Source organism: Pseudanabaena sp. FACHB-2040, assembly GCF_014696715.1.
In the GTDB taxonomy this organism is placed as follows: Bacteria; Cyanobacteriota; Cyanobacteriia; order Phormidesmidales; family Phormidesmidaceae; genus JACVSF01.
Genome location: NZ_JACJQO010000022.1, coordinates 400326 through 515668 on the forward strand (window position 1 = coordinate 400326; position 115343 = coordinate 515668).

General features: G+C 54.0%; 103 protein-coding genes and 2 tRNA genes (2 of these 105 cut by a window edge). 45 read left to right on the forward strand and 60 right to left on the reverse strand.

What is annotated here, in order from left to right:
* From H6G13_RS24775 to H6G13_RS24790, 4 genes are all read left to right on the forward strand, one after another.
* Window positions 1-47 carry the 3' portion of a glycosyltransferase family 2 protein gene (locus H6G13_RS24775; protein ID WP_190487909.1) on the forward strand. It extends 847 nt beyond the left edge of the window, so 47 of the gene's 894 nt are visible here — the last part of the coding sequence; its start codon lies beyond the left edge, outside the window; it ends in the stop codon at window positions 45-47.
* Window positions 44-946 (forward strand): glycosyltransferase family 2 protein, encoded by a 903-nt coding sequence (locus H6G13_RS24780; protein ID WP_190487910.1) that lies wholly within the window; start codon window positions 44-46, stop codon window positions 944-946. Before H6G13_RS24775 ends, H6G13_RS24780 begins: the two co-directional genes overlap by 4 nt.
* A 123-nt stretch (window positions 947-1069) precedes the next feature.
* Entirely contained in the window at window positions 1070-2383 is a 1314-nt protein-coding gene (locus H6G13_RS24785; RefSeq protein WP_190487911.1) for a glycosyltransferase family 1 protein, read from the forward strand.
* Window positions 2380-3564, forward strand: a complete 1185-nt coding sequence (locus H6G13_RS24790) for a glycosyltransferase family 4 protein (RefSeq protein ID WP_190487912.1) — start codon at window positions 2380-2382, stop codon at window positions 3562-3564. The genes H6G13_RS24785 and H6G13_RS24790 overlap by 4 nt, the downstream gene beginning before the upstream one ends.
* A gap of 33 nt (window positions 3565-3597) precedes the next feature.
* Here H6G13_RS24790 and H6G13_RS24795 read toward each other — a convergent pair whose 3' ends face one another.
* Window positions 3598-4500, reverse strand: coding sequence for a class I SAM-dependent methyltransferase (locus H6G13_RS24795; RefSeq protein WP_190487913.1), 903 nt, complete (start codon window positions 4498-4500; stop codon window positions 3598-3600).
* Window positions 4501-4928: 428 nt separating this feature from the next.
* On the opposite strand from H6G13_RS24795, the gene H6G13_RS24800 reads away from it, so the two are divergent.
* The 4 genes from H6G13_RS24800 to H6G13_RS24815 all read left to right on the forward strand — a co-directional run bounded on the left by H6G13_RS24800 (window position 4929) and on the right by H6G13_RS24815 (window position 12503).
* Window positions 4929-5741: a WecB/TagA/CpsF family glycosyltransferase gene (locus H6G13_RS24800; protein WP_190487915.1), complete on the forward strand. Its 813-nt coding sequence runs from the start codon at window positions 4929-4931 to the stop codon at window positions 5739-5741.
* Window positions 5742-5812: 71 nt separating this feature from the next.
* Window positions 5813-7285, forward strand: a complete 1473-nt coding sequence (locus H6G13_RS24805) for a sugar transferase (RefSeq protein WP_190487917.1) — start codon at window positions 5813-5815, stop codon at window positions 7283-7285.
* 24 nt (window positions 7286-7309) lie between these two features.
* Window positions 7310-9874, forward strand: coding sequence for an O-antigen ligase family protein (locus H6G13_RS24810; RefSeq protein WP_190487919.1), 2565 nt, complete (start codon window positions 7310-7312; stop codon window positions 9872-9874).
* Between the two features lie 61 nt (window positions 9875-9935).
* Window positions 9936-12503, forward strand: a complete 2568-nt coding sequence (locus H6G13_RS24815; RefSeq protein WP_190487921.1) for an O-antigen ligase family protein — start codon at window positions 9936-9938, stop codon at window positions 12501-12503.
* A gap of 63 nt (window positions 12504-12566) precedes the next feature.
* On the opposite strand, the gene H6G13_RS24820 is transcribed toward H6G13_RS24815, so the two are convergent.
* The 3 genes from H6G13_RS24820 to H6G13_RS24830 all read right to left on the reverse strand — a co-directional run bounded on the left by H6G13_RS24820 (window position 12567) and on the right by H6G13_RS24830 (window position 13897).
* Entirely contained in the window at window positions 12567-13397 is an 831-nt protein-coding gene (locus tag H6G13_RS24820) for a hypothetical protein (RefSeq protein WP_190487923.1), read from the reverse strand.
* A 68-nt stretch (window positions 13398-13465) separates the two neighbouring features.
* Window positions 13466-13699, reverse strand: a complete 234-nt coding sequence (locus tag H6G13_RS24825) for a helix-turn-helix transcriptional regulator (protein WP_190487925.1) — start codon at window positions 13697-13699, stop codon at window positions 13466-13468.
* A 6-nt stretch (window positions 13700-13705) separates the two neighbouring features.
* On the reverse strand, window positions 13706-13897 hold the full coding sequence (locus H6G13_RS24830) for a helix-turn-helix transcriptional regulator (RefSeq protein ID WP_242028506.1): 192 nt from the start codon (window positions 13895-13897) through the stop codon (window positions 13706-13708).
* A 216-nt stretch (window positions 13898-14113) separates the two neighbouring features.
* Between H6G13_RS24830 and H6G13_RS24835 the strand changes: the two genes are divergently transcribed.
* Window positions 14114-14341 carry a hypothetical protein gene (locus tag H6G13_RS24835; RefSeq protein WP_190487930.1) on the forward strand — a complete coding sequence of 76 codons (228 nt, stop codon included), beginning with the start codon at window positions 14114-14116 and terminating at the stop codon, window positions 14339-14341.
* Window positions 14342-14361: 20 nt separating this feature from the next.
* On the opposite strand, the gene H6G13_RS24840 is transcribed toward H6G13_RS24835, so the two are convergent.
* The 6 genes from H6G13_RS24840 to H6G13_RS24865 all read right to left on the reverse strand — a co-directional run bounded on the left by H6G13_RS24840 (window position 14362) and on the right by H6G13_RS24865 (window position 24807).
* On the reverse strand, window positions 14362-17367 hold the full coding sequence (locus H6G13_RS24840; RefSeq protein ID WP_190487932.1) for an EAL domain-containing protein: 3006 nt from the start codon (window positions 17365-17367) through the stop codon (window positions 14362-14364).
* A 99-nt stretch (window positions 17368-17466) separates the two neighbouring features.
* The gene (locus H6G13_RS24845) at window positions 17467-19524 is read right to left on the reverse strand and encodes a response regulator (RefSeq protein ID WP_190487934.1); all 2058 of its coding nucleotides are present in this window, start codon (window positions 19522-19524) and stop codon (window positions 17467-17469) included.
* A complete protein-coding gene (locus H6G13_RS24850) occupies window positions 19485-19931 on the reverse strand; it encodes a response regulator (RefSeq protein ID WP_190487936.1) in 447 nt (148 codons plus the stop codon). Before H6G13_RS24850 ends, H6G13_RS24845 begins: the two co-directional genes overlap by 40 nt.
* On the reverse strand, window positions 19885-22194 hold the full coding sequence (locus tag H6G13_RS24855) for an ATP-binding protein (protein ID WP_190487938.1): 2310 nt from the start codon (window positions 22192-22194) through the stop codon (window positions 19885-19887). The genes H6G13_RS24850 and H6G13_RS24855 overlap by 47 nt, the downstream gene beginning before the upstream one ends.
* A gap of 456 nt (window positions 22195-22650) precedes the next feature.
* Window positions 22651-23088: a response regulator gene (locus H6G13_RS24860; RefSeq protein ID WP_190488336.1), complete on the reverse strand. Its 438-nt coding sequence runs from the start codon at window positions 23086-23088 to the stop codon at window positions 22651-22653.
* 102 nt (window positions 23089-23190) lie between these two features.
* Window positions 23191-24807, reverse strand: coding sequence for a tetratricopeptide repeat protein (locus H6G13_RS24865; protein WP_190487940.1), 1617 nt, complete (start codon window positions 24805-24807; stop codon window positions 23191-23193).
* 248 nt (window positions 24808-25055) lie between these two features.
* On the opposite strand from H6G13_RS24865, the gene groES reads away from it, so the two are divergent.
* The 4 genes from groES to H6G13_RS24885 all read left to right on the forward strand — a co-directional run bounded on the left by groES (window position 25056) and on the right by H6G13_RS24885 (window position 31508).
* A complete protein-coding gene (gene groES / locus H6G13_RS24870) occupies window positions 25056-25367 on the forward strand; it encodes a co-chaperone GroES (RefSeq protein WP_190487942.1) in 312 nt (103 codons plus the stop codon).
* A 151-nt stretch (window positions 25368-25518) separates the two neighbouring features.
* Window positions 25519-27150 (forward strand): chaperonin GroEL, encoded by a 1632-nt coding sequence (gene groL / locus H6G13_RS24875; protein ID WP_190487944.1) that lies wholly within the window; start codon window positions 25519-25521, stop codon window positions 27148-27150.
* Between the two features lie 175 nt (window positions 27151-27325).
* A complete protein-coding gene (locus H6G13_RS24880) occupies window positions 27326-30130 on the forward strand; it encodes an ATP-binding protein (RefSeq protein WP_190487946.1) in 2805 nt (934 codons plus the stop codon).
* 7 nt (window positions 30131-30137) lie between these two features.
* The gene (locus tag H6G13_RS24885) at window positions 30138-31508 is read left to right on the forward strand and encodes a diguanylate cyclase (protein ID WP_190487948.1); all 1371 of its coding nucleotides are present in this window, start codon (window positions 30138-30140) and stop codon (window positions 31506-31508) included.
* A 68-nt stretch (window positions 31509-31576) separates the two neighbouring features.
* Here H6G13_RS24885 and tpiA read toward each other — a convergent pair whose 3' ends face one another.
* Together tpiA and H6G13_RS24895 are read right to left on the reverse strand one after the other, a co-directional pair.
* Complete coding sequence (tpiA, locus tag H6G13_RS24890) at window positions 31577-32302, reverse strand: triose-phosphate isomerase (RefSeq protein ID WP_190487950.1); 726 nt, start codon at window positions 32300-32302, stop codon at window positions 31577-31579.
* Between the two features lie 245 nt (window positions 32303-32547).
* Window positions 32548-34698, reverse strand: a complete 2151-nt coding sequence (locus tag H6G13_RS24895) for a polyribonucleotide nucleotidyltransferase (protein ID WP_190487952.1) — start codon at window positions 34696-34698, stop codon at window positions 32548-32550.
* Between the two features lie 375 nt (window positions 34699-35073).
* Between H6G13_RS24895 and H6G13_RS24900 the strand changes: the two genes are divergently transcribed.
* A complete protein-coding gene (locus H6G13_RS24900) occupies window positions 35074-36069 on the forward strand; it encodes an NAD-dependent epimerase (protein WP_190487954.1) in 996 nt (331 codons plus the stop codon).
* Between the two features lie 48 nt (window positions 36070-36117).
* Here H6G13_RS24900 and H6G13_RS24905 read toward each other — a convergent pair whose 3' ends face one another.
* The 11 genes from H6G13_RS24905 to H6G13_RS24955 all read right to left on the reverse strand — a co-directional run bounded on the left by H6G13_RS24905 (window position 36118) and on the right by H6G13_RS24955 (window position 48036).
* Complete coding sequence (locus H6G13_RS24905; RefSeq protein ID WP_190487955.1) at window positions 36118-37068, reverse strand: DUF4349 domain-containing protein; 951 nt, start codon at window positions 37066-37068, stop codon at window positions 36118-36120.
* 195 nt (window positions 37069-37263) lie between these two features.
* A complete protein-coding gene (locus H6G13_RS24910; protein ID WP_190487958.1) occupies window positions 37264-37464 on the reverse strand; it encodes a hypothetical protein in 201 nt (66 codons plus the stop codon).
* Window positions 37465-37588: 124 nt separating this feature from the next.
* Window positions 37589-38749 (reverse strand): low-complexity tail membrane protein, encoded by a 1161-nt coding sequence (locus H6G13_RS24915; protein WP_190487959.1) that lies wholly within the window; start codon window positions 38747-38749, stop codon window positions 37589-37591.
* A gap of 6 nt (window positions 38750-38755) precedes the next feature.
* Complete coding sequence (gene infB / locus H6G13_RS24920; protein WP_190487961.1) at window positions 38756-41785, reverse strand: translation initiation factor IF-2; 3030 nt, start codon at window positions 41783-41785, stop codon at window positions 38756-38758.
* A gap of 272 nt (window positions 41786-42057) precedes the next feature.
* Entirely contained in the window at window positions 42058-42345 is a 288-nt protein-coding gene (locus H6G13_RS24925) for a YlxR family protein (RefSeq protein ID WP_190487963.1), read from the reverse strand.
* Between the two features lie 51 nt (window positions 42346-42396).
* The gene (nusA, locus tag H6G13_RS24930; protein ID WP_190487965.1) at window positions 42397-43818 is read right to left on the reverse strand and encodes a transcription termination factor NusA; all 1422 of its coding nucleotides are present in this window, start codon (window positions 43816-43818) and stop codon (window positions 42397-42399) included.
* Between the two features lie 93 nt (window positions 43819-43911).
* Window positions 43912-44379: a ribosome maturation factor RimP gene (gene rimP / locus H6G13_RS24935; protein ID WP_190487967.1), complete on the reverse strand. Its 468-nt coding sequence runs from the start codon at window positions 44377-44379 to the stop codon at window positions 43912-43914.
* Between the two features lie 186 nt (window positions 44380-44565).
* Entirely contained in the window at window positions 44566-44868 is a 303-nt protein-coding gene (locus H6G13_RS24940; RefSeq protein ID WP_190487969.1) for an NIL domain-containing protein, read from the reverse strand.
* 10 nt (window positions 44869-44878) lie between these two features.
* Window positions 44879-45796, reverse strand: coding sequence for a sulfate ABC transporter permease subunit CysW (gene cysW / locus H6G13_RS24945; protein ID WP_190487971.1), 918 nt, complete (start codon window positions 45794-45796; stop codon window positions 44879-44881).
* On the reverse strand, window positions 45789-46661 hold the full coding sequence (gene cysT, locus H6G13_RS24950) for a sulfate ABC transporter permease subunit CysT (protein WP_190487972.1): 873 nt from the start codon (window positions 46659-46661) through the stop codon (window positions 45789-45791). The genes cysW and cysT overlap by 8 nt, the downstream gene beginning before the upstream one ends.
* Window positions 46662-46872: 211 nt before the next feature.
* Complete coding sequence (locus H6G13_RS24955; protein ID WP_190487974.1) at window positions 46873-48036, reverse strand: sulfate ABC transporter substrate-binding protein; 1164 nt, start codon at window positions 48034-48036, stop codon at window positions 46873-46875.
* Window positions 48037-48293: 257 nt separating this feature from the next.
* Between H6G13_RS24955 and H6G13_RS24960 the strand changes: the two genes are divergently transcribed.
* Window positions 48294-49316 carry a sulfate/molybdate ABC transporter ATP-binding protein gene (locus H6G13_RS24960; RefSeq protein WP_190487976.1) on the forward strand — a complete coding sequence of 341 codons (1023 nt, stop codon included), beginning with the start codon at window positions 48294-48296 and terminating at the stop codon, window positions 49314-49316.
* A 420-nt stretch (window positions 49317-49736) separates the two neighbouring features.
* Here H6G13_RS24960 and H6G13_RS24965 read toward each other — a convergent pair whose 3' ends face one another.
* A complete protein-coding gene (locus H6G13_RS24965) occupies window positions 49737-51182 on the reverse strand; it encodes a hypothetical protein (protein WP_190487978.1) in 1446 nt (481 codons plus the stop codon).
* Window positions 51183-51404: 222 nt separating this feature from the next.
* On the opposite strand from H6G13_RS24965, the gene H6G13_RS24970 reads away from it, so the two are divergent.
* Entirely contained in the window at window positions 51405-52313 is a 909-nt protein-coding gene (locus H6G13_RS24970) for an alpha/beta fold hydrolase (protein WP_190487980.1), read from the forward strand.
* An 89-nt stretch (window positions 52314-52402) separates the two neighbouring features.
* Here the strand turns inward: H6G13_RS24970 and H6G13_RS24975 are convergent, their stop codons facing one another.
* Window positions 52403-53452: a tetratricopeptide repeat protein gene (locus tag H6G13_RS24975; RefSeq protein WP_206756544.1), complete on the reverse strand. Its 1050-nt coding sequence runs from the start codon at window positions 53450-53452 to the stop codon at window positions 52403-52405.
* Window positions 53453-53540: 88 nt separating this feature from the next.
* Here H6G13_RS24975 and H6G13_RS24980 point away from each other — a divergent pair, with 88 nt between their 5' ends.
* The 5 genes from H6G13_RS24980 (at window position 53541) to H6G13_RS25000 (ending at window position 56370) form a co-directional block, all read left to right on the forward strand.
* The gene (locus H6G13_RS24980; RefSeq protein WP_190487984.1) at window positions 53541-53969 is read left to right on the forward strand and encodes a BlaI/MecI/CopY family transcriptional regulator; all 429 of its coding nucleotides are present in this window, start codon (window positions 53541-53543) and stop codon (window positions 53967-53969) included.
* Window positions 53959-54801, forward strand: coding sequence for a M56 family metallopeptidase (locus H6G13_RS24985; protein WP_190487986.1), 843 nt, complete (start codon window positions 53959-53961; stop codon window positions 54799-54801). Before H6G13_RS24980 ends, H6G13_RS24985 begins: the two co-directional genes overlap by 11 nt.
* A 147-nt stretch (window positions 54802-54948) precedes the next feature.
* Window positions 54949-55239: a YkvA family protein gene (locus H6G13_RS24990; protein ID WP_190487988.1), complete on the forward strand. Its 291-nt coding sequence runs from the start codon at window positions 54949-54951 to the stop codon at window positions 55237-55239.
* Between the two features lie 83 nt (window positions 55240-55322).
* Complete coding sequence (gene mug, locus H6G13_RS24995; protein WP_190487990.1) at window positions 55323-55883, forward strand: G/U mismatch-specific DNA glycosylase; 561 nt, start codon at window positions 55323-55325, stop codon at window positions 55881-55883.
* A gap of 124 nt (window positions 55884-56007) precedes the next feature.
* Window positions 56008-56370 (forward strand): DUF2237 domain-containing protein, encoded by a 363-nt coding sequence (locus H6G13_RS25000; protein WP_190487992.1) that lies wholly within the window; start codon window positions 56008-56010, stop codon window positions 56368-56370.
* 2 nt (window positions 56371-56372) lie between these two features.
* On the opposite strand, the gene H6G13_RS25005 is transcribed toward H6G13_RS25000, so the two are convergent.
* Entirely contained in the window at window positions 56373-56699 is a 327-nt protein-coding gene (locus tag H6G13_RS25005) for a heavy metal-binding domain-containing protein (RefSeq protein WP_190487994.1), read from the reverse strand.
* Window positions 56700-56732: 33 nt separating this feature from the next.
* Window positions 56733-57581 carry a carboxylating nicotinate-nucleotide diphosphorylase gene (nadC, locus tag H6G13_RS25010; RefSeq protein WP_190487996.1) on the reverse strand — a complete coding sequence of 283 codons (849 nt, stop codon included), beginning with the start codon at window positions 57579-57581 and terminating at the stop codon, window positions 56733-56735.
* Between the two features lie 467 nt (window positions 57582-58048).
* Here nadC and H6G13_RS25015 point away from each other — a divergent pair, with 467 nt between their 5' ends.
* The gene (locus H6G13_RS25015; protein ID WP_190487998.1) at window positions 58049-58330 is read left to right on the forward strand and encodes a 4a-hydroxytetrahydrobiopterin dehydratase; all 282 of its coding nucleotides are present in this window, start codon (window positions 58049-58051) and stop codon (window positions 58328-58330) included.
* A 259-nt stretch (window positions 58331-58589) separates the two neighbouring features.
* Window positions 58590-60173, forward strand: coding sequence for an iron uptake porin (locus H6G13_RS25020; protein ID WP_190487999.1), 1584 nt, complete (start codon window positions 58590-58592; stop codon window positions 60171-60173).
* A gap of 114 nt (window positions 60174-60287) precedes the next feature.
* Here H6G13_RS25020 and H6G13_RS25025 read toward each other — a convergent pair whose 3' ends face one another.
* The 8 genes from H6G13_RS25025 to H6G13_RS25060 all read right to left on the reverse strand — a co-directional run bounded on the left by H6G13_RS25025 (window position 60288) and on the right by H6G13_RS25060 (window position 68106).
* Window positions 60288-61208 (reverse strand): NAD(+) kinase, encoded by a 921-nt coding sequence (locus H6G13_RS25025; RefSeq protein ID WP_190488001.1) that lies wholly within the window; start codon window positions 61206-61208, stop codon window positions 60288-60290.
* 95 nt (window positions 61209-61303) lie between these two features.
* Window positions 61304-61609 (reverse strand): NADH-quinone oxidoreductase subunit NuoK, encoded by a 306-nt coding sequence (gene nuoK / locus H6G13_RS25030; protein ID WP_190488337.1) that lies wholly within the window; start codon window positions 61607-61609, stop codon window positions 61304-61306.
* A 46-nt stretch (window positions 61610-61655) separates the two neighbouring features.
* Window positions 61656-62288, reverse strand: coding sequence for an NADH-quinone oxidoreductase subunit J (locus H6G13_RS25035; protein ID WP_190488003.1), 633 nt, complete (start codon window positions 62286-62288; stop codon window positions 61656-61658).
* Window positions 62289-62371: 83 nt separating this feature from the next.
* Entirely contained in the window at window positions 62372-62971 is a 600-nt protein-coding gene (ndhI, locus tag H6G13_RS25040) for an NAD(P)H-quinone oxidoreductase subunit I (RefSeq protein ID WP_190488338.1), read from the reverse strand.
* 118 nt (window positions 62972-63089) lie between these two features.
* Window positions 63090-64208 (reverse strand): NADH-quinone oxidoreductase subunit NuoH, encoded by a 1119-nt coding sequence (gene nuoH, locus H6G13_RS25045; RefSeq protein WP_190488005.1) that lies wholly within the window; start codon window positions 64206-64208, stop codon window positions 63090-63092.
* A 409-nt stretch (window positions 64209-64617) separates the two neighbouring features.
* Window positions 64618-65802 carry a citrate synthase gene (locus H6G13_RS25050; protein WP_190488007.1) on the reverse strand — a complete coding sequence of 395 codons (1185 nt, stop codon included), beginning with the start codon at window positions 65800-65802 and terminating at the stop codon, window positions 64618-64620.
* Between the two features lie 373 nt (window positions 65803-66175).
* On the reverse strand, window positions 66176-67342 hold the full coding sequence (locus H6G13_RS25055) for a bifunctional oligoribonuclease/PAP phosphatase NrnA (RefSeq protein WP_347277529.1): 1167 nt from the start codon (window positions 67340-67342) through the stop codon (window positions 66176-66178).
* Between the two features lie 266 nt (window positions 67343-67608).
* On the reverse strand, window positions 67609-68106 hold the full coding sequence (locus tag H6G13_RS25060) for an HNH endonuclease (protein WP_190488009.1): 498 nt from the start codon (window positions 68104-68106) through the stop codon (window positions 67609-67611).
* Between the two features lie 224 nt (window positions 68107-68330).
* Between H6G13_RS25060 and alr the strand changes: the two genes are divergently transcribed.
* The gene (gene alr / locus H6G13_RS25065; protein ID WP_190488010.1) at window positions 68331-69539 is read left to right on the forward strand and encodes an alanine racemase; all 1209 of its coding nucleotides are present in this window, start codon (window positions 68331-68333) and stop codon (window positions 69537-69539) included.
* Here the strand turns inward: alr and H6G13_RS25070 are convergent.
* The 7 genes from H6G13_RS25070 to rnhA form a co-directional block, all read right to left on the reverse strand.
* Window positions 69536-70093: a redoxin domain-containing protein gene (locus H6G13_RS25070; protein WP_190488012.1), complete on the reverse strand. Its 558-nt coding sequence runs from the start codon at window positions 70091-70093 to the stop codon at window positions 69536-69538. The two genes, alr and H6G13_RS25070, sit on opposite strands and share 4 nt — an antisense overlap.
* Before the next feature lie 118 nt (window positions 70094-70211).
* Window positions 70212-70817, reverse strand: coding sequence for a peroxiredoxin (locus H6G13_RS25075; protein WP_190488014.1), 606 nt, complete (start codon window positions 70815-70817; stop codon window positions 70212-70214).
* Between the two features lie 448 nt (window positions 70818-71265).
* Window positions 71266-71338: transfer RNA gene (locus H6G13_RS25080), tRNA-Met, on the reverse strand.
* 272 nt (window positions 71339-71610) lie between these two features.
* The gene (locus H6G13_RS25085; protein WP_190488016.1) at window positions 71611-73692 is read right to left on the reverse strand and encodes a peptidoglycan DD-metalloendopeptidase family protein; all 2082 of its coding nucleotides are present in this window, start codon (window positions 73690-73692) and stop codon (window positions 71611-71613) included.
* A gap of 891 nt (window positions 73693-74583) precedes the next feature.
* Window positions 74584-75057: a tRNA (cytidine(34)-2'-O)-methyltransferase gene (locus H6G13_RS25090; RefSeq protein WP_190488018.1), complete on the reverse strand. Its 474-nt coding sequence runs from the start codon at window positions 75055-75057 to the stop codon at window positions 74584-74586.
* Between the two features lie 203 nt (window positions 75058-75260).
* Window positions 75261-76412 (reverse strand): glutamate--cysteine ligase, encoded by a 1152-nt coding sequence (gshA, locus tag H6G13_RS25095; protein WP_190488020.1) that lies wholly within the window; start codon window positions 76410-76412, stop codon window positions 75261-75263.
* Window positions 76413-76497: 85 nt separating this feature from the next.
* The gene (gene rnhA / locus H6G13_RS25100) at window positions 76498-76989 is read right to left on the reverse strand and encodes a ribonuclease HI (RefSeq protein WP_190488022.1); all 492 of its coding nucleotides are present in this window, start codon (window positions 76987-76989) and stop codon (window positions 76498-76500) included.
* Window positions 76990-77129: 140 nt separating this feature from the next.
* Between rnhA and H6G13_RS25105 the strand changes: the two genes are divergently transcribed.
* A complete protein-coding gene (locus H6G13_RS25105; RefSeq protein ID WP_190488024.1) occupies window positions 77130-77564 on the forward strand; it encodes a hypothetical protein in 435 nt (144 codons plus the stop codon).
* A 41-nt stretch (window positions 77565-77605) separates the two neighbouring features.
* Entirely contained in the window at window positions 77606-79624 is a 2019-nt protein-coding gene (locus tag H6G13_RS25110) for a DNA polymerase III subunit gamma/tau (RefSeq protein WP_190488026.1), read from the forward strand.
* A 2-nt stretch (window positions 79625-79626) separates the two neighbouring features.
* Here H6G13_RS25110 and H6G13_RS25115 read toward each other — a convergent pair whose 3' ends face one another.
* From H6G13_RS25115 to H6G13_RS25125, 3 genes are all read right to left on the reverse strand, one after another.
* Window positions 79627-79980: a phenylpyruvate tautomerase MIF-related protein gene (locus tag H6G13_RS25115; protein ID WP_190488028.1), complete on the reverse strand. Its 354-nt coding sequence runs from the start codon at window positions 79978-79980 to the stop codon at window positions 79627-79629.
* Window positions 79981-80071: 91 nt separating this feature from the next.
* Window positions 80072-80554, reverse strand: coding sequence for a flavin reductase (locus H6G13_RS25120; RefSeq protein WP_190488030.1), 483 nt, complete (start codon window positions 80552-80554; stop codon window positions 80072-80074).
* A 111-nt stretch (window positions 80555-80665) separates the two neighbouring features.
* Window positions 80666-82057: an NAD-dependent malic enzyme gene (locus H6G13_RS25125; protein ID WP_190488032.1), complete on the reverse strand. Its 1392-nt coding sequence runs from the start codon at window positions 82055-82057 to the stop codon at window positions 80666-80668.
* A 159-nt stretch (window positions 82058-82216) separates the two neighbouring features.
* Here H6G13_RS25125 and H6G13_RS25130 point away from each other — a divergent pair, with 159 nt between their 5' ends.
* The 3 genes from H6G13_RS25130 (at window position 82217) to H6G13_RS25140 (ending at window position 85305) form a co-directional block, all read left to right on the forward strand.
* Window positions 82217-82729 (forward strand): SRPBCC domain-containing protein, encoded by a 513-nt coding sequence (locus H6G13_RS25130; RefSeq protein ID WP_242028507.1) that lies wholly within the window; start codon window positions 82217-82219, stop codon window positions 82727-82729.
* Between the two features lie 128 nt (window positions 82730-82857).
* On the forward strand, window positions 82858-83742 hold the full coding sequence (locus tag H6G13_RS25135) for a methylated-DNA--[protein]-cysteine S-methyltransferase (RefSeq protein WP_190488034.1): 885 nt from the start codon (window positions 82858-82860) through the stop codon (window positions 83740-83742).
* Window positions 83743-83895: 153 nt separating this feature from the next.
* Window positions 83896-85305: a Rieske 2Fe-2S domain-containing protein gene (locus tag H6G13_RS25140; RefSeq protein WP_190488037.1), complete on the forward strand. Its 1410-nt coding sequence runs from the start codon at window positions 83896-83898 to the stop codon at window positions 85303-85305.
* Window positions 85306-85324: 19 nt separating this feature from the next.
* Here the strand turns inward: H6G13_RS25140 and H6G13_RS25145 are convergent, their stop codons facing one another.
* Both H6G13_RS25145 and ilvD read right to left on the reverse strand, forming a co-directional pair.
* Window positions 85325-86134 (reverse strand): DUF6816 family protein, encoded by an 810-nt coding sequence (locus tag H6G13_RS25145; RefSeq protein ID WP_190488339.1) that lies wholly within the window; start codon window positions 86132-86134, stop codon window positions 85325-85327.
* An 82-nt stretch (window positions 86135-86216) separates the two neighbouring features.
* The gene (ilvD, locus tag H6G13_RS25150; RefSeq protein WP_190488039.1) at window positions 86217-87902 is read right to left on the reverse strand and encodes a dihydroxy-acid dehydratase; all 1686 of its coding nucleotides are present in this window, start codon (window positions 87900-87902) and stop codon (window positions 86217-86219) included.
* A 480-nt stretch (window positions 87903-88382) separates the two neighbouring features.
* Between ilvD and H6G13_RS25155 the strand changes: the two genes are divergently transcribed.
* Window positions 88383-89270, forward strand: coding sequence for a pentapeptide repeat-containing protein (locus H6G13_RS25155; protein WP_242028509.1), 888 nt, complete (start codon window positions 88383-88385; stop codon window positions 89268-89270).
* Between the two features lies 1 nt (window position 89271).
* Here H6G13_RS25155 and H6G13_RS25160 read toward each other — a convergent pair whose 3' ends face one another.
* The gene (locus H6G13_RS25160; protein WP_190488041.1) at window positions 89272-91122 is read right to left on the reverse strand and encodes an alpha/beta hydrolase; all 1851 of its coding nucleotides are present in this window, start codon (window positions 91120-91122) and stop codon (window positions 89272-89274) included.
* Window positions 91123-91305: 183 nt separating this feature from the next.
* Between H6G13_RS25160 and H6G13_RS25165 the strand changes: the two genes are divergently transcribed.
* Window positions 91306-91800, forward strand: coding sequence for a cytochrome (locus tag H6G13_RS25165; protein WP_190488043.1), 495 nt, complete (start codon window positions 91306-91308; stop codon window positions 91798-91800).
* A 148-nt stretch (window positions 91801-91948) separates the two neighbouring features.
* Entirely contained in the window at window positions 91949-92227 is a 279-nt protein-coding gene (locus H6G13_RS25170; RefSeq protein ID WP_190488045.1) for a hypothetical protein, read from the forward strand.
* 78 nt (window positions 92228-92305) lie between these two features.
* Here the strand turns inward: H6G13_RS25170 and wecB are convergent, their stop codons facing one another.
* Window positions 92306-93421: a UDP-N-acetylglucosamine 2-epimerase (non-hydrolyzing) gene (gene wecB, locus H6G13_RS25175; RefSeq protein WP_190488047.1), complete on the reverse strand. Its 1116-nt coding sequence runs from the start codon at window positions 93419-93421 to the stop codon at window positions 92306-92308.
* Window positions 93422-93597: 176 nt separating this feature from the next.
* Here wecB and H6G13_RS25180 point away from each other — a divergent pair, with 176 nt between their 5' ends.
* Entirely contained in the window at window positions 93598-94077 is a 480-nt protein-coding gene (locus tag H6G13_RS25180) for a CRR6 family NdhI maturation factor (RefSeq protein WP_190488049.1), read from the forward strand.
* A gap of 3 nt (window positions 94078-94080) precedes the next feature.
* Here H6G13_RS25180 and H6G13_RS25185 read toward each other — a convergent pair whose 3' ends face one another.
* Together H6G13_RS25185 and H6G13_RS28380 are read right to left on the reverse strand one after the other, a co-directional pair.
* Window positions 94081-94872 (reverse strand): SAM-dependent chlorinase/fluorinase, encoded by a 792-nt coding sequence (locus tag H6G13_RS25185; protein ID WP_190488051.1) that lies wholly within the window; start codon window positions 94870-94872, stop codon window positions 94081-94083.
* 19 nt (window positions 94873-94891) lie between these two features.
* Entirely contained in the window at window positions 94892-95560 is a 669-nt protein-coding gene (locus H6G13_RS28380; protein ID WP_242028510.1) for an RNA methyltransferase, read from the reverse strand.
* A gap of 178 nt (window positions 95561-95738) precedes the next feature.
* On the opposite strand from H6G13_RS28380, the gene H6G13_RS25195 reads away from it, so the two are divergent.
* A complete protein-coding gene (locus tag H6G13_RS25195) occupies window positions 95739-96485 on the forward strand; it encodes a type 1 glutamine amidotransferase (protein WP_190488052.1) in 747 nt (248 codons plus the stop codon).
* 133 nt (window positions 96486-96618) lie between these two features.
* Window positions 96619-97446, forward strand: coding sequence for a hypothetical protein (locus H6G13_RS25200; RefSeq protein WP_190488054.1), 828 nt, complete (start codon window positions 96619-96621; stop codon window positions 97444-97446).
* A gap of 73 nt (window positions 97447-97519) precedes the next feature.
* On the opposite strand, the gene H6G13_RS25205 is transcribed toward H6G13_RS25200, so the two are convergent.
* Entirely contained in the window at window positions 97520-99385 is a 1866-nt protein-coding gene (locus tag H6G13_RS25205) for an AAA family ATPase (RefSeq protein WP_190488056.1), read from the reverse strand.
* A gap of 117 nt (window positions 99386-99502) precedes the next feature.
* The gene (locus H6G13_RS29275; protein ID WP_277882549.1) at window positions 99503-99628 is read right to left on the reverse strand and encodes a hypothetical protein; all 126 of its coding nucleotides are present in this window, start codon (window positions 99626-99628) and stop codon (window positions 99503-99505) included.
* Between the two features lie 109 nt (window positions 99629-99737).
* Between H6G13_RS29275 and H6G13_RS25210 the strand changes: the two genes are divergently transcribed.
* The gene (locus H6G13_RS25210; RefSeq protein ID WP_190488058.1) at window positions 99738-101570 is read left to right on the forward strand and encodes an ArsA family ATPase; all 1833 of its coding nucleotides are present in this window, start codon (window positions 99738-99740) and stop codon (window positions 101568-101570) included.
* Window positions 101571-101636: 66 nt separating this feature from the next.
* Here the strand turns inward: H6G13_RS25210 and lipA are convergent, their stop codons facing one another.
* On the reverse strand, window positions 101637-102569 hold the full coding sequence (gene lipA, locus H6G13_RS25215; RefSeq protein WP_190488060.1) for a lipoyl synthase: 933 nt from the start codon (window positions 102567-102569) through the stop codon (window positions 101637-101639).
* A 212-nt stretch (window positions 102570-102781) separates the two neighbouring features.
* Here lipA and H6G13_RS25220 point away from each other — a divergent pair, with 212 nt between their 5' ends.
* Window positions 102782-103342, forward strand: coding sequence for a response regulator (locus H6G13_RS25220; RefSeq protein WP_190488062.1), 561 nt, complete (start codon window positions 102782-102784; stop codon window positions 103340-103342).
* A 5-nt stretch (window positions 103343-103347) separates the two neighbouring features.
* Here the strand turns inward: H6G13_RS25220 and recR are convergent, their stop codons facing one another.
* Complete coding sequence (gene recR / locus H6G13_RS25225) at window positions 103348-103941, reverse strand: recombination mediator RecR (protein ID WP_190488342.1); 594 nt, start codon at window positions 103939-103941, stop codon at window positions 103348-103350.
* 108 nt (window positions 103942-104049) lie between these two features.
* On the opposite strand from recR, the gene H6G13_RS25230 reads away from it, so the two are divergent.
* Window positions 104050-104466 carry a hypothetical protein gene (locus H6G13_RS25230; protein ID WP_190488064.1) on the forward strand — a complete coding sequence of 139 codons (417 nt, stop codon included), beginning with the start codon at window positions 104050-104052 and terminating at the stop codon, window positions 104464-104466.
* Here H6G13_RS25230 and H6G13_RS25235 read toward each other — a convergent pair.
* On the reverse strand, window positions 104450-105664 hold the full coding sequence (locus tag H6G13_RS25235; protein ID WP_190488066.1) for a hypothetical protein: 1215 nt from the start codon (window positions 105662-105664) through the stop codon (window positions 104450-104452). The two genes, H6G13_RS25230 and H6G13_RS25235, sit on opposite strands and share 17 nt — an antisense overlap.
* A 251-nt stretch (window positions 105665-105915) precedes the next feature.
* On the opposite strand from H6G13_RS25235, the gene yqeK reads away from it, so the two are divergent.
* The 5 genes from yqeK to H6G13_RS25260 all read left to right on the forward strand — a co-directional run bounded on the left by yqeK (window position 105916) and on the right by H6G13_RS25260 (window position 108835).
* Entirely contained in the window at window positions 105916-106524 is a 609-nt protein-coding gene (gene yqeK, locus H6G13_RS25240) for a bis(5'-nucleosyl)-tetraphosphatase (symmetrical) YqeK (RefSeq protein ID WP_190488344.1), read from the forward strand.
* Between the two features lie 101 nt (window positions 106525-106625).
* Window positions 106626-107042 carry a ribosome silencing factor gene (gene rsfS, locus H6G13_RS25245; RefSeq protein ID WP_242028535.1) on the forward strand — a complete coding sequence of 139 codons (417 nt, stop codon included), beginning with the start codon at window positions 106626-106628 and terminating at the stop codon, window positions 107040-107042.
* A 50-nt stretch (window positions 107043-107092) separates the two neighbouring features.
* A complete protein-coding gene (locus tag H6G13_RS25250) occupies window positions 107093-107581 on the forward strand; it encodes a CGLD27 family protein (RefSeq protein WP_190488071.1) in 489 nt (162 codons plus the stop codon).
* Window positions 107582-107623: 42 nt separating this feature from the next.
* Complete coding sequence (locus H6G13_RS25255) at window positions 107624-108580, forward strand: asparaginase (protein WP_190488073.1); 957 nt, start codon at window positions 107624-107626, stop codon at window positions 108578-108580.
* A gap of 178 nt (window positions 108581-108758) precedes the next feature.
* Window positions 108759-108835 (forward strand) — tRNA-Met (locus tag H6G13_RS25260).
* A 121-nt stretch (window positions 108836-108956) separates the two neighbouring features.
* Here H6G13_RS25260 and H6G13_RS25265 read toward each other — a convergent pair.
* A complete protein-coding gene (locus H6G13_RS25265; protein WP_190488075.1) occupies window positions 108957-109169 on the reverse strand; it encodes a hypothetical protein in 213 nt (70 codons plus the stop codon).
* A 271-nt stretch (window positions 109170-109440) separates the two neighbouring features.
* On the opposite strand from H6G13_RS25265, the gene H6G13_RS25270 reads away from it, so the two are divergent.
* Window positions 109441-110325: an SMP-30/gluconolactonase/LRE family protein gene (locus tag H6G13_RS25270; protein WP_190488077.1), complete on the forward strand. Its 885-nt coding sequence runs from the start codon at window positions 109441-109443 to the stop codon at window positions 110323-110325.
* A gap of 58 nt (window positions 110326-110383) precedes the next feature.
* Here the strand turns inward: H6G13_RS25270 and H6G13_RS25275 are convergent, their stop codons facing one another.
* On the reverse strand, window positions 110384-111892 hold the full coding sequence (locus H6G13_RS25275) for a GTP-binding protein (RefSeq protein ID WP_190488079.1): 1509 nt from the start codon (window positions 111890-111892) through the stop codon (window positions 110384-110386).
* 155 nt (window positions 111893-112047) lie between these two features.
* Between H6G13_RS25275 and H6G13_RS25280 the strand changes: the two genes are divergently transcribed.
* Window positions 112048-112494 (forward strand): YbjN domain-containing protein, encoded by a 447-nt coding sequence (locus H6G13_RS25280; protein ID WP_190488081.1) that lies wholly within the window; start codon window positions 112048-112050, stop codon window positions 112492-112494.
* A 73-nt stretch (window positions 112495-112567) separates the two neighbouring features.
* Here the strand turns inward: H6G13_RS25280 and H6G13_RS25285 are convergent, their stop codons facing one another.
* Both H6G13_RS25285 and H6G13_RS25290 read right to left on the reverse strand, forming a co-directional pair.
* Entirely contained in the window at window positions 112568-115129 is a 2562-nt protein-coding gene (locus H6G13_RS25285; protein WP_190488083.1) for a glycosyltransferase family 2 protein, read from the reverse strand.
* On the reverse strand, window positions 115126-115343 hold the final stretch of the coding sequence (locus H6G13_RS25290; RefSeq protein WP_199306722.1) for a cellulose biosynthesis cyclic di-GMP-binding regulatory protein BcsB. It continues 2389 nt past the right edge of the window; only the last 218 of its 2607 coding nucleotides appear in the window; its start codon lies off the right edge, out of view; its stop codon occupies window positions 115126-115128. Before H6G13_RS25290 ends, H6G13_RS25285 begins: the two co-directional genes overlap by 4 nt.

Consider the following 115343-nt stretch of genomic DNA (forward strand, 5'->3'; position numbering starts at 1 on the left):
GCGTTTACTCGTGTTCGGAGCAGATTTGGCAGGTTGATGAGATATGACAACTTACCGCTCTGTTTACATCATCATTCCAGTTCACAATCGTAAGGCGATCACCCTTAAGTGTTTGGAAGCACTAGAAGGTACGGGTGATTTATATCGTTGCTCCGTTGTGGTTGTGGATGATGGCTCGACCGACGGCACCTATGATGCAGTACAAACCCGCTTTCCTAGCACTCTCCTCTTGAGAGGAGATGGCAATCTATGGTGGACAGGGGCTATTAAAAAAGGGATGGAGTTTGCCTACGCACAAGGGGCGAGCCACTTTATTTGGCTCAATGACGATACCTTACCCCTAGAAGGCAGTCTTTCCCTTCTGATAGAGACTTGTACTCAAGATCCGCAAAAAATCGTCACAGCCCAGTGTTACAGTTCTGCTGACTTTCGGGAACCTACGTATGGCGGGCAGATCAAACAATGGTTTTCCGTTCAGCTATTATCTGTACCGGAGGGTGAGCGGGCAGCATGTGACTGCTTGAGCGGTAACCTTGTGTGTCTGCCACGCTCAGTCGTTGATCAAATTGGGTATCCGCCTAGTCACAAACTGCCGCAATGCCTTGCGGATATTGTCTATACCTGGGAAGCCAAGAAAGGTGGATATCAGTTAGAAATATTAGGCGACGCTAAAGCCATTTGTGAATTTAACCCTTTAGAACAAGGGTGGAGCTATAACCCTATGCCTATGATTAAGCACTGGCAGAGGATGAAAACCCCAAAATCCAACCTTTATCCACCTGCCTACTGGAACTACTGCACAAGCTTTTATGGATTCTTAGCACCTATTCCCTTCATCACAATCTATATAAAGCTACTTATTTTTACTGTCGCTCGCTGTTTTTTGCCTCCTGCCTCTTTGAAAAAGCTCAAAGCTTTCAAGAATCAGTGGCTCCGCTCATTGTAAGAGTATCTGCAGAGGATACCGTTTTTCATCCTGCTTCCCATTCATCACTGAGGCCGGTTTCCTATATCATCTCTACGCTCCTTAAAGGAGCTACTGCCTAGAAAACCATCCAGGAAAAACAGTATGCTTTCTGCCGACATAAATGCTGCATTTGACTGTTCTATTTTAGGAATGGGATATATCAATCCTAAAGCGAGAACAGGTGTTTTTCGAGCTGTCGAACAAACTCTGCTAGCCCTGCTTGAGCAGCCTAAACTCAATTTGCACCTTGTTAGTTTTAACAATGAGTTAAGTTCCTGGAGTAGCCTCGGGACAAAGCTTTATTTACAGGAGCATCAGATTAGATCGAAGCAATCTGAGCTAGTCTTAGGGTCCTCCTGGGAGGAGGTTTACCTAAAATATCCTGTCCTGATGCAAAAGTACGTTCTAGAGAATCTTCAGCTTTTTGAGATTCTCCGTAAGGCTATCGTGGCGATGCAGATTCCATTTGATAAAGTAGCAAATCTTTCACAGCGACATCTGCCAAAGATCGAAAACTGGCAAATTTACCACTCACCCTATTTTCCCTTACCAGAGAACATAAAAGCAGCTAACATCCCCAGAATCTTAACTATTTACGACCTTGCCCCTATTCTCTACCCTACGCTGTGCTCAAAGCGAACTGTACAGCAGTTTAATCGCATCATCGCGAGCATTGATATTCACCGCGATTGGATAGTCTGTATTTCAGAAGCAACAAAGCGAGATTTTTGTGAGTATACAGGTATGAGCTCGGATCGGGTATTTGTTGCCTCGTTAGCAGCATCTACCAGATTTCAACCGATTCCGCCTTCGGACGCAGCCCGACAGGTACTAAACCACTACAACATTGCCGATGCTCCGTACCTACTCAGCTTAGCGACGCTAGAACCCCGCAAAAATCTAAAGTTTCTAATTCGATGCTTCTCCAAGCTAATTCTGGAAAATCCTTCGATAGACCTTCAGCTGGTTTTAGTAGGTATTAGTGGCTGGAAAAACAAGGGAATCTTCCAAGAGGCCAAAACCCGTCCCGAATTAGCCGAACGCATTGTTTTTACTGGTTTCTTACCTGACCAAGATCTTAGTACTATTTACAGTGGTGCTCTTGCATTCGCCTATCCCTCGCTGTACGAAGGCTTTGGGCTGCCACCTTTAGAAGCTATGCGTTGCGGTGTTCCAGTCATCACCTCCAACGTCAGCTCTTTACCAGAAGTCGTTGGGGATGCAGGCATTATGATCGATCCTACAGATGAAGAGGCGATGTGTCAGGCTATTTTGAACCTAGTTAACAGCAACACCCTCAGACAGTCACTTGCTCAAAGAGGTTTGGCAAGAGCTGAGCAATTCAGCTGGGCCCGCTGTGCGGAAGAAACAAGCAAGGTTTATCAAGTTTCTATCAGTAGCCAGGATAGATCATGAAACTGCTTTATACATTGACAGCCTATCCTCCGGCCATTGGAGGTGCACAGCTACATCAGCACTTACTGGCTCAACAATTCCAGTCGCAGCACGATGTTCAAGTCGTGAGCTTTTGGAACCAAAACCGCACAGATTGGCTGTTGGGAACAACATTGAGAGCCCATCAGCGCCCCCACAACTATGTCATTGACCAGGTTCCCGTTCACCGTATGGGCTTCTCCCCCAGAGAGAAACTGCAAATGCTGCCCTGGCTTCCGCTCTACTACCCTCTGATGTCTAAGGCACTGCCACCTGTTGCTCAGATCATTGTCAATCAACTCAAACCCTTCGTCCAGGAAGCCGATCTGATTCACAACGTCCGCATTGGCCGAGAAGGGCTTACCTACGCCTCTTGGCAAACCGCCCGACAGCATGACATTCCCTTTGTGCTAACGCCAGTTCACCATCCTCGATGGGTTGGCTGGCGCTATCGGGCCTATAACGAGCTTTACCGGCAGGCAGATGCAGTCATCACCCTGACCCCTTCCGAAAAACAAACCCTGATGTCTTTGGGCGTTCGAGAAGAGCGTATTCATGTCACCGGACATGCACCTATTCTAAACACTGAGGCCAATGGTGACGAATTTCGTCAGAAGTATGGGGTGAAAGAGCCCATTGTTCTGTTTTTAGGGCAGTTTTATGGCTACAAGGGCTACCAGCAGGTATTGGAGGCCACATCTCTGGTTTGGCAGCAGCAGCCTGACACTCACTTTTTCTTCATCGGCCCGCCCGTTGAGCAATCTGAGCAAGTCTTTGTAGAGTATCGGGATCCCCGCATTTATAGATTAGGAGCCGTTAGCGCGGCAGAAAAGACAGATGCCCTTGCAGCCTGCGACCTGCTCTGTGTGCCCTCCATGCAAGAAAGCTTTGGCGGCGTCTACACCGAAGCCTGGAGCCTAGGTAAACCTGTTATCGGCGGGCGCATTCCCGCTATTGCCGATGTGGTCACTGAAGGGCAAGATGGGTTTCTCGTTGATCAGCAGCCCAAGGAGATTGCCGATCGTATCCTTTACCTGCTCACCCATTCAACAGAAGCTACAGCAATGGGCCAAGCTGGAAAAGCTAAAGTCACAGCCAACTTCACCTGGCCTAAATTAGCCCAAAAAACGTTAAGTGTTTACCAGAGCGTTTTAGCGGGGTAGGAGTCACTGAAGCCGCAACAGCATCCCTAACCTTCATTTCTGAGCAGCCAGCCAAATAGATTTAACGCCAAAGGCAAACTGGTTTTTAAGTATTTTGTGCTTAGAAAAACCAGTCTTTTTAAGATAAGCAATTAGCATCCTTCGGTTAAAGCCAATTTCATGTGTCTTTGTCAAGATACTCACTCGATAAGAAATGACCGTGTGCATCAAATTAGGCTCTGCACAAATTAATAGCCAGCCACCTGGTTTTAAGCACCTAAAGCAGGCTTGAATCGTCTCCTGCCAACTGTAAGCATGATGTAAAGCTTCATACACAAAAACACCATCAAAGGTTGCCAGATCTTCAGCCTTTAAGCTTTTATCCACAGTCTCCATAGGAGCTTGACAGAAGTTGAGTTGTTTATGGATACCCTTAGTCTTCAAACTTTCGACCCTGCAGTTAGCCGCCGTAATATCATAGGGGGACAATGTCGTTCCAATAACTTCAAATCCCATGATTGCCAAAAATTCAGACAGCCAGCCTGTACCACAGCCAATCTCTACCAGTTTCTTGGGTGGATTAAGCCCTAACTTCTCCAGATAACGAGTAATTTCAAGAAAGTCAGACAAGTACTGAATTCCCCATCGCCCAAACCAAAAAGGTTTGCTTTGGGCGACTTCAAACGACTCCTCCGCTGAGAGTCCAGGCCACATTAAGGTGAAGTCTATCTCATCTTCATAAAGCTTTTGCTGATCCTCAAAGGTGGGAGGAAACTTACCTTCAGCGAAATCATTCAGAACAAGGTACGCTCCAACCAGCGCCTTCTGGGATTTAGAAAGGTGCAGCTGACCATTGCTTTTGTTTTTCTCCCAAATGGCCCTTGCTCCGTTGAACAAAAATGAGCTTGAGGCTGCCCCCGAAATCCATCGTGACCAGGCTTTTGTTCTATTACTCATAGGGTTCAAATTAGTCGACACCTTTCAAACAGGCGAGCATCGCGTATCTCAGCAGCTATTTGCAGCCTCAAGCGCACCTAGCACCCATCTAGTGATAGCAAGCTTCAGTTAAGACCCATCTTATATTTCCTCTACTCTCAAAAAAGTCTCTCAAAGCCTTGCCAATCGGCTTGAGCCGTGTAGTGAGAGCCCCTCCTCAAAATTCTAAGACTAAGGAACCTTAACCGTTCTAGGCAACCTTAGGCCGAGTAGTCACCTATGAGCTTACCTACCTATCTGAAGCTGTTGCAACAGACCGAGTCGGGAAAACTAAAGCCAAGTCTGATTCCACTTAATGGAAGCTCATAGTCTGAGCAGATTCTACAGGTCTCTAAAGGTCTGCCAGCCATTTACGCATTGACGTATTGTTCCCTTGCTAGGATTGCCTTATGGAATCCGAAGACGCCACCGTAGTACAGTCTCCATGCCCTGCTAAAACCATTGTAGGTGTGCGAATTGACGGCACCAACTATGACGATGCCTGCGATCGCATCACCCACTGGGCTACCCTTCCCACCTCCTGCTACATCGTCGCTGCCAATGTCCATGTGGTTATGACTGCCTATTGGAATCGAGCCTACCGGGAAGTGCTCAGCCAAGCTGCCTTGGTTACCCCCGACGGTATGCCGCTGGTGCTGGGGCTGCGGTTGCTGGGCTGTGCAGATCAAAGGCGGGTGTATGGGCCTGACCTGATGCTGGCCTGGTGCGATCGCACGGCTCGCTTGGGTCTGCCGATTTACCTCTATGGCGGCACCCCGGTGATGCTGCAAAAGCTGGCCCATCACCTAACGACTACCTATCCCGGCCTCATCATTGCAGGCAGTCATGCGCCGCCCTTTCGCCCTCTTTCTGCTGAGGAAGAAGCAGAAGATCGCGATCGCATTCACCAATCGGGGGCGCGAGTGGTTTTTGTCGGGCTGGGTTGCCCCAAGCAAGAGCAGTGGATGGCCCGTCAGCAGGGGCAGCTGCAGGCCGTCATGATCGGTGTAGGAGCGGCCTTTAGCTTCTTTAGCGGCGAGGTCACCCAGGCTCCCCGCTGGATGATGTGCTGGGGGCTGGAATGGCTCTACCGCTTTAGTCAAGAGCCAGGGCGGCTGTGGCGGCGCTATCTCATCAACAATCCGGCCTTTATTCTGTTATTTAGCTGGCAGCTGCTAGGTCACAAGTTGAGCCACCGCTTCGTTAAAAAACCTTTGCGGTGATGGGTTTTGACTCCAACTGCGGCACCCTAAGCCTGATGCCAGCGTAGTCGGCAACCGGCTGCATTGCCCCTATGGATTGTTATCACGCTGCGCCCGCTTATATGAAGCGACAGCCCCACTCACCCTCCACCGTCCGCCAAGACATCCGCGCTCCCCGGTCGCTGCGGCTTAAGGATATGCTCTCCTGGCAGGGGCAGCGGAGCTTAGTGCTGGTGCTGAGCGATAGTTTGGCCCTGATTTTGGCTTGGCAGATTGCCCGCTTTCTCAACCAGTTTTTCTCACCGATTCCAGAGCAGCTGGTGTGGTGGACTTGGTTTAGCCTGCCCAGCTTGTTCTGGGTCTTTATTGCCGTTACCCTGCTGGTATTTGCCCAAAACGGGCTCTACGGCTCCATTAACCAGGTCAAGAACTACGTTCGGGCAGGGAAGCTGGTCAGCATTGTCTACCTGATGTCTCTGGTGGCGATCTACTTTTACGACCCCAAGCTCGACCCACCCCGGTCTCTCTTCTTTTCAGCCTGGATGGGCAGCGTGGTGCTGATTATCGTATCGCGGCTGATGGTGACGGGGCTGCTGCGCCCCTTTGAGCAGGCTTACGCGCGCACCAAGGTATTTGTCATTGCTCCCGCCCGCCGCCTCAAGCGCCTGGCTGAAGTGCTGGAAAAGCGGTCTCGCTACCCGATTGTGGGGGCAGCCCTAGCTGCAACGGCTAATTCCCCCTCCACCTATCAGGCGATTCTGGCTTCGGGGGCGAAGCTGGTGCTGGTTGAGGAGATTCCAGCGGCGGATCTGGCCTCGGCTCTGTACTGGAAGCTGCGGCGGGCGGGCATTACGATGCAGCTGATTCCCTCTAGCCGGGAAATGCTTTACCGCCGGGGCGTGCCCGAAGTGGTGGCGGGCATTCCGACGCTGCGGCTAGATGCGCCCCTAGTAGGCGGTTGGGACTACCGCTGCAAGCGCTGGATGGATTTTGTCGGGGCCGCTGTTGGGCTGCTGCTGCTGTCGCCTGTATTTTTGGCAATTGCGATCGCAATTCGGCTCGATTCTCCTGGCCCAGTCTTTTTCCGGCAAGAGCGCATTGGCCTGCACGGCAAAGTCTTCCAGGTCTGGAAGTTTCGCACGATGAGCACCGATGCAGCCCAGCGACAGGCCGAACTAGAGCAGCACAACCAGACCGAAGACGGCATTCTCTTTAAGATCAAGCACGACCCCAGAGTGACGCGGATCGGTCACATCCTGCGGCGCACCAGCTTAGACGAGCTGCCTCAGCTCTTTAACGTAGTGCTGGGCCAGATGAGTTTGGTGGGTCCTCGGCCCCTACCGCTGCGGGATGTCGCTCAGTTCGACTCCTGGCACCATATCCGTCACCAGGTGCTGCCAGGGATTACTGGGCTTTGGCAGGTTTCGGGGCGCTCTGACATCGATAGCTTCGACGATGCTGCCCGACTTGATCTGCACTACATCGACCACTGGTCGCTCAACCTTGACCTAGATATTCTGATGGAAACCTTTCGGATCGTGTGCCTGGGTAAGGGCGCATACTAGACTCGCCCGCCGCACAAGAGGTCCATGCCCATTTCTGTCTCCCAATTCTCCTTTAAGCTCAGCGCTTGGCCCAGTCTCCTGTGGGGATTGGGCGGCCTTGTGGTGGCTGTGCTGGTGCTCTTTACCTGGCTGCCTTCGAGCTACTACCGCATGGTGGAATGGCCCTGGATTGTCATCTGGCAGGCAGGCTTTTGGCTGGCTGGGCTGCTGCTGATTGGCTGGCTGCGGCGGTTTAAGCAGGCATTTCAGCCGCTGGGCTATGGCTTAGACGCAGTTCTAGCGGCCACCTTAGGGAGCGTGGTGCTATCGGGCCTGGCTTCTGAATTTCGGCCTGTGGCGCTGTGGAATTTGACCCTGGTTTTGGGCTATGGCCTGCTGCTTTACCTAGGGCGACAAGCGCTGAACCAGGCGGTGTTAACCCGGCAGAAGATTTGGCTAGGTCTGGTGATCGTGGCTGCTGGAACCGCCGCTATAAGTCTCAGTCTGTGGCGGCCTGACCCGGCTATGTGGGCCGCAGGTAACTTTGCGACTGCCCTGCGAAACCCGCAGCCACTGGGTCATCACAACTTTGTTGGCGGCTATCTGGCCCTGGTACTGCCGCTGGTGGGGGCCTTTGCCCTGGCAGAAAGGGGTCGGTGGCGAGGACTGGGGGTGGGGGCAACGGTTCTAACTGGAGTAGCCCTTTACGTCAGCGGTTCTCGGGGGGCTGCTGGGGGCTGTTTGATCTGGGCAGTGGTAACGCTGGGCTGGGCCACGGTCACCGCGACGGGTCGAGATCGCTGGCGACGACTGGCCGTAGGGGGCAGCCTGCTGCTGCTGCTGCTGGCTGGGCTACTGACTAACCCTCGCGTGCAGAGTTGGTTTGCAGGGCTGCGGTTGGGACAGGCTGGGACGGCAGTTGCGATCGCAGATGGCCCCACACTAGATCGGGCTTTTATGCTGCGGCTGGGCCTGAACATTCTGCGAGATCGGCCTTTTCTGGGTGTGGGGCCGGGCGTTATGGGTCGGGTATCGAACCTGTATCGGCCGATTGAAACGGGCGAAGGGCTCGATCACATTCAGCAGCTCCACAACACGCCCATGCAGCTAGCCGGAGAGCTGGGGCTGCTGGGGCTGGCCCTGTACATTGCCTGGTGGGTGGTTGTAGGGCGGCTCTGGTGGCGACTGTACCGGCTGCCGCAGATGGCAGGGTATGAGCGCATTCTGCTTTACGGGATTGGCGGCAGCTTTTTGGCCTATGGCGTTGCCAGCCTCACTGACTACCAGCTAGAAAATATTGCGATCGCCAGCACCCTAACGCTAAATCTGCTGCTGCTGCTGTCCCTGGCCCAGAGAGCGCTGCCCTCGCCTCCAGAGCTGCCCCAACGGCAGCGGCGCATCGCTAGCTTAAGCGTTTTAGGCATTTTGGGTCTGATGATCTATACCTGGCTGCCCTTTGATCTGGCCCTGGCCTTTGGCCAGAGCGGCACCGAGGCCATGATCCAAACTCAGTTCACCCAGGCTGAGAACCGCTGGCTTAAAGCCAGCCAGCTAGCCCCTTGGGACCCCACTTTCAGCGCCCTGGCCAGCGAACGGCTGCTGGATCTAGTGGCAATAATGGGGCCTTCGATCAGCCAGTCCGCTTTTCAAGATAGCCTGTTGACCTTTAGCCAGCAGGCTGTTCAGGCGGCTCCCTACGATGTTTGGTTTAACCAAAACCTGGCCGTTCTCTACCAGAGCCAAGATCTGGCGGTTGCCGAGCAATTCGCCAGCCGCAGCGCTCAGCTACTGCCCCGTAATCGCAACTTCACCTACTGCCTGCTGGGCCAAATTTACGCAGCCCAAGGTCAGCTCGACCGGGCGGTGGCCGCCTTTACCCTGGAAGCGCTAGTGCGGCCCGCCTTTTTAACCTATCCCCTGTGGGCCGAGCCGGACCTAGAGGGCCTGTACCCAGCAGTTGTGCAGAGCACCCTCCTGGAATACGCTGCCCTGCTAGCACTGCCGCCCCAGTCGCCGCACTACAACAGCACCTATAGCCAGTGGGTGCTGCTTAGGTGGTGGTTGGGAGACTCCATCGCGGATGTCGATTTGAGCCGACTGCGGCCTCTGGTGCAGGCAGTTTTAATGGCCGAAAGCGATTTTGATGGAGCATTGGAGCAGGTAGAGGCAGCACTTGCCAGCGGCGATCCCGATCTTGGCCTGCCGCTATTAGCAGCCTGGCTAGAGCCCGATAAATACTTAGGATCCTACCTGCAGCAGGCCAACCTAGACCCTGACGAGGCCCAGCTAATCGAGCAGAACCTGCGGCAAAACCGCCGCTTGCGCGATTGGCTAACCGCTTTGGTTGGGCCACCACCGGCTCGCTACCGAGGGTCGCTAGCCTTTGCCTACCGCAACCGCTCTGCTAATCAGCTAGAACAAATGCTGCAACCCCTCGACTTACTGACCTACACCTTCATCGAAAAGCTAGACCTCTGGCCTGACTGGCCACGAGAATTTGCCGCTCTAGATCAACACATCGAACAGTTTAGAACCCGCACTCTGAACCTGCCCCACCCAACTCACAACGCCTTTCAACTCACCCCACTCCCCGAATTTCTGTCTCCCTAACTTTTCGGCACAACACTGATCCTAAGCCTTCCCTGCCCTCCGCCCTCCACCAACCTGACCCATGCACTCTGCCACACCGTCTCCTAAACTAGACCGCACTTCTGCCGATGGCACCCTGCTCGGCCTCCTCACCGCAGGCTTTTACGCGCTGTTTACGTTGCTGCCGGGCAGCAATACCCTGATGGTGTCTTGGCCCTGGGCCTTTCTCTGGCAGGTCAGTTTGGCGCTGCCGATACTGTGGCTGCTGTGGCAGGTCGGCTTTAAGCCTTTGCGGCAGCTGGCGCTGGGTAGCGGGTTGGACTGGGTGGCGGCTCTGATGGTGGTTGGGCTGATCGTCTCGACCTTAGCTGCTGACTTTCCTCAGCAGGCCCGCTGGTACACCTGGGTGGCTCTGGGTGGGCTAGCTGCTCTCTATGCGCTTAACGGTTGGCTCAATTCTCCCCGGCGACTGCTGAGCCTGCTCCAGTTTCAGGGCGGACTGGCCCTGGCTTTTATCGCGCTGAGTCTGGGGCTTTGGATCAGCCAAATTTATCTGCCGGAGTTGGCCCGGCTCAATACACTGCGTCAATATGGTGTCGATTTAGCCTTCAGCTTTCAGTTCACCAGCCTACGCAACTGGCAGCCCATCGGCCACCAAAACTATGTCGCCGGATACCTGGTGCTGGTGCTGCCGCTACTGGCCGCTTTGGCCTGGGTCAGCAAGGGCTGGCAGCGGTGGCTCTGGTTGGCGGGCACTGGGCTAGGGCTGGTGAACCTCTATACCACCAGCTCTCGCGGCGGCTGGCTGGCCCTGATGGGGCTGGCGGTAGGGGGCTTTGCGATCGCACTTCTGCTCAGCCCCTTACCTCGACGAGTGCTCTGGTCAATCGGCGCAGTTGGGTTGGGAGGCATGTTGATTGCGATCGCAACCAACGATCGTCTCAGCGGAGTTATCCGGGCGCTGCTGCGGGGCGACGTGGGCGGTGGCGAACTGGTCTATCGGCTGATTACCAATGCCGTTGGCTGGAATATGGGCATTGACAGGCCATTGACAGGCCAGGGGTTGGGCAGTGCGCCTCTGGTATATCAGCAGTATCGGCCTTACTGGGCCGGTCGAGAAGCGGAGTTGCAATACCAGCTCCACAGCACTCCAGCCCAGCTTTGGGGAGAGTTGGGTATCTGGGGCATTTTGGTGCCCATTGCTTTAGTCGGCGTGCTGAGCTTCCAGACTTTCCGTTGGGTACGGCGATCTCCGGCGACTGACCAGACCCTACCGCCAGTGCTGGTCTGGAGCTTGCTAGGGGGTTTATTGGCCTACGGTATTCTCAGCCTCACTGACTACCAAGTTGACAATCTCTGCATTGCTGGGGCCATGCTGATTTATCTGGCTGTGCTGGCCCGCACCTGGCAGCCCCAGCTCTCTACTCAGGCCGCTTCTCCTGGGCGGATTAACCGCTGGCTGGTGGGCTTGGGGCTGGGTACAACCTTGGCTATGACCCTTTGGCTGGTGCCCATCCACCGGGCTTGGAGTCTCTCTAGCGATGGCTTTGTTGCTTTGCAGCGGGGCGACCTCGATAGCTTTGTGCGGCGGCTAGAGCAAGCCCACACCCTCGCTCCCTGGGAACCCTATTACGCTCACCAGCTGGGCTGGAACCTGGGCAACCTCAGCTACCAAAGCCCTGATCCTGGCCAGAGCCAGGCTCTGAGACGGGCTGGCATTGAGTGGTTTCAGCGGGCGAATGCTGTGGCTCCCTACCTGGAGTTTGGTCACTCTAACTTGGGCTGGCTGTTAATTGGCGAAAACCAGCCCCAGGAAGCCACGGCTGCCTTTGCCGAGTCTAGCCGTCTGATTCCCGCTAAACCAGGTGTGTTCTTTGGCTTGGGGTTCAGCCGTCTACTGGCGGGCAACACCGATCAGGCAGTAGAAGCGATGGCTTTGGAAATTGTCCGCAACCCAATGCTGATCAGCAGCTCAGTTTGGCAGGTAGGGCAATTTGCTGCTCTGGCTGGCCCTGTTCTAGATCGGGTAGAAACAATTACCACTGACCTCATTGCAGACGCGCCTGCCGGTGCCCTCAAGGGCTACCTGCACCAAGTTCGCGGTGGCACTCGCTGGTGGCAGGGCGACCTAGCCCAGGCCAACGAAGACTGGCAGATCGGCGGCAGTGCTGCCAGCCTTGCCCTGTTAGCTCTGGCCCAAAACCAGCCGGTTGACCTGGAAAGCCTCCCCCCCGGATCGCCTGAGCAGTTGGCCCTGCAAGCCTGGTTCACTCCCGCCGAGCGGCGCGATCTGCTGGCTCAGGCTTGGGTCGCCCAGCCCGAAGACTTGCCCCAGCTAGACGAAGTTCTGCCGCCAGAAGACATTCTTAACGAGCTGGAAACCACGATGAACCAGTCGCCCAGCCTAGAGGTGTGGCTAAAGCAAAATGCCCCTTCGTGGCAACCTCGCAGTCAGCGATTGGGGTTTGGCATCATCAGCCGCCATATCGACGGGCCGCAGCCGAGCGACTATCTGCCTCGGATTGAAAATGTGCCGATGGTGAAATTCTTTGACACGGTTTTTCCAGAGGCAATCTATCTGCCAGAACTGGATTCGGCTTTACAGCCTTACCGAGATGAGCTTTTGAACCAGGTGAGTAGCCCAGGATAGTCCTGCTAGTCTTTGCACTTGGGGCGCTTCTGACTGTAGCTTGAGCTATGCATCACAATTGCGCTAATCAATATTGCAAATACCAAATTTTCGTAGCAGCGTGGGTAGGTGATCATCCAAATTTTGAATGTGCTGGTCAGTCAATTCAATTAGGCGTAGCTCGTTGGCTTTGTAGAGCGCTCTTTTTTCTTCCTTGCGGGCAAGATACTTAGCTTCATTCTCATAGCCCCAGTATTCAATGTAGATACGGCCTTGGGGGATATAGAAATCACAGTATGCGTCTTTCTCAGCTTCGACAGGCAGCTTTCGCTCATAGGCGTGAGCGAGCCCAGCAAAGTAGAGCCAGTTGTCAATTAAAACTTCAGCTTTGGAGCGAACCCAGTGCCCGTCATTAGTGCGGTACTTAGCACCCTCTTGAAACTTCTCGCGAAAGTTAGATGTCTTTTCTGGTGCTTCCGCAGAGGAATTGCCCTCAGCCAATACCTTAACGGCCTGTAGGAAAATGCGGTTATCTAGTACCTCCGGCGACCAGACAACATATTGAGTACCGCCTCGCTGGCCGTCTTTTTGTTGAGCCCCAAGAGCAAGCCCACGAGGGGTAGCCACCCATCCTTTCTCTGCTTTATCAAGCAATCCTAGCTCAGCCAGAATAGGGTTGACCTTGAGGCGAGAAAGGCCAAAGTGCTCACCCAAACGGGTTGTAGATAAGAGGTTCCCTGAAGTTTCTAGGCTGGTTTCGCCTTTGACCGTCTTTTGAAGAACTGGCTTTTCTATAATTGGCTTGTCTATGGTGGCCTTTTCTACAGGTCGTTTAGCTTTCCAGCAGGTGTAGCAAAGGGTATACCCCGACTTTGCCACTGACTGATCACAGCCCGGAGTAGTGCAGAGGCTCATGTATAAAATTGGTTTTACGCCAAGGCAAGAGTACCCAGTTAAAGGTTAAGAGTTGAGGCGTTAGTCCACTATGAGACTGGCCCTAAATCATCTGGTAAATCTTCAACTGACCACTGCAGGAGTCGGCAGAGGGCCTTAACCTGTGGCAATGTTAATTTCGCCTCTTTATAACGCCCTGTCTCCCAGTTGCTCACAGTTTGGACTGAAATATCAACTGCAATAGCCACATCCCGCTGGGTCAGTCCCAGTTCTTCACGGCGGTGTTTGAGGATAGATACTGGCGCAGCGCTTTGCTCAGGCATGGGGGTTTACGCCTTGAGAGGGCCAAACTCATCTGGTAGCTCCTCAATCGGGATCTTCAGCTCGCGGCACAGGGCCTTGATTTGAGGAATTGTGGGTCGCGGGGTTGCTTCGCCGGTTTCCCAGCGCACATAAGTACGCAGCGGAATCCCACATCGGCGGGATAGTTCCTCTTGAGTCAGCCCTAGACGATCTCTCAATTGTTTAAGAGGGGATGCTTGCGAATTCTGAAGGCGTTTTTCCGACATTTAGAACGGTTACGCCACCAAACAATGCTGACTTGACATACGCCAGTCTGACATGTCACGATGGCACAAGAATTTAACGGGTTGAGATTTTTCTAACTCAGTCTCGCATTTTGTGCAGCGCAGCGCACGTTGCACACCGCTTCGTGTATCCAAAATTTGGACAATCTCATGACTTATCACTCCCGGCTTCATCCCTGGTGCATTGTTCGCCTGCTGCCTCATATGCAGCGCATCACCGTCGCTCGCTTTCGCCGTCGCAATGATGCCGATGATCATGCCCGCACCCTGCGTCGTCTTATTCCTGGGGGAACTTTTGTGATTTTGTTTGAACCTCCCAGCGATTTCTGCGCTGTTAAGCCTGCTGCGCGTGAATTGGCAAAGTCGTCAGCCCAATAGTTTCAGCCTCCCTAAAACTATCAGCTCCATTCCTCAATTAGTTTCTGGGCTGTCTCGGCTGGGCAGGGGCGGCCCAACCAATAGCCTTGGCCAAACTCGCAGTGCAGCAGTTTCAGCTGCTCTACTTGGTCGAGGCTTTCGATGCCTTCGGCAATCACCTGAAACTGGAGCTGGTGAGCCAGAGTGATGATGGTTTCGACGATTCTGTGGTTGGTGGCGCTGTTCGTCATGCCGCTGACGAAGGATTTGTCGATTTTGAGGCTGCGAACAGGAAAGCGGTACAGGTAGCTGAGCGAGGAGTAGCCGGTGCCAAAGTCGTCGATGCTCAGGCTAATGCCTCGTTCCCGCAGTTGATGCAGTAGGGAGATGGTGTCATTGATATTTTCGACTAACATGCTTTCGGTGATTTCGAGGACTAGGGTTTCTTCCTGGAGTCCTGTTTCCCGCAAAATTTGATCAACCTCGTGGAGAAAGGTAGGGCTGTGAAGCTGCAGAGCTGAGAGATTGACGTTCAAGGTCAAGGGCTGCGACTGGGGTAGCTGAGCCTGCCAAGTTTTAAGCTGCTGGCAGGCTGTCCGCAAGATCCACTGACCCAGCGCTACAATAAACCCGGTTTCTTCGGCCAATGGAATGAACTCGTTGGGAGGCAGCAAACCCCGCAGCGGATGCTGCCACCGAATTAGCGTCTCGAATCCTTTTAGCCTGTTTGTTTGCAGATCGACGATGGGCTGGTAGTAAAGCAGCAGCTCTTGAGGAGACTCTAGCAGGGCTTTGCGCAGGTCATTTTCTAGCTGCAGCCGCTCTAGAGCTTGAAGGTGCATAGCGGGGTCAAAGATTTCGTATCTTGCTCGGCCTTTGGCTTTGGCCCGGTACATGGCTGTATCGGCATCGCGGAGAATTTCTTGGGCTTCGTGGTAGCGATCGCTGCCTAGCACAATGCCGATGCTGGCGTTGACGAACACATCTTGGTGAGCCAGCACCAGCGGGGCCTGCATCTGCTCAAAGATGCGATCGGCGATACGGATGGCGTCGGCACTGCCGCTGATGTCTTCTAGCAGCACAATAAATTCGTCTCCCCCCAGGCGGGCAGCCAAATCCATCGAGCGCAGCACCGCCTTGAGCCGACAGGCAATTTCGACCAGCAGTTCATCTCCGGCCAGGTGCCCTAGGCTATCGTTAACGACCTTGAAGCGGTCTAGATCGAGGAAAAGGACGGCAAACTGATGGGTTGGATGCCGCTGGAAACGCTCTAGGGCCAGGTTTAGCCGCTCGATAATCAGGTTGCGGTTGGGCAGGCCCGTGAGGCCATCGTGCAGGGCATCGTGCTCCAACTGCTTCTGCATACGGAGTTTTTCGGTCACGTCTCGTGAGGCAGACTGCAGGCGAGTAGCGGCTCCGGTCGAATCGAGAATGGGACGGGTGATGGTTTCTAGCCAGATATAGTGGCCGCTGCGCTGCCGCATGCGATAGGTGATCGGTCGGGGCACACCGGTAGCGGCAATTTGGTGGTTTTCGGTGCGGATGCGATCGCAATCTTGAGGATGAAAGAAATCAAAGGGATTTTTGCCGACCAAATCCTCTGGCTGAAACCCCAACAGCCACTGTACTGAGGGGCTGACGTAGCGATAGCGGCCATCGATATCGTGCAGGCATACCAGATCGCTCATGTTCTCAGCAATTAGCCGAAATAAGTCGGCCTGTTCCTTCAGCTCCAGGTTGACCTGCTCCAAGTCGGCCTTGGATTGGCGCAATTCTGAGAAGGAAGTCTCTAGCCGATCGGCCATCAGGTTAAAAGCAGTGGCCAGCGCTGTCAGTTCCCGCAGTCGATTGGGGGCAATGCTCTGATCTAGGTCTCCCTGGGCAATGGCGGTCGAGGCTTGACTAAGCTGGGAAATGGGCCGCAAAATCCAGCGGCTAGTGAGCAGTCCGGATGCGATCGCACCTATCAGCGCCAGCAGACACAGCAAAAGCGTGGTGCGCGTATTGGCCTCAATTTCGGCCATGAAGTCTGCCTCAGGCACCACCATGACAATCAGCCAGTCAAGGCCGTACTCATCGTGAAACGAGGTCACTTGCAGAAACTGGTGCTGGCCTTGGTGCCAAAAGGCGAGCTGGACTGTCCCATGAATGGGCTCAAATCCGCCATAGCGATCGACTAGGAACTGAGCCGCACTTCTGACGAGAGGGTCGTCGCTCTGGGCTGCTTCGATCCGCTGCGGCTTGCCCTCTACAATCTCAAACGGTTGATCTAACGTGGAGCTAGCTACCAGCAAACCGGAGGGCTCGACGATAAACACTTGACCGTTTTGACCGATCTTCAAAGTTCTCAAAAAACTGCTGATCTCGGCCAGAAAAAAGTTATTGCCCAGCACCCCAACTAGATTGTCCCCGGCATCGTACACCGGTACCGCCATCGGAATCGCCATGACTGGAAAGGCGTGGTAGGTAAAGATATCGCCCCAGGCTGGCCGCCCAGCTTCAACCGCTGCCAAGTACCACGGACGGGTCTGCGTTATCCATCCTGGTGTTTCAAGTTCGAGCCCAGCAGTTTGACCTTCAGGATCTATTGCATGGAAGCGAATATTACCTCCCAAGGAGGGGCCTGCCTGCATCCGCAGGGGATGGTCTGGGTTAAAAGTGCCGTAGCCAATAAACTCGCCATCAGCACGACCAAAAAAGATCGACTCAACGGTTGGAAATTGGCCAGATTGGGTCTGAAAGTGGCGAAAGAAAGCCTCTAGATCTTGGGGCTGTAGGTAACCCAGAGCGATCGCATTAAGGTTGAGCTGGTTAACCCGGTAAGAGTCTTTAAGATACTCCTGCAGCTTTTGTTCGACCCGGTTCACCACTTCCTGCCGCAGCTGGCTGGCCACTGTGTTAACGGCTCGCTGGCCGTTGCGCACCGACAGCAGACCAGTCAAACCGACCGCCAGCGACACCTGCAACACAAAAGGCACGATCAGCAGGGTCCGTAGTGGCAGCCTACCCGCCGGGCGAAAAAACTGACCCAACCCTGTTTTTGCCATGTAGACAACGAAAATAGGCTTTCTTACTGAGAGATGCGCTTAGTGTGCCTGGTTTAGAGATGCGAATCAACTTTGGCGCTCCAGTCAGATTGTTAATCTTCAGGGGGGCAGGTGCCGTCTCAACGTCAGCAGCAGTTCTCGGGCATTAAACGGCTTTGGCAGAAAGCCTTGAAAACCCAATTTTTCGGCCTGAGCCACAGCTTCTTTAGAGTTCAGCCCGCTCATAGCCACGATGTAGAGGTCGGGGTTGAGCCGTCGCAGCAGGGGAATGGCCATCAGCCCATCCATGGCGGGCATCATCAGATCCATCAGCACAGCGTAGATGCGGTCTTTGTGCTCGGCCAAAAGTGCGATCGCAGCAACCCCGTCAGTCGCCGTTAGAACCTGATAGTTGTAGGTTTCTAAGGTAGTTTTGGTAATTTCGCAAATGGCGGGCTCATCATCTACCACCAGCACCAGCTCCTGTTGACCTAGCAGCAGTTCCAGGGCTTCCTCCCGTTCTGGCTGAGCCAAGGGAGTAGCAGGCAGATAAATTTTGAACTGGGTGCCCTGGTCTACAGTGCTAACCACATCGATAAAGCCGCCGTGGCTCTCCACAATGCCCAAAACAGCAGACAGGCCCAACCCTGTGCCCTTGCCCACCTCTTTAGTAGTGAAGAAGGGATCAAAGATGCGGTGCAGAATAGCGGACGGAATGCCCATACCTGTATCTGAAATCGTAACTAGCACATAGGGGCCAACTTTGGCATTCAGATGCATCTGGGCAAACTGGGCATCGATTAGAAAGTTTTCTGCGGTAATCTCTAGCCGGCCGCCCTCTGGCATAGCGTCTCTGGCATTGACGCACAGGTTCATAAACACCTGATGGAGGTGAGTTGCATCCCCTGAAACTGGCCACAGTTCGCTCGGAACTTCGCTTTGAATTTCAATAGATTTGGGCAGGGTCTGCTGCAGCAGCTTTTGAATTTCCCGCAACAGATGATTGATTTGCAGGACAAAACGCTTGCCCTCAACCCCGCGGGCAAAGGCCAGGATCTGCTTCACCAGGTCAGCTCCCCGATGGGCGCTGGTTTCCAAAATCTCCAGCTTCTTTTGGATCGATGCGTCTAGGTTGGGCAGCTTCAGCGGCAACAGCTGCACCACCAGGATAATGGGGGTGAGAATGTTATTGAGGTCGTGGGCAATGCCGCTGGCCAGCGTGCCCAGGCTTTCCAATCGCTGAGCCCGCAAAAACTGCTCCTCCAGCCGTTTTTTCTCGGTGATGTCCATGTGGATACCGATCATCCGCAGAGGCTGACCCTGAGCATCGAGAAATAGGCTACTTTTGATCGCAATCCAGCGGGTTTCACCGCTGTAGTGCAGGATGCGAAACTCGCTGTTGAGACCCTGCCCCGCCTGCACTGCCTGGGCTCGCTCCTGCCGCAGGCGATCGCGATCTTCTGCGTGTACCCGTTCAAACCAGTCGTCGTTGCGGCCCTCATAGCCACGTGATGAGTAACCGTAAAGCGCCTCTAGCTCGGTGCTCCAGGTCAGTTCGTTGTGCTGAATGTGCCACTCAAAGGTACCGATCTGTCCGGCTTGCTGGGCCAGCGTCAGCCGCTCCTGCATTCGTTGACGCTGATCGATCTCCTGCCGCAGCAAATCGTTGGCCGACTCTAGCTCAGCCGTCCGCTCCTGCACTCGCTGCTCCAGCACCTCGTTGGCTTCCCGCAGAGCTTCGGCGGTCTGCTTGCGCTCGATGGCGTAGCGCAGCGATCGCACCAGCAGTTCCTGGTCCATCTGGCGCTTCAGCAGATAGTCCTGCGCCCCGTGGCGCACCGCTTCTACGGCCAAGTCTTCATCGTTGGTGTTAGTCAAGACGACGATGGGCAGGCTGGGAGCTTGCTGAATCAGCAGATCTAGCGAAGCTAGCCCGGTGCTATCGGGCAGGGTGAGGTCAAGCAGGGCTACGTCAAAAGGTTGGTCGGCTGGCTGGGCTTTGAGCTGGGCGATGGCTTCCCCCAGTCGCTTGGTATGAACCAGGTGGAATCGACGATAGGCCGCCCCCTTAAGGACTTCCTGCAGCAGGCGAGCTTCGGCCAGGTTGTCCTCAATGATCAGGACACGAACGGGTTTAGCTAGGGTCCGCTCGATGGCAGGGTGGCTGTTTCCAACCAAAATTCCTCAATCCCCCTAACAATTTTGAATAGCTGAGCTAAATTTCGCGATTTCGAGATATAGCAGTTGACGTGCAGGTCGTAGCTCTTGAAGATGTCCTCCTCATTGCGTGAGGTCGTTAATACAATAATCGGGATGTGCTTCAGGTTCGGGTCGGCCTTGATTTCGGCCAGCACTTCCCGCCCATCTTTTTTGGGCAGATTCAGATCCAGCAGGATTAGGTCGGGTCGCCCCGCCGCCCCAAAAAAACCATCCTGCCGGAGATAGGCCATCGCCTCCATGCCGTCCCGCGCAACCATCACATTACACGGGGCAGCAGTGCTCTTGAGGGCCTCCTGAATCAGCCGGATATCGGCTCGATTATCTTCGACTAAAAAGATAATTTTGGGCTCGGCGTCCGTTGGCATGGTTGCGATCGCGTCCTTCAACGGGAATCGTGAAATAGAACGTAGCGCCGCTGTTCGGCTCCGATTCGACCCAAATGCGGCCCCGGTGACACTCGACAATCTTCTTGCAGATCGCCAGCCCCATTCCTGAGCCTGGGTACTCATCGCGAGTGTGTAGCCGCTGGAAGATAACAAAAATCCGCTCGGCAAACTGCGGGTCGATACCAATCCCGTTGTCCTTCACCGAGAACAGCCAGGAATCTTCCTGCCGCACCACGCCAATGTGGATGCGCGGGGTCTGATCCAGCCGCCTGAATTTGATGGCGTTGCCAATCAGGTTGAGGAAAAGCTGCATCAGTTGGGTGCCGTCGGCCACGATCGTAGGCAGGGGATCTGAGGTAATCTCAGCCCCCGTCTCAGCCACGCGGCCTCGCAGATTGCTCAGCGCCTGATCCATCGCTGCGCCTACTTCAGTTAGCTCCCACTCGACGCCCTTCAGGTCTACTTTGGAGTAGGCCAGCACGTCATCAATCAGGGTCTGCATCAGGCTTACCCCTTCCACCGCAAAGCCAATAAACTCTTTGCCGTCTTCATCGAGTTCATCGTCATAGCGCATCTCCAGCAGCTGCACGAAGTTGGCTACTTGGTTTAGCGGCTCCTGTAGGTCATGGGAGGCAACATAGGCAAACTTCTTCAGCTCAGCGTTGGAGCGCTCTAGATCCTGAGCTAGTAAGGCCAGCTCTTCTGCCTGTCGCAGCACGATGTTGACAATGGCTTTACGCAGTTCTAGAGCAGCTTTGACCTCGACCGGCTTCCAGGGAAGAGACTGCAGTCGCACCGTCTCTTTCCAACTCTGAAAAGACTTGCGCGGACACAGGCGCAGGCTGCTGCCTTCCCCTTCCACGGTGTAGGCATGCTGGGGATCACCCCCCCAGTTCACTGTCTGGATCACTTCCGGCCGGAACCACAGCACATAGCTGCGCTTGGAGATCGGGATGGCGAGCAGCCCGCTAGCGACATCCTTAAACCGCTCTGCTTCTGAATAGGTCAGCGGTAAGGCATGGGTGGCAAAGGCCTCATCTTCCTGGCTCTTGGCTAGCCACTGCACCAGATAGTTCAGTTCCTCCTCAGGGGGCGTGCGGCCGATCGTAGTCCAGCGACCGCCAAAGCAAATGGCTGCCCCCTGGGCATTGACTAACTCCAGCAGATTTGGCTCGTGGCGAGTCAGCCCATCAACGAAGTAGTCTTCTTGAGCCATCAGGTCAATCAGGCTACTTTGCACCTGAGACACCTTCATGCGGTAGTTGAAGTCGGCTTCTTCCTCACGGGTAGAGATTTCTGAAAAGATCACTCGGCCCAAAAATTCACAGGCTTTTCGCAGTTCGTAGGGGACGTGTTTGGGCGTCTTGTGGTGGCAGGCAATCAGGCCCCACAGCTTTTGATCTTTCATCAGGGAGATGGTCAGCGAGGCCCCTACGCCCATGTGCTCCAGGTACTCAGTGTGACAGGGGTAGGGCTGCCGCAAAATAGACAGAATCAGGTCGGTAGGCTGGCCCGTTACCGGATTTTGCGCCGGAAATAGGGTTACGGGCTCTGCCTTGGCATCGGGGATGAGCCGAATCCAGTTAGAGACAAACATTTTGCGGGCGGGCTGAGGCACGTCTGATTCTGGGAAGTGCAGCCCTAGGTAAGATTCCATATCTTCAAGCTGCTCTTCGGCCAGCACTTCACCGTGGCCATCGTCGTCAAACTTATAAAGCATGACCCGGTCAAAGCCGGTCACTTTACGCACTTCATGAACGATGATTTGACAGAAAGCTTTGAGGTTGGGGCTGGCCTCTAACTGGGCAATCGAGGCCCGAGCCAGGTGGTAAAAGCTGAGGAAGGGAATGTTCTCTTGGCTCAGGGCAGGCTCTAGTTCGAGTACCAGGAAGCCGTCGCCACTGCGGTGGAAAATAGCATCGTAAACCCCGTAGTCATCGCCACGCCGCCGCACCCAGATCTTGGTGGGGTTAATGATATCTAGATTGTCTTGGGCCAGCCCGGCTCGAAACTGATCGACTTGGTAAGCATCAAGCAGATCATCTAAGCTTTTGCCCAGCACCTCCTCTGGCGGCAGACCAAAGGCATCACGAGTGTTGCGGCTAACTTGCAGCACCGTCAAGTCCGATTCCTGCAGCACCAGCAGCACTCCGTGGGGCTGCACCTGAGTCAGGCTGTGGATCTCCGGCTGCTTCAGGTGGGTGAGGTTGGCTTCCTGGATTTCTAGATTCATGGCGGTCATTGAGAGGTCTTCTCCCGAGTTGAAATTGACGTGAATCCCCGGTTTTTTGCTTGTCGAGCTAGGCGAGAGCGAGGACTAAAAACCGGGAAGTTTCAGTCATCTGTTTTTTTCAGGCTGTCTATTCAATGGGTCGGTTAATGGCCTTTCTACTGAGTGGCCTTTCTCGAATAGATGCTTCGTCTACAGCCGTTGATTGTGTAGTATTAATCCAGCCCTACAAGCGGACCAGGGCTACAGTTTTGGACTTAATTTCTTGCCTCTATCCAGAAGCATATCTCAGCAGCAGGAGACTCTTGGGAGATGAATTCTTAAATAAACAGGAAGGTTTAAATGAACGAAATTAGCCTGTTTATTTAGCTAGTTAAAACAGTCAAATTCTTATTTAATTTGATGATTGCTTATTACCCAGATCAGAACTTTATTATTTTTTAATAAATCTTTTTATTGATGAAAGTGTCATTCCAGCGGCAGCGTTACAATGCCAAGCCAAAAATCTTCAATGCGCTTGACGAGGTGATAAAGCTGGTTCAGGTCGGCAGATTTGATCACGTAACAGTTGCCCTGCATTGCATAGCTGTCGAAGACATCGGCTTCACTGTCTGCTAGTGTCAAAACGACGATGGGAATGCGGCGCAGGTGGGGCGCGGCTTTGATAGCGGTTAAGATCTCCCAGCCATTTTTCTCGGGCAGGTCGAGATCGAGCAAAATTAGGTCGGGGCGAGGAGCATCGGTGTAGGCACCTTGGCGGTTGAGAAAACTAAGCGCTTGCGCTACTTCTGCGATCGCAACCAGCCGGTATTGACCAGCAGTTTCGCTCAGCGCCTGATCAATAACGCGAACATGCTCGGGGTGATGATCTATCACCAAAATCAATCGCTCTGCTGCCGTCTCCATGCTGTCTCCCATCCTTCCTCAGTGAAGCTACAGGCTCGCTGCAGTGACGTTTGCCCTAGCTGATGATGGCAGTTTTCCTAGCAGATGTGGCAAAAACTCCGGCTACTGACCTGGGCGAGTCAGCGGCGGCAGAGCCCGCCACGCAGCCTGAGCCACCCCCTGCTGAGGATTTAGCTCTAACGCCTTGGCCAACACTCGACGGGCTTCGTCATAGCGGTTGAGTCGGGCCAGCACCACGCCCATGCCGGTCCAGGCATCAGCACTATCGGGGGCAATTCGGATCGCCTGCTGGTAGGCTCTGCCTGCTTCCGGGTAGCGCTCTAGAGACACCAAAACTGTGGCCCGGTTGTACCAGCCCAGATATGTACGTTCATCTAGGGCAATGGCGCGGTCTGCCGATTCTAGTGCCGCAGCGTGCTGCTGCAAATACCACTGCACCACGCTGCGGTTAGCCCAGGTTTCGGCATCATTGGGATCCAAAGCAATAGCCTGATCATAGGCAGTGAGAGCCGATTCATACTGCCCCAGCCGCCGCTGGAGGCGGCCCACATTGATCCAGGGAGAGGCATAGGTAGGGTCGAGTTCGGTGGCGCGCTGGAGAGATGCGATCGCACCCTGCCAATCTTCTAGGCGTGCCAAAATAGCCCCCCGGTTATTCCAGGCAGCGGCGTACTCCGAGTTCAGGCCCACAGCTCGGTTGATCGCCGCCAGCGCCGCCTGAGGCCGATCCAAACCTAGATAAGCCGTGGCCTGCTGCGACCATGCTGCGGCAGCCCCTTCTGCTCCCCAGTCTCCATTTCCATTGCCCGCTAGGGCCTGCTCACAGGCAGCCATCGCGGCCTCATACTGAGCAGTCTGGTTAAGCAGGGCACACTGCCCCACCCGCGCCTCTGACCAGTCGGGCTGCAGGGCCACCGCTCGGTTGTAGGACAGCAGCGCTTCCTCAAAGCGATCCAGCATTTCTAGGGTCTGCCCCTGAGCTACCCAAGTGAATGCATCTTCCGGGTTTAGGGTCAGGGCCTGATCAAAAGCAGCCACGGCGGGAACAAGCTGCCCCTGCTCCCGGTGGGCAATTCCCCGGAAAGACCAGGCTAGGGCAGGGCTGGCGCTACCCCAGCTAGAGTCACCGTTTAGGGCGGCTTCACAGCTTTCTAGGGCATTGCTGTACTGTTTTAGATCCAGGTAAGCCTGGCAGCGGTAAGTTAAAACCTGGGCATCCTGCCGATTGGTCAATAGCGATCGCTCATAGGCCACCAGCGCCGCCTCATAGTCCTGCTGCTGGGCCAAGGCGCGGCCCTGATACAGCCAGAGTGACGCCATAGATGCATTGTCGCCACTATCGGTTAGCTGTAGCGCTTGCTCGCAGGTGCTCAACGCCTGGCCAGGCTGATTCAGTTCGAGGTAGGCTCGGCACTGGTGCGTCAGGGCCAGCGCATTATTAGGATGAAGGGTCAGAGCCTGCTGGGCCGCAGCGATAGCCTCGGGATATTGAGCTAACGCCAGTAAGAGGCTGCTTTGGGTGATCCAGAGATCAGTCTCTTGGGGACGCAGCTGGAGCGCAGTCGCACAGGCAGCCTGGGCCTCGACATACTTTTCAGCTTCGACCTGCAGGCGGCACACCTCTTGCCAGTAGCCGAAGCTCTCCAGGGTTTGGGTCAGGTTACTGGGAGGAGTTTGGGCTAGGTAGACAGAAGGTGAAACAGCTTCTGTCAGAACCATCGCGCTGCCGGGAATTAGTGCGATAAGAGCAAAGACTTGCTGTATAGGCATTTCAGAGGAGCTGAAAAATACTGTTCGGGAACCCGTACAGCGGGGATGGTTGCGATCGCACACCCCAACACCTTAAATTAGCACTCGGGGCTTGAGAGTGCTAAGTCCTAAAAGAAGTATTGCGCTCCCGATTTTACACGGGATCATTCCACAAGCGCGCAACTTAATTGAGTATCAAATCTGGAGAGTAACATTTTATGGCAGCTGTAACTTTAGCGGCGTCTAGCCTTAAGCCGCTAGGCGATCGTGTTCTAGTTAAAGTAAGCGAATCCGAAGAGAAAACTGCTGGTGGCATCTTGCTGCCCGATACCGCCAAAGAAAAACCCCAGGTGGGCGAAATCACCGCTGTGGGTCCTGGCAAGCGCAGCGACGACGGCAGCCGTCAAGAAACCGAAGTGAAAGTTGGCGACAAAGTGCTGTACTCCAAGTACGCAGGCACCGACATCAAGCTTGGCGCTGATGAGTATGTGCTGTTGTCCGAAAAAGACATTCTGGCTGTCCTAGGCTAACCATCCCGTTTCGTGGGGCAGGTTCTCGTGGGAGCAGGTTTAGCAAACAGCTTTACCGGCCTGCTTACGAACTCGCTACAAAACCTGCCCTACTCCTAACTTGGCAGATCGCTCCAACTCTGTTTCAACACAACAACGCAACTAAAGAACTATGGCTAAGCGCATCATTTATAACGAAAATGCCCGTCGTGCTCTAGAACGCGGCATGGACATTCTGGCCGAAGCCGTTGCTGTCACCCTTGGACCCAAGGGCCGCAACGTGGTGCTAGAGAAGAAGTTCGGCGCACCCCAGATCGTTAACGATGGTGTCACCATCGCTAAAGAAATCGAATTAGAAGACAACGTTGAAAACACCGGAGTCGCGCTGATTCGTCAGGCTGCTTCCAAAACCAACGATGCTGCTGGCGACGGTACCACCACCGCAACTGTGCTGGCCCACGCCATGGTCAAAGAAGGCCTACGTAACGTCGCTGCTGGCTCCAACGCCATTTCCCTCAAGCGCGGCATCGACAAAGCCACCGCTTTCCTCGTCGAGAAAATCGCTGAGCACGCTCGCCCTGTAGGCGACTCTAAGTCCATCGCTCAGGTTGGCTCCATCTCCGCCGGTAACGACGAAGAAGTTGGCAACATGATCGCTGAAGCGATGGAAAAGGTGGGCCGCGAAGGCGTCATCTCCTTGGAAGAAGGCAAGTCCATGACCACCGAACTGGAGGTCACTGAAGGGATGCGCTTTGACAAGGGCTACACCTCTCCCTACTTTGTCACCGACACCGAGCGCATGGAAGCTGTGCTCGACGAGCCCTTCATCCTGATTACCGACAAGAAGATTGCCCTGGTGCAGGATCTAGTACCCGTACTGGAGCAGGTTGCCCGCGCCGGCCGCCCGCTGATGATCATTGCTGAAGATATTGAGAAAGAAGCCCTGGCAACCCTGGTTGTCAACCGTCTGCGCGGTGTGCTTAACGTCGCTGCAGTTAAGGCTCCTGGCTTTGGCGATCGCCGTAAGGCCATGCTCGAAGACATCGCGGTGCTGACCGGCGGCCAGGTGATCAGCGAAGACACCGGCCTCAAGCTAGACAACACCAAGATCGACATGCTGGGCAAAGCCCGCCGCCTCACTATCACCAAAGACACCACCACCATCGTGGCTGAGGGCAACGAAGCCCAGGTGAAGGCCCGCTGCGAGCAGATTCGTCGCCAAATCGACGAAACCGAGTCCAGCTACGACAAAGAAAAGCTCCAAGAGCGGCTGGCCAAGCTCTCTGGCGGTGTAGCAGTCATCAAAGTGGGTGCCGCTACCGAAACCGAGATGAAGGACCGCAAGCTGCGTCTAGAAGATGCTATCAACGCTACCAAGGCAGCGGTTGAAGAGGGCATCGTCCCTGGTGGCGGTACCACCCTGGCGCACCTGGTTCCCAGCTTGACCGAGTGGGTCAACGCTAACTTGAAGGATGAGGAGCTAACCGGCGGCACCATTGTGGCTCGCGCTCTAGCGGCTCCCCTGATGCGGATTGCTGAAAACGCCGGTAAGAACGGCGCTGTTGTGGCTGAGCGAGTCAAAGAACTGCCCTTTGATACTGGCTACGACGCCGCTAACGATAAGTTCGTTGACATGTTCGAAATCGGTATCGTAGACCCTGCTAAGGTGACCCGTTCTGCCCTGCAAAACGCGGCCTCCATTGCCGGCATGGTGCTGACCACCGAGTGTATCGTCGTAGACAAGCCCGAGCCTAAGGAAAATGCGCCCGCTGGCGCTGGCATGGGCGGCGACTTCGACTACTAAACTAAGGTCAACAACTCTCCCTAGCCTCGTTTTAGGGGCTTAACTGAGCAGGGCTGTCTTCGCGAGAAGGCAGCCCTTTTTGATCGCCGAGCAAGTTGAGTTCAGTTCATTGCCCTATCGATCTTTATGAGAATTAGCGGGAAAACTGGTAGAGGATCCCTTTGCGCTAGGTGGTATGCCGCGTCTTCTCCGTTTTCCCCAGGTTCGCCAACCGTGGGCTAAGCGTCCCCTACAGTGGATCTTGGTGCTGCCCTTCATCGCTCAATTGGTAGGGGCTGTGGCGCTAGTAGAATATTTATCTTTTCGCAATAGCCAGCGAGCGATTCACGATCTGGCCTCTCAACTGCGTATCGAACTAACTGGGCGAATTCAACAGCAAATTCAGGGCTATGTAGAATCGCCGTTTCTAATTAATGAAATGAATGCGATCGCACTGACCCAAGGCAGCATTCAAGTCAAGCAGGCAGAAGGGGAGTATCTGTTTTGGCAGCAGGCTAAGACCTTTCCTACTAATAATTTGATCTACTGCGGTACTGAGGCGGATGGTGCCTTTATGGGAGTGGGCCGATCAAAGGATGACGGCACGCTGCAACTGCAGATCTCTAATGCTGATACCAACTACTACTTTCAGTTCTATAAACTAGACAACCGAGGCAACCAGGCCCAGCTTAAAAACGAATTTCTAGACCGCCCCTACGACCCACGCCTGCGACCCTGGTATATTGCAGCAAAAGCTAGAGAAAGAGCCACCTGGAGCGAGATTTACCTAGATTTTGATGCCCTGGTACCGGTCGTAACGGCCAGTATTCCTGTGTACGACGCCAACCAGAAGCTGTTAGGGGTCTGTGCGGCCGACTTTCTGCTGTCTGCCGAATTAGACACGTTTCTTAGCGAGCTTGAGGTTGGTAAATCTGGCGAAACCTTTATTTTGGAGCGATCGGGGGCGCTGGTCTCTAGCTCTACCGCTAATGAGGAAAACCTGCTGCTGGGGGAAGGCACAGCAGCGGAGCGACTGCAGGCAGTTGACAGCAAAAATCCTTTGGTCAGCGCCACCGCTCGCTACCTGATCCAGCAATTTGGAGATCTTCGCTCTATTCAAGGCATTCAGCAAGTTGCTTTCCGGTTGCCCAATGGCCAGCAGCAGTTTGTTCAGGTAGCCCCCTTTTATGACAGCCGGGGTCTGGACTGGCTGGTGGTATTGGTCATTCCCGAGTCGGACTTTATGGCCGAGATTTATGCCAGCACGCACCTGACCGTATTTTTGAGTGTGCTGGCCGTAGCGGCAGCGCTAATTATCGGGCTGCTGACAGGCCGCTGGATTACCCGACCAGTGGCAAAGCTCAACCAGGCAGCTACAGCAATTTCCAACGGCGATTTTACTTCCGTGGTGGAGGTGGAGGGAATTGATGAATTGGAGGATCTAGCAGCTTCCTTCAACAGCATGGCCCACCAGCTTCGGCAGTCCTTTGACACGCTGGAGCAGCGCGTGCAAGAGCGGACGGCTGAACTGGCCGAATCAAACCTAGAGCTAGCGATCGCAAAAGATAAAGCCGAAGTTGCCAACCAGGCTAAGAACATCTTTATAGCCAACATGAGCCACGAGTTGCGATCGCCCCTAAATGCCATCTTGGGCTACTCCCAACTGATGCTACGATCCTCCTGTTTTTCCTGCGGTGAGAGAGAAAAGGTTGCTATCATTTATCGTAGTGGCGACTACTTATTGACTTTAATCAATCACATCCTGGACCTATCTAAAATTGAGGCGGGGCAGGCCAAGCTCTCAACCCATAACTTTGATCTCTATCAGCTGCTAGAAGACTTAGAAGATATGTTTCGGCTTAAGGCAGCCGAGAAACAGCTAGCGTTTATCTGTGAGCGGGGGGCATCCCTGCCGCGTTATGGCTCAACGGATGAAGTCAAGCTACGCCAAGTTCTGATCAATCTACTGGGCAACGCCATCAAGTTCACTCGGCAGGGCCAGATCACGCTGCGGGTTTACGCCTCGACTGTGGCAGCTGCGGTTGCTGTTAATAGCCCAACCCCTGAAGCAGCACCGAGCCAACTGCCTATTAGAGTGATCTACTTTGAGGTTGAGGACACCGGTATCGGCATGTCAGCCCAGGAGGTAGCTCAGGTGTTTGAAGCCTTTGTCCAGGCTCCGGCGGGCCGGGAAACACAGGAGGGGGCAGGCCTAGGCCTAGCCATCAGCCGCAAGTTTGTGCAGCTCATGGGCGGCGATATCACAGTCGAAAGCCAGGTTGGTTACGGCAGCTGCTTTCAGTTTGCTATTCCAATGGGACAGGTAGAATCGCTTCTGGCTACGGCAGGTGAGCAGCAAATTCTAGAACTGGTGCCGGGTCAGCCTACCTATAAAATTTTGGTAGTAGACGATAAGCTAGTGAATCGCTGCCTGCTGGTAGAGTTGCTGGCTCCCTTGGGGTTTGAAGTGCAGGAAGCGGCAAGTGGCCGAGAGGCTGTAGCTCTATGGCACTGCTGGCAGCCAGACCTAATTTGGATGGACATGCGGATGCCCGACGTAGATGGCTATGAGGCCACTCAGCAGATTAAAGCCACCGCAGCTGGGCAAAAGACGGTCATTGTCGGGCTGACAGCCAGCGTGTTAGCAGAGGAGCGGGCAGCTATTTTGGCGGCTGGCTGCGACGACTGCCTGCAAAAGCCTTTTAAGCAAGAGGCCGTTTTGGCTGCGATCGCAGCTCACCTAAACGTTCGCTACCGCTACACCCCAGAGGCATCTCTGCAGATCGCTGATGAAAGCCCTGAGCAAGTCCTCTTAGAGCTACGCCAAATGCCCCAAGCCTGGATTGACCGGCTTTATCAGGCGGCTCTGGAAGCAGATGCCCAGTGCGCCCTGAGTTTACTCCAGCAAATTCCGGCTGAGCGCGAGGCGCTCGTTCGCCAATTCAGCCACCTGGTTCATCGGTTCCATTTTGAAACGCTGCTTCAGATCATCGACTCCTGAGTTAACCATGACTCATCAACTTACTGCTGCGATGCCTGGCAATATCTTGATTGTTGACGACATTCCCGAGAACCTGCGGCTGCTAACAGAATTGCTCTCCCAAAGGGGTTACAGCGTCCGCAGTGTTCGCAGCGGTCAGATGGCCCTCAAAACACTAAAAGTCAAACTGCCGGACCTGATCTTGCTAGATATCAAAATGCCAGAAATGGACGGCTATCAGGTGTGTGAGGCAGTTAAAGCTAACGCCCAGACCCAGCACATTCCCATAATTTTTGTCAGCGCCCTGGATGAAGCGATAGATAAAGTCAAGGCATTTCAGGTGGGTGGGGCAGACTACATTACCAAGCCCTTTCACATAGAGGAGGTTGCTGCCCGTCTAGAGAATCAACTGACCCTCCAACGGCAGCAGCAGCTTCTAGGGCAAGAAGTCGCCAAACGCAAAGCGACAGAAGCTGTGCTAGATCAGTCCAAGACCCTTCTATCTAGCATTTTGAATAGCTCTCCAGATGGCATTGCAGCTCTCCAGGCTATACGACATCAGACTACCCAAGCGATCACCGACTTCCGCTGCCTGGTAGCCAATCCAGTTCTGACTCAACTGCTAAGCCGAGATCAGATTCAGCTGGAGGGTCTGCTAATGGGTGAGTACCTAGAAAATTTGGTTTCCCATTTGCCAGAGGCATTGATTCAGGTTGTCGACCACGGAAACCCCTGGGAAACGGAGTTCTGTTTTTTTGGGGCGGACGAGATGCTTTGGTATCAGCTGATAGCGGTCAAGCTGGGCGATGGGGTAGCTCTCACCCTACGCAATATGACCCTCCGCAAGCAGGCTGAACTAGCTTTAAAGGCTGCTAATCTTAAGCTCGAAACGCTGGCCCACCTGGATAGCCTAACGGGCGTAGCCAACCGTCGTCGCTTTGACGAATATTTTATTGGGGAGTGGCTGCGCCTAACCCGCACCAAACAGCCCCTTAGCCTGATTTTGCTAGACGTAGACTACTTCAAGCTTTACAACGACTACTACGGTCACCAGCAGGGGGATGACTGTCTGATGCGGTTGGCCCAGGCCTTAAAGCTGCTAGTGCATCGCTCAAGCGATCTGGTAGCTCGCTATGGGGGCGAAGAGTTTGCCATTGTGTTGCCGGGAACAGGGGCGAAAGGTGCGATCGCAGTCGCGCAACGCGTCCAAGTAGCCATTCAGGCTCTAGCCATGCCCCATTGTCAATCCCAGGTACAAGACACTGTCACTGTCAGCATGGGCATTGCCAGCATCATTCCCGACAGGGCAACCCCGCCTAAAGTTTTGATTCAGCAGGCAGACAAAACCCTGTACCAAGCCAAGCAGCGAGGCCGCAACCAATACGCCTACGAGCAGTAGGACAGGCAGAAGATGAAAGCCTGATGGATTGGTTAGGTAGCGCCTTCTTCCACCCTACCTAGGCGTCTCTAGACGTAGTTTACAATCCGGGCAAAGCTCTTAGGCTCTAGGCTAGCGCCTCCCACCAGTGCCCCATCAATCTCGGGCTGAGCCATCAGTTCATCCACGTTGTCTGGCTTGACAGAGCCGCCGTACTGAATTGTGACATCTGGGTTCTTCAGCTGCTGCCGAATGACACCAATGACTCGATTGGCTTCTACAGCCTCACAGGTATCTCCCGTACCAATTGCCCAAATCGGTTCGTAGGCAATCACCAGATTGGTCTGGTCCACGCCCACCAAGCCCTTTTCGATTTGTTTGATGATAACGGCTTCAGTTTCACCAGCATCTCGTTGCTGTTTTGTCTCGCCCACGCAGAGGATGGGTACAAAGCCGTACTTTTGGGCTGCCTGAAGGCGCAGATTCACTGTCTCGTCAGTATCGCCAAAGTACTGGCGGCGTTCGCTGTGCCCCACGACAACGAAACGAACGGCGAACTCCTGCAGCATTGCACCAGAAATTTCGCCGGTATAAGCTCCGGTCGTCTCCCAGTGAATGTTTTGGGCACCAATCCTAACTCGAGCCCCATGCAGATTTCTAGAAAGCGCACCGAGGGCTGTAAATGGAGCGCACAGCACGACCTCTCTATCATCGGGAGTTTCTGTTAGCTCCCCTAAAAAGCCTTGCAAGAACTCCAGGGCTTCTGCCTGGGTCTTGAACATTTTCCAGTTACCAGCAATGACAATTTTTCGCACAGTTGGTTAATGAATGGGGATCACGTCAATGGAATTGCATCATTGCATCCTACCGAGAAAGGTTCACCCGGATCAAATATTCCTCCTAACCCGTTCCAAGAATAGCCCCAGGAAGATTGTCCTGGCATAAAGGTGGGGCTATCTTAGCGGCGACTTCAGACACTGTAAACAGCACAAAAAAGGTGCCCCTAAGGGCACCTAAAGCAAATAACACTGAACGCTAAAGATGCGCCAACTGTTATCTGTTACCGGGCAGCAGCAGCCTCACGGGCGGCAGTCGCCTCATCAGGATGGATGTTCAGGCGGGTCAAGTTGATCCGGCCTCGGCCATCAACTTCCCGAATCTTAACGATGACATCATCGCCGACGTTCACTTCGTCCTCAACCTTGTTAACCCGGTAGTCCGCCAACTGGGAAATGTGAATCATGCCCTCCTGGCCGGGCAGAAACTCCACAAAAGCTCCAATGGGAATGACCCGCGTGACTTTGCCCGCAAAGACATCGCCAGCTGAGGGCCTGTGGGTAATGGCTTCAATTAGGGCTCTGGCCTGTTTGGCCTTTTCCCCTTCGATAGCGGAGATGGTGACGGTACCGTCGTCGGCAATATCTACCTTAGCTCCGGTTTGCTCGGTGATGCTCTTGATCTTCTTACCGCCAGGTCCAATCACCATCCCGATCATCTCGGGATCGATCTTGATGGTCAGCAGTCGGGGGGCGAAGGGCGACAGATCCTGGCGAGGCTGATCGATGGTTGACAGCATTTTCTCTAGAATGTGAAGCCGGGCAGGCTTGGCCTGGTGAATAGCATCAGCAATCACCTTCATTGGCAAGCCAGTGATCTTCATGTCCATCTGCAGAGCAGTGATGCCGCTGTCGGTGCCAGCCACCTTGAAGTCCATGTCTCCCAAGAAGTCTTCGATGCCCTGGATGTCGGTGAGGATGCGCACCTCATCGCCTTCCTTAATCAGGCCCATAGCAGCCCCGCTGACGGGTTTGACGAGGGGCACTCCGGCATCCATGAGAGACAAGGTAGAGCCGCAGACCGAGCCCATGGAGGTCGAGCCGTTGGAGGAAAGCACCTCAGAGACAACTCGAATCACATAGGGAAACTCTTCTTTGGGCGGCAGAACCGGCACCAGTGCCCGTTCTGCTAGGGCTCCGTGGCCGATCTCGCGGCGACCGGGCGATCGCATGGGGCGAGTCTCGCCTACGGAGTAGGGCGGGAAGTTGTAGTGGTGCAGGTAGCGTTTTTCTTCGTCGGGGTGCAGGTCGTCCATCATCTGAGCATCGCCGGGGGTGCCCAGAGTGGTGATAGACATTACCTGCGTCAGGCCCCGTTGGAACAGGCCGCTGCCGTGTACTCGCTGAGGCAGTAAGCCAACCCGGCAGCTGATGGGGCGAACTTCATTTAGCTTGCGGCCATCGACCCGCACGTGATCTTCTACAATCTGCCGCCGCATCATCTTTTTGGTGACAGATTTGTAGGTGTTGCCTAGAGCTTTGGCATTTGCAGCAGCGGCAGCTTTGATTGGGTCTTCATCGCTCAGAGCTTCTATTTCAGCTGCGATCGCACTCTTGATCGCATCTAGCTTCTCATCGCGCTCAGGCTTGGTCAGTTCAAACTGCTTCAGCACCTCTTTGATGCTAGCTGTCGCTTTCTCCTGAACAAACTGTTCCAGGGTCGGATCGGTTTCCGGCTCCGTCTCCTGCACCAGCTCAATGCCCAGTTCAGCAATCAAATCCCGCTGGGCTTGAATCAGATCCTGCACGACCTCATAGCCAAAGTCGATTGCCTCAATCATGTCCTCTTCAGGCAGCTGATTGGCCCCTGCTTCGACCATGATGACGCCATCGGGAGACCCGGCGACGATCAGATCTAGATCGCCGTCCTCGACTTCCTGATAGGTGGGATTGATAACAAAATCGTCTCCGACCAGACCAACTCGAACCGCCGCCATGGGGCCATTAAAGGGAATTTTTGCCAGCATGACAGCGACCGAAGCACCAGTTGCCGCCAGCACATCTGGCGGCACATGCTCGTCCATCGACAACGTGGTCGCAACCACCTGAATGTCGTCTCGCAGCCAGCCCGGAAATAGGGGTCGCAAAGGCCGGTCAATTAGACGGCTGATGAGCGTGGCCCGCTCTGGGGGGCGGCCCTCCCGCCGCAAAAATCCGCCGGGAATTCGTCCGGCTGCATAGAGGCGCTCTTCGTAATCCACCAAAAGCGGCAAAAAGTCGATGCCCTCCCGCGCAGAGGCTCGTGTAGCAGTTACTAAAACGGCTGTATCGCCAGACTGTACTAACACAGCTCCCCCTGCCTGAGGAGCCAACAAACCTACTTTCAGTCGAATATCCCGTCCGTCAAAGGATATCGACTTTTCAATTTCTTGCATGTACGAATACGTCCTCTTCGTTCTTTTTCTCTCTTCTATTGAATAGATCCTAGCACTGGATTGGGTTCCTGCTTGAATAAGTTACAGGTTATGTGCTATGGACCGTCAACCACAAAGAAATGAGTAGCTTTCTGTACCAGGCTGTTACTGTTGGACAGGCAATACCACCCGGCATCAAAGTTCTTTTTCCAGAGTAACGCGGTCTCTTTCAACTTGATCTCAAGGCTTCCATTAGGCTGGGATCCGCTTCCACGGCAGAATCGCCAAGAACGTAGGGCATTCTAAAGGCAACTGCAGAGGACTGCCGATTTTGCTTTTGAGTTTGCCAATTATTCGCCAAACAATCGGGCCAACGGCTGAAGGGAGAGCTATTTCATGAGGATTTTGATCACTGGAGTCGCTGGCTTTATCGGTTTTTTCGTGGCTCGGCATCTGCTAGCAGCGGGCCACACCATTTACGGCATCGACAATCTCAATGATTACTACGACGTTCGCCTCAAGCAGGATCGTCTGCAGCAGCTGCTAGGAGAGCCCCAATTCACCTTCGAAAAATTGGATCTGTTCGATCGAGCAGGCATGATGACTCTGTTTGAGGCCCATCCCTTTGATGCGGTAGTACATCTAGCGGCCCAGGCCGGAGTGCGCTATTCCCTGGAAAATCCCTTCGCCTATTCCGATAGCAACCTGTCCGGTTTTCTCAATGTGCTAGAAGGCTGTCGTCGCGCTCAGGTTCAACATCTCGTCTTTGCGTCGTCTAGTTCGGTCTATGGGGCCAACCGCAAAGTTCCTTTTGCGGTTAGCGATACGGTGGATTATCCGGTGTCTCTCTACGCTGCCACCAAAAAAGCCAATGAGCTGATGGCCCACGCCTACAGCCACCTCTATCAGCTACCCATGACCGGACTGCGTTTTTTTACCGTGTATGGCCCTTGGGGCCGACCGGATATGGCCTACTTTAAGTTTGTCGATGCGATCGCACACGATCGCCCCATCGACGTCTACAACCACGGCCAAATGAAGCGCGACTTCACCTACATTGATGATGTTGTTGAAGGGATTGTTCGCACCCTAGGTCATCCACCTCAGCCCCTAGCGACTACGGTAGAAGACTGTGATAGCCGTGCCCCCTACAAAATCTACAACATCGGCAACCACCAGCCGGTAGCCCTGCTGCGCTTTATCGAGGTCATTGAGGCGGCCATGGGCAAGCCCGCCGAGAAAATCTTTAAGCCCATGCAACCTGGCGATGTGCCCGCCACCTACGCCGATGTCGATGACTTGATGCAGGCCGTCGGGTTTCAGCCTAACACCCCTATAGAAGTGGGTATTGGTCAGTTTGTGCAGTGGTACCGGGGATATTACGGCGTGTAGGGAGATAGGGAGGGTGGGGAAGACGCGTTCCGCATCCCTGCATCTTCTTCACTCCCCTCCAACCCTCTCCACAACCACCGACTGCCCTGTTCGCCGCTGCCATCGGTAGCCGCCAAAGGCAATACCTGCGATTAGCGCTAGGTAAGGGCTATAGGCTAGAAGCCACAGGCTAATTTTGAGGAGGCCAACGGTGAAGGTGCCGACGGATTGGGTGGCGGCTTGCCAGGAGGTGCTGACAGTCTCTCCTAGGGGACGGGGGTTGGGAGCCGCTGCGATCGCGCTGGTCAGAGTCAGTGTAATGGTTGAGTAGGTAACTTGGCGATTAAGCTGCTGCTGCTGGGCAGCCAAGCGCTCAATCGACTCTCGGACAGTGCTCAACTCGCGAGACACTTCCAGAACTTCAGGAATTTTGCCGGAGCGATCCATGATTTTGAGCAGAGCGGTTTCCGACTGGCGCAGATTACGCAGACGGGCTGACAGATCAACTAGCTGGTCAGACACGTCTTCTGCGGTTACCGACTGCTGCTGAATGTCTCCTAGCTGGCGAATCTGGTCGAGGGCAGCCTCTAGGTTTTGCTGAGGCAAGCGCAGGGTCAGGTTGACCTGGCGAGGGGCCGTCAGCTGTTGGGGCTGCCAATCTTCTAGGGTTAAAATGTCACCTTGGAACTGCCGAGCGATTTGGGTAGCAGCGGCAGTGCCCTCGTCTACGTCATCGAGAATCAGGGTTAGTTTGGCCTGCTTGACCAGTTGGGGGGAGGCTTCAGGCAGAGGTACAGCAGGGGCACCACCCGCTGCAGCTTCCGAAGGCACAGCCGCATCCATCCCTGCATCCGACTGGACAGTTTGAGAAAAGGTTTCGCCTGTTTGAGGTGCAGCTGCCTCTGATGAACTGCGCGAAGGGGTAGTAGAGACAGCCCCACATCCGGTTAGCAGGCTGGTGGTAAGAAGACCGAGCAGGGTCAGTTGCCAGCGGGCAGTAGAAAAGAGAGACGCAGCCATATGCCTTACCAGAAGAGAACAGTCCTAGTATCAGATCGGGCTCTGTTCACTGATGGCCGGTTGCAAATTCCGCAACAGTTAAGCGGCACAAAATAGGCAGGAAACAGTGTTTCCTGCCTGAAGACGGTTATCTAAGATGAGAGCCAAAGCACAAGATTTCTCCTAGCCTGTACCTTCTGTCTTCTCCCTCAAATTCTAATAAGCCAGCGTCTCCAGCGTCTCGCGCAGGTATCGACGCACCAGCTGTTCTAACGAAGTACTTTCGACTTCAGCAGAATCATGCTCTGCCTTCCACCGTTGAAAACCGGAGCTGCTTGCGATCGCGCGTTTCAGACTTTGCCAAATATGAGCGTCATTAGAAGAACGATCAGATTTTGCCGAACGGGTATCTGCCATAGACGTTACATCCCATCGGGTCACATGAGTAAGGAAGGCAGCTGCCCTCTTACTCCTCAGCATAGCGCAGGCAACCCAAAGGCATTGTGCTGGAAACCACAGAATAGGGGGTTACATAAGCAATTTAGGCATGCCAAGAGGATTCTGAGCTGTCGGAGGCGTCGGTAGTAGGGGTTGAGCCGCTAGGATCAGGATTGATCTCTGGGTCATCTAGAAAGACAGGCTCTGCTGCATCTACCTCTGGCTCAAAGGCTGGTTCAAGTGGCTCAAGGTCTGGCTCAGGATGCTGCCAAGGCGTCTCAGAGGCAGCAGTCAGCAAATCCGCTAAGGGCTTAGCGAAGTCCGGATCCTCATCAGAGACTGGTTCACCCGTAATAAGAGCCTCAGCTTCAGAAGTCGCAGCCTCTTGCTGCAGTTCCTCCGAGAAGACAATCTCAGGGCTAGCCAATGACTCTACTTCAGGCGCAACCGGCTCAGACGTGGCCGGAACCATCGGTGCAGATAGCTCAGTAGAGACAATTTCGGCAGAGCCTATATCATCAGTCGATAGATCTGAGGTCACCTCTGACATTGCTGAGAAATCTTCAGCATTTGTTCCCCAAGTATCAAGGTCTTCTTCCAGCGTGGTCGCTACTGGCTGGGGTGGGCTAACTGACGCTACGGAGTCAGTTTTAACCACTGCAGGTTTTGCTGAAGCCTGCCAGTCAGGCAAAATTCGGTTGACTCGAAAGCCCAGGACTGTAAAATCCTGCTTGACCTGTTCTGAAGGGTAGGGCGGCAGCTTATTGAAGACCCGCTGCGGCGTTGCCAGAACACGCAGAACGCTAACCGGCACCTGAACAAAAAGATTGACCAGAAGAAATGCGATCGCAGCTACCAGCAAACCTAGCCCTCGCCCGCCCACGGCAAACGGCGTTAAATCCGATGCTAGCGGAGCCAGCGTATAAAGCCTGACCAGCACCCAGATTAAGGGAATCGGGGCTAGTGCTGCCAGAAACTTGACCAATGGATCCTTAAACAGACGCAAAATGCGGCGTCGGTCTTCGCCCATGCGATCGGGGCGTAGGGCCAGCAAAACTAGGCTAAAGATGCTGAAAGGCTTTTGCCACTGCATCCAGACTATCGGCAGAATGCCGATACCCCCGATCATTCCCAACTCTACCCAAGTTGGCAGAACCGGCTCTCCAGTAGCCAACCCCAGCAGACAAATGTCTAACCAGAGCGGCACGGCAGCCAGTCCTGCCAAATGTACCCAAAGATACGGGTCGAGTCGAAATGAACGCATTCCCTGTTAAGCCATTGCTAGCGTACGGCGCTTAGTAACCAGCCGATAGGCATCAATGATGTCGCCCTCTTGCCAGCCATTGAAGTTATCAATACCAATACCGCACTCAAAGCCTTGAGCTACGTCTTTGACATCTTCCTTCATGCGTTTCAGGGAGTCGAGCTTGCCCTCGTAAATCATGTTGCCGCCTCGCGTCACCCTCAGGTTACAGTTACGAGTCACCTTACCAGAGAGCACATAGGAACCCGCAACAGTTCCCTTGCGAACTGGGAAGACTGCTCGGACTTCCACCTGACCCAGCGGTTCTTCCACCAATTCGGGTTCGAGTAAGCCTTCCATGGCTCCTTGAATGTCATCCAGCAGGTTGTAGATGATGTCGTAGTCACGTACATCTACGCCAAGCCGGTCGGCAGACTGACGCGCACCTGTCGCCAGGGTTGTGTTGAAACCAACAATGACCGCACCACTAGCCGCAGCTAGGTCAACGTCAGTTTCGCTGATCTCTCCAGGGGCTGCCAGCAGAACGCGAATCTGCACCTCATTTTGAGGTAACTGCTGCAGCGCTGCCAGAATAGCTTCCACCGAACCCTGAACATCGCCTTTCAGCAGTAAGTTCAGCTCTTTCAGGTCGCCTTCCTGGGCCTGCACAGACAAGGTGTTGAGGGTTACCCGGCGAGAAGCCATAGCCTGCTGTAGGCGTGACTGCCGTTGCTCAGAGGCACGAGAATCAGCCACTGACCTTGCCATTTTCTCTTCGGCATAGACCTCAAACTCGTCGCCTGCAGCAGGTACGTCGTTCAGACCCAGCACCTCGACAGCGAAGGATGGCGCTGCACTGCTAACCCGCTTGCCGAGATCGTCGATCATGGCCCGCACTTTACCAAAGACAGGACCCGCAACCACGCTGTCACCAATTCGCAGCGTTCCGTTTTGGATCAGCAGGGTTGCTACTGGTCCACGAGCCTTATCCAGGTTGGCTTCAATAACGGTTCCTCGGGCCAATCGATCAGGGTTGGCATTGAGGTCTTCGACTTCAGCTACCAGCAGAAGCATCTCCAGCAGAGTATCCAGGTTCTCTCCAGTGATGGCGCTAACCGGCACCATAATGGTGTCGCCACCCCATTCTTCTGGCACCAGGGCGTACTCCATCAGTTCTTGCTTCACCCGGTCAACGTTGGCCGACTCTTTGTCGATCTTGTTGATAGCGACCACAATGGGCACACCTGCCGCTTTAGCGTGGCTGATAGCCTCAATCGTCTGAGGCCGCACGCCATCATCAGCAGCAACCACCAGAATGGCAATGTCAGTTACCCGCGCACCTCTTGCCCGCATAGCTGTAAAAGCTTCGTGGCCTGGAGTGTCGAGGAAGACAATCTGCTGTTTTTGGTCGTTATGGTCTAGGTCAACGTGGTAAGCCCCAATATGCTGGGTAATGCCCCCTGCTTCTCCTTGGGCTACTTTTGTCTTCCGAATAGAATCAAGCAGGCTGGTCTTACCATGGTCAACGTGTCCCATGATGGTGATGACCGGTGGGCGACGCTGGAGGCTTTCCATGTCAGCCACATCCAGCATCTCTGTAACCTTCTTAGCTTCAGACTCAGCTTCAACAGTCTCAACTACCACCTCAAACTCTTCAGCCACTTGCTTGGTGGTTGCAAGATCTAAGGTTTGGTTGATGTTGGCAGCAATGCCTTTAAAGAAGAGGGACTTAATAATTTCGGTTTCAGGGACAGCAATCTTTTCGGCTAACTCGTGAACCGTTAGTCCTTCAGTCAAAATCAGCAGCCCTGGCCGCTCCTGCTTGTTAGCTTGTTCCCGCCGTTCCCGCCGAGCCCGAGCATTCTCCCGGCCAGACGGCTTGTGACTCCGCATGGTAGGAGCAGTAGGCTTAGAAACTCCCTGCTTCTTAGGCTTAGGGGGGCGAGCAATTGACAGACTTAGGAAGGAAGGGTCTGTACCAGCCTGCTCACCATCTTCGCCTTCGATGATCTCTTCTAGATCTTCGTCCTCGTCATCAAGCACAGGCCCTCGGCGCTTGGCCTTAGTGACCTTGCCGGCCTTCCGCATTTCTTGCTCTTCGTCTTCCTCCTCCCGCTCTTTGCGTCTGTGGCGAGGCGGAGAGGGGCGGCGCAGCAGGGAATCACCCAGATCGCCTTCACCCCCAGAGGGCATTCCTTCGAGCTCTTTTTTAGGCTGGTTGCTATCGGTCTGAGTTGTGTCGTCTTCGTCGCCCCGGGCACGACGCAATCTCGGCTTTGGCTTCAGAACGGGGCCACCGCCACCACTAGCTGGTTCGTCTACTTCGCGAATGGGAACAGGGCGGCGAACTTCACGAACTTCAATCGATCGCTGCTCTCTTTCGTCTGAAGACCCGTCTGTATTTTGTCGAATAACGGGTCGACTAGGAGCAGCTACACCAGGTTCTCGGACGGGGCGAGTAGGCCGCGAAGGGGGGCTAACTAGCTCTGTCCGTGGCTTGCTGATGGCTCTGCTGGCCGGGGGGGCTGGGCTAACGGGTGCTTGAGGCTCAGAGGGCACTGTAGGAGCCGGGGTGCGCTGAAGGGGTGGGGCCGCATCCTGGATTTCTTGCACTGGCTCAGCTGCGGCAGGCGATACTAATCCGTCACGAGCAGGCGGCTTCATGAGCGTGTCTGCGCTGGCTGCAGCAGTCATGGGCTGCTCTTCAAGCTGCATCGGCTGATCGGCTTCCTGAGCGGCTGGAGGCTCTGCGGGACGATTGGGTTTAATGGGAGGGCGATGCCGTCGAATTTCCAAAATCTGCTGTTTATGCACAACCGGTTGTCCACCACCGTTCTTAGGGTTAAGAGTAGGGCGGGGTTTAGAGGCTCCGTTACCCCCTGAACTGCTGCGGGCTTGTTTAGCGGCAGAGCGGATTTGATCCGCTTCATCCTCTGTGATTGTACTGCTATGGCTCTTTACGGCAACATTAAGGCGATCGCAAATAGCCAAAAGGTCTTTATTTTCCAAATTGAGTTCCCGAGATAGCTCGTAAATTCTGACTTTGCCGCTGTTCATCCAGTTCTCCCTCTTAAACCCAGTTATTTCATAGGACCAGCCTGTTTTGCTCAACAAACTACATCAGCTAAAAACTACATCAGCTAATTTCGACAGTGACAGCCGTCGGAGCAGGTGTTGTTTTGACAACACCTAATGATCCTGTATCAGTCTAAACAATTTAACCCGACGTTGGAAGCGACGGGCGACTCTACACCCCTTAAATTGAGGTTAAGTTTGCTCTTGTCAGAGCAAGGTTTGATACTACCAGACTGCAAAGGATACCAAGGGGCTCAATGCCAAGACGCAGAATCTTGAGCATGACGCTGACCTGAAGAAGACAGGCGCTGCCATAGCATCTGATAAATTTCTTCAGGAATCGCTGCTTTGAGTGCCCGCCCTAGCCGATTCTTTTTTTGAGCCGCCTGGAGGCAGTCTGGGTGAGGACACAGGTACGCTGAGCGACCCATGCCTTGATCCAATCTTATCTCCCGGTTGGGGTAAACGCGGACAATGCGCAAAAACTCTTCTTTTGGCGCAACTTTTCGGCAGCTAGCACAGCGGCGGTAGTTTGGCTGCATAACTCTACGGTAACGTGACCCCAAGCATCTGACAGGTGAGGCTTCTCCCCCCTATTCTGCGGATTTCAGATCCTTTTCTTTCTCAGATTCTAGATCCACTTCTTCTGAATCAAATTCATCTGAATCAAAGTCGTCTTCGTCCACAAAAGTCTCAGCCTCAGCTTCTAGCACTACTGGGCTATCATCTAACACAGTTTCAGTGCTAGCCACTGGGGTTGAAATGGGAGCGACGGGTTCCTGCTCTAGCTCAAAATCTTCTTCGTCCTCCTCAACTTCGACCGCCGCCGCTTCTCTGACTGATCGGAAATCGGCAATCTTGCGATCTTCCTCGGCATAGTCGTACTTGGCTGAGTCTTTGATATCAATTTTCCAGCCTGTCAGCCGGGCGGCTAAACGCACATTTTGTCCTTCTTTACCAATGGCCAGACTCAGCTGGTCTTCGGGAACCAACACATGGGCCTGACGCTCATCGGGGTGAACTAGCCGCACTTCATCAACACGGGCCGGGCTGAGGGCATTGGCGATGTAAGTAGACGGATCAGGAGACCAGCGAATGACGTCAATCTTCTCACCGCGCAGTTCGTTGACTACCACCTGAATTCGGGAGCCGCGAGCACCGATGCAGGCCCCAACGGGATCAACGTCCCGCTCCAAGGTATCGACGGCAATCTTGGTACGGGGACCGACAGATCGAGAGGGGGGGTTGGCTTCACGGGCAACCGCCACAATCCGAACGATCTCGTCTTCAATTTCGGGCACTTCATTGGAGAAAAGCTCAACGACTAGCCCAGCATCAGCGCGGGAGACCAGCAGCTGAGGTCCACGATGGGAGCCTTCAGAAACGCGCTTTAGGGCTACCCGAAAGGTAGCGTTGGCCCGGTAATTGTCGTTAGGGAGCTGATCTCGCTTGAGCAATTCGGCTTCTACTTCGGGCTGCCCCACACCACTACTGACGGCCATAATCACAGACTGCCGCTCAAACCGCAGTACACGAGCACTGAGGACACTGCCTTCGAGATCTTGAAACTCTTCCTGGACGAGCTTGCGCTGCTGATCTCGCAGCTTTTGGGCCAGCACCTGCTTGGTCTGAATGGCGGCCATGCGGCCAAATTCTCGCTGATCGGGGGTAACATCGAGCACAACCGTGTCGCCAACCTGCGCCTCGGGAGCAACTTCCCGCACTTCTTCTAGGGCAATTTGGTGATCGGGGCTAGTGACTTCTTCGACAATGGTTTTAGTCGCAAGCACCCGAAAACCCTGTTCGCCATACTCATCGATATCGAGCTCAATGTCGAAGTTCTCAAAGTAGGTTTCGTCGAAGTGGTCTCCCATTTGCTGGGTGCGCCGATACCGTTCGTAGCCCTTCAGTAAGGCTTCTCGGAGGGCATTTTCGACCGCATGTTTGGGCAGATTGCGCTCGCGGCTGATGTGGTCGATGAGCTCTTCGAGATTGGGTAGGTTGACCAGGGACATAAGGTGCGAAACCTCCAGTGAGGGATGAAATGGGGAACAGGGCAGTGACGTTTACGGTACGTTTGCCAGAAGAATTAAGGGAGCAGCAGTTGGCTAGTCCGCAGCTTGATTGCTAAGCTGCACGCTGGTAATTAAGTCTCGGGGCAAGCTGATAGTCTTTCCTTTTTGGCTGATGAGAATGGCCGTTTCGCTGCGCTGAAGCAGTTGACCTACCCAGGTTTGTTTGCCTTTGTGAGGTTCTGTCAGATTGACTTCAACCATAAAGCCTTTGAAAACTGTGAAGTCGCGATCGCTACTCAGCTCAGGTGAGATACCCGGGCTGGAGACTTGTAGATCGTAGGCACCCGGTAGGATGTCGGTGGCATCTAAGGCTGCTTCTAAGGCCCGACTCATGCGCTCACAGTCGACTAGCCCAGTGTCGCCGTTGGGGTTACGGACATCGACTCGCAGCACGGGCGGTGACTGGTTGGTTTGAAACACGGCAGCCGCAATTTCTAACCCTAGCTGGTCGGCAAGGGGGGTTGCCAAATCAATGACTTGGGGGACTATAGGATGGGTCATGGGACCAAATAAGCAATAAAAAAGTGGGCACCGACCCACTTTCCGAAGTTTCTAAAAACGGGAATGGACAGGCCGAAGCTTGTCCATCTCATCAGTTTAACGTACTGGTTTGAAAAACGGAGCCATCCTACCGAGAAGACGGTATTTGAATAAATTTGCTCTGATGAACTGGGCTGCTTGTAAAAACTACAGGGAAGGCACTACGTCGGGCCACGGCCAGATGTCAGCCCCTAAATCAGACAGTTCTAGAATGGCGCTGCGAATTTGACCGGATGCACCCTGTAGCTCTAGGTCGAACCAGCCATCATCAGGGGCTTTAGGACTGAGCAGAGCGGCTCGGATGGTAATGGTAACGCCGTGGTGGGAAATCAGGTGTGAGAGTACAGGCTGCTCCTGCTGGTCCTTGGGTATTCTGACTCGAACGCGTAGGGAGCCTTGATTGTTTTGAAGGCGGGCTAACACTTCGGGTTCTGGGCGAATGGCAGACATAGGCTCTCCTTTAGTGGGCTCTAGAGCGCTTGTAGGATATGCGAGCTTCAAGAATGTGCTTGAACAAAACGGTCACAACTGCCAGCAGGGCCAGCACAACGGCAGCCGCATAGGCAGCCTCAGTGTTGTACTGAACGTAGGCTTCTTCGACAAACAGAGGCAAACTTTGGGTTTTACCGGCAATATTGCCTGAAACTACCGAGACTGCCCCAAATTCACCCATTGCCCGGGCATTGCATAGAATCACGCCGTAGAGCAAGCTCCAGCGAATAGAGGGTAGGGTGACCCGCCAGAAGGTCTGCCAACGATTGGCGCCTAGAGTTTCTGCTGCCTCTTGCTGCTCGGTGCCCATTTCCTCCAGTGCTGGCAAAACTTCTCGCGCTACAAAGGGCATGGTGACAAAGGCGGAGGCTAAAACCATGCCGGGAGCGGCAAAGATGATGCGAATGTTGTTGGCTTCTAGGAGTGGCCCAAACCAGCCATTACGGCCATAGAGCAGCACGAGCATGAGGCCAGCTACGACAGGTGAGATGGCAAAGGGAAGGTCGATGATGCTGACGAGCAGCGTGCGGCCAGGGAAGTTTTTGTTTGCGATCGCAATGGCCGCACACAGCCCAAAAATAGTTGTCAGGGGCACAGCGGTCACCGCCATAAGCAGCGTGAGCTGGGCTGCATGAATGAAGTGGCGGCTGGTAATGGCTTGCCAAAATGGGGCAAAGCCACCCTGGAAAGCCTGAGCAAACACGTTGAAAGCCGGAATAAACAAAATCAGGCTGAGATAGAGCACCACAAAGCCGATCAGCCCCCACTTGCGCAGAGGAGAAGCGGTTTTTTCCGAACGGGGCGAGTTTGGTAAAGGTAGCGATTCGGCCGCGAAAGGGATGCCAGTGCTCAAGTCAGCGGGCGTAGAATTGGTTGAATCAGTCATAGCGTCTTCTGTAGGCTTCAATCACGTTGATCATGACCAGGCTGGCGAGCGAGATCAGCAAAAGCACAGTGCCAATCACAGTGGCCCCAGCGTAGTCAAACTGCTCTAGCCTCTGGAAAATTAGAACTGGGGCGATCAAGTCCTGGAAGGGAATGTTGCCCGCAATAATTACAACTGAGCCATACTCACCCACTGCTCGAGCAAAGCCCAAAGCCACCCCAGTCAAAACAGCGGGCATCAGCGGCGGCAGCACCACTCGCCAAAAGGTCTGCCACTCAGAAGCACCCAAACACCAGGCCGCTTCTTCAATGTCGCGCTCCATCTCCTGCAGCACCGGCTGCACAGTACGCACCACAAAGGGAAAGGAGATAAAGAGCATAGCCAGCAGCACCCCCAACCGAGTAAAGGAAACCTGGATGCCAAAGGGGGCCAGCAGCGAACCAATCCAGCCTACATTGCTGTAAACAGTGGAGAGGGTCAAACCGGCAACGGCAGTGGGCAGCGCAAAGGGCAGATCGATAGCGGCATCTACAAACTTTTTGCCGGGAAACTCGTAGCGCACCAGCACCCAGGCGGCGATTAGACCGACAAAACCGTTGATTAGAGCCGCCGCTAGCGAAGTGAAAAAGGTGACATTGTAGGCTGCGATCGCAACCGGATCCGTCGCAATGCGCCAAACTTCGGCAGGGCTGAGGGTGCTGGCTCTGAGCACAAGCGCCACCGTTGGCAGAAACAGCATGAAAGTAAGATAAAACCAGGTGATCCGCCAGGGCCAAGAAAGATGGCGCACTCGGTTCAAAAAATTCCCTAAAGGATTGGGCGAAGACCCTGGAGTTGGGGTTGGAGAGGCAGAACTAAGAGTCATAGCCAATAGACTGAAATACAGCTAAAGAAATTACTAGTGCTGCCCGAGCCTCTAGTAGCGGGGCGCTTACGCAGATTAGATCATCAATCCGGCTTTTAAGTCTCCCGTGGGAGCAACAGCTAAGGCAAGATGGGTCTGCAAACCGTTCACCCACCTTGCCCTAGGGAATTACCCGGTACCATTAAGGCCACCCGTGAAACTCGAGCCAGATCTACTTGCCGATCTTGGCCTGGATTTGATCGAACACGGCACCGTCCTTAAAGAACTTCTCCTGAATCGTGTCCCAGCCGCCTAGATCAGACACGGTAAACAGCGTTTCCACGGGAGGATATTGGCTGGCAAACTCTTCTGCTACCGTTGGGTCAACTGGCCGGAAGCCCACCTTGGCAAACTCCCGCTGTGCCTCTGGCGTGAAGAGAAACGCGACAAAAGCCTCAGCAACTTCACGGGTGCCATGTTTATCGACATTGGCATCGACAACAGCGATCGGATTATCAATGGAGATTGTCGCTTCAGGAATAATAAAGGGCTGATCTTCACCCTTCTGTTTAGCCAAAAGGACTTCATTCTCATAGTTGATCAGCGCATCCCCCTGCCCCCGAGAGTAGAAAACGTCTGTCGCTTCCCGAGCATCCTTAGGCAGAACCGGAACATGCTTGTAGACGTTGGTCACAAACTCTTCGGCTGCCGCCTCGCTGCCCCCTTTCTGGGTAACTGCTCCCCACAGAGCCAGGTAGTTCCAGCGAGCTCCCCCAGAGGTTTTAGGGTTAGCTGTTACAACCTGCACATCATCGCGGGTGAGGTCTTCCCAGCCCTGAATGTTTTTCGGGTTGCCTTCTCGAGTAATGATCACAGCTACCGACTTGTGAACGATAGAGTCGTTGGGGGCTTCTGTTTCCCAGCCCGGCTCAATCAGTCCGCCATCTTCTAGCTTTTGAGTATCTAGGGCTAGGGCGAGCGCCACAACATCTGCATCTAGGCCATCGAGCACGGCCCGAGTCTGCGATCCCGAGCCGCCATAGCTCTGGTTAAAAATAACTTCCTGGTTATGCTCCTGCTTCCACTGCTCGACAAACTTCGGAATGATCTGCTCGTAGGCAGCCTGGGTCACAGCGTAGGACACCAAGGTGAGTTCTATGGGGGGCTTGGCTGCACCAGCATCGGCACCAGCATCGGCTGTGCTAGTGGGAGTCCCCGTGTTAGCACAGGCTGCGATCGCACTGCTCATCCCCACACCAGCCAAAAACAATCCAAAGCGTCGCCCAAAAGAGCGTCTGCTTAAAGACTTCACCAAGCGATCTGTAGAGGGCTGGTGAATTGAAGCAGCGGTATTGTTTTCGCGGTCATCACGCTGGGGCGGCTGCCAAGACTTCATAGGTCTATCTCTCTGTGAAATTTTTTGTGAATCATCCGTTCGTGATCGAAACTGTATCACAAACAAAATCAGTTTGTTTTGAAATTTGAGCAGCTCATAAATGAGTTTCGCTTGCAGTCTCTCTCTGCATGCGATATGTTTTTCTTCTAAGTGTTGATTAGAGACAATCAACGTGTGGCGTCGTTAGTGGGTCTGCTACCCGGTGGCTCGTTCGTCGTCTGGTCAGAGAGGTTTGTTAGATTCACCTAGAGGCAGATATGGGAATTAGTGTTGAGAACGTTTCAAAGCGGTTTGGCGATTTTCAGGCCATTAAAGACGTCAGCGTCGAAGTAAAGACCGGTTCACTGGTCGCTCTGCTAGGTCCGTCAGGATCGGGCAAGTCAACGCTCCTGCGCGTCATTGCCGGCCTAGAGCAGCCCGATACAGGCCGCATCCTGCTGACCGGACGCGACGCGACCTACCAAAGCGTTCAAGCTCGCAAAGTGGGCTTTGTATTTCAGCACTATGCCCTGTTCAAGCATCTGACCGTGCGTAAGAACATTGCTTTCGGCATGGAAATTCAGAAGTGGCCTAAAGAGAAAGTGCGGCGACGGGTCGAAACCCTGCTAGAGCTGGTGCAGTTAGGCGGATTTGGCGATCGCTATCCTGCTCAGCTCTCGGGCGGGCAGCGGCAGCGAGTAGCGCTGGCTCGGGCACTGGCAGTTGAGCCAGAGGTGCTGCTGTTAGATGAGCCCTTTGGCGCACTGGATGCCAAAGTGCGCAAAGATCTGCGCGATTGGCTGCGGAAGCTCCATGATGAGGTCCACGTCACAACCGTTTTTGTGACCCACGACCAGGAAGAAGCCATGGAAATCTCCGACGAAATCGTGGTCATGAACCACGGTGTCGTCGAACAAACTGGTTCGCCCGCTGAAATTTACGACCGACCTGCTACGCCTTTTGTCATGAGCTTTGTAGGGCCGGTCAACGTGCTGTCTCCCAATGAAGATTTCCTGCCTAGCTGGAATGCCCCTACCCGCAACGGCGATTTCTTCCTGCGGCCCCACGATATTGAGATCTCCAAGACCTTTGAAGAGCAAACGGTTGCAGCCACCGTCCAACGTCTGGTGCACCTGGGCTGGACCATTCGAGTAGAGCTGGCGCTAACCGATGGACAGATCGTGACGGCCTATGTGACCCGCGAGCAGGTGAATGACTTGAGGCTAGAGCCAAAGCAGCAGGTTTTCCTGAGGCCAAAATCCTTTAAAACATTTGAGCAGCCGGCTGGAGCCGTCGCTTAACGTGTGACAGGAGAAGGATAATCCCCATTTCTACAGATGCGTTTTAGACGTCATACTGGGAATGCTGGAATCAAAGTTCTAAAGAGCAGTCTGCATGCTAAGGCTATACTTGCTGTCCACCCTGGTCTTGCTGATTCTGATTCTGCCTCCATTTTTAAGAGACAGCACCGCTCCTAAAAATTCACTAGCATCCTGGGGATTTTTCTTCTTAGTGCTGAGTCTTTCTCCGATTACGCTGCCCACCGTTCTCTATCATCGTGGTTTGTCCCGGTTCAAAAAAACCAAGGGATTCTCCAGCAATGGCTGGGACTTTAGCGCCTGGTATGGACGATAAATTGCTTTAAGCAAGCTTCGAATTAGGGTCAAAACCTGACCTAGCTTGGAGCTAGATGGTTAGCAGATGTTTTTACCCCACTGGGTTTAAGGCTGCTGGGTAACGTCGTAGAGGCGATAGCGCTGCTCTGCAAGTTCCTCAAAATCCTCTGCTGCTAGTCGCTTGACATAGTTGAGCTTGACTTCTTCTAAGAGTGCTACGGTCATAGCCTCGATCTCTTCGACTGTTCCTTCAGTCTGCTTGACCTCCGTTCTCAGAGTTTCAGTCACCTTAGTCAGGAGAGACTGCAGCAGCTCTGCGCCCCGCCGATCTTGAGTGGTTTCTTTCAGGGTCTGATAGAGGGAGTCGGTAATTTGCCCAATGATTTGTCGATTGATCTGCTCAGAAACGCTGCTGATGCCGGGGATCTGACGAAAACTCTGATAACCAGGAGCCTGATCGAGGGCGCGGGTGACGCTGTGATCGATCAGGGCATCGACGTCGGGTTTGACCTGGGGAAACACCTCGTCAAGCAAGACTGAACTCAGGCGCTGGGTGATGACCTCGAGTTCATTAACCCCATTGAGATCGATATAGCGGGTTGTCGTATCTAGCATCCAGCGGGCAACGTCTCCAGAGCGCACAGAGTTTTGCACCTGATCGATAATCCGCAGCACTACAACTTCGGTTAACTCAATAGCGACCTGACTAATCAAAAAGCGGTTAATCCGATTTCTGAGCGGCTCTAGATCGATCAGGCGAGACTGGTTGACCCGCACCATCACTGGAAAAACCCGGGTCAGCGCCAGTGCCGGTAGCCGCATAGCGCTGAAGGGAATGATCAGCAGCAAATCGTACCAACGCCAGAGAATGGTATCTAGCCAGGTGACGTTTTTGTAGCGGCGGCTGAGGTAAAAGCTGCGGGTCAGCAGTTCAATGGCAAAGAGAGCAATAAAACAGAGGTCAATTCTCCAAAACCAATCGGTCGGCCCGCCATCGAAAGCGATGCCCCGATAGTAATTGGTTTCCATCAGCGGTCTGATCTGCCCATTAAAAAAGGCCATTTCGGCAGACCAGCCCTGCTGGCTTAGATGGGGTTGGCTCCAAAAGGCCTGAAATGCCTCTTTAGAGGTTTCGGTGCCGAGGTGCGATCGCATTACGCTCTTAATCCGCTCCAAAGCGCCGGACTTGTTGGCGACCTGAAAGGGATTTTCATCAATCATGGCCACACTGCGCGCCTGCAAGTCCTGTAGGAGGGTTTGGGCAGCAGCAGACTGTAGCCCCGTCTCTGCCACTTGGTTCTCCAGGTCAGCAACTGCAGCAAGATAGGCAGTGGTACTGCGCTCAGGCTCGATGCCTTTGACCGTAGCCCCATACCACTCAGTTATCCCCGGCAACAGCGTTAGGTAAGGGTCTCGAAAACGGATGTAGCTCAGGTCAAACGCTACCAGCACCAAATTAGTGAGAGCGAGCAGCGCCATCAGACGTTCAAACCAAAGCCCAGCGGGGCGACGGCGACTGAAGCGTTTTTTTGACAGGGCGAGGGCAGGCATAGAAAGAACACTACAAGATTGGAAAGACGCTAAAAAGGGCCTTTAAGGCCAAAACGCCTTCTTCTAATATCCACTGGATGACGGTCTGAGAGCTGATGGCGTAACAAAGACTTTGGTTTGCAGTAGAGTGCAGTCTGCCCCGATGATGGCACGCCCATGAGGGCTAGCAACATTCGTTAAACTCATGAATGGACATCTGTTAAGTACTGGATTGAAGGACTGATGGCGGCTGTGATCTCAGGGGATAGCTTTGCTGAAGCCCCGCTCGAAAATACCACCTGGTACTGGCGGCAGCAGGCAGTTAATTACGTTAGAGCAGGGAGCAACCATCCGGATAGGCCGCCACTGCTGCTAATTCATGGCTTTGGCGCATCTACAGACCACTGGCGCAAAAATGTTGTGGATCTCCAGGCAGATTTTGAGGTCTACGCGATTGACATGCTAGGGTTTGGCCGCTCGGCTAAGCCTGCTTGGGAATATAGTGGCTCTCTTTGGCAGGCCCAGCTGCACGACTTTATTACCGAAGTGATTGGGCGTCCGGCGGTGCTGGCAGGCAATTCCCTAGGCGGCTATGCAGCGCTATGTGTGGCCGCCAATCATCCGGAGTCGGCGGCGGGTGTGGTCTTGCTCAATAGTGCTGGTCCCTTTGCCGAGACTAACGATCAGGCTCAGGAGGGTTCTTTTAGAAGTGCTGTCACCAAAGCCGTTCAAGGCTTTATGCTGCAGCCTGCCCCCAGCTGGATGCTGTTTCAGTATGTCCGCCAGCGTTCTACGATTCGCCGCACGCTAGAGCAGGTCTATGTCGATAAATCGGCCATTACTGAGCGCCTAATTGACGAGATCAGCCGCCCAGCCAACGATCCGGGAGCTGTTCAGGTGTTTGCCTCGGTATTTAAGGCCCCTCGGGGTGAAACGATTAGTACCCTGCTCAGCAAAATGAACTGTCCGCTGTTGCTGCTGTGGGGCGAATACGACCCTTGGATGAACTCTCGCCTGCGCAGCAGCCAGTTTCGCCAGCACTACACTAATTTGAAAGAGCACTTTCTCCATGCTGGGCACTGCCCCCACGATGAGGTGCCCGACCAAGTCAATGCCCTGATGCGAGACTGGGTGCTGAGCCTGAGCCATTAAGGTGCTTCTACCACTAGCATTGACTCAATACGTTTAAGTAGCTCTGAAATTGATTTGTAGGGAACCTGCTTTGTAGGCTTCAATGGCCGTTAACCCACTACTGAAACAGGGGACTGCAGGTCATTGAGCAGATTAAGCACATAGCGGTGCAGGCTCACTGCACCTTGTTTTTGAGCGTGATAAGCAGCTGTCTGCAGATCTGCGATCGCACCCATCCGATCCCCCATATTCTGGCGGATCAATCCTCGCTTTAGGTAGGTGTGGCTGTGGCCCGGATCGAGCGCTAGCACCTGATCAAAGTTAGTGAGCGCCGCTGTCTCCTGTCCTAGGTAGTGGCAGGCACAAGCCCGGTTAAAATACGCTCGGGCATCGGCAGGGTTAAGTGCGATCGCATGGCCAAAGTCGTCAATCGCGGCATCTGGCCGGTCGATCAAAAGCAGAGTTAGGCCCCGGTCGTTATAGAGTGCCGCAAGTGAGTTGGAGTGGGTAGTGGCTGCAGCGCTGGCGGTCGCCAGCGCCCGATCAAAATCCCCTAGGGCAGCCGGAAAATCTTTCTCGGCCATCCTCACTAGCCCCCGGTTGTAGAAACCTCGATAATCATTCGGCTGGCGGCGCAGAAAATCGCTGAAATCGCTGAGAGCGGTCTCGAAACTACCCTGCCGGTAATGCGCTAGGCCCCGGTTAAGCAGAGGCTCTGCAGCAGCTGTATCAATTTCTAATGCCTGGGTGCAGTCTGCGATCGCAGCTAAGTACTGGTTCATCTGCAGATTTGCTAGGCAGCGATTGGCATAGGCCGCAGCGGTTGGCTGCTGCTCAATAACCGCCGTGAAAACCGTGGCAGCCCGCTCATACTGCCCCTGCTCTAGCGCTCCAACGCCTAGCTCAAAAGGCGTGAGTGAAGCCACCGCTGCCTCCAGCCAGTGGCCCAGCGGCATCAGCCACACCAACACCCCAAGGCTAGCAGCAATCACTTTTGGCAATAGCGTGTGGAACATCGGTACCTGCTTCCAGCAACAGAAAATCCCCGGCCCTAGAAAGCCGAGGGCGAACCGGAAAATTCTCCCCTCAAAGCCAATTACACAAGTCACCCTATCTTCTTGAATCGAGCCAATCAGATCAAAAGACACCCCGTCAAACATTACGAACTGCGAACCTAAGGGATAGGCCCAAGCAGACAGACTCGATACACTGAGAACACTGACTTGTCGCTCCCTTAACCTGTTTGCTATGGCACCCCTGCCCTTTAATCGACCCAAACAGCTCTCCCTAGGGCCATTAGAGTCAGAAATTCTGTCAATTCTGTGGGAGTTGGGTTCTGCTACTGCCAAAGACATTCACGATCGCATCCTCGACGATCCTGATCGGGAACTGGCCTACCCCTCGGTAATGACCGTGCTGCAGCGGCTCCAGAAGAAGGGCTGGTTGAGTTGCGACCGCAGCCAGCGCACTTACCGCTGGTCACCTGTCGTATCGCGGGAAGAGGCCACGATGCTACAGGCTCACCAGCACCTTCACACATTTCTAGCCGTTGGCAATCCAGACACTGTGGCTGCCTTTGCCGATAGCCTGGATACAGCCAGCCTCGATCAGCTAGAAGCAATTGCCCAAAAAATCAAAGCAATGCGGCAGCGCCAGGAGGGCGACCATGCACAGTAGTTTGATGATGGTTGCAGTAGGCTGTGCCCTTTGGCTGCGGTGGCAGTGGCAGCCTACCCAGGCCCCTTGGGAGCAACGCTGGCAGAGAGCACTGGTGGCGTTTTGCCTGCCGCCGCTGCTGCTGTTTTCGATGGCGATAGCGGTGCTGCGCATGGGTCACCACGGCCAAATGCTGGGCCTGCCGGTCAGCCAGGCGGGCTGCTGGGTTGCTACTGGCATTCTGTTGGCAGGCCTGGGGCTGTTGGGGTATTTAGCGGGGCAAGGGGTGCGATCGCACCTCCACCTGCGTCGCTATCCCCAAGTTTTCCTGACGACAGGAGATACAGCTCGCTGCCTACCAACAGATTTGCCCTTTGCTGCCCAGGTCGGCTTCTGGCACTCTCAGCTGCTAGTGAGCCACGGATTGTTGGCCCACCTGACTCCGCAAGAACTAGAGGCCATACTGGCCCACGAACAGGCTCACCGGCACTACCGAGACACCTTTTGGTTTTTCTGGCTGGGGTGGGTGCGGCGCTTGACTGACTGGTTACCGCACACAGACACACTCTGGCAAGAGCTACTCCTGCTGAGAGAGCTACGGGCAGATCGCCAGGCGGCAGCTCAGGTAGATCCGCTCCTGCTAGCAGAACTGCTGGTAAAACTGGTTGCCTTTCCGCTCAACCAAGAAATTTTTGGACAAGTTGCCTTTAGCCAACCACTGTCTGCCAGCCGCCTAGAGCAACGCATTGAGGCCCTTCTATCCCAACCGCAACCCGGCCCAGCCCCTCACATTACTATCCCTTGGATTTTAATTTCCCTAGTACCTCTGGGAACAGTTTTACTGCATTCTTGAAAGACATAGGATAGAGGGCAGAGAAATGCCAGAAATATAAAGGGTTAAGGGTACGGTCAGCCCCCCTATCGGATCAGTTTTCTACACTGTTTTTAAGTTAGGAGGGCTGGCACTATAGAGGGTATAAACCTTCTGCGGCTGGTTCCCATGAAAAACCCCTCTCAATCCTTCTATACCTGGTACAAAAATACACTTCGCAACGACAAGTACCGCTGGTTGGTTATTCTGGGTTCTCTGGCTTATCTAATCTCTCCGCTAGACATTTCCCCAGACTTTATTCCCATCATTGGTTGGATTGATGATGGCGTGGTAGCAACGCTGCTGGTGGCTGAAGTTTCGCAGATAGCAATGGAATTTCTCAAGAAGCGTGGCCGATCCATCTCTACAGATCAGGCTGCTTCAATTGATGAGCCTGCAGTTACGGTAGAAGCTCGCTAAATCACTTTTCTTGTGCTGTTTGCATGAGATCCTTAAAACCAAGATCCTCGAATTCGAGGATCTTTTTTATTACCATTGTGTTCATGATCATTCCCATTAAACCAAGCCGGGCTGAGATTCAAGCTGCATACGGTAAAACTGTGCCAGATGTCATTGCCCCTAATCTCAAGGTGCTTTTTTGCGGTATCAATGCCAGCCTCTACAGTGCCGTCGTTGGGCATCACTTCGCTCGTCCCGGAAACCGCTTTTGGAAAGCCCTACACGGGGCCGGATTTACTGATCGTTTGTTAAGCCCGTTTGAAGATGAGGAATTGCTAAGACGGGGCTACGGAGTGACCAATATTGTCGATCGCGCGACTGCCAGAGCCGATGAACTAGACCCTACCGAGCTACTAGCTGGAAGAGATGCATTGGCCGCAAAGATCAGTCAATATCAGCCTCAGTGGTTGGCGGTGCTCGGCATCAGTGCTTATCGGGTTGCTTTCCAAGAGAAAAAAGCAGTCATAGGACCCCAGAAGACTACCCTAGGCGATACCAAAATTTGGGTGCTGCCCAATCCAAGCGGTCTCAACGCTCACTATCAGATACCCGCGCTGCAGCAGGTTTATCGAGAACTTCTAGAGGGGTTACAAACTTTGGCTTGAAAAGAGGTGCACTGGTCAGAGACCTGCCCTTGGGACCATCACGCTGCTTATCCTCATGGCCACAGCCACCCGGCTCAGAAGTCATAATGACAGGCATAGAGCAATAAATCTTCAAGGAGTGGCTATGGCTGCACGGAACGTTTTAGATAGCGAGCTAGAGTGCTGCTGCACCTCCCCTATGACCGGCTTTTACCGGGATGGCTTCTGCAATACAGGCGGTGGTGACGTTGGCACTCACGTAGTCTGTGCTCAGATGACAGAAGAGTTCCTAACGTTTACTCGAGATAGAGGAAACGATCTCTCAACCCCTATTCCCGCCTTTAACTTTCCAGGGTTGAAGCCCGGCGATCGCTGGTGCCTTTGTGCCTCCCGCTGGAAAGAAGCCCTAGATGCCGGAGTTGCTCCCCCAGTTGTGCTAGAAGCAACCCATGCCCTCGCCTTAGAATATGTCTCTCTAAGCGAGCTAAAGCAGCAGGCTCTGAAATAGCGCTAAACCACCCTGACAGCTGTGCCGCTGACGGCGACCATCAGCATATTGCCGCCGTTATTGATCTCTAGCGATTCATAGTCAACGTCGATTGCAATAATGGCATTAGCCCCCATCTCCTTAGCCGCCTGCGTCATTTCCTGAAGCGCGGTTGTTCGGGCCTGCCGCAACGATTTCTCATATCCTGCCGAGCGACCCCCCACAATATCTCGCACGCCCGCAAAAAAATCTTTGAAGATATTTGCGCCAAGAATAGCTTCTCCATTCACGAGGCCACAGTACTCAACAATCTCTCGGCCTTCCACATTTGGGCCAGTGGTCAAAATCATAGGGCGTCCTCTCAACAGTTTCTACTTCCTGTTTTAACTCAGCCTCATACTCAAATCCAGCCAGGTTGAGCGGGTAATTGGCGCACTGCTGGAGATGTAATCTACCCCTGTTTCGGCAACTGCCCGAATAGTCTCAAGCGTAATATTGCCAGATGCCTCAATCTTGACTCGGTCACCAGCCCGGCGGATGTGCTGCACAGCTTCCTGCATCTGGGCCAGTGGCATGTTGTCGAGCATGATGATGTCTGCCCCGCCCGCCAGCGCCTCCTCAACCTGGCCCAAAGATTCGGTTTCGACCTCAATCGTGAGCGGGTAGGGAATGCTGCGACGAATCTGGGCGATGGCGGTCCCGATCCCACCAGCGGCGGCAATATGGTTGTCTTTGATCATCACTCCGTCGTCAAGACCCAGCCGATGATTTCTGGCTCCACCCACGAGGGTTGCATACTTCTCTAGCAGCCTCAACCCGGGGGTGGTTTTGCGCGTATCGACCAACTCGGCAGGTAAATCTGCGATCTGGTCTACGTATTTGCGGGTCAGCGTAGCAACACCGCTAAGACGCATCACCAGGTTCAAAGCGACCCGCTCCCCGGTCAGCAATGCCCCTAACGGCCCTTTGATTTGGGCAATCTCGGTACGACAGGCACAAAAGCTGCCATCACTCACCAAGGGCACAAACTCCACTTGGCTGTCTAACAGCTGAAAAACCCGCTGAGCCACAGGTAGCCCGGCTACGATTCCCGCCTCCTTAGCTAGCCATAGAGCAGAACCAGGTTGATTTGCGATCGCACCCAAACCGCCGGTCGTGCGATCGCCTCGCCCAATGTCCTCCCTCAGCCAAGTCTCCAGCATGGGATCTAGCACAATTGCAGGCGGCAGCATAGTTCATTTCTCAGGCACACTCCTCTTCCAGCATAGGCAAGGAGAATCAACTGCCGAAGAGGGTACAGCTAAAAAGACCTCATTCAGCCCCCCAACCTCAGATCCATATGCTATCTTGATTATTAATGCTGTCGAAGCTCAGCAGAGTGTCTCTTCAGATTCAACCGTTCAGGAATCAAGGAGGTGATGCCCATGCAAGAAAGTAGTAAATGCATGGGTCTTCTGGTTGTAGCTAGCCGGCTGTGCGCCGGGGCTGATCTCTAGGAAGTTAATGCTTATTTCTTCGGAAATAGCATCTGCTTTTAAAGCTGACTGATTAGGGTTCCTTCCGGCAGTCAGGCTCAACCTAAGACCCGCTAGACCGCTCCCATCGATGAAGGTAGTACCTTCCCCCGATGGGAGCGGATAGTCTTTTAAAGGCTTTTCCTCTAAAGCACGTACTGCATGCCCAATCAAGAGGGTTTTTGATGGCCAAGCCCCTAAGTGAAACCGAAGTTCAACTGAAGCTCAGCCAGCTGACTGATTGGATCCTTGAAGGCAAAATAATCAAGACCACCCGCACCTTCACAGACTTCGTTGAAGCCGTAAGCTTTGTCAATCGACTAGTCGAACCAGCCGAAGCGGCAGGGCATCACCCCGACATTGCTATTTCCTACAACCAAGTCACGATTAGCCTCACCACTCACGATGCCGGTGGCCTAACAGAGCAAGACTTCGCAATGGCCGAGACCCTTTCCAAGCTTGTCTAACAAAACCCGCAGCCAATCAAGTTACAAGAAAAAGGTCAGGAACTTCACGGCTTTTTAGGCAGTCAAAAATTTCAGCGATGAATCTATAGCCTAGCCGGAAGTGATCTGTTAATATCAGCATGAGTAACTTCATGGCAGGAAATCTGGGTTAGCCCTAAAGCCTGTCAGGCAGTGTTCATAGGGACTTCCGTTTGCTCTTTGGCTACAGTCACAGATGTCAAGCTTCCCTTGTATAAGGTGTGAGGAGAGATCAAAACCAATGTCTAAACTTCTTTGGAAATCTTTGCTGGCTGCTCCGGCTGCACTAGGCGCTGCGCTAGCTGTATCAGGTTCCGCTGTAGCTGTTGAAGCTGCTGCTATTGAGTTCGCTACCGAAACCGCTCCTGTTGAGCTGGCTACTGAAGTAGCTCCCGTTGAGCTGGCTACCGAAGCGGCTCCTGTTCAACTCGCTGCTGCTGCTGCACCGGTCGAGTCTGTTGTTGGCGTTGATGCGCTAAATCAGCCCGTTCAACTGGCTCAGATCACCAGCGTTAACCAGCTGACTGATGTTCTGCCAACCGACTGGGCTTTCCAAGCGCTGCAGAGCCTGGTTGAGCAGTATGGCTGTATTCAGGGCTACCCTGACCGTACCTATCGCGGTAATGCGTCCCTGACCCGTTATGAATTTGCTGCTGGTCTAAACGCCTGCTTAGACGTCATCGCCCAGCTAGTAGCTACTGGCATCAACCCCGATGACCTAGCAACCATTCGTCGCTTGCAGGAAGAGTTTCAGGCTGAACTGAACACCCTGCGCGGTCGCGTCGATGCTCTGGAAGCTGACGTAGCTGAACTGGAAGCTAACCAGTTCTCTACCACCACCAAACTGCGTGGTCAAGTCGACTTCCACCTCGCTACCCCCTTCGATACCATTCCTGGCGTTGAAGACAGCACCAACTTCAACTCTCGAGCTCGTCTAAACTTCGACACCAGCTTCACTGGCGAAGATCGTCTGCGAGTTCGTCTCCAGGCTTCTTCTGGTGATTTGCCTCTGGGCGATATTGGTGGTTTCAACAACGTTTCTGGTCTGCAGGGCGAAGGCGTCCTTGACCTGCGGGTTGATGACTTCTACTACGCCTTCCCCGTCGGCAACCGCATCGACGTAACCTTGGCTGCTAACTCCCTGTCCGTTGACGACGTTCTGCGGGAAATCACCCCCTTCGGCAACGGCGTTGCTGATGCTGCTGGTCCTCAGTACCTAGATGCTGGCATGGGCGGCGGTGCAGGTGTCGGTCTGAGCTTTGCCTTCACTGACAGCATCATCCTTGATGCGCTATACACGGTTAACACTGCTGGTGCTCGTTCCCCCAGCATCGGTGTCTTCCGGGGTACCAATGAACTGGGTCCAAGCCAAGCCTACGGAGCTCAGCTAAGCTTCATTCCTGAAGGCTTCCTGAGCCTTGCTGCAACCTACCTTCACAGTGATGGTGGTCAGGTCTTCCAAGGAGTCGGCACTGGTAAGGCAGTTGACACCTATGGTGGTCAAGTCAACCTGAACTTTGGCGGCTTCAACATTGGCGGTAGCGCCGGCTTCGTCAACTTTGATGGTGGCGACGACTTCATTTGGAATGCAGGTGTTGTCTTCGATGACTTCTTTGCTGAAGGTGCTCAGCTGGGTATCTACGGCGGTCAGGCTCCCCAACTGATTGGCTCAGTTGACAACCCCTTCTACATTGAAGGTTTCCTGAACGTTCCCTTCAATGAATTCCTGACCATTACTCCTTCTGTCATCTATGCTGACTACAACAACGGCCTAGCTGACGAAACCCTGATCTATGGTGTAATCCGCACTACCTTCCGCTTCTAAGGTTATCAACTCCCTTAGTTAGCTAAAGAACGGGCCTCAACTAAAAGTTGAGGCCCGTTCTTCTTGTTTAGAGGAGCTCACTAAAAAGCACTCACCCCTTAAGTTGAGAAAACACTAGTTTCTGTGATTGTTCGTATAGTTAATTCGGGTGCCTGCCCAGTTGAGCTTATTTCTTAAAGTGCCGTAGTAAGAGTAATTCTTTCTAAGAATAATGAACTTGGCCATAAATTCAGCCATGCGAATATCCACTCGCTGTCCTGGCCAAATGGCGGTGGCCATCACTCCATCCATCCAGAGCTTAGTATTAAGATCGACATCCGCTAACGGCCAAACACTGACTACCGAACCAGGAGGCAGCACAATCGGGCGGCTCGATAGGCTGAGAGGGCAGATAGGCGTGACAATAATTGCTTCCATACCAGGATGAACAATGGGGCCGCCTGCAGCAACCGTATATCCTGTGGAGCCTGTCGGCGTGCTAACCAAAAGGCCATCGCCCTGGTACTGATCGACAACTTCACCATCAATTTCCATTTCCAAAATGGAGGTGATCATGCGATCTGGGGAGGCAGGCTTAACCGACATTTCATTAAGGGCTAAAAAGCGATCGCTCATTGCCTCCAGGTTACTTCGGTCACCTTGAAAGACCTGGGTCTGAAGCATCATTCTCTGCTGCACAGCAAAGCGATCGGACAGCAGCCTTTCCCAAACCTTTTCCAGATCAACATAGTCTTCTGAGGCCTCGGATAAAAAGCCTAAATGCCCACCAATATTGATGGCCAAGATAGGGATATTTTCAGGCGCAACATGCCTGGCCGCTGCCAAAGCAGTACCATCACCTCCTAAAACAATAGCTAGATCAATCGGCTGAGTCACAGAGGCAAGGAAAACGGGGTAGGGATTGTCCTTAGGGCCACTGGGACCAACCAGCACTCTACAGCCTAGTCCCTCAAGCTGCCGGGCACACTTCTCAGCCCACTGCTGGCTCAGGCGGTTCCTGGCTTTATAAACAATGATGGCCTGCTTTAACTCCACCGCTGCCTAGGTACTCCCTAAATACACCTACCCACAATTGTAAAGGCGCTGCCAAAGCAGCGCCCCAACGCTTAGCAAGACTGAAGTTCGGGCAATTACCACTTGAGCAGATTGAACTGTTCCATATCTACAGTGTCGCGGTTGCGGTAAATAGACAAGACAATCGCCAGGCCAACAGCTGCTTCTGCCGCAGCAATAGTAATGACAAAAACAGAAAACACTTGACCTGTGACATTGGCCGGATCAAGATAGTTAGAGAATGCCATCAGATTCAGGTTAACGGCATTCAGCATCAGTTCAATTGACATCAGAACTCGAATAACGTTGCGGCTGGTTACCAAGCCATAGATACCAATGCAGAAAAGCGCCGCAGCAATCAGGAGAAAATATTCCAAATGCATCTTCAAGACTACCCAAAATAACCTGGAACCAAACGAAGCTTAATTTTTAGAGAAATGAGTCAGTTGCGCCCTGCTCCGAAGTATTGCTGCCAACAGGCACTAACTCGCGGGGCCGCTCTGGTAACTGTAGAGCGTCTTGAACAGGCACTCCAGCCTGAGTGTCTGGAATGTATTCTCGACGGGCCAGAATGATTGCACCTACAAGTGCGATTAGCAACAGCACTGAGGCCAGTTCAAAAGGCAGTAGGAAGTCAGTAAAGAAGTGTATGCCAATCAGAACAATGGCGTTGTCGCCTGCTGCCGGCGCTGATGAGAGCTTCCAGGGTGTGCCAACAACTGTCGTTGCTAGCAGAGCGAATAGGCCAGAGCAAACTAGAGCCGTAACTGCCCTACCAACCCACGCCCTGGCAATTGGTCTGAACTCCTGCTGCTTGTTAACCAGCATAATTCCAAACAGAATCAGAACGTTGACAGCTCCGACATAAACCAGAACCTGGGCGGCCGCCACGAAACTGGCGTTGAGCAGGATATACATACCTGCAATGCTGATGAAAACACCCCCAAGCAAAAAGGCGGAGTAGACAATGTTCTCTAGCAGCACAACCCCCAGCGCTGCGCCGAGCATCATCACCGCTAAGATGCCGAATGAGACTATCTGTACCCCTTCTGCTAGCGTCACGACCGCGTCTCCTCTAAATAACAATTGGTCCAGGTTGTAAAGTACTGCCCGGTAGAGGCCCAGCTGGCCACTACTAGGAACTCTTAGGCTGGGTCTTCCTCGGAAGGTTCCATTTCCTCAATGATCTCTTGAGGCAGCTTGCCGGCTCGCCGGGAACCTTCGGCCAATCCGTGGGGGTCCATAACCCCTTTAGGTAGGTAGGCCAGTTCTCGCAGCGGCGTTACCATCGGATCTTGAGTCACTTTGTAGGGTAACCGTCCTAGGGCCACGTTGTCGAAATTTAGTTCGTGCCGGTCGTAGGTGGCTAATTCATACTCTTCTGTCATGGAGAGACAGTTAGTGGGGCAATACTCAACACAGTTGCCGCAGAAAATACAAACTCCAAAGTCAATGCTGTAGTGCTTCAGAGTTTTCTTCTTGGTAGCCTTGTCAAAGTCCCAATCTACAACGGGTAGGTTGATGGGGCACACCCGAACACAGACTTCGCAAGAAATACACTTGTCGAATTCGAAGTGAATTCGGCCTCGGAAGCGCTCAGAGGGAATAAGCTTTTCGTAGGGGTACTGAACTGTGACGGGGCGTCGCCGCATGTGATCGAAGGTAACGGACAGGCCTTGGCCAATGTACTTGGCTGCCTGAACGCTCTCTTTGGCATAGTCCCCGACTTGCTTCAAAAAGTTCAGCATCGGTTACATCTCCGAATGAAAACAGGGCAATTAAGACAGGAATGCAAGAGGTCGTTGAGGGTTAGCGTGCCTCTTTAAAGGCGCTAGGCCCAATAAGGTGCATCACACGCTCTACCTATCCCCCAAAAGCAAGGGGGAAAGACAGTTTTAAGGCCGCAGTCAGCAGCAGGTTAACCAGGGAAACTGGTAGGAGAAACTTCCAGCCTAAATCTAGGAGTTGGTCGATCCGCACCCGAGGTACTGTCCAACGCAGCAGGATTGCTAGGAAGACCAGCAGATATGCCTTGAATAGCGTCATCATGATGCCGATGGAGGCTGCCAGTACCTGTAGCCAAGGAGCCGTCTCACTAGCCCCCAGCAGACCTGCTAGCCAGTCTATAGACACTGGCGATTCCCAACCTCCTAGGTAGAGAATCGCAACGATCAGGGCCGAAAGCACTAGGTTCACGTAGGAGCCTACGTAGAATAGGCCAAACTTCATCCCCGTATACTCAGTTTGATAGCCTGCGACCAGCTCTTCCTCTGCCTCAGGGAGGTCAAAAGGCAACCGCTCGCACTCAGCCAAAGCTGCAATCCAAAAAATTACAAAGCCGACTGGCTGCCGCCAAATATTCCAGCCCAGGATGCCGTAGCCGGCCTGCTGATTGACAATGTCAATGGTGCTGAGGCTGTTGGACATCATTACAACGGCTAGGACTGCTAGCGCCATCGGAATTTCGTAGCTGATCGACTGAGCAGCAGCCCGCAGTCCTCCCAGCAGCGAATACTTGTTGTTGGAGGAGTACCCCGACATCAGCAGTCCAATGGGAGCAATGCTGGAGAGGGAGATCCAGAGGAAAATGCCCACTCCAATATCAGTAATAACTAGGTTTTGGCCGAAGGGCACAATCAGGTAAGACAAAAAGACCGGGATGACAACGATCACTGGTCCCAAAGTAAACAGGATGGGATCGGCCAGGGCTGGGGTAATGTCTTCCTTGAAGATGAGCTTGATGCCATCAGCGGCAGCCTGCAGGGTTCCCAGGGGTCCGGCAAATTCGGGACCAATGCGCTGCTGAGCCGCAGCGGAGATCTTCCGCTCCAGCCAAACCGTAACAAAGATGCTGACGGTTGCGGCAGCTAGAATCAGCACCATCGGCAGCGGCAGCCAGAGTGTCTTCGCTACGCCAGGTGGCAGTCCTAGATCGACGAGGGCTCGAACAAAGCTGCCTTGCAGGTCGATTCCTTGATTCATGGGCTAGCCCTTGGGAGTGTCAAATTTCATAAATTCTCTCATCGATCTTACCGCCTCAATCTGCTAAAGATGGGGGTTTTTGAGGGATTTATGGATAAGAAGTTCTGTTCTCAGCAATAGAAGCCCCCAATAAACATAATACGAACAGAGAGCCTTATAGAAAAACCTCTATCTAGCGAAGTAGCAAGACAAAACGTGCCGTGGCTGGACGCAATTGTTTCGAGCAGATTTATCCATGAGGACTCGTCTCAACATAAAGCGGGGGCGTCATCCCGCCATCCCTTACTGAATAAGGCTTTAAAATGAAAGCCCTCCGGCCAAAAGACCGGAGGGGCTGGAGTTCCTGAAAATCGTCACTGTAACGAATGATCTCTGCTATCTCTTAGCTTGAGAAGAGGGGTTTGACCCATCAGTTGACTATTGACTGGATCGTAACTGCCTGCTTATCCCAGATTTGAGGCCGCTCTGCCAGGGGCGTATAGACCTGGTTGCGAACTCCGGTATAGACCTGGGTGGGCCGGAAGATTCGGTTTTCACCTAGCTGTTCTTTCCAGTGGGCTAGCCAACCGGCTACTCGTGCGATCGCAAAAACCGGCGTGAACAAATCAACCGGGATGCCTAGTTTGCGATATACCAGCCCAGAGTAGAAATCAACGTTGGGGTAAATTCCCTTGTGGCCCAGCTTCTCCTCAACCGCCTGCTCCATTTCTAGAGCAATCTCGTAATACTCATCCTGGCCGAACTTGTCAAAGAGCTGCTCTGCCAATCGCTGCAAGATCGTGGCCCGAGGATCTTTGACCTTATAGACCCGGTGCCCAAAGCCCATAATCTTAGACTTCTGTTGAATGCAGGCCTCAACATAGGGTCTGACATTCTCAACAGTGCCAATCTCCTGCAGCATTGTGATGACCTCTTCATTGGCACCGCCATGCAGGGGACCTGCTAGGGTGCCTACAGCCGACGCAATCACCGCATAAGGATCGGTCAGGGTTGAGGCTGTTACCATCGCGGAGAAGGTTGAGGCATTGATGGTGTGTTCAGCGTGCAGCGTGAGGCAGATATCAAAAATCCGAGCCGCTAACGGATCGGGTTCTTGTTCATTCAGCATGTAGAGAAAATTAGCTGAATAATCTAGGTCATCTCGCGGCTGAACCGGATCATTGCCCTTACGCATCAATTGAAAAGCCGCTACCATCGTTGGAATTTTGGCCAGCAGCCGCACCACCGCGTCTTGAATATAGGTTGGGTTATCCAAGGCCCGCTTGGAGTAAAACAGGCCCAGAGCCGCTGCACAGGCCTGCAGAGCATCCATAGGGTGACCGCTCTCCGGGAAACACTTCATCATGTCTCGGACGCGGTACTTGAGGCGGCGGTGGTAGCGAATCTCATGTTCAAAGGCTTCAAGTTCCTGCTTTGTGGGCAGGCCGCCCCAAATCAGCAGATAGGCTGTCTCTAGAAAAGTGCTTTTTTGTGCCAGCTCCTCAATACGAATGCCTCGGTATTCCAAGATGCCTTGCTGGCCGTCGACAAAACTGATGCTGGATTGAGTGGCGGGCACCCCCTCCAGACCAGGTCTATATTCACATACCGTCATGATTGCACTGCTCCCATGCGTTGAAAAGGGTGCCAACGGGGGAATGAGAGCCCCGCCGGTGTCAACGCTACAACGTCGCTGCGACAAGGAATAGTTTAGAGAAAACGAAAAGGACAGTTTTGTAGTAAAAACTGACTCAAATCAGGCTGTTTCTCATATTGCGGCAAGCAAACTGCCTAAATCCCTTGGCCTCAAACCTTGCTAGGGTGTCTGGAACGAAGTAGCTTGACGATGCGTCTGCTGCTTTAGATTCAAAGCCGATTTTACAACGGTCCTCTAGTAATCATCCGTAAGCCCTGGAATTTGTTAGGATCCCTTCGGAAGAGGCGGCCCGCAGAAAGCACTCTGCTCCTAGGTAAGGGCAGCTTTAGGCTCAATCGGTACTGATAACGCCATCTTCAGGGTTAATTAACCGCAGCAGTTTTTGCTTGATCTGCATATCAAACACCTCCCACTTCAGTCGGTTATATTCACTATTTTCATAAAATCCAGATAGAAAGCCGACGGGAATTTCAAACCCACCTGCCATAGACCGCCCGCCCCCGAAAAAGCGACCCTCACTGTCCTGACCAAAGGCCTCTTTGATGAACTCGTCTGGATCGAGGGTAATCTTGCTAGTACGAAGGGAGCCGATGACGACCTCCCGCTCCTCGTCCTCATCGTGGACAATACCGTAGACTAGGGCCGTGTGAACATTTTCTTCAGTCACCAGAAAATCTGCCGCCTGAGGAATGGCGTCGCGGTCTTCGTAGCGCAAATACCCCACTCCCGCGAGAGAAACGCTGTTTTGAATCTTACGGTTGCGCAGCGACCGCTCAATCACATCCATTACTCGTTTAGAGCGGGAAGCCTGCAACACTGCGCTCAGCAGTTGACTGTCGTAGAAGCCACTGAGGTAGGCTGCCGCTAAAAAGTCTGCCTCTGCCGCGTGCATTAGCTGATTGGTATCGGCCCTAAGACCGTGCATAAGCGCCGTGGCACACTTGACATGCTTGCTGTTGCTGCGATCCAGATAAAGCAGGCCGCACTGCAGATACTGAGTCAAGATTGTTGCTGTTGCTCGAATGTGAGGCCTGAGGTCAATAAACTCGGCGTTTAGCTTAGCCTGGGGAGCATGGTGGTCAATGACCAGAATCAGCGGCAGATGAGCAGCTTCGACGAAGGGGAAAAGCTGGCTAGTTGTGCCCTGGTTATCAATCAGCACATAACCTTGATATTGACTTAAGTCAGGACCCTCACTGGCGGGTGCCCAGCGCCGCGCTGGCAAACTGGTTAATCGCACTAGGGCGATATTTTCCTGGTGGCTGAGGGTGCCCGCGTAGTAGATCTCGCAGTCGATGTCGTAAGTCTGGGCAATGAGCATGTAGGCCCAGGCAGAGGATAGCGCATCAGGATCAGGAAAATCCTGCAGTAGAATGATTTGGCGTTCTCCTGCATGCTTCTTAAGCAGCTGCCTGATTGCCTCAATTGGCGGCTCCTGTTCGGGATGGCTGGAAAGTTCGACAGATACACTTTTTGGCGGGCGGGGTGAATCAGCCACTGAATTTGTCATCATTAAAAGTAAGAACGGGCCTACATACTCAGCGAATGCAAAAAAAGGAACTCTTGTTTGAATTTGGAACTAGCGGTTGTCAAAGGCAAACAGATTTAGAAATCAGTGGCAGATGACTGAACCCGGCAGAACGGATTCAAAATTGAGTGTAGTAAGAGAAGAGTCAGTGGGGGATGAAGTTAGCCCACACTTTAAGTCAACTAGAAATTGCGGCTAATAGCGTCACTCATTGGAGGGAAATCTCAGGGAGCATATTAAATGCCGATGACATACTTCTTCCACTCCTGATGTCCTCCACCGCGAATTTGGCGGCTGACCTCAAAATAAAGGCTGCTATGGGGCTTTCGAGGGGAATTTCGTAGCGGCATGTTAGCTTCTTTGGGAGTGCGATTGCCCTTTTTAACGTTGCAGCGAACGCAGGCACTCACCATGTTTTCCCAGCTGTCTTCGCCCCCTCGAGAGCGAGGCACTACGTGGTCTAAAGTCAACCCTTCTCCAGCATACCCGCAGTACTGGCAGCTGTGATTATCGCGCTGCAGGAGATTGCGGCGGGTCAACGGAATATCTTTATAGGGAACTCGGACGTAATGCTTTAGACGGATCACAGTCGGAAGAGGCAGCCCGGCATAAATCACCCGGCCGTTGTGCTCGACCTGTTCCGCTTTACCCTTAATGATGAGAACAATCGCTCTTCGCCAGCTTGTAATGTTGAGGGGTTCAAAGGAGGCGTTGAGCACCAGAACCTTGCTCATTGGGGATCGGTAAGGGGTATTGCACCGATAGTAGCATAGAAGCCGCAGAACCCGTCTTGACGGCTGATACACTGGCTGGTAGCCGCAGCAGGGTCTAGGAAAGGCTTAGAAGCAGCGGCCATCCTAGCCAGTAGCAGTTTGCCTTATCTAGAAGCTGGCTGCGAGGCACTTGCTGGGACTCTTGCTGGGGTATAGACAGGTGTGGTTAGAGGTGTGTGTGAATTATGTTGAGCTGGGATCAAACTCCGGGCCTAGCCTCGATGCGATGCTGTCGGGCCTGGGTAGAAATCAATCTGGCTGCCCTGCAGCACAATGTTGAGCAGTTAAGAGGGATGCTGGCAAACACCACAGACCTGATGGCAGTGGTCAAGGCCGATGCTTACGGACACGGGGCTGTGACGGTAGCGCGCACGGCTTTGCAGGCAGGGGCTGCCTGGCTCGGGGTGGCGACTGTGCCTGAAGGCATGGAGCTGCGGCAGGCAGGTATTCAGGCTCCTATCTTAGTCATGGGGGCGGTCAACAGCGTGGAGGAGATGCACGCGATCGCACATTGGAACCTGCAGCCGACGCTGGTCACCCCCAAACAGGCCCTGGTTTTTTCTGATGCGCTGTGCAGCCGCAGTGAGGCGCTAGCGGCTCCGATACCAGTACACCTAAAGCTCGATACCGGCATGTCTCGCTTAGGCTTTCCCTGGCAGCAGGCGGTGGAGTTTGTCCAGTTTGTTCAGCGGCTGCCCCGAGTGCAGATTGCTAGCCTCTATTCTCACTTCGCAACTGCCGACAGTCTCGATCAAACAACGCTGCGGCTTCAGCAGCAGCGCTTTGACCAGGCTGTTGCGGCTCTGAGAGAGCAGCAGATCTGTCCGCCTCGGCTGCACCTAGCTAATTCCGCTGCCGCCCTCACCGATGCCCATCTGCATCACGATTTAGTGCGGGTGGGACTAGCGCTTTATGGGCTGTACCCGGCTGTGCATTTGCGATCGCAAATCACCCTCCACTCAGTAATGCAAGTCAAGGCTCGCATCACCCACATCCAGGAGATACCAGCAGGGACAGGCGTGAGCTACGGCCATCAGTTTGTCGCCGATCGCCCCATGCGAGTTGCCGTAGTTGGCATCGGCTATGCCGACGGCGTGCCCCGCGCGCTCTCCAACCAAATGCAGGTGCTGGTCAAGGGCAAGCAGGTGCCACAAATTGGCGCAATCACAATGGATCAACTCATGCTCGATGTAACCAGCGTTGCAGCCCTACAAGCAGGCGACATCGTGACGTTGCTAGGGCAAGAGCAAGGGCAAGCCATCACAGCAGACGATTGGGCCGCACTTACGGGCACCATTTCCTGGGAAATCTTATGCGGCTTCAAACACCGCTTGCCGCGCATAGCTCTAGAGCAGCCCCTGCTGATGTCTTCTCAGACACGAAGCCGTGACTAAGCCTGGCCCTGGTTGACCACATCCAAAATAGCCAGCAGCTTCTCAGGGCCGGCATTGTGCTCTAGAAAAGAGAACATATGGCTATAGCGCAGCCGTCCCTGCGGGTCCAGCACAAATTGAGCCGATAGGGGAGCCCCCAGTGCCTGGCCTGTATGGTACTGGTGAAAGCTCTGGCAGCTCTCGTCGCTTAGCAAGGGCAGGTTCAAACCCAGATCCCGTACAACAATCTGGCTCTGGCGCAGATCTGTACTCGTAATCATCAGCACCTCTGCTCCTCGGGCCAAAAACTGCTCATAGGCCTCATTCATCGCCAAAATGTGGGGAAAGCAAAAGGGGCAGTACTGTTTTTCGGTGAAAATGCGGGTGAAGGCAAGCACTAGAGGTTGCTTGGCACGGTAATTAGAGAGCCGCACTGTACGCTGATGGGTAACGTCCCGCAGGGCAAAATCAGGGGCAAACTGACCCACAAGCAATCGCCGCTGGCCAGGAATGGGCAAAAAGTGCTTAAAGAAGCGGCGAGTAATTAAACCTTCAAAATCTGTAGATACAGTCATTTCCGGCTCACCAAGCTGCTTGAATACCACCTTAACAAAATGCTCTGGGCATGTTCTGCCCAGAGCAATAAAAACTGCCTATGGAAACTGTCTAAGAGCAGCGGAGTGCTTTCAACACTTAGATAGCCGCAAAGAAGTCCTTAGACTTAACAGGGTCAGGCGTCATGGTTTTGTCACCGGGCTGCCAGCCAGCGGGGCAGACTTCATCAGGATGGGACTGCACGTACTGAATAGCCTGCAGCGTCCGTAGCGTCTCGTCAACGCTGCGGCCAAAGGACAGGTTGTTGATGGTAGAGTGCTGAATAACGCCTTCTTTATCAATGATAAAGAGACCCCGCAGGGCAATTCCAGCATCAGGATCAAGAACGTTGTAGACAGTGCTGATCTCTTTCTTAATGTCAGAAACCAGAGGGTAGTTCAAGTCACCTACACCACCCTGCTTGCGATCCGTTTGCACCCAAGCTAGGTGGGAGAATTCACTATCAACAGAGATGCCTAAAACTTCGGTGTTGATATCTTTAAATTCACTGTATCGATCGCTAAACGCAGTGATCTCAGTGGGGCAAACAAAGGTAAAGTCGAGGGGGTAGAAGAATAGAACTACATACTTACCCCGGTACTCAGACAGCTTAAGGGTCTTAAATTCTTGGTCAACTACTGCAGTTGCGGTAAAATCTGGCGCAGCTTGACCGACGCGAAGGCAGCCTTCTGTCTGAAACGTCATGTATAACTCTCCTAAGATTGAACTGCGTCTTAATTCGTAAAGCCCTTGAAATGGCCTCTGCTAACTGAGCAGCCATTCATACAAGCCCATACAACTATATCATAGTCATAACGATTTTGATTAAAGGGGGACACAAATTCTCTCCTACCTTAGTTGGAAGTTGGGGTAGGGTAGCTCGTTTAGGCTGCTGCTAGATGCCCCGTTTAGACGAATCGCAGCGACAGCTGAGAAGCTGTAAAAGACAGTTTTGGGTGCTGTCGGGGGGTTGCGATCGCAGTCAAAGGCGTGGCCCAAAAGTTTGACTAAAGCGCAATCTGAAAAGCCAAAAGCGTCAGGACGATTGCGCTGCAAGAGTGAATGGCTAGCAGCCTCTAAGTCCTCAAAAACCGCTACTCAGCAAAGGGATTAGGAAACCTCTACACGTGCTTTTATTAGAAGTATTAAATAATGGCTCAGGCGGGATTTGAACCTGCGACCTTGGGCTTATGAGTCCCCTGCTCTAACCACTGAGCTACTGAGCCAGAAATTAAGCGGTGGCTGAATTTAATCAACCAACAATATTAAAGGTTACCACAAAGGTGCGCTAAAGTGGGCTACTATCTGCAATTTTTGGGCAGGTTTTTGGCACTTCACTACTTCCACAAACCGGCAAGCCTAACCGAGATTCAGCAATAGTCAACCGCTATAGCCAGCTGAGCAGTCTTCCCCTGACACTCGACCCTCTCCCATTTAATAAAATGGGTGACTAATTTCTAGCCACCCATCCCATCTGTTAACGCTATTCCAATCTCACCTAGCGTCCAGGCAGATAAGCTACTGGGTTAACGGCACCGTTGCCAGGGAGATGTACCTCAAAGTGCAGGTGAGGTCCTGTACTGTAGCCAGTACTACCCATTTCTGCAATTTGCTGACCTTGACGAACTGCCTGACCAGGCCGCACCAGCAGACGGCTGTTGTGGGCATAGCGAGTCATACTACCATCCGGATGGCGAATGTCCACTAGGTTGCCATAACCACCCGAATTCCAGCCGGAGCGCTCTACAGTTCCGGTAGCAGCGGCATAGATAGGAGTGCCGACAGGGCCTGCGATATCAACGCCCTGGTGCATACGGCCCCACCGCTGACCATAGCCAGAGGTCAAAACCCCTTGAGCAGGCCACATATAACCATTAAAGCGAGCCGGTGCCTCAGGTAGATACTCACTTGGCTCAGGCAGAATGGGCATGTCAGGAGAGACAGTGCGGCCAGTCGGTACATTCATCGTTGGAGCATAGGCCTCAGGACCGAGCGGTGCTGCCGCTAACAGGTCAGGGGTAGGGGTTGCTCGTTCAGATGGGGCCGGAGAAAACTCAGGATTAGCAGGCTCAATCTCGACTGCCTGAGAATTGCTCCGATTTAGGCTAGCAGGAGCAACAGCAACCTGAGTAGGTTCTTCAACAGCAGATACAGTTGAAGCCTCAGATGACGGCACGATGGCAACCGTACGCTGGCGCTGCATGGCCCGAATGTCAGCGATTAGGCTGGAAACGTGGGGATCTGCTTGTCCAGAGGCAGCATTGTCATTGAGCGGCAAAGACGAAGGCAGATCGGCAGCCGACGCTTGGCGAAGAATGCTGGGCTCAGCTGCTACAGGAGCCTCACGCTCTTCTAGAGATTGGCGCGCCTGTCGAATTCGTTCGTACAGCTCTGCACGGTTTACTGAGCCGTCCCCAGCTTCACGAATGCGAGCAATCCGCTCAGCGACTGAACCAGAAGACACAGGGGCAATCGAGGGGACAGCCGTTATATCAGCAGAAGCAAGCTGCTGCGGAATCTCAATAACGTCTCCCGCCACAATCAAATTGGGATCACGAACTGCATTGGCTTGAACCAGGGCTTCTGGTCTCAATCCATAGCGAGAAGAAATGGTCCATAGGGTGTCGCCAGGCTTAACTCGGTAGGTCTCTGCTGCGGGCACAACCGGCACCAGGGGCTGGGCAGTAGATGCTCCTTCCACCCGCTCAGACAGAGCAGCGATTTGCTGGGACTTCTTGACCTCGATCGGTGCCGCTGGCACGGTCGATTCAGTCGATTCGATGGGCGCTGCTTCCACAGGGGTAGCTGCTTCAGTCGTAGTCGCTGAAGAGGCTATGGCATCTGAATCTTGAACCGAAGAAGTTGTGGCATCTGAATCTTGAGCGGATTCAAAAGAGCGAGTAACCCAAGCACCTTCTGGACTTGGCTCTAGCGTTTGGCTAGAAGGACTAGGGATGCCAGACTGAGGAGTCGAAGCTGCCGCCTGCAGGGTGCTTGCCTGATCCTCAGCTTCGGCCTGAAGTGTGCTTGCCTGCTCTTTAACTTCAACCTGGGGTTCAACTCGGCTCGCAGAAGCGATGGATTGAACAGCATCAGCCTCGGCCCACTCACCTTTAACAGGTTGAACCTCAGAGAGGCTGGCTGCTAGAGTTTCAGTCTCAGAATCACTAGCTTGATCATCACTAGCTTGATCTTTGGGAGAGGCTAGCGCGACCAGTTCAGATACGGGCTGAGCCGCAGGAATGGGTACAGATACTGCAGTCTCGGACAGGGAAGTGTCAGGTCTCGCGTTGGCGGGAACTCGGAGCACTTGGCCAACTTTAATGACTTCGTCTGGCGAGATTCCGTTGGCTGACTTGATGGACTGGACGTCAACCTGGTGAGCTTGGGCAATCTGCCAAAGGCTATCACCCGCTTGCACAGTGTGATAAACAGCAGATTGAGAAGCAGAACCGTTGGCTGAGTGACCTGCCTGAGGTAAAGCTGCGGCTAGCAAGAAAGAATTTGCTGGAGCATCGGCTGCAGCCGCGCCCTCAGCTTGAGACAGTAACGTGCCCGAAGCTCCAACCGAAAATGCCAAACCCAGCACTGCTGCTGATTTACGGACCCGGCGATGACTTCCTGAAAAACCTTGCCGAACACTCTCTGCGCAAGATGGCAGAGATGAGTGTGAATCAGGCGTAGGCTCTTGCGGAATTTCTCGTTTCAAGGAACGACCTCCTATTAGACCAGCGTTCAACTGTTTCAGAACATTCGTTTAACTAACTGTTCACCCGGCGGGCTTGATTAGCACTGCGGTAAGAAACTACTCGAACGAGGGTGAATCGACTTGAACAACCACGACTAGGTAACATTACCCTGCCCTAGCGACTTAAGCAAGTTTACACGAGGAAACAAAAAATTCAATGCCTATTCCTCTTTGTGCATATTCACAGAAAAGTACGCGGGGATCGGGAAGTTTTTCCTAGCCAACACAGATTTTTGATCTGGAAAAAGGAACGATTAAGATAGTCTGCTGCTTTTCCAGTTTCTGTCAAGGGCATAGAAACCCCTCCAAACAAAGGGCTGATGCATAGCGCAAAAAAACCGGAAAAGGCTTGATTTTAGGGCATCCGCTTAGCCCGCTGTAGAGAATACATAAAGCCTGTTTTGGGCGCAATCAACAGAATCTGATCTCACAACAGGGCCACGCGATAGAAATTTCTTATCGATAAGTGTGGGATTTTGTATTCCCAATAACTTCCTGGCTTGAAATTTTGATATTTCCCCTTTTTAGGGAGAAATTAACAGGCTGTTCCTATTCCAAGGCACTTTGGGGGATGAATTCTAGCCTTTAAAGCCGTTGTATAAGCGGCCGAATTCTCATCACTATATGCATATAGAGCAGAACCTCGGCCAGTATGCCCTTAAATAGCCTTAACTCTATCGCGATATTTTGAATTCACTAGCCCTACTGTTAGGTAGCCCTTGGTTAAGGCTGACGCGCCGGTAGCTGCCCAAGCTGACGAAGGGCTTCAAATAGCCCTATGGCGGTACTTACCGAAAGGTTGAGGCTGCGAACTCCGGGCTGTGCCATAGGAATATAAAGGGTTTGGTGGCAGGCTGCCAGCATCGCTTTCGACAGCCCCTCAGTCTCACTGCCAAACAGCAGCCAGTCGTTTTCGAGGAACTTAAACTCTATATAGTTAAGCTCGCCTGAAGTGCTGAATCCGAGCCGTCGTCCGCCTTTTTGGGACTGATAGGTGACAAAATCTTCCCACTGATCATGTAGCTGTAGGTCAACGTAGGGCCAATAATCTAATCCGGCTCGCTTAAGGTAGCGATCGCTCAGCTCAAAGCCCAATGGACCAACTAGATGCAGTCCAGTACCGGTAGCTGCACAGGTACGGGCAATATTACCTGTATTTGGCGGAATTAGGGGATTAACCAGAACAACTTGCGGCATAGAGAGAGTTAAACTGTACCAACTGTCGTGCAAACGGGCGGCTATTTGAAAAAGAGGCGCAGTCCCGGAACCATAGCTTTTTTTAATTGATTCTTTGAGGCTTTTGATTAGTTCTGATTCACTAGGGGTAGAAACAGGCAAATCAAATCTCATACAGCGCTTGGGCCCCTAAGCTCGCCTGCTAAAGCTGACAACAGTCGATTTCAGGCTACCCAAGATCCACAGAGATCTTGGGCAAGTAGGGCTTCCTGCTGCTGGGCGGCTGCGATCGCATGTTGCACCACCTGCTGTGGTGAGGTGCCCTGGTTAACCTGCTGCAGCCAGCGCTGGGCCTCGTTGCCCTCCCGCAAAATTTTCTTCAGCGGAATTAAGAAGCAGCTGATGCCGTTGGCTTTGGCAGTGGGCCAAACCTCGTCATAGAGCCGCTGAATCCACTCTCTGGCTAGTAGTTGCTCGCCGTCTTGCCAGTGTCGCAGTTCGGCATCGAGGCTGTGCTTAGCCACCGCCATTTCGTTGGCATCGGCTAAGGCTACCAAGTCTTGATTGCGGGTAGAAGCAGGGAACTGGCTCATTTCCAAAGGATCTAGGCCAGGGTTGGCTCGTAGCTGCAGCAGCCGCGCTTCTAACAGAGCCGTGACGGCCAGCAGCGCAATCGGGTCAATGACTAAATCGCAGATTCTCAACTCTAAGCGGTTGAGGTTGTAGGGGCGGCGGTCGCCGTTGGGCCGCACGGACGACCACAGGTGCCGCACATTCTGCATGGTTTTGGCAGCCAGCTGCTCCTCCATCCAGCGGATGTGGTGGGCGTGGCTTTCGAACAGGGGTACAATGCGGGGTGTCTTGGGAAACACCTGCCAGCGACTGGAATGGTAGCCGGTGGCTTGGCCGTTGAGAAAGGGGGAAGAGGCTGTCAGAGCCAGAAAGAGGGGAGCTTCTACCCGAACTAGGCGGCAGGCACGCATCAGCAGCTCAGGATCGGCAATGCCAATGTTGATGTGGATGCTAGCAGTGACGACAGTGGTGCCGTAGGTCTGCTCAATGTAGCTGTGGTAGGGGTTGCCAGGGTCGGAGCGGTAGAAGCGATCGCTGCCTCCAAGGGCCAGAGTGCTGCCGGGAATTAGGGTGTAGTTGCCGAGCTGTTCCAGGTACTCGCGCAGCATTCGCCGGGGCCGTACTAGCTCACACAGGAGCTGTTCGTAGCGGCCCAGCGGTGGGGTGGTGTATTCAACATTGCGGCTGTCGGGTTCTCGCACAAAACCAGTCAGATCCGCCACAATTTTGTCGGACAGCCCGACGACAGTGCCGTCAGGCGTACCGGTATACATTTCTACTTCAAAGCCTTTTGACAGCAGCACAGCATCCCTCAACTGGCGCAGCAGTTCATTCGTTTCATTTATAGTATCGAGGAATGGCGGCCCCTCGAACCTATCTGGCGATACCCTAAACCTGCTCAAGCAGTTTGATCGCTCTACCAGCCGCAAAAGCGCGCGCGATCGCATCACACCGCTCGTTGCCCGGATCGCCCGTATGGCCCCTGACGTAGAGCCATTCTAAGGGCCGCTCGAGCTGCTGGTTGACCTGAATGGTCAAGGTGTCGAGGATTTCCCAGAGGTCGCGGTTGAGAACAGGTTTTTTGGCAGAATTGACCCAACCACGCTTTTTCCAACCTTTAATCCACTGAGTAATGCCCTTAAGCACGTATTCGCTGTCGGTATAGAGGCTGACAGGGGTGGTCTGGCCGGTGCTGATGAGAAATTCTAGCCCTGCGATCGCAGCCTGCATCTCCATCCGGTTATTCGTGGTTTGGCGTTCTCCGCCGCCCAACTCATGAGCCTCTCCATCCTCGAAGCAGATGAGCGTGCCCCAACCACCAGGGCCAGGATTGCCGGAGCAGGCTCCGTCGGTGTAAATTCGCTGAATTTTAGCTGGCATAAGATATGTTTCTAAGCTCGAAGACTGTCCTGAAAGATAAGTTAGAGAGGGAATACTCATAGGTAGACGCAGAAAAAGCCACAGGGTTAGGGAATTTTCCTACGTGCTCTACACAACACCAATAGTGGCAGGGCTAAACCATGCTGAGGGGAGTTCAAGCATTTGAGGCGCGTTGGCTGGCTTTGAGAGGCCGGCACCCAACGACGAAAGATGATAATACCGTGATTGCCCACGCAATGGGTCAGCTCATCGACCAGTATCAAACTCCAGTTCAAATTGAGGCAGAGCTGCCGGAGCAGCTCAAGGGCCTGTTTCGAGAGCTGGCGACGGCTTATTTTCGAGGGTATGCGCCGGTTCAAGAAATCGTGGTAGAACCCGCCGTTGCCCTAGTCGTTGCAGCCCACGCTGCTGACCCCGTCAACCGGGAGATCTCAGCAGCGGTGGAGAAAGTCAGGGCCCTAGCGCAAAATTGCCGATGCTCAGTCAATGCAGGCCCTAGGTGCCGCCCTGAAGACCCCAGCGAGGCTGAAACCCTGATTATCGAGTTCCCAGAAGGCTGGCCCCATTTGGAATAGTACATGCGGTCAGGAGGCTTCTGGCAGGTTATCGTAGAAGCATGGCCTACGAACCGCTGCACCACAAGTATCGGCCCCAGACATTCGCTCAGCTGGTGGGGCAAAGTGCGATCGCAACTACCCTCTCCAACGCCCTGCAGCAGCGGCGCATCGCCCCAGCCTACTTATTCTGCGGTCCACGCGGCACCGGCAAAACCTCCAGCGCTCGCATTCTAGCCAAATCCCTCAACTGCATTAGCCATCCTGGCCCCACCCCCGAGCCCTGCGGCACCTGTGAAATCTGCCGCACCGTTACCAACGGCTCTGCCCTCGACTTTGTCGAAATCGACGCCGCCAGCAACACTGGCGTTGACAACATTCGAGAACTCATTGAACGAGCCCAGTTTGCGCCTGTCCAGTGCCGCTACAAGGTCTATGTAATCGATGAGTGCCACATGCTCAGCGTGGCGGCGTTTAATGCGCTGCTGAAGACATTGGAGGAGCCGCCGGAGCGGGTAGTCTTTGTGCTGGCAACGACCGATCCACAGCGGGTTTTGCCCACGATTATTTCCCGCTGTCAGCGGTTTGACTACCGGCGGATTCCACTAGAGGAGATGGTGGGGCACCTGAGCCTGATCGCAGGCAATGAGGGTATCTCGATTGAAGAAGAGGCTGTGCGGCTAGTGGCCCAAGTCTCTCAGGGCGGGCTGCGGGACGCAGAGAGCCTGCTAGATCAGCTCAGCCTGCTAGAGCCCCCTGTCACTGCTGAGAAAGTTTGGGATCTAGTGGGGGCGGTGCCAGAGCGAGATTTGTTGGGGCTAGTGCGTGCGATCGCAAGCGACGATGGGGCCGCTGTCCTCGATCAGGTTCGCAAGCTCATGGATCGGGGCCGGGAACCCCTGATTGTGCTGCAAAATCTGGCCGGTTTTTACCGAGATTTGTTGATCGCCAAGACTGCTGGAGGCCGTCAAGATCTAGTGGCGATTACACCCCCCACCTGGGTCGAAATGCAGGAGTTTGCCCAGTCCCTAGAGCTAAGTCTGATCCTAGCCGGACAGCAGCACCTGCGAGCCGCCGAAATACAGGTGAGAAACACCACCCAGCCGCGCCTGTGGTTAGAAGTTACCCTGATGGGACTCTTGCCCTCTACCCTGGCGAGTCAAACCGCCGCCCCTGCCACAGCTAAAACCACTTTCACCAGCCCTGCTGCGCTCCCCAGCAAAACAGCTATTCCCACCAGCAATACGCCCAAAAGCACCACCCCTGCTCCAACCCCTCTCCCCACAGATTCTCCTTTTGAACCACCTGTGGCCGCGGCCCCACGCGCAGCGGCCCCTAACCCTCCGACCGCCTCCCTATCTTCCTCACCCTCCTCATCTTCCCCACCTGCTCAACCTTCCCCTACCCTCCAACCCCAACCCCCTTCTCCACCCACCCCCGATCTAGCCCAACTCTGGCAACAGATCGTCGCCGTTCTGCAGCCGCTAGGTACACGGGCGCTGATGCAGCAGCAAGGAAACTTACTGGCTTTTACTGGCCAGGCCGCCCGTATTGGCATCAACTCTCAGCCCCTATTCAAGATGGCTCAAGGGCGCGTCGCCAACATCGAAGAAGCGTTTCAGCAAGTCGTGCAGCACAAGGTGAAGGTTTCTCTAGAGGTCATGGCCGACAGCGGCTCCTCAGAAGATCAGCCGCCTGCCGCTGGGTCTATACCCGCTCAATCGCCGCCACCGCCTGAGCCTGTCTCAGCAACTCCCGTGGCTCGGGAAGAAGCTCCTGCCGAAACAAACTGGTCAGGTAGGGCTATGTTCAACAGCGCCCCGTCAGTGCCTGCTCCGAACCCCGAATCTCCGGCTTCCAACGGCAGCTCCGTGCCCTCAGGGCCTCAGCCGCCATCTCTGGCCGACATGCCGATCGAGAGCGACTTCGAGAGGGCAGTCAAAAGCTTTGCCCAATTTTTTAATGGTCAGGTTGTGAGCGTAGACGACGAAACAACTGGCAAGTCTTCCCCGCAAAAACCACCTGATCCGGCAGACTCTATGCCGTCCTATTTGGGCCCTGATAGCGACGTACCGTTTTAGCTTTAGCCGAAGGTTGAGCCGTTCCAGCCCCACATGGCTCCGGCAGCGTCAGCAAACTCTATATATATTCGGTTTTTGGGCACGCCGAGAGCGGATTCGACTTGGGTACAGAAATCTTGGCTCATGGCTTTAGTGCGGTTACCGCCCATCGTGCCGACGCTCTTGATCTCGATATAGCAGACCGGATCAGTCGTGCCGCCAAAGGTCATCGGAATGCCTGCTTCAAAGGCGGTCATGACATAGGACTCAGGCTTGCTCAAATGGCTGGCAAGGCTGGCCGAGAGATCCTTGAGCAAGGATTCGACCTGGGCTTGGTCGGGAGCAGCAAGGGAGGTTTGAACTTTAATCAGCGGCATGGGATCAAAAGGGGTAGGGTGGGCGCTGCCCAGCAAGTTATCTCACCGAAGTTCATTTGGCGATTGGTGGGCGCTGCCCACCCTGCAAAGATTAGCCGCCGTAGTTCCAGCCAGTACTTTCTAGCAGTAGGGGATCGCCTTCGCGGTGGAGGGCCGCGCCGACGACTTCCCCGACAAACACCGTGTGGTCCCCATGCTCGACCGAGCCTACAACTCGGCACTCTACATATCCTAGGGTGTCTTTAATGACGGGGCAGCCAGTTTCGGGAGCCTCGTAAAATTCGATGTCCTCAAACTTGTTGCCGACCCGGCGCAGGGGCTTGAAGAAGTTCTGGGCTAGCTGCTTCTGCCCAGCTTCTAAAAAGCTTAGGGCAAAGACGCCGCTGGCCTTGATCATGGTGTGGGAGGTGGAGTCGTTTTTGACGCAGTTCACTACTAGGGGCGGCTGAAAGGAAGCCTGCATTACCCAGCTCGCAGTGAAGCCATTCATGTCTTCGCCATCTTTGACCCCGCAGATGTAGAGACCGTGGGGAATTTTGCGGAGGAGGGTTTTCTTCGCCTGTTCGTCTAGCACGATTACCTGCCTGTTGGGTTGCTACAGGGGTAGTTTAGTACGGAAGAGAGGAGAGAGGAGGGAAGCAGGAGGAGAAAAGAGCCTGCTTGACGCCTCTCTCCTCCCTCGTCTCTATTTCCGGGCTACGCCATCAACGCGGGCAGCATGTTTAACAGCGGCTGCAACCGCGCTGGCGACCCGTTCATCAAAGACGGAGGGAATAATATGCTCTTCATCGAGGTCGTCGGGGCCGACCAGAGATGCGATCGCATAGGCCGCCTCTAGATACATGGCAGTCGTGATCGCCTGGGCGCGGCAGTCGAGCGCCCCCCGCAACACACCGGGAAAGGCCAGCACGTTGTTGATCTGGTTGGAATAGTCGCTGCGACCGGTTGCTACGACCGCTGCAATATCGTTTATTAGCTCAGGCTGGATTTCTGGAATGGGGTTAGCCATAGCAAAAACGATGGCGTCTGCGGCCATGGACTTGACCATTTCTACGCTCACAACGCCAGGGGCGCTAACGCCCAGAAAGATGTCTGCGCCCTGCATAGCATCGGCTAAGGTGCCCGACTGCTCAACGGCAAACTCCCGCTTCTGGTCGTTCAGGTCGGCTCGCTCGTGGGAGAGGATGCCTTTGGAGTCGCACAAGATGATGTTGCTGGCCCCAGCTTTTTGCAGCAGACGCGCGATCGCAACTCCCGCCGCCCCGGCTCCGTTGATCACAATTTTGATGCTGGCCATGGCTTTGTTGACCAGCTTCAAGGCATTGACTAGAGCCGCTAGGGTGACAATGGCAGTGCCGTGCTGGTCATCGTGGAAGACCGGAATATCTAGTTCGCGCCGCAGCCGGGCCTCGATCTCAAAGCAGCGGGGAGCGCTGATGTCCTCTAGGTTGACGCCGCCAAAAACGGGAGCGATGCGCTTGACCGTCTCCACGATCTCGTCAGTATCCTGGGTATCGAGACAGACCGGAAAGGCATCAAGTCCAGCAAACTTCTTAAATAGCAGCGCTTTGCCCTCCATCACGGGCAAGGCTCCAGCCGGGCCGAGGTTACCGAGGCCCAGCACCGCACTGCCGTCGGTGACAATGGCGATGGTGTTGCACTTGATCGTCAAGTCATATACCCGGTCTGGGTTTTGGGCGATGTCTACACAGACCCGACCGACTCCTGGGGTATAGGCCATCGCTAGGTCGTCCTGATTGGTTAGATTCAGCTTGCTCTCAACGCTAATTTTGCCGCCTTCGTGGATTTTGAAGGTGCGATCGCACACCTCCAATACCTCAACCGCATTAATGGCGCGAACCGCATTAACAATGCCCTCAGCGTGCTCTTCGCTAGAGGCATCGACATTGACATCGCGAACCAGAGACTTGCGGCTGCGGCTGACCACATCCAAGTCTCCTAAAACGCCTCCGGCTTCGCCAATTGCTTGGGCGACCGTGGCCAGCATTCCGGCCTGATTAGGAATTTTGAGGCGAAGGGTGAGGCTGTAGCTGGAGTTGGGAGTGAGGTTGACCATGAAAATGTCCTGTATGCAAGCTGTCTACGACGTGGCGGGGGTCGAGGGGCTACCTCAGCCGCAACTGTTACTGACTTAAGAAAATGTTATGCCGATTAGGCCACTGATGGGCCAGGGTTCTACCAGTGTGTGTGATGATTAGATTAAGATCCGTTCCCTATGTACGGTTGCGGTTGCGCCAGTTTCGGCCTGTCATTTCGCATCCCTACCTCAGTCAGTCCGATGCCCAGCTTCTATGCCGAAATTGATATCAATGCTCCCCGCTTCGAGGTCTGGGATGCCTTGATTCACAAGAATGAATGGCATCGCTGGAATACTTTTTTATTCGACGTTGACCCTAGGCGACCCTTCCGGCAGGGCCATGCAGTGTTGCTCTCTCTACGGCGACTAGAGGACGAAGACGAAAACGAGTTTCAGCCCACAATTACCCTAATTCAGCCGGAACGCTGCTTGCGCTGGATTTCCAAAGTCCCTGGCCTCAAAACCGAGCATGTCTTTGAGCTAGAGGATATCGGCCCTAACCGCACCAAATACATCCACCGTGAGCGCATTTCGGGCCTGCTATCGCGACTGTTTTTGCCCTTCATTCGCAACGACGAAAAACAGGGGCTCCGCCGCATGGCCCACCAGCTCAAGTACTACGTCGAAGACCGCTACTATCGCCAGTGGTGAGCAGGGGGAATGTTTGTGGCTTGGCATCAGATACCGTATCGTGGGCTGCCTGATGCTCGGCAAGAAACGGGTGGTTGGGGAGAACGTTCAGGGCTACTGTGGCAAGAGTAGGGCGCTGATGGTTTGACATGGTTCACCAACTTGAATTGATCCCCCAGAGTTCAAACGACTATGATCGCATTGCCCAAGCGATCGCATTTATTCGGCAGCACCACCGGCAGCAGCCCGATCTCGCCACCATTGCCCAGCACGTTCACCTGAGCGAGCACCATTTCCAGCGGCTATTTACTCGCTGGGCAGGCATCAGCCCCAAGCGATTTGTGCAGTACCTCACAGTTGAGTATGCCAAATCAACCATCGCCCACTCCAAAAGCCTGCTAGACGTCACGCTAGCAGCGGGCCTCTCTAGCCCCGGACGGCTCCATGACCTCTTTGTCAACGTGGAAGGCATGTCACCGGGAGAATACAAAGCTGGCGGAGCAGGGCTAGAAATCTACTACGGCCTCCACAGCACTCCCTTTGGCACTGCTTTAATCGCCCTTACCGAACGCGGCATTTGCAGCCTAAAGTTTTTAGAAGACTTTGATAGATCCATAGGAGAGCAGCAACTCAGGCAGGAGTGGCCTAAAGCTAGCCTGGTTGAAGATCTGGCAGGAACGCAGGCAGCCTGCGATCGCATCTTCTCCCCAACGCCCCCATCTTCCCCAACGCCCCCACCTCCCCTAACCGTCCTACTCAAAGGCACCAACTTCCAGCTCCAAGTCTGGCGTGCCCTGCTGAGCATTCCAACCGGCCACCTCGCCACTTACCAAGCCATCGCCACCGCCATCGGCCGCCCCACTGCCGCCCGCGCTGTCGGCACCGCCATCGGCAGCAATACCATTGCCTACCTCATTCCCTGCCATCGGGTGCTTCGAGAATCGGGAGAACTGGGCGGGTATCGCTGGGGCTGCGATCGCAAAGCCGCCATCCTCGGCTGGGAAGCGAGTCGCCAGAATCTCCAATCGGATTAATTAAATTGAGTGCAGGACAGAAATTAGTTGCTGGCACCTGAGCTATGTCTATCACCACCGACGCTTAGTCTCAGGATTAGAAACCCAGATTCAACCCGTTTATAAAGTTCTGTAACACAATAGGAGTATGCGCTACTGTTTGGCCCGACGACTATGACGCTTACCCAAAATGTGATCGCACCTCCATCCTCGGCTGTGCCGGAGGCTCTACCCGCAGGTGGCCCCGATCCTAACCGCTTCGACCCACTCGAAGCCTGGTATCCCGTCCATTATGTCGAGGATTTAGACAAAAGCCGACCCACTCGCTTCACTCTGCTGGAACGAGACATTGTGATCTGGTGGGATCCAAAGGGTGAAGCCTGGCGCGTCTTTGAAGACAAATGCCCGCATCGTCTAGCGCCCCTATCCGAAGGGCGAATCAACGAGGCAGGCCTGCTAGAGTGCCCGTACCACGGCTGGGCTTTTTCCGGCAGCGGAGCCTGTGAGCACATTCCCCAACAGTCAGCGGCGGTGCAGGCCAGTCTATCTGCCCGTGCCTGTGTTGGATCTATGCCAACTGCTGTGCGTCAGGGGTTGCTGTTTGTCTACCCCGGTAAAGCCGAAAATGCACCCCAGGTGCCCGTTCCCATCATTGACCCGATCGAGGAAGACCCTGATGGTTGGGTCATGCTCAATACCTTTCGCGATCTGCCCTACGATGCTCTCACGCTGATCGAAAACGTCATCGACGCCAGCCACATTCCCTACACCCACCACAAAACGGTTGGTAAGCGGGAAAACGCTGCCGCAATGGAAATGGACGTTTTAGAGTCAGGCAAGCAGGGCTTTCGGGGTATCTGGCCAGAAGGGCCGCGCAAAGGCAAGCTGGGCACTCAACACACGGCTTTTATTGCCCCGGCTTTGATGTACCACGATCTCACCTCCAAGCAGTTTGGCCGCACCCTCACCGTCGTCTACGCCACCCCCATCCGCAAAGGCGAATGCCGCCTATTTGCCCGCTTTCCCTTCAAGTTTTCCTCTAAGCTGCCGGGCTTCTTCATTAAGCTCACGCCTCGCTGGTTCAGCCACATTGGCAACAATGGCGTGTTAGAAGACGACCAGATCTTCCTCCATATTCAAGAGCGCTTGCTAGAACAAGCAGGTGAAAAGCCCTACGCCCAAGTCTGCTATCTGCCGACTCAGGCCGATCGCTATGTGCTGGAGCTGCGCAAATGGGTCAGTGGGTTCAGCGCCGATCCCTTCCCAGGGCAGCCTTTGCCACCAGAACTGACTAAGAAGGAAGAACTGCTGGATCGCTACCACTCTCATACTCAGCACTGTGGCAGCTGTCGCAAAGCGCTTAAGCGAATTCAGCAAATTCGAGCTGGGGCACTGGGAACGGGTGCGATCGCACTCTCCCTATTTCCCCTCCTGACGGCCCTAATTGGTCAACCCTCCCTGCTCACGGGCACTTTGTATACCCTGATCCCCTTATCTGCGGCAGGGCTGTGGGCCTATCTGGGCCGACTACAGCGCCAATTCTACGAAGGCCGCGAAGTCCCACCTCGAAACCTGCTGTCATAGGGGCCTGGTGGACTGGCGATTAACCCTCAGCGGTGGGAAAAAACTCTAGCCGATAGCGGTATAGCGCCACGGGTTTATCAATCGCCTTGAAATAATCAGGATCTTGAGGCGACAGGTAAATCGCCGTTACCTGGTCAGCCTCGATAGCTGGAGCGTTGCCCGCCAGCTGTCGATAGGCCGTAGTCGTCTCAACCTCATTCAAGTAAGGCTGAGCCGCTCCTCGAAACACCTGCTGAAACACCTCGCTGGTGACGAAAGTATCTGCCGCCGGAGCCTCAGTAGCCCGCTCTTTGACGGTAGACTCCAGCGTGCGCACAGAGGACTCACCTCGGATGCGATCTCGCTGCAAAATCGTCACCTGTCGGTTTGGGTTCTGCGGATCAACCTTGACTAATTTAACCGCGCCCTCTCCCAGGTAAGCTCTAGCTAAGCTCAGTCCATTAAAAGCCCGATCCGAGACAATCTCAGCCGCTGGCTTGAGAGGTAACACTTTGCTAATAGCGGGCACAAAGCGCACCTGACACTCAACAATCTGGTTTAGAAAGGCTTGATTACCCTCAAATCCTGGTGTTGTAATCTCAGGGGCCAGAGGAGCTGCCAGATCGACCAGCGTTGTGGTCATGCGCCAGGTGCCCGCCATCCACGTTGGGTAGGCGAGATCACCCTGAGCCGTCTCCACTGGAGGCTTGCTCGACCAGTCAGGAAATTGCGCTAGCCGCTCGCTCAGAGGCCCAGCCTGAGCCTGCCCGCTGCACAACAGCCACACCAACAGCAGCAGCGAGAGCCAAAACAAACGGCGTTGGATCAGTTTTAGAAGCGATCGCACCATAAGCCACACAGTGAGCATCGCCCACCAAATTCATAGCACCATCAGCAAAACACGGGTGAGCATTGCCCACCCTGTCACTAGCTTAGAACAGGTTCATATCAGTGACTGCCCCCTGGCTGCTAGACGACACTAGCTTGGCGTATTTACCCAAGATGCCCCGGGTATAGCGCGGCGGGCGCGGGGTCCAGGCGGCGCGGCGCTTCTCCAAATCTTCGGCAGGAAGATTGAGCTGCAGCAGGTTAGCATCCGCATCAATCGTAATCGAGTCGCCCTCTTGAACAAGAGCGATCGTGCCGCCCACAGCAGCTTCTGGCGCAACGTGGCCCACTACCATCCCATAAGTACCGCCAGAAAAGCGCCCATCGGTAATCAGACCCACTGCATCACCCAGACCTGCCCCAATCAAGGCCGACGTGGGGGCCAGCATTTCCCGCATACCTGGCCCCCCCTTAGGGCCTTCGTAGCGCACGACCACCACATCCCCGGCAACAACCTGCTTGGCCAAGATTGCATCTAGACACTCTTCCTCGGAGTCAAAAACCCGCGCAGGTCCAGTAATGCGGCGATTTTTAATTCCCGTCAGCTTAGCGACGGCCCCTTCCTCCGCTAGGTTGCCCTTGAGAATGCCGAGGTGCCCCTGGGCATACATTGGCTTGTCAAAGGGCCGAATCACGTCCTGATCAGACCGAGGCTCAGCCGGAATATCTGCCAGCACTTCTTCAATCGTCTGGCCGGTAATGGTTAGGGCATCGCCATGCAGCAGCCCGTTGACCAGCAGCATCTTCATCACCTGGGGAATGCCGCCCGCTGTGTGCAAATCCGTTGCGACATAGCGACCAGACGGTTTCAAGTCACAGAGCACTGGCACTCGGCGACGAATCGTCTCAAAATCGTCGATCGTCAGGGGCACGCCGATGGCATTGGCAATGGCTAGCAGGTGCAGCACGGAGTTGGTAGAACCCCCCACCGCCATAATGACGGAGATCGCGTTCTCAAAAGCCTGCCGAGTCAAGATTTGGCTAGGCAAGATTTGCTGGCGAATAGCCTCTATCAGCACAATTGCCGAATTCTCAGCACTGTCGGCCTTCTCTGCATCTTCAGCCGCCATCGTCGAAGAGTACATCAGGCTCATGCCCATTGCCTCAAAGGCCGAAGACATCGTGTTAGCCGTGTACATACCACCGCAGGAGCCGGCTCCTGGGCAGGCATTGCGCTCGACTGCTAGCAGGGTTTCGTCAGCAATTTTGCCAGCGCTATATTCTCCCACGGCTTCAAAGGCCGATACTACTGTCAGGTCTTTGCCAGCGTAGTGCCCTGGCTTAATAGTGCCACCATAGACAAAAATGGCTGGAATGTTTAACCGGGCGAAGGCAATCATGGCACCGGGCATATTTTTGTCGCAGCCACCAATGGCTAACACGCCGTCCAGGCTCTGACCATTGCAGACGGTCTCAATCGAGTCAGCAATCACTTCTCGCGACACCAGGGAATACTTCATGCCCTCAGTACCCATCGAAATCCCGTCACTGATGGTAATAGTGCCAAACAGCTGCGGCATGCCTCCTGCCTGTCGCACCCCCGATTCCGCTCGTTTGGCGAGGCCATCGATCCCCATATTGCAGGGCGTGATCGTACTAAACCCATTAGCCACGCCAACAATGGGTTTCGTGAAATCGCTGTCGCCAAAACCCACAGCCCGGAGCATAGCGCGGTTGGGAGTGCGTTGAACCCCCTGAGTAATGACCTGGCTTCTACGGTTATCCGGCATGGTAAATCCTTAGCATCTGAAAAAAGAAGTGGCGTTGCTTAAAGCCAGTTCAGCCTCGAGTGACTGCACCACCGAGAGGAACAGTATCCATCATGAATGAAGTGGTTAATACCTAGCAAGTCATGAATCAAGGAATCCTTCGGTAAACTTGAGTAACGCAGAGCTCAGTCAGAGTGCTTTTGCCGACAGCAGAGCTACCGCTCACTATTTCTTCTTGCTGCAGCTTACTTCTCCTGTGCCCCGAGCAGAATTAACGTTGTCCTTCAGCTCACAATCCCACTACACGGAGTTTTCAAGTAGCTTCCCGCCTTTGGTCGCTACAGGCAGTCTGCAATGAATGGTTGCTAGATGGGCAAACTAGGGCTAACTGAGGACTCAGCCCTATTAACACAAATCTTCTGCCGCTGACAACTGCTGGTTAGCTAGCGTCTTTTAGGGCCAAGTTTTGATTAAACCAATCGTTGAGTTTGAGAAAATTCTTTGGAAAGCCACCCGCCAGAAGAGCAGTCCCCTCGCACCATAGTCAGGATGACTGGAGATGAACTCCTGCAGCGCTACGCTGCAGGCGAAAGGGATTTTCGAGCGATTGATCTGAGCGCCGCTGACCTGGCTGGACAAGATCTCAGTGCGGCTAATTTTCGGCAGGCCAACCTGAGCAAGGCCCGGCTTGAGGGCGCAGTTTTGTTTGGGAGCAATTTCCGAGAAGCAACCCTGGTTGGGACTAACTTTAACCGGGCTAACTTGAAGCTCGCTAATTTAATCGGAGCCAACTTAACCGATGCCACATTAATCGAAGCCAACCTGACTGAGGCAGGTATGCGAGGGGCCAGCCTGATTCGAACAGACCTGAGCCGCGCTACCTTACGAGAGGCGAATCTAAACGAGGGCAACTTCGATGGCACAAATCTACAGGATGCCATCTTGACAGAGGCCAGTCTCAGCCGGGCCAAAATGATCCGGGTTAATCTGACCAATGCGAGCCTGGAGCAGGCCAATCTAACCAGTGCGCTAATGAATGGGTCTGTGCTGCAGGGAGCGAATCTAGCAGGGGCCTCGCTGAATGGGGCAACTCTAGAGGGCGCTGATTTGCGAGGGGTAGATCTGAGCCGGGCCAAGCTCATGGGGGCCAACATGGTCCAGGTTAATTTAGCCAAAGCTAACCTGCGGGGAGCTAATTTGAGCTGGAGTTCTCTGCGGGGGGCAAACCTGCGGGGAGCAACCCTTTATCGCACAAAGCTGAACTGGTCCAACCTTAGTGGCGCAGATTTGAGCGAGGCGGTCATGATGAATGCTCACGTTGAGTACACCAATTTGCGTCATGCGGATTTGACGGGTGCGGTCTTGCCAGAAGGCCTTACCTTGGAATAACTTACTTTGGAATAAAAGCGTGTAGGGGTGAGCGAAACAGGCTACTGGGTAAGTACACTACCGTCAGCGAGGGAGGGCTGGTTCTTAGATAAGCCACCATTTGCTGCTGCAGTGCCCGGAAGCGGTGCTGAATATCGATAGCTTCGAGGTGCACCAGGGAAGGCATATAAGCTAGGGCACCTTGACTCTGATGAGGACGCAGAGCAAGCTTTAGCCAGCGCTGGACGCTGGTGGGCAACTCCTGGCTGATGCGCAAGGGCAGATCTGGTGTGGAGTATGCCTGGGCATAGGCTGGGGTGAGAAAAGCCGCATATTGGTCGGCATCATCAGTTTGCTGCAGAATGAAGCTGAGACTGACCCCTTGAAGAAATTCTCTGAGGCGGGCTGTGGCCTCACCGGGCAACTCGGGCATGAAAGGAAAACTACTGAGTTCCGGATTTAGGTTTTGGGGATCACCGACACTCAGGTGGGTGCCCCCGATTACAGTAACCAAATGCTTGGGGCCTGCTAGTTGCTCAAAGGGCAGCAGCTGCTGGCTGGCAATGGGCGTGACGCCATCATGGCTGCTGGCCAGCACTAGCGTTGGGATCTGAATTTGGCTGAACCCCGATTCTCCAAACAGCTGCCCCGTAAGCGGGTTCATAACGATGAGCTGGGTAATGCGCGGATCGCTGAGGTCGGCGGTCTGGACGGGCAGATCTAGCGCGGCGCACTGCAGCCAGTCAGCGGGTGATAGACCCGAGGGCAAAATGTTCTCACAGAACTGCTGCAAATCTCGGGTGTCTAGGGTGGCTCCGGCTAGGGCCAACCCGGTATAGCCACCCAGCGAGTGGCCGATAAACGCTACGTTTTCCGTGTTTAGGCGACCCCGTAAGCTGAAGGAGCTTTCATTTAGACTGGCCAGCCGATCCAAAACGAAGCTGATGTCCTCAGGCCGATCTAAAAACTCTGTAGCTGGCAGAATGCGGTTGGTCTCTTGACTGCTTGAGGAGAGGGGGCTGGAAATCAGCGCTGCTACGTTGCTGCCAGGATGCTCAACAGAAGCGACGGTCAGGCCATAGGAAGCTAAATGATGGGCAAGGTAGGCGAAAAAACGCCGGTCTGCACCAAACCCGTGGGAGAGAACGACCAGCGGACCTTGGGTATCGCGGCTCCAGTACAGATCGACAGGGATATTGCGCTGACGGTTGCGATCGCGCAGATTAAGTTCCCAAAGTTCTACGGCTACTGGGCCAGGGTTGGAGGGATCCACCGGCAGGGCTAGCTGCGCATCTACAGCATCGGCCCCAGGCAGTTCATGCTCTAGCACCCGTCCTAGGGAAGCATTTTCAAAGCGGGTCAGATTAAATTGAGAGGCCAGCGTGGCGAGAGCAGAGAAATTGACTTCTACAGTCTTCTCCGGCATCGCTCGCAGAACGCTCAGAATGCTAAGCCCATCTGGGTCGAGGGCAGCTTCGTTTAGCGCTGCCTGCAGCTCGGCCGGGGCCAAACTAGGAGAAATGTTTTCTAAAGTTTGAACAATTTGCTTGCCGCTAGAGGACCGCAGGACTTCCTCCAACACCAGGGTACTAATGGCAGGATCGAGAGATATGCGGCTTTGCAAGGCCTCTGCCAGCTGAGGCGTTAGCAGAGGCCGATACAGCTTTAAAGCTGCAGGCACTTCACCCGTGTCGGAGAAGTGTTCTAAGTCGTTGAGGTGAACGCTTTGGGATAGGGGACCAACGCGCAGCATCAGGGTCTCAGCGGCTTCCCCGGGTGCTGCACCCCCCAAACCCCAGATCATCGTTAGCCCAGCCAAGGTGGCTTTGAAGGGGAACCATTGACCAAATCGACGTTGGGAATTGGAATTCACAGTAACCACAGAGTAATGCCAATCAATCATCTAACTGTTGCCTGAATCCACAATGCCCAATTTCCTCTACCGGTCGATCAAAACTCAACAGGAGACCACTCTTTAGAATCTAAACGACAGAAAAAACTTTGAGGCCAGACAGAGCATCACATTTTCTTGCAATCTTTAACGGTAGATAAGCAAATGGGCAAGATTTTGATCGGCGTTATGGGGCCTGGGGAGCAGGCTACGGCCCTACAGATCGCCACTGCCTATGAACTGGGAAAAGGGCTGGCCCGCCAGGGATGGGCCGTTTTGACGGGAGGGCGCGGGGTAGGGGTGATGGATGCGGCCTGCCGAGGAGCCAAAGAGGTAGGGGGAATGACGGTGGGCATCTTACCGACAAGCGATCGCTGCACTTTGTCAGAAGCTGTAGATATTCCCATCTTTACTGACCTGGGGAACGCCCGGAATAATGTGAACGTGCTTTCTAGCCGAGTTGTGATTGCCTGCGGCATGGGAGCCGGGACTGCATCTGAGGTAGCCCTAGCGATCAAGGCCGCAAAGCCCGTAATTCTAATGCAGGTGGAGCCTGGTATCAGAGACTTCTTTCAGCAACTAACCTCGCAGCCCATTGATAGAGCTGAGACGGTCGAAGCCGCAATTGAAAAAATCTACCACTGCTTAGCGGCTGAGTAACCCAGCATATGGTCGAGTTCTACGGCTACGGGTTCAGCTGATCTGGAACTGATGTGTCTAGGGCTACACATTACCAAACTTACTGTATTGTCCGACAGCTTCAAAAACTTGTTTATGCTGGGGGTACATCCCGTTTTCGGTTGGTGCAATGGCAGACCAAGAACCCTCCAAAGACAATTTTCTATATCCCCGTAGTAAGTACTGGGGAGAGTTTTCGCCGCAAAATCTGGCTTTTAACGCCAATCTACAGGAGTTTGCTCAGCGCATCTCGGTTGTATGCAATCTGGAAACAGGCGGCAAACTATCTGCCGACGAAGCCTATCGTGAGATTAAGGCGCTTTGGAAGGAATTAAAGGAGTCTAAGAAATATCTGCTGGACACACCGCCACCCACGCTAGACGACGAAACTACTCCAGGAGACGACTAAACCAGACTTTGCAAAGCGGGTTAGACCCAACCTCAGCAAGGGAACGAGCGGTTTGAGGCAGATGGAAAAAGCCAATCGCTAATTTTGCAGATAGCCTTTGACAATCCGCAAAATTCGAGCCGATGCTTGACCGTCGCCAAAAGGGTTAACTGCTTTCGCCATAGCCTCGTAGGTGGCGGTATTACTTAGCAGTTCGGCAGCATTTTGGGTAATCGATTCGGCAGCGGTGCCAATCAGTCGGGCTGTGCCCGCTGCGATCGCTTCGGGGCGCTCAGTAGTATCTCGTAGAACCAGTACTGGCTTTCCTAGGCCAGGCGCTTCTTCCTGCAAACCGCCAGAATCACTCAGTAGCAGGTAGCTGCGCTGCATTGCCCCGACTAACTGGGCATAGTCAAGCGGCTCGGTCAGAAAGACTCTCGGATGATCCCCTAAGAGAGTTTGTAAGGGCTCCCTCACAGTCGGGTTTCGGTGCAGCGGCAGCAGCAGCGCCGTGTCGGGAAACTTGTCTAGAACTGTCAAAAATCCTTGGGCAATGTCTTTAAGCGGTTCTCCCCAGTTCTCCCGCCGATGCACGGTAGAGAGCAGCACTCGGTAGCGATCCCAGTCCAGTCCTGGAATGGGGCATTCGGGCTGGCGCTCTGCGACCTTGAGCAGGGCATCAATCACAGTATTGCCGGTTTTGTGGATTTGGCCAACCACACCGGATCGCTCTAAATGGCTGACTGAAGTTTCGGTGGGGGCAAAGTTCAGCGCTGTTAGCTGGGAGATCAACCGCCGATTGGCTTCTTCTGGAAAGGGGCTATAGAGGTTGTCAGTGCGAAGGCCCGCTTCTACGTGACCCACCGGGATCCTTTGGTAAAAAGCCGCTAGCGCTGCTGCAAAAGCCGTAGTTGTGTCACCTTGGACAATCACCAAATCGGGCTGGAGGCGGCTGAAGCAGGCTTCTAGGCCCTGCAAGCTGCGACAGGTAATGTCTGTCAGCGTTTGCTGGGGCTGCATGATGGCCAGATCTTCATCAGCGCTCAGGTCAAACAGTGCCATGACCTGGTCCACCATTTCCCGGTGCTGTCCGGTCAATATGATATGGGTTTGAAATTCGGGAGCCTGCTGAAATGCCTGAATCACCGGGGCCAGCTTAATGGCCTCGGGGCGGGTTCCTAGGGTGATGCAGATACGTTTGGGTGCGTCAGACATAGGGAATGAGTTCAGATCACGAGCAGGGCAATCTGGCAAAACTGGCCCAGATAGATCGCTAGGCGGGTCAGCTTATCTATGATTGCACGCGATGACAATCTCTGTTCAGGAACCGCCCCTGGGTAAACACCCTCTGTCAAAATGGGCAGTAAGGTTTCACTTCCCCAGCTAAAGCTATGACTCAGACGATCCTGCTCACCGATCTGGTGGTCCAGACCCTTGATTTATCTCCTGCGATCGCAGTCATCGAACCGCTCCTAGAGTCAGGCGATCTGCTTGAAAAAGAAGCAACTTTAGCCTTCAAGATCGACGTTACTCGTGATCCAATGGATCCACGCGAACTCTCCGAAATTCCTGAGGTGCGGCTCTGGTTCATTCGGCTAGACAGCCACTATCCCTGGTTGCCCCTGGTACTAGATTGGGAGGCTGGAGAGTTGGGCCGCTACGCAGCGATGCTGGTGCCCCACCAGTTCAGCCCCACCGAGGGCGTGCGCTACAACCCGGAGGCACTCGAGATCTTCGTGATGCAGAAAATCTTTGCCATTTCTCAGTGGCTCAACCAGCAGGGCCACACCAGCCGCACCAAGCTCAAGTTTATGACTCAAATGCTGGGCTACGAAATCGACGACGGGCTATTTGATTTGCTGAGAGCTTAGCCATTATTCTGCTGGTTCAATCCAGACACAAGTGCCCACGCTTGCCTGGAGCTGCTGCTGAGCACTGCCACCGTTGACTGCAATTTCCAGCCATCCGTGGCTACCGATCAGACTGAGGGGCTGACTTGGTAACACCTCGCTGTAGGTGCGGGCGCTAGGCAGGATATGTTCTCCTAACTGGGCCTGCCACGGGCCGTTTGGTAAATGCTCAGGGGTCAAGTTGGTGATTAGGTTGCCGAAGCGATCGCAATACTGCACGCTGCCCCTGACCCGCTGCCCCGACTGAACCACTGGAGGAATCTCCAAAGTTGCCAAGGATTGAGGCTCAATTGGGTTCCCTAACGCCGCTAAGGATATCCCTTGAGCTAGGTGAGCCGCCACGGGAGCAAATATGTCTCGGCCGTGGAAGGTGGTGCTGGGAAGGCGGGTTCTCCAGTATTCAGTCCGGGCTAGGGCAACGGCAGCAAGGGCCGGACTGGCGGTTAAAATGCCGCTGAAAATGCCATTGTCTGGGCCTACCAGCACGCTGCCCGCAGTCTGAATCGCCACTCCTCGACGCGCGGTACCTACTCCTGGATCGACCACAGCAACGTGAATAGTTCCAGGCGGAAAATAGGGATGAGCATTCAGCAGGTTAAACCGGGCCGCTAGCAGATCCTGAGGCGCAATCTCGTGGGTTAGGTCGATCACCCGCGCTTCCGGGCAGATCTCAGCGATGACACCCTTCAAGATGCCAACGTAAGCATCTTGAGTGCCGAAGTCGGTCAGGAGGGTGATGAGGGGAGCAGGGGTCATAGGGCAGCGATTGCTTCAGCTAGTCGAAAATCTTAGGTTGAGCGTGCTGCTTAACATACTCGTAGATGGCAATGGCAGCAGCAGTGTGGACATTGAGAGACTCGACCTGACCAAATTGTGGAATGGCAAGAACCCCTAGAGGCCGGTCTTCGGCCATCGTACCAACAGGCTGCTCCTTGACCACAGTACCTAACCCAGCCGCTGGCCCAGGGTCAACTGTGGCTTTGGCCCCTCCCTGCCCACACATCGCGATGAGCTCGTCGGGAATGCCCGTTAACTCTCGCCCTAGGACCAGCGCTGTTTTCTTAGGAAACGTAAACTCAGTCAAGCAGCAGGCCTGAGGGTGAGTTGTCAGGGCTAGGACTACATAGCCCAGCTGTTGCTGAGATTGGATCCACTGGCTTACCACAGCGGGTGAACACGCCTCCAGCGGCTGCCAGTGATGGGCAGAGGCAGCCAGCTTGCGGAACTCCCAGGTCTGTGCGATCGCAAGATCCGGCAGCACCAGCGACTCCAGCCGAAATACCTCGGCAGTGCGGCACAGCGCCCCCAGGTTCATTGGATTCTCTACTAGAGCTGCACAAATTTTTAGAGCATGTCGGGGTTGGGCGGGGTTGCGATTCCCTTTTTGGTCAAAGCTTCGACCTCTTTCTTTGTCCGCCGGAGAGTTGGATGGCCACATATCCATTGTCCCTACCCTTTCTTGACAGTACTTCCAAGCGGTGGCTGTAAGCAGAATTTGTGCTGCCGTAAAAAGACCTCTTGCTGGGTTGAAACCAGAGGGCAGGAGCGACACAACCTTGCCCTCCATCTCTAACATCCATCTAACATTGGAGACAAAGACAACCCATTTCCCTACAGCCGCTATGAAATTTCTCGTCATTCAGCACTTGGTGGTTGAAGGCTTCGGTATTTTTAATCAGCTTTGCCAGGAAGCCGGAATTGACCTCGATGTCGTTCAAATCGAGAACCGAGATGCTCTACCTGACCTTGCACCCTACGATGCGCTTTGGGTGATGGGCGGCCCGATGAACGTCGATCAAGAGGCCCAATACCCCTGGCTGGTTCAGGAAAAAGCCCTAATCCGTCAGGCTGTAGCGCTTCGAAAACCCTATCTCGGCATTTGCCTAGGGGCTCAACTGCTGGCCGATGCACTAGGGGGTGAAGTGGGGGCTATGGCTGCTTCTGAGGTCGGCGTTTTGCCGGTTAGCCTAACCCCAGCAGGCTGGGATCATCCCTTACTGAAAGGTCTAGCGCTCACAACTCCGGTTGTGCAGTGGCATGGGTATGAGATCAAGCGGCTGCCCGATCAGAGTACGCTTCTGGCCTCATCTAAAGCCTGCCCGATACAAGGTTTTGCCGTTGAAGACTTTGCCTTTGGGCTGCAGTTTCACCCAGAGGTGACGGACTCGGTAATGGCGTCGTGGCTCTCGGTGCCGGAATACGCTGCTGAGCTAAGGGAGAAACTCGGTTCAACAGCCTGCGAAGATTTGCAGATGGCTGTAGTTGCTCACTTACCCACATTTGAGACCAATGCTCGGCTCCTGTTTGAGAATTTTTTGGCAATCGTTAGATCCAAGCAGCAATCTCAACTATTAGCTTCTCTTTCCTAGGGAGAAGGCGAATTAGGGCCGAAAATTGTACCTTAGTTCTATTGATCAAAGAGGGATAAAAGGCGAACCCCAAGGTTCTCTTTGAGTCCTAACTTTGGGTTGCTTGAACGTAGGCTGCATTTAGGGAGGTTATATGGGACTGGTATCGCGTCTATTGCTGCTGTGCCTGCCTCTGGGCCTACTGGTCGCCTGCGATGGCACACCAACGGGTCAAGAAGTACCAGAAACACCTGCCCCAGCAACTACCCAAGAGTCAGACACATCCGTTGTTCCTCAAGTTACCTTTGGCGACATCAGCTTTACCAATACGCTGCCAGGAACAGTGGCTGAGGGCCAAACTATTGCGGCGACTTCTCCCGATCCCAGCACCCCACCGGGAGATGAAACTCCAGAGCATATCCTGTTTGAATTTCAGCCTTACTATCCAGAAGTGTTTCAGGAGAATCCAGGGTTTACGCTACCTCAGATTGCGGTCTACCCCAGAGATCAGTTCGCTACCTATGGATTTGAGGAAGAGGCCGCTACTCTAGAAGACATTCTGGCCTCGCAGCCTGACTTAGAAACTCTAGAAACCTTGCCCTATCTACCCGAAGTAGAGGGCGATCAACTTTTCCATGCTGCCCCCACCTACCTGGAATTTGAGGGCGGTACCGGAATCCGCTATATCACGGCCTATGGGCTAGACGTCTCTCCCCTGACCACAGAACGGGTCTTCTACACCTTTCAGGGACTCACAGAAGATGGCCGCTACATTAGCGCTGTCTTTCCTATAGAGACTGGCTTATTTACCGATGCAGCAACGCTCGAAGGCGCAGAATACAATGCTTTTGCTGCCCGCTATGAGGAATATCTGGCAGAGACTCGCGATCGCATCGCTACGGCCAACCCTGAAACCGGCTTTACCCCACCCCTGACGCAGTTGGATGCCCTGATTGAATCTATCCAAGTAAATTCACCATAGGCGGGTCTAGTAGAAGGCTTGTTATTTCTACCAAATCCTCCTGTAAGCTCCGCCCTATAAAGCATCCATGCAATCAGCGCTGGGCCTCACGTTGCTGCATCAGCGCCTGATGTGCCTGTTCAAAATGGTGATCCCGAATCCGAATCTGGGTCGGATCGGCCATGCCTTGCGCCCGATACTCCCGCACCGATTCCAATGCCGCCTGATTGCTCAGCAGGGCCAAATCTGCACCGTTCCATCCTTCGGTCTGAGCTGCCCAATTAGCCAGTTTTATGTCGGCTAAAGGCCGCTCCTGGTTGTGAACCTGCAGGATCGCCAGCCGCCCCTCAGCATCGGGCAGCCCAATCTCAATCTGCAGGTCCAGACGACCCGACCGCAGCAGCGCCGGATCGAGGGCTGTAGGACGGTTCGTCGCACCGATGAGCAGCACATTTTTGCAGCCCTGCAGACCATCGAGCTCAGTCAGGAGCTGGCCAACGACGCGATCGCTCACACCAGAATCACCCATGTACTGCCCCCGCGCCGGAGCCAGCGTGTCAATTTCATCGACAAACACCACACAGGGCGCAGCCTGCCGCGCCTTGGCAAACAGTTCCCGCACCGCCTGCTCAGCGGCTCCCACCCAGCGGCTCAGCAGCTCCGGGCCGTTAACAGCAATAAAGTTGGCCCTAGCCTGAGAGGCCACCGCCTTTGCTAGTAGAGTTTTACCCGTTCCTGGCGGCCCCCACAGCAGTAGACCTCTGGGCGCTTTGGCCCCGGTCTGGGCGTACAGTTCGGGATATAGCAGCGCCCCTTCAACAGATTCCTGCAATGTCTGCTTAACCGCTACTAGCCCGCCAATGTCATCCCAGGCAATGTCGGGCGACTGTACTTCCACCGAGCGCAAAACGGAGGGCTTGATTTCTTTAATCGCTTGAAGAAAATCATCCTGGCACAGGGTCATGGTCTCTGGCACCGGTCCAGAGAGGGTAGGGATGTGCCGCCGCAAGGAAAGGTAGGCTGCTTTTTGGCAGAGTGCTTTGAGGTCAGCTCCGACCAGTCCGAGAGCGAGATCTGCGATCGCACCCAAATCCACCGTTTCTTCCAGCGGCATCTGCCGAGTTTGGATTCGCAGAATCTCTAGCCGCCCCTGCCGATCGGGCACCTGAAAATGCACCTCCCGATCAAACCGCCCCGGTCGCCGCAGAGCCGGATCTAGGTGGTCAGGACGGTTGGTTGCCGCCAGCACAATCACGCCCCTAGCCTGGGCAAAGCCATCCATCAAGCTCAGGAGCTGAGCCACCAGCCGCTTCTCAACTTCGCCTTCGACCTTGCTGCGATCCGGCGCAAGACTATCAATCTCGTCGATAAAGACCAGGCAGGGAGCCGCCTTTTTGGCCTTCTCAAAGATGCTCCGCAGCCGGGCCTCAGCCTCGCCATAGTATTTGCCCATCACCTCCGGGCCAACAATAGCGATATAGTTCACCCCCAAGTCTTCAGCCAGAGCACGGGCAGTCAAGGTCTTCCCAGTTCCTGGCGGCCCCACCAGCAGCACGCCTCGAGTCGGCTCCAGACCCAGCTTTGCCAGCAAATCAGGCCGCTTCAGAGGAATTTCCACCAGTTCCCGTAGCTCTTGCAGCACCTTCCCCAGTCCGCCCACGTTCTTCAAGGTAGGCGACTGCTCAGGCTCTCCCTCGGCTGACGTAGCCGCTCTAGAACTCTCTGCTCCAGCAGGCGGCGGTGTAATAATCACCTCCTCCACAGCAGAATCATCAGGACTGCCTGCCTGTCGCCCCATACGGCTCACCCCCATATCAGGAATATTTCCCTGCCGAGGAATACTGCTCATACTGCGAGCATTCACGCGAATATCAGTCTTTAGCTCCCCTTTTTCCGCTTTTTCTTCCAGCGTTTTGGCCAGTTCCAGCAGTTGTTCAAAACCTTTGAAGAAATCATTCATGGCAGGTAAAAACCTTGAGACAGAGCGCAGACAGCAATCTAGTCAGGAGAAAGATCTCCACATGCCATTAATCCCAAACATCCCCAGCCGCTAAGCACCCAGCAAAAAATCTACGCATCACCCCATCTCCCCCATCCTCTCTACCTTCCCCATCCTCTCTACCTTCCCCATCCTCTCTACCTTCCCCATCCTCTCTACCTTCCCCATCCTCTCTACCTCTCCCATCCCCTCTACCTCCCCCATCCCCTCTACCCCTCACTCCCCAGATAGCCCACCCCACCCCACGGGTAGCCTAAGGGGAGCCTTTCAAGCGCTGGCAACCATGCATCCCTTCGACAGCAGACAACTGGCCATGTTTAGCGGCAAGGGCGGCGTGGGCAAAACCACCTTTGCCTGTGCCTTTGCCCGCAGGTGGAGCCGAGAATTCCCTACAGAACAAATCCTGCTGCTGTCCACTGATCCGGCCCATTCCCTAGGAGACGTGCTGCAAACCTCTGTAGACAACACAGCTCGGCCCCTGGCAGATCTGCCTAACCTGCAGGTACGAGCCCTAGATGCCGGAGCGCTGTTGGAGGCATTTCGAAGCCAGTACGGCAATGTTCTAGAGCTATTGGTGGAGCGAGGCAGCTTTATTGCTGGTGGTGACCTCAGCCCCGTCTGGGACATGGGTTGGCCCGGCCTAGACGAGCTGATGGCGTTATTAGAAATTGAGCGTATTCTGCAAACTAAGAGCTGCGATCGCATCGTGGTTGACATGGCCCCCAGTGGTCATACCCTCAACCTGTTTGCGCTGATGGATTTTCTAGATACGTTGATAGCTGCTCTAGATCAGTTTCAGGAAAAGCACCGCTATTTGTCTCAGGCACTTTCAGGGCGCTACACACCAGACGAAGCCGACGCCTTCATCCAGACCATGCAGCAGGATCTTCAAGAGGGGCGAGCCTTGCTGCAAGATTGCGATCGCACTGCCTGCTGGATCGTTGCCATCGCTGAATCAATGAGCTTTTTGGAGAGCGGGCGATTCATGCAAGCCCTAGAGCAACTCCACATTCCGGTGGGGGGGTTCATTCTCAACCAACTGCTGCCTTCCCCTATAGCAGGTGCCGCTCAGCAGCCTGTCATGGGACAATTTCAGGCGCTGGCAGGCGAAAAACCAATTTGGGGCATCCCGTTGCAGGCCCAGGAACCTGCTGGCGGCGTCGCTCTAGATGCCTTGATAGATCAAGTAAAGCCTTTGGCTGTCTGGGAAGAAACACCTGCCATTGCGTCACTGCCGCCGCGTTGGCCAGATAAAATTTCCCCTAGCTTTCCTGATTTTGTTGCCGAAGGCAGGCGGCTCATCCTGATTGGGGGCAAGGGCGGTGTGGGGAAAACGACCGTATCTGCCGCCCTGGCCTGGGGTATGGCCCAGCGCCATCCAGAGGCCGCCATGCGCGTCATTTCCATTGACCCGGCCCACTCTCTGGGAGATGCCCTAGACTGTCCCCTGAGCCATGAGCCGACCCTGCTCACCGACAATCTATCGGCCCAAGAAATTGATGCTCACCTGGTTTTGGAGGAGTTTCGGCAGGAGTATCTGTGGGAACTTGCAGAAATGATGAGCGGCAAGCTTGACGAAGACAGCGCCATTCAGCTGGCTTATGGGCCTCAAGCCTGGCGGCAGGTGGTCTCCCAAGCCCTGCCCGGCATTGATGAAATGCTGTCGCTGATTACGGTCATGGATTTGCTGGAGCGGGATGAGCAACAGCTAATTGTGCTAGATACAGCCCCCACCGGCCACCTGCTGCGGTTTCTAGAGATGCCTACGGCTTTGAGCGACTGGTTAGCCTGGATCTTTAAGCTCTGGATCAAGTACAAAGACGTCGCAGGCGGAGTAGATCTAATCAGCCGCCTACGCACCCTGCGCCAGCGAGTGGTCAAAGCGCAGGCCAAGCTGACCAATCCTCAGCACACTGAATTTATTGGGGTGGTGCAAAACCAGTCGGCGATTTTGGCCGAAGCTCAACGGCTCAGCCAAACTCTAGCAATTATGGGGATTTCTCAACGGTACGTGGTGCAAAACCGCTATGAAGGCAGCGACCTGCCCGCTCAAACTTTTCCTCAGCAAACCCTCATCTGTCTGCCAAGACTTCCCATAACCACGCCTCAAGCGCAAATTAAGGGAGCCGCCGAGCTGCTGTTTTGACCCGGCTGAAACAGGAGGCAGGGCAGATCAAAGGGATCTCGAATAGGATTAGCCCTAACTCGACGGCTATGCTTCTTCGCCTGCGTGGTAGGAACTGCGGACTAGCGGGCCAGAGCGAACATGGGAAAACCCAAGATCGCGCGCGATCGCACCTAGCCGATCGAACTCTTCCGGAGTCCAGTACTTTTGGACGGGCAGGTGCTCTAGTGAGGGGCGCATATATTGGCCTAGGGTAATGCGATCGCACCCCACCGCCCGCAAATCCTGCATCGCCTCGATCAATTCAGTCTCCGTCTCCCCGTGGCCCAGCATTAGCCCAGACTTAGTCGGCACCGCCGGGTTGAATGCCTTAACATCCCAAAGCACATCTAGCGATCGCTCATACTTAGCGCCCCGTCGCACCGGCCCCTGCAGTCGTCGCACTGTCTCAATGTTGTGATTAAAGCAAGCAGGCCTAGCTCTAGCCACTGCCTCAACCCGCTGGCGCTGCTCTTCACGGGCATTTTGCCCGCCCCAAAAGTCCGGTGTCAAAACCTCGATCTCGGTTTCAGGATTAGCTGCCCGAATGGCTGCCATCGTCTGGACAAACCAACCCGCCCCTTTGTCCGGCAGATCATCTCGCGCTACCGAGGTCAGCACCACATAGCGCAGCCCCAACAGCCGAACCGACTCCGCCACCTTTTCAGGTTCATCTGGGTCGAGCGGCATGGGTGCATGTCCCTTGTCCACCTGGCAGAACCCACAGGAACGTGTACAGGTTGGCCCCATCAGCAGAAAAGTAGCAGTCCCCTGGGCGTAGCACTCTGCCCGGTTAGGACAACGACCCTCTTCGCAGATGGTGTGAATCTGCCGCTGCTTAATAATTTTTTGAACTGTCGAAAGCTCGCTAGCTTTACCAATCGGTCTCTTCAGCCAGGGCGGTAGGGTCAACCCTGGCCGCTCCTGAAAACTCGGTGTAGCAGCTGGCTGAGAGGTTAAAGATTCAGCATTTGCGGGCATACTAGTTCAGAGACAGGTGACCTGTGCCCTATTCTAAAAGGTTCAAACGCAAAGGGCCAAACGCATTAGGCGGCCAACCCTTGGATTAAGCGTTACCATGAGCCTGAACTTAGCTGATGAATTTATTACAGCCCTTCCCTAGAAGCTGAATTACTATTAGTTGAGCTATTTTTAAACCCTAAAAAGCTTCGGTACCGCAAGAGGAGTGAGTTGTGGCAAGTCATAAGATTCTAGTCATCGATGATAGTCGAGTCATTCGAATGCGCGTCCGTGACATGCTGCCCCAGGGTAACTTCGAGATCGTCGAAGCACAGGACGGCATTGAAGGGATGGATGCTATTCGCAGTCAGCGGCCCAATCTGATCATGCTCGATTTCCTGCTACCTCGGATGAGCGGTTGGGAAGTATTTCAGGAAATCCAGACCAATCCAGAACTGCAGCGCATTCCTCTAGTGCTGATGTCAGGTCGCCGAGAAGAGGTAGCAGAAAAAATTACTGAGCCCTTCGAATACTTTGAGTTCATTCAAAAACCCTTTGAGCAGAAGGAACTGATCGAAGCGATTAAGGGGGCCATGATGAAGGCCCGTAAGCCCCGGCCAAAAACTACAGCAGCTATGGTCACCGCCCCTGCTGCTACAGCGGCAGAAGGCAGCATCAGTCCAGCTGAGTTTCAGGCGCTACAGGCACAAGTTGGACAGCTTCAAGCCGAGGTCAACCAGCTCAAGGGGCAGCTCAGCAAAATGCTTGCCTTCATCAAGCAAAAGCTAAAATAGCTCCGCTAGTCTAGCTCCCGTCGGCCTTCTAAAGCGCGGGCCAAAGTCACTTCATCAGCATATTCAAGATCACCGCCCATAGGTAGGCCAAACGCAATGCGGGTCACCCGGGTAAATGGCTTGAGCAGCTGCCCGACATAAAGGGTTGTGGTATCTCCCTCAATGCTGGGGCTAATTGCCATAATCACCTCTTGAGTACCTTCTTTATTCACTCGGTGAACCAGCGAGCCAATATTGAGCTGTTCTGGGCCAATGCCGTCCATGGGAGAAATCAGGCCACCTAGAACGTGATATTTGCCCTTATACTCGCGGGTTCTTTCAAGGGCGATAACATCCCTTGAATCTACTACTACGCACAGGGTCTGAGGGTCGCGGCTATGGGAGCGGCAGATTTCGCAGACCGGATCGGCAGAGAGATGAAAGCAGACAGAACACTGCCCCACCTGAGATTTGGCCTCTACCAATGCCTGGGCTAGGGCCTGTACTTCTGAAGTCGGGCGCTTGAGCAGGTGAAGGGCCAAGCGTTGAGCTGACTTTGGGCCAATACCGGGCAACCGCTGCAGTTCTTCAATTAATCGGGCGAGGGGACGGGTATAAATGGGAGTTGACCTCCAACCAAAACTGACAATCGAAACTGAATCAGAACCCAAAATGGCTCCTATGATCTATGGTGCCATTGACGAGATTGAATCGGGAGTATCTAAACCGTGGCAGATTTAAGTGGAATGTGGCTAGGAACCTACTGGCAAGCAGAGAATCCTACACGGTTTGAGGCAACCCTAGTACAGGGTGGCAATACGCTTAGCGGCAGGGTCTTAGACGATAACTATTTGGGGGAAGCCCAGATTCAGGGAGAAGTTGTGGGTAGACGGGTTTCTTTTGCTAAGCGTTACCTGACCACCTCGCCCACAGCAATTCAATACACTGGAACAGTTTCGGAGGACGGCAACCACATCCAAGGAGAGTGGACAATCGGCAGATTTGACACTGGCCCTTGGGAGGCCCACCGCAGCCAGGACGACCTGGTCGTTGATTTGCAGGCCACTTTGGAAAAACAGGACTTAACGCCTGCGACGGCAACGGTTTCTGGGTCGACCGGGCTTGGTTCTAGCTCAAGCGGCTGATGTCGTCCAAATTAGGAGGGAGGCTGCCTGAGCCTTCTTCCTGAGTCTGTTCAAACAGAAGTTCATCTAAATTGAAGTCTTGGGCATCAAAGTCGTTGTCGAGGTTCAGCCCCTGCTCTACGCCGGTTGGTTGATCCGTGCTGAGTAGAACGTCATCCAGGGAAAATGCTTCGTTTAAAGGGGCAGGCGTTTCTGGGGCAAGCTCATTGGCAGGCAGATCAGGTACTGCACGGGAGGGGCCATCCACCCCATCTACTTCAGGGCTGACGGAAGTGCCTTCTACAGGCTGTCCTGGCTCAGGTTGCGCTTGTAGAGACACCTGCAGACGGGCCTCATATTCAGCTTCTAGATTTTGAACTCGCTGGGCCAGGTCGTCCTGGTAATGTTCAATCTTCTCAGCCAGCCTTTGCTCGTACTCCTGCCGCAGCTGACCCTCAAGCCGCTGCAAAGCCTCATCTGGAATAGCTGGCGGGGGGCCAGGCACTGGCGCGGCAGAACCGACCATCTGGGGCTGGTTGAGGCCCATAGCGACAGTCGTGTCCCAGCCAGCGGTGGGCGTGGGGGGAGTTGGCCCTAGGGCCTGCAGCCTGATGTCGTATTCGCCTTGAAGTTGTTCGGTGCGGCTGGCTAGCTGCGTTTCGTAATGCTCAATTTTCTGGGCCAGCCGATTCTCGTAATCTTGCTGCAGCAGATCTCGCGTTTCTCTGAGTTTTTGCCGCAGGTGCTGCTCGTAGGCTTGCTGAATTTTACGGGCAGCTTCTCTGAGCCTGTCCTCGTATTGACGCTTGATTTGCTGCTCAACGTACTGAATGTCAGGGGAAATGTTGGGTTGAGGGCTAGGAGAAAGAGCTCCTGGCATGGGTTCAGATAATTCTGAACCAGGTGATTGCCGGCCTTGTTGTACTACCGCAAGCCGACTCTGGTATTCCTGCTCAAGCTGATGGGTGCGCTCCTCTAGCTGATCTTGATAACGCTCAATCTTTTCCGTTAGTTGAGCCTCGTAGTCTTGCTGTAGGCGCAGGGTGGCTTCCTGGAGACGCTGCTGATGGTCTATCTCCAAATCCTCATTGCGCCGCTGATTTTGCTTAAGGGTTTGGACGAGCTCACTAATTCGCCCCTGGCGCAGAAAATACCCGATGATCACGCCAACCAGGAGGCCGATGAGTAGTGCGATAAGAACCTGCAGAGATGAGGTCATGGGTTGCCTCCAAAGGAAAGTGCCACAGCCATAAAGTTGCCTAGACAGAGCGTCCTTGGGCAGCTACCGGCTGCCCAAGGTTGAGGATCATAATATACGCTGGCAGCCGATTAAGATCGCCTAAGTTAAGAGTCGGTTTCGGGGTTGAGCTACCCCCTGGGTTCATCCTCTACAATGGCTTTATAAGAGGCTAATAGCGTTGATATTCCTTAACATTTGTCAAGAACTGAATGGTCTTTTCCTCTAACAAGCTGCGAGAAACCGTTTTAGACTGGCTAGCAGTCAATGTCCCGTCTCAGCGGCTGCAGCACGTTCTTCGGGTGGAGGAAATGTCGGTCACGCTCGCTCGCCACTATGGCCTTTGCCTGTCTACAGCAGCTCAAGCGGGCCTAATGCATGATTTGGCTAAGTTTTTCAAACCGCAGCTGCTGCTAGAAATGGCGTTAGCTGAAGGTTTAACGCTAGATCCGGTAGACGAGATCAATCCTCACCTGCTGCATGCAGATGTGGGCGCGATTGTTGCCAGAGACCGCTTTGGTGTCGAGGAGGAGGGGATTTTAAGGGCGATCGCAAACCATACCCTAGGTCGTCCCGGCATGGATGCCCTCAGCTGTATCGTGTATTTAGCCGATACGCTAGAACCTGGGCGGGGCGACACTCAGACGCTAAACGCCCTGAGAAAGATGTGTTTTACAGACTTAACCACAGCGGTTTACCGCACCTGTGATTACACGCTGTCTCAATTGATTGAGAAGCAGCGGCCTATCCATCCTCGGGCTTTGGCAACTCGCAACTGGTTTTTACAGGCCAGTCGCAATGCTATCCAACTTTCTGCTGGAACGCTAGTACCTCTGTCTTAGAGGAGCAATCCGTTTATTCTGCTTCACTGCTTTCATTAAACCCTTGTTGAATTGAGGAACTCGCCTTCGCAATGTCTAATTCGTTTCAATCTGGTATGTTGATGAACTCGTCTGTCGGTACCGAGGGCGGTGGCGGCAGTAGCGACGCGGCTTTAGAACTGGCCTATGCGATCGCAAAGGCAGCCGACGATCGCAAAGGCGGCGATATCGCCATCCTGCAGGTTGGGGAAGTGTCTTACCTGGCTGACTACTTCGTGGTGATCACCGGTTTTTCTGCCGTTCAGGTACGGGCTATTGCCCGCACCATTGAGGACGAGCTAGAGCAAACCTGGCACCGAAGGCCCCTGCGCACAGAAGGACAGGGTGAGGGCAGCTGGATTGTGCAGGACTTTGGAGAAGTCATTGCCCATATCTTTCTGCCACGGGAACGAGAGTTTTATAATTTAGAGGCCTTTTGGGGACACGCTCAGCGAATTGACTATGTTCCCCCAAATTCGGCCTCTAACATCCAAAGTTAAAGGCAATCTGCTGACTCTGCTTGTCCAATAGCCCTCACTCCCTGCCTGTAATGACTTCCCGGTGTCCGGTTCCTGTTGAACAACAGCCCCTTAACGAGTATCAAGATGTGCGTGAATCTTGGTTTTACAGCTGGGCTGGCCGAGATCTGGCCGGATATCTCAAGCCCGTGATCATACTCTGGCTGCTGAGCTGGTCCTTTGCTGGGCCAATTGCTGCAGCCAGCTTTCATCCTGCTAAACACCCGCTGCTGTTTGGGTTGAGCGGCATGATGGGAGCCTTTAGCTTGCCCATTCTGGCGCTGGTTCAGCTCTACACGGGTTGGTCCCATGTATGCGGTCGACTGCGGCAGCAGGCAGTGCCCTACGAAGAGTCGGGTTGGTATGACGGTCAAGTTTGGGTTAAACCTGAAGAGGTCGTTAGCCGCGATCGGCTGATTGTGGACTACCAGGTTAAGCCGATTTTGAGGCGAATTCAAAAAACCTTAGGGGTGATCGCAGGGTTGCTAGCGGCGGGCCTGGTACTGTGGCAATTTGTCTAAAGGAAAGTTTGGTAATGACGTTAGCGTGTAAGAGTCTTAGCCATGACCAGTAGGGCTAAGCGCCATCAAAATACAGAGCTGCAGGTTCAGCTCCTGCGAGAAGGGATTGCGGAATCGAACCATATTGCCCATGCGGTTGTCTCTGACAGCCGAGGCCGAATCTTGTCAGTCGCCGGAGATGCTGAAACCGCAACATTTGTGCGCTCAGCGCTCAAGCCTTTTCAGGCTCTAGCTGTGGCAACCACCGGCACGCTGGAGCGCTACGGGCTAGACGACAAGGATCTCGCCATCATGTGTAGCTCTCACAAGGGCTCTATTGAGCACGTGCGGCAGGTCTTTCACATTCTCTGGCGGGCCGATATTGAGCCGACTATGCTCAAGTGCCCTATCCCAGAAGGTCAGGATAGTCCTCTGCGGAACAACTGCTCAGGCAAGCATGCCGGGATGTTGGCAGTTTGCCAGCAGCGCAATTGGCCGCTGGACAGCTATCTGCACCGCAACCACCCGGTGCAAACCTTGATCTTGGGTAAAGTCGCAGATCTGCTGGGAATGCCTGCAGACGAGTTCATCATGGCTCATGATGACTGTGGTGCCCCCACTTATCTCTTGCAGCTGAGCCAGATGTCTACCCTATTTGCCAAGCTTGCTTCAGGCGACAGCCTGGATATGGAGCGCATCGTTCGGGCGATGACTCATCATCCTGACATGGTGGGCGGGGTAGATGCATTCGATACTGAGCTGATGAAGCTGACCGATGGCGAACTGGTAAGCAAATCCGGGGCTGAAGGCATCCAGTGTATTGGTCGGGTAGGTGAAGGGCTGGGGCTAGCGGTTAAGGTACTAGACGGCTCCAAGCGGGCGAAATATGCGATCGCAATTCACCTCCTGAAACAGCTAGGCTGGATCTTGCCGGCTGTTGCCGAAACCCTAGCAGAAACCTATATGGTGCTGAGCCAGTACAAGCGTTTGGATGTAGCAGGAGAGCTGTCTCTACATTAAATCGTCCTTCAGGTTCTAAAGAAACAAGCGGCGCAGTTGCACCGCTTGTTTCTTTATGACTTTTCAAGCTGAAACCCTTTTTGCAGAGCGCTTTTCAGCCTCGCCGCAGACTTTTCTACCTAAATCTCTAAAAAAGTGGTTATCAGTGAACTTTTCTCGCTATACTAAGTGAGTGCGACGCGGGGTAGAGCAGTCTGGTAGCTCGTCGGGCTCATAACCCGAAGGTCCATGGTTCAAATCCATGCCCCGCCACCAAGTAGCAAAGCGGCTTCTAACTAGTTAGAAGCCGCTTTGTTTTTTATGCCTGTTTTATAAATGCTTGGCGCTTAAAACGAGACCTTCAATTGGCTCAGCTACCAAGCCACTGACGATGCTGCTATTCAGCGGAATTTAGATTCGCCTGTCTAGCCAGCCGCGATAGCCGCCGCACCGAGGCACTCAAGGGCCGATCCCCATTGGTAGGGATGAACGTTATGTACTTCAGCTTGTGGCCTTTGGCTAACTGGAGAGCCTTATCCCAGAGTATCTGGGCATCTTGCAGAGTGCCTATATGAATGACGAGGTCGTCTGCGACAATTTGGGTCTTCATGGGTGCTAACTCCATATCTGATATGAGCGTACCGCCAAACAGGCTCTACAAAGCTGCACTGGCGCGGGGATGCGATGGCCCCAATGCCTATACTCCTTCCGGCTTATCCTGCTGATGGTAGAGGCTGTCTCCCCGCTGTATCAGGTACTTTACTGGCAACAGTGGCCTGGGAGATCTCGCAGAAACTCTGGCTGAAGACTGAGCCAATTCTGATATGCGGGCAACCGTCATCTTGATGTGACTTCAGAAACTCTAACCGTTTTCATCCCTGATGCCTCCTGCAAACTATCCTCTCGACAACGTATTAGAAGCCCGTTCTCGCTTAGGTGAATCCACTCTTTGGGACGCTGAGCAAAACCTGCTCTATTGGGTCGATATCTATAACCACCGGGTTCACAAGTTCGACCCAACCTCAGGGCAGGATCAATTTTTTGAAGTAGGAGATGTCGTCGGACCAATCGCCCTGGCAGGCCCCAGTCAGCTAATTATCGGCCAGCGCGATCGCATTGCCTTCCTCAACACTCAAGACGGCAAACTGACGCCGATCCTGACTATTGAGGCCGATAAGCCAGACAATCGGTTTAATGACGGTAAGTGCGACCCTCAGGGGCGTTTCTGGTTTGGCTCTATCTCCCAAGATCCGAAGCAGGCTAGTCTCTACCGCTATGATCCTGACGGATCTCTGCAGGTGATGGAGACGGGCCTAACCATCTCCAATGGCTTAGGCTGGAGCCCCGACGAAACAACTTTTTACCTGACGGATTCAGCCGAACAGAAGATTTACGCCTACCGTTTTGATGCCGCAATCGGCTCCATTCAAGATCGGCGTGTTTTGATCGATTTAAGCGATGAAGGGGCTGAGCCAGACGGCATGGCAATGGATGCAGAAGGCTGTATCTGGACAGCCATGTGGAACGGATGGTGCGTGATTCGCTTTGACCCTGACGGCAAAGAAATGATGCGAGTCAAGATGCCGGTGCAGTGCCCAACCTGTTGCACCTTTGGGGGCCAAGACTTGACCGAACTTTACATCACGACAGCGTCTGTAGGGCTAAGCCAGCAGGAAATTGAGCAAGGCTTCTACGCTGGCGATCTTTTCCGCCTACAAACTGATGTCGTTGGAATGCCCAGCTATCACTTCGGCCAATCCAGCTAGAGTAGCCAAGCAGCCAATGCCCTTCTGCCCTCTACCCTCCGCCTTTTTCCCCCTTCCCCTAAGGTCTTCTAGCCCGCAAATCCAACCTTGCCCTCAGCTCATCCTTGATGCGGTTGAGAATCGAGTCTTCATCTAAGGACTCTAGAATCTGGCTCACGACCGCTTTAGGGCCATCCACTCCCCAAGAGGCCCCGTTGGTCAGGTAAGCTTTTGTCACTTGGCCAACGCTGTAGGTAGAGACGCCTGCAACCGCCGCTTGGGTAATTGCGATTGGAATATAGGGGGCGAGGGACAGCCCGCCTGTAGCGACCGCTGAGGCTCCTAGCAAGCCCTTGAGAGAGCTAAGCCCAAAGGTAATTAGAAACTCGCTAATCGAAATACCGCCCAACCCCAGGGCAATTTGCCGGAGCAGGCGCAGCGCCCCCTGCTGGGTCATCGGTAGACCGTAGAGCCGAGACAGGGCCACAATCAGCACCACGTCAATCACGGCTCCGCTGATCAGATCGACCATCATGATTGGGTTGAGTGCAATCGCCATCGCGCCGATCATGGTTGCATTCCAGATGGTCTCATCGGCGATGCGATCGCAAATCTGCCGCTTCCGCTCCAAGATTTGCTCATTCACCTCATTGGCGTAGATCAGCGTATTGAGCGCAATCAGAGACTTGCCCTCCCGGTGCAGAATGTCCAAGATCTTGAGCTTGAGATCCTGCACCTGGGGTGCACCCCGACGCAGCTGGGGCACCGTTCGCCCATCCGGCTGTTCTAGAGCCCGCGCTACTAGGGGAGCCGCCGCAGTCATGACGATTTCATCGGGGGAAATCAGATCTCGCACCCGCTGGTCTCGCAGCGTTTCGTAAATCATCTGCCGATCGGCCTCAGGGTACTGATCGACCTTGTTGAAAATCAGCAGAATCGGCTTGCTGGCTTCTCGCAGCGATCGCAGCGCCTCATACTCTACCCGAGTCAAGTCTCCAGCAGTGACAAATAGAATCAGATCTACCTGATGGGCAACCTGTCGGGCCAGCGCCTCTCTAGCAGCACCGGCAACTTCATCCAAACCAGGTGTATCGATTAGCTCAATGCGCGAATTGCCGATGCTCTTAAGTGATACCCTGACCAAGTCCTGCTCAGGATGATCGCCTAGGGCCTCCCGATTAACCTGCCAGCGGGTGCTTTCCACGTGCTGAGTCACGCCATGCGTAGGGCCAGTCTCAAAAATCTCCTGACCCAACAGGGCATTCAAAATAGAAGATTTGCCCCGCCCCACCAGGCCAAACACCGCAATATGAACAACTGTGTTCTCCAGCTTACTGAGCAGGCCATTGAGGCTTTGAAGCGCATCCTCTAGCCCTGTCCGTTCTCGATCGGTGAGGTTAAGTCGGCTCACCAGAGAGCGCAGCACATCCTGTGCCCGCTGGTAGTTGAGATCAACCTGCAGATCCTGGACGTCTAGAACAATCTGGTCTAACTCCTGTTCGACATCCTCCCAGGTGGGTTCTTGATCAGAATTTGGATTAGCAGCCCCTTCACCTTCATCAGGGGGGAGGCCGTCAGAATAAGACATGACTGTAGGGCAGCATAGGCACCTCTTTAAAGATACTCACCGGAAGGGACTAGCAGGACCGGCAAATCCTGGGGGAAAACCGGAATCCTCAGAAAGGGCATGATTCTAAAAAAGTAAGAGATGAGAGAATACGCTTTACTGCCTGGAAAAACCTTATGGAGTTTAAGACCCCTGCTCAAAAGGAAATCTATGAGCGCATCTCGCCATGGATGAACGAACTGTTTAGTGAGTCGGTTATCACCTTTGAGGATGAACCTCTCTTTATTGTGAATTTTGGTTCGGCAGTGGCTTCGACCCGGGTTGTGCCTTGGGGTGAAGATGAAGCTCTAATTACCACCCGGTCCTATGTGGTTACGGATCTGGAGGTCACACCGGATCTGACTTTTTTTCTACTTCGAGAGAATAATGGGATTTACTTTGGTCGGTTTGCCCTGGATGATGAAAATGACATTGTGTTTGAGCACAGTCTGGTTGGGTCTGCCTGCAACCTGATTGAGCTGAAGCACTCGGTGATGACCGTTATTCGCATTGCCGATGACTACGATGACGAGATCGTAACCCGCTGGGGCGGTAAACGAGCGCTCGATCGCTGGTCGTCTTAAGATCGAAAATGCAGAGGCGATGCTAGATACCGCCTCTGCATTAACAAGTTTAAATTAGACTTAGACCAGAAATTTAGACTACGACAGCAGAATCGTTGAGGCTATAGAGCAGCGTTTTAATGCGCTGACCCTGCCGCGAATCTAGCACCTTTGGAAAAGACACCTCCAGCAGAGGAGCTTCCCCTGAGCGATCTAGCCGCTCCACCTGAGCCACCAGCTTAACAGCGTCAGCGGGTTCGGGGGTTGGCATGACTACGACGCCCACTGCCTGCCCCTGGGTAAACACTTCCGGGTGAAGGGACAGGAGATGGTCTGGGCTAATAGCTAGCTGCAGCGTGCGGCTGTTAATTTCCAGCGCTGTGGAGGGAAAGTACTGCCCCTCAATGTAAACCTGACCAGGCGTTTGAATGCGCTTGCGAACCTGCACAGATTCCATTGGTTTGGGTTCCCGAAATGCCCTCAGCAAGCTGGTTGCCAGGAATTTAATCGACTCCAACGGTCTGTCTGCAATGTTTCTAGTTTGGGAGTACCACTCTTTGACGTCGGAGTAGAGCACCACTACCAGAGCATCGTGCTGAACTGGAGTCATGTCTTCAAACGCGACGGCTAAGATGACGTCGTCTTCGCTACGCGGAGTCACTCGAATGACCCGACCGCTGACAAAAGCTCTGGCTCCGTAGTCTCCATGCAGCTCAACATCAATGGCATCGGGCAAGTTAGGCCAGTTCTTGAGAATGACCCGGGCTCCGGTTTCACTAATGTCTAGGGTGACCCCAGTAAACGTTTCTGGCCCGGCATAGATAATAGCGGGCAGATGACGATCCAGTCGATGGGACTGCCGCAGCTGGGGTTGCTCTAGGGCCACTAGAATGGCCGCACTCAGCAGCAGCACATTGACCATGCACCAAATGGCGTTAATCAATACAGCATCCCAGGTTTGTAGCTCGGTCACTAGCCAGAAGGGCACCATCAACAGCGACAGCACGCTCAAGAGCCCAGCGATCAGCAGCACTCGGACAGAGCCCCAATCAAAGGTGCGGCGAGTTACCTGCAATCCTTTGTCGGTGACGTTGAATGAACCCAGCTTGGGATTGAGCAGGGCCATAAACGTCACTAAGCCATCTTGAAAGGCCATAGCATACTCAAAGATTTCGTTCCAAAAGGAGAAACGAACGCCTCTGTGAATGATGTAGTTGGCGTTAAGGGCCAGCAATATCGAGGGCAGGGCATAGGTCAGGGTCTCTAGCCCCAGACCCCGCACAGAGTTAATGCCAAATACTAGAAAAGCAATGGGTGCGATCGCATACATCAGCCGAGGAAACCCAAAAAAGAAGTGGGTGGTGGCTGAGGTGTAGCAGATGCGCTGGGGAATAGTCAGCTTACGGTTAAATAGCGGCCATTCCAAGCGCAAAATTTGGGCCATGCCACGGGCCCAGCGGACCTGCTGACCAATGTAAGACGAGAATTTCTCAGGGGCTAACCCAGCGACCATGATTTTGTCGTAGTAGACCGTCTCATAGCCCAGCATGTGCAGCCGTAGGGAGGTATGACAGTCTTCTGTCACCGTCTCTACAGCAATGCCGCCGATCTCCAGCACATGGCTCTTGCGAACCACCGCCGCCGACCCACAGAAAAAGGCCGCATTCCAAAAGTCGTTCCCCCGCTGCAAAATCTTGTAGAACAGCTCATTGCCCACAGGAACTCGACCCTGGGTCAGCAGGTTGCGCTCAAAGGGGTCGGGGTTATAGAACCAGTGGGGCGTCTGCACCAAAGACACCTTGGGGTTGAGGAAAAAGCCCACGGTGTTAATCAAAATATTGCGGCTGGGAATGTGGTCGCAGTCCAAAATCAGGATTAAATCCCCGGGGGTGCGCCGCATGGCGTGGTTGATATTGCCTGCCTTGGCGTGGTCATTATTGTCCCGCGTCATCAGAGTGCAGCCAATTTCCTGGCACAGCCGCCGCAGTTGCTCCCGCCGCTGAGGATACTTGCGCCCATCATCCAAGATATAGACGTGTTTTTTGTTCGCCGGATAGCTGATTGCAATGGCTGCTAGGGCCGTCTTGCGAACGATCTCAACGTCTTCGTTGTAAGTGGGAATGTAAATATCAACGCTTTGCCACTGCTCCTGGGGAATGTGGGAGATATCGACCGCCTTGCGGTCCTTAATTTTGAGCGTCTGAAAATAGGCCAGGAGCAGGGTCACAATCGCATAGAGTTCTGCCCCGTAGAGCAGCAGGCTAAAGATCGCATTGACCCAACCATCTAGGTTCAGGGTATTAAACGTCCGGTAGTACAGGTAGCGCAGGGTGACTACTATGCTGAGCCACATCAATAGCAGGTGCATGTGGGCACTGGTTTGCTGCCGTTTTTGGCGTTCCTCCAGCCATACTAGCAACCAGCCTAGAGCGATTAAAATGCCCGCCAGCACAGTCTGCTGGCGCAACGGTAGCGGCGTAATGATTAGCGGCAGGGAAAAGATCAGGGCCAGCAGCAGCAGCCACAGGACGCTGCGCTGACCACGTCCACCGAGGGTCCGCTCCATCCAGATCGGCAGGGCGTCAACCAGATCGCTAAACCAAGTAAACCGGTGACCCGGAAGGGGAGCATTGGTTTGAGGAGAGGGGTTGGTCATTGCAGTTCTCCTGATTTACTAATCCGATTGAGATAGAGCTGGGAAACACCGTAGGCAATCAGGGCCAGCAGCACTAGGCCAGTCGGCAGTAAAAACCAGTTGGCCTGCATGAAGGAGACGGTACGGGTCACCGGGCCGCTGCGATTAATCTCGCGCGGCTGGTTTTGCGTCAGGGTCGTCACTGCAAAATCACTGTCGCTAAATTCAGCTGGGT

Coding starts and splice junctions, on each gene's coding strand:
- infB (WP_190487961.1), bottom strand. CDS start 41,785: ATGAACAGCGGCAAAGTCAGAATTTACGAGCTATCTCGGGAACTCAAT.
- rimP (WP_190487967.1), bottom strand. CDS start 44,379: ATGACCCATCCTATAGTCCCCCAAGTCATTGATTTGGCAACCCCCCTT.
- H6G13_RS24780 (WP_190487910.1), top strand. CDS start 44: ATGACAACTTACCGCTCTGTTTACATCATCATTCCAGTTCACAATCGT.
- H6G13_RS24915 (WP_190487959.1), bottom strand. CDS start 38,749: ATGCGTTCATTTCGACTCGACCCGTATCTTTGGGTACATTTGGCAGGA.
- H6G13_RS24790 (WP_190487912.1), top strand. CDS start 2,380: ATGAAACTGCTTTATACATTGACAGCCTATCCTCCGGCCATTGGAGGT.
- H6G13_RS25280 (WP_190488081.1), top strand. CDS start 112,048: ATGGAGTTTAAGACCCCTGCTCAAAAGGAAATCTATGAGCGCATCTCG.
- H6G13_RS24880 (WP_190487946.1), top strand. CDS start 27,326: ATGCCGCGTCTTCTCCGTTTTCCCCAGGTTCGCCAACCGTGGGCTAAG.
- H6G13_RS24905 (WP_190487955.1), bottom strand. CDS start 37,068: ATGGCTGCGTCTCTCTTTTCTACTGCCCGCTGGCAACTGACCCTGCTC.
- rnhA (WP_190488022.1), bottom strand. CDS start 76,989: ATGCCAGCTAAAATTCAGCGAATTTACACCGACGGAGCCTGCTCCGGC.
- H6G13_RS25275 (WP_190488079.1), bottom strand. CDS start 111,892: ATGTCTTATTCTGACGGCCTCCCCCCTGATGAAGGTGAAGGGGCTGCT.
- groL (WP_190487944.1), top strand. CDS start 25,519: ATGGCTAAGCGCATCATTTATAACGAAAATGCCCGTCGTGCTCTAGAA.
- H6G13_RS25170 (WP_190488045.1), top strand. CDS start 91,949: ATGGCAGACCAAGAACCCTCCAAAGACAATTTTCTATATCCCCGTAGT.
- H6G13_RS24815 (WP_190487921.1), top strand. CDS start 9,936: ATGCACTCTGCCACACCGTCTCCTAAACTAGACCGCACTTCTGCCGAT.
- H6G13_RS24965 (WP_190487978.1), bottom strand. CDS start 51,182: ATGCCTGCCCTCGCCCTGTCAAAAAAACGCTTCAGTCGCCGTCGCCCC.
- H6G13_RS25210 (WP_190488058.1), top strand. CDS start 99,738: ATGTTTAGCGGCAAGGGCGGCGTGGGCAAAACCACCTTTGCCTGTGCC.
- H6G13_RS25005 (WP_190487994.1), bottom strand. CDS start 56,699: ATGATTTTGACCACTGGCCCAAATGTGGAAGGCCGAGAGATTGTTGAG.
- H6G13_RS25060 (WP_190488009.1), bottom strand. CDS start 68,106: ATGAGCAAGGTTCTGGTGCTCAACGCCTCCTTTGAACCCCTCAACATT.
- H6G13_RS25020 (WP_190487999.1), top strand. CDS start 58,590: ATGTCTAAACTTCTTTGGAAATCTTTGCTGGCTGCTCCGGCTGCACTA.
- H6G13_RS25235 (WP_190488066.1), bottom strand. CDS start 105,664: ATGACCTCATCTCTGCAGGTTCTTATCGCACTACTCATCGGCCTCCTG.
- H6G13_RS29275 (WP_277882549.1), bottom strand. CDS start 99,628: ATGGGGGAGGTAGAGGGGATGGGAGAGGTAGAGAGGATGGGGAAGGTA.
- groES (WP_190487942.1), top strand. CDS start 25,056: ATGGCAGCTGTAACTTTAGCGGCGTCTAGCCTTAAGCCGCTAGGCGAT.
- H6G13_RS25115 (WP_190488028.1), bottom strand. CDS start 79,980: ATGCCGCTGATTAAAGTTCAAACCTCCCTTGCTGCTCCCGACCAAGCC.
- ilvD (WP_190488039.1), bottom strand. CDS start 87,902: ATGCCGGATAACCGTAGAAGCCAGGTCATTACTCAGGGGGTTCAACGC.
- H6G13_RS24835 (WP_190487930.1), top strand. CDS start 14,114: ATGACTTATCACTCCCGGCTTCATCCCTGGTGCATTGTTCGCCTGCTG.
- H6G13_RS24850 (WP_190487936.1), bottom strand. CDS start 19,931: ATGCCAACGGACGCCGAGCCCAAAATTATCTTTTTAGTCGAAGATAAT.
- H6G13_RS25270 (WP_190488077.1), top strand. CDS start 109,441: ATGCCTCCTGCAAACTATCCTCTCGACAACGTATTAGAAGCCCGTTCT.
- H6G13_RS24805 (WP_190487917.1), top strand. CDS start 5,813: ATGGATTGTTATCACGCTGCGCCCGCTTATATGAAGCGACAGCCCCAC.
- H6G13_RS24860 (WP_190488336.1), bottom strand. CDS start 23,088: ATGGAGACGGCAGCAGAGCGATTGATTTTGGTGATAGATCATCACCCC.
- H6G13_RS24980 (WP_190487984.1), top strand. CDS start 53,541: ATGGCACCCCTGCCCTTTAATCGACCCAAACAGCTCTCCCTAGGGCCA.
- H6G13_RS24825 (WP_190487925.1), bottom strand. CDS start 13,699: ATGCCTGAGCAAAGCGCTGCGCCAGTATCTATCCTCAAACACCGCCGT.
- H6G13_RS24970 (WP_190487980.1), top strand. CDS start 51,405: ATGGCGGCTGTGATCTCAGGGGATAGCTTTGCTGAAGCCCCGCTCGAA.
- H6G13_RS24910 (WP_190487958.1), bottom strand. CDS start 37,464: ATGGCAGATACCCGTTCGGCAAAATCTGATCGTTCTTCTAATGACGCT.
- H6G13_RS24800 (WP_190487915.1), top strand. CDS start 4,929: ATGGAATCCGAAGACGCCACCGTAGTACAGTCTCCATGCCCTGCTAAA.
- H6G13_RS24820 (WP_190487923.1), bottom strand. CDS start 13,397: ATGAGCCTCTGCACTACTCCGGGCTGTGATCAGTCAGTGGCAAAGTCG.
- H6G13_RS25265 (WP_190488075.1), bottom strand. CDS start 109,169: ATGAAGACCCAAATTGTCGCAGACGACCTCGTCATTCATATAGGCACT.
- H6G13_RS24895 (WP_190487952.1), bottom strand. CDS start 34,698: ATGCAAGAAATTGAAAAGTCGATATCCTTTGACGGACGGGATATTCGA.
- H6G13_RS24975 (WP_206756544.1), bottom strand. CDS start 53,452: ATGTTTGACGGGGTGTCTTTTGATCTGATTGGCTCGATTCAAGAAGAT.
- cysT (WP_190487972.1), bottom strand. CDS start 46,661: ATGACTCTTAGTTCTGCCTCTCCAACCCCAACTCCAGGGTCTTCGCCC.
- H6G13_RS25145 (WP_190488339.1), bottom strand. CDS start 86,134: ATGGTGCGATCGCTTCTAAAACTGATCCAACGCCGTTTGTTTTGGCTC.
- H6G13_RS25195 (WP_190488052.1), top strand. CDS start 95,739: ATGAAATTTCTCGTCATTCAGCACTTGGTGGTTGAAGGCTTCGGTATT.
- lipA (WP_190488060.1), bottom strand. CDS start 102,569: ATGCCCGCAAATGCTGAATCTTTAACCTCTCAGCCAGCTGCTACACCG.
- H6G13_RS25205 (WP_190488056.1), bottom strand. CDS start 99,385: ATGAATGATTTCTTCAAAGGTTTTGAACAACTGCTGGAACTGGCCAAA.
- H6G13_RS25180 (WP_190488049.1), top strand. CDS start 93,598: ATGACTCAGACGATCCTGCTCACCGATCTGGTGGTCCAGACCCTTGAT.
- H6G13_RS25015 (WP_190487998.1), top strand. CDS start 58,049: ATGGCCAAGCCCCTAAGTGAAACCGAAGTTCAACTGAAGCTCAGCCAG.
- H6G13_RS25255 (WP_190488073.1), top strand. CDS start 107,624: ATGACCAGTAGGGCTAAGCGCCATCAAAATACAGAGCTGCAGGTTCAG.
- H6G13_RS24785 (WP_190487911.1), top strand. CDS start 1,070: ATGCTTTCTGCCGACATAAATGCTGCATTTGACTGTTCTATTTTAGGA.
- H6G13_RS24990 (WP_190487988.1), top strand. CDS start 54,949: ATGAAAAACCCCTCTCAATCCTTCTATACCTGGTACAAAAATACACTT.
- H6G13_RS25050 (WP_190488007.1), bottom strand. CDS start 65,802: ATGACGGTATGTGAATATAGACCTGGTCTGGAGGGGGTGCCCGCCACT.
- H6G13_RS24795 (WP_190487913.1), bottom strand. CDS start 4,500: ATGAGTAATAGAACAAAAGCCTGGTCACGATGGATTTCGGGGGCAGCC.
- H6G13_RS25075 (WP_190488014.1), bottom strand. CDS start 70,817: ATGACGTTTCAGACAGAAGGCTGCCTTCGCGTCGGTCAAGCTGCGCCA.
- H6G13_RS24955 (WP_190487974.1), bottom strand. CDS start 48,036: ATGAAGTCTTGGCAGCCGCCCCAGCGTGATGACCGCGAAAACAATACC.
- H6G13_RS25200 (WP_190488054.1), top strand. CDS start 96,619: ATGGGACTGGTATCGCGTCTATTGCTGCTGTGCCTGCCTCTGGGCCTA.
- H6G13_RS24840 (WP_190487932.1), bottom strand. CDS start 17,367: ATGGCAAAAACAGGGTTGGGTCAGTTTTTTCGCCCGGCGGGTAGGCTG.
- H6G13_RS25110 (WP_190488026.1), top strand. CDS start 77,606: ATGGCCTACGAACCGCTGCACCACAAGTATCGGCCCCAGACATTCGCT.
- H6G13_RS28380 (WP_242028510.1), bottom strand. CDS start 95,560: ATGGATATGTGGCCATCCAACTCTCCGGCGGACAAAGAAAGAGGTCGA.
- H6G13_RS25130 (WP_242028507.1), top strand. CDS start 82,217: ATGTACGGTTGCGGTTGCGCCAGTTTCGGCCTGTCATTTCGCATCCCT.
- H6G13_RS25105 (WP_190488024.1), top strand. CDS start 77,130: ATGCTGAGGGGAGTTCAAGCATTTGAGGCGCGTTGGCTGGCTTTGAGA.
- nadC (WP_190487996.1), bottom strand. CDS start 57,581: ATGCTGCCGCCTGCAATTGTGCTAGATCCCATGCTGGAGACTTGGCTG.
- H6G13_RS25165 (WP_190488043.1), top strand. CDS start 91,306: ATGGGCAAGATTTTGATCGGCGTTATGGGGCCTGGGGAGCAGGCTACG.
- H6G13_RS25090 (WP_190488018.1), bottom strand. CDS start 75,057: ATGCCGCAAGTTGTTCTGGTTAATCCCCTAATTCCGCCAAATACAGGT.
- H6G13_RS25140 (WP_190488037.1), top strand. CDS start 83,896: ATGACGCTTACCCAAAATGTGATCGCACCTCCATCCTCGGCTGTGCCG.
- H6G13_RS25135 (WP_190488034.1), top strand. CDS start 82,858: ATGGTTCACCAACTTGAATTGATCCCCCAGAGTTCAAACGACTATGAT.
- nusA (WP_190487965.1), bottom strand. CDS start 43,818: ATGTCCCTGGTCAACCTACCCAATCTCGAAGAGCTCATCGACCACATC.
- H6G13_RS24855 (WP_190487938.1), bottom strand. CDS start 22,194: ATGACCGCCATGAATCTAGAAATCCAGGAAGCCAACCTCACCCACCTG.
- H6G13_RS24900 (WP_190487954.1), top strand. CDS start 35,074: ATGAGGATTTTGATCACTGGAGTCGCTGGCTTTATCGGTTTTTTCGTG.
- H6G13_RS24865 (WP_190487940.1), bottom strand. CDS start 24,807: ATGGTTCTGACAGAAGCTGTTTCACCTTCTGTCTACCTAGCCCAAACT.
- H6G13_RS24885 (WP_190487948.1), top strand. CDS start 30,138: ATGACTCATCAACTTACTGCTGCGATGCCTGGCAATATCTTGATTGTT.
- H6G13_RS24985 (WP_190487986.1), top strand. CDS start 53,959: ATGCACAGTAGTTTGATGATGGTTGCAGTAGGCTGTGCCCTTTGGCTG.
- alr (WP_190488010.1), top strand. CDS start 68,331: ATGTTGAGCTGGGATCAAACTCCGGGCCTAGCCTCGATGCGATGCTGT.
- wecB (WP_190488047.1), bottom strand. CDS start 93,421: ATGTCTGACGCACCCAAACGTATCTGCATCACCCTAGGAACCCGCCCC.
- H6G13_RS25000 (WP_190487992.1), top strand. CDS start 56,008: ATGGCTGCACGGAACGTTTTAGATAGCGAGCTAGAGTGCTGCTGCACC.
- H6G13_RS25185 (WP_190488051.1), bottom strand. CDS start 94,872: ATGACCCCTGCTCCCCTCATCACCCTCCTGACCGACTTCGGCACTCAA.
- H6G13_RS24960 (WP_190487976.1), top strand. CDS start 48,294: ATGGGAATTAGTGTTGAGAACGTTTCAAAGCGGTTTGGCGATTTTCAG.
- cysW (WP_190487971.1), bottom strand. CDS start 45,796: ATGACTGATTCAACCAATTCTACGCCCGCTGACTTGAGCACTGGCATC.
- mug (WP_190487990.1), top strand. CDS start 55,323: ATGATCATTCCCATTAAACCAAGCCGGGCTGAGATTCAAGCTGCATAC.
- H6G13_RS24925 (WP_190487963.1), bottom strand. CDS start 42,345: ATGCAGCCAAACTACCGCCGCTGTGCTAGCTGCCGAAAAGTTGCGCCA.
- H6G13_RS25125 (WP_190488032.1), bottom strand. CDS start 82,057: ATGGTCAACCTCACTCCCAACTCCAGCTACAGCCTCACCCTTCGCCTC.
- rsfS (WP_242028535.1), top strand. CDS start 106,626: ATGAACTCGTCTGTCGGTACCGAGGGCGGTGGCGGCAGTAGCGACGCG.
- H6G13_RS25250 (WP_190488071.1), top strand. CDS start 107,093: ATGACTTCCCGGTGTCCGGTTCCTGTTGAACAACAGCCCCTTAACGAG.
- H6G13_RS25285 (WP_190488083.1), bottom strand. CDS start 115,129: ATGACCAACCCCTCTCCTCAAACCAATGCTCCCCTTCCGGGTCACCGG.
- nuoH (WP_190488005.1), bottom strand. CDS start 64,208: ATGAATCAAGGAATCGACCTGCAAGGCAGCTTTGTTCGAGCCCTCGTC.
- H6G13_RS24940 (WP_190487969.1), bottom strand. CDS start 44,868: ATGTCTGCCATTCGCCCAGAACCCGAAGTGTTAGCCCGCCTTCAAAAC.
- H6G13_RS25070 (WP_190488012.1), bottom strand. CDS start 70,093: ATGACTGTATCTACAGATTTTGAAGGTTTAATTACTCGCCGCTTCTTT.
- H6G13_RS24810 (WP_190487919.1), top strand. CDS start 7,310: ATGCCCATTTCTGTCTCCCAATTCTCCTTTAAGCTCAGCGCTTGGCCC.
- nuoK (WP_190488337.1), bottom strand. CDS start 61,609: ATGCATTTGGAATATTTTCTCCTGATTGCTGCGGCGCTTTTCTGCATT.